This is a genomic window from Stappia sp. (assembly GCF_040110915.1).
In the GTDB taxonomy this organism is placed as follows: Bacteria; Pseudomonadota; Alphaproteobacteria; order Rhizobiales; family Stappiaceae; genus Stappia.
In genome coordinates this window covers 1,995,020-2,108,048 of record NZ_CP157793.1, presented here as the reverse complement: position 1 = coordinate 2,108,048, position 113,029 = coordinate 1,995,020, and the positions used below count along the sequence as shown (strand labels likewise).

At 68.8% G+C, this 113,029-nt stretch carries 101 protein-coding genes, 1 pseudogene and 2 riboswitches (2 of these 104 cut by a window edge); of the genes and pseudogenes, 47 read left to right on the top strand and 55 right to left on the bottom strand.

Going from position 1 to position 113,029, the window contains the following annotated elements:
* Positions 1-1,410 carry the 5' portion of a TonB-dependent hemoglobin/transferrin/lactoferrin family receptor gene (locus ABL312_RS09255; RefSeq protein WP_349361095.1) on the bottom strand. 615 nt of this gene lie to the left of the window's left edge, so only the first 1,410 of its 2,025 coding nucleotides appear in the window; its start codon is at positions 1,408-1,410; its stop codon lies beyond the left edge, outside the window.
* Between the two features lie 382 nt (positions 1,411-1,792).
* Here ABL312_RS09255 and ABL312_RS09250 point away from each other — a divergent pair, with 382 nt between their 5' ends.
* The 3 genes from ABL312_RS09250 to ABL312_RS09240 are packed head-to-tail and all read left to right on the top strand — an operon-like array spanning position 1,793 to position 4,753.
* Positions 1,793-2,719 carry an ABC transporter substrate-binding protein gene (locus ABL312_RS09250; protein WP_349361094.1) on the top strand — a complete coding sequence of 309 codons (927 nt, stop codon included), beginning with the start codon at positions 1,793-1,795 and terminating at the stop codon, positions 2,717-2,719.
* Positions 2,712-3,800: an iron chelate uptake ABC transporter family permease subunit gene (locus tag ABL312_RS09245; protein WP_349361093.1), complete on the top strand. Its 1,089-nt coding sequence runs from the start codon at positions 2,712-2,714 to the stop codon at positions 3,798-3,800. Before ABL312_RS09250 ends, ABL312_RS09245 begins: the two co-directional genes overlap by 8 nt.
* A gap of 8 nt (positions 3,801-3,808) precedes the next feature.
* Positions 3,809-4,753 (top strand): heme ABC transporter ATP-binding protein, encoded by a 945-nt coding sequence (locus ABL312_RS09240; protein WP_349361092.1) that lies wholly within the window; start codon positions 3,809-3,811, stop codon positions 4,751-4,753.
* Positions 4,754-4,775: 22 nt separating this feature from the next.
* Here the strand turns inward: ABL312_RS09240 and ABL312_RS09235 are convergent, their stop codons facing one another.
* The 7 genes from ABL312_RS09235 to ABL312_RS09205 form a co-directional block, all read right to left on the bottom strand.
* A complete protein-coding gene (locus ABL312_RS09235) occupies positions 4,776-5,828 on the bottom strand; it encodes a DUF6925 family protein (RefSeq protein WP_349361091.1) in 1,053 nt (350 codons plus the stop codon).
* Positions 5,829-5,832: 4 nt separating this feature from the next.
* Positions 5,833-6,651, bottom strand: coding sequence for an ABC transporter ATP-binding protein (locus tag ABL312_RS09230; protein ID WP_349361090.1), 819 nt, complete (start codon positions 6,649-6,651; stop codon positions 5,833-5,835).
* A complete protein-coding gene (locus ABL312_RS09225) occupies positions 6,648-7,646 on the bottom strand; it encodes an iron ABC transporter permease (protein WP_349361089.1) in 999 nt (332 codons plus the stop codon). The genes ABL312_RS09230 and ABL312_RS09225 overlap by 4 nt, the downstream gene beginning before the upstream one ends.
* The gene (locus ABL312_RS09220; RefSeq protein WP_349361088.1) at positions 7,643-8,620 is read right to left on the bottom strand and encodes an ABC transporter substrate-binding protein; all 978 of its coding nucleotides are present in this window, start codon (positions 8,618-8,620) and stop codon (positions 7,643-7,645) included. Before ABL312_RS09220 ends, ABL312_RS09225 begins: the two co-directional genes overlap by 4 nt.
* A gap of 131 nt (positions 8,621-8,751) precedes the next feature.
* Entirely contained in the window at positions 8,752-10,641 is a 1,890-nt protein-coding gene (locus ABL312_RS09215; protein WP_349361087.1) for a TonB-dependent receptor domain-containing protein, read from the bottom strand.
* A gap of 244 nt (positions 10,642-10,885) precedes the next feature.
* Positions 10,886-11,101: riboswitch (cobalamin riboswitch) on the bottom strand.
* 82 nt (positions 11,102-11,183) lie between these two features.
* Entirely contained in the window at positions 11,184-12,908 is a 1,725-nt protein-coding gene (locus ABL312_RS09210) for a cation:proton antiporter (protein WP_349361086.1), read from the bottom strand.
* The gene (locus ABL312_RS09205) at positions 12,908-13,207 is read right to left on the bottom strand and encodes a helix-turn-helix domain-containing protein (RefSeq protein ID WP_349361084.1); all 300 of its coding nucleotides are present in this window, start codon (positions 13,205-13,207) and stop codon (positions 12,908-12,910) included. The genes ABL312_RS09210 and ABL312_RS09205 overlap by 1 nt, the downstream gene beginning before the upstream one ends.
* A gap of 129 nt (positions 13,208-13,336) precedes the next feature.
* Between ABL312_RS09205 and ABL312_RS09200 the strand changes: the two genes are divergently transcribed.
* Positions 13,337-14,218 carry a universal stress protein gene (locus ABL312_RS09200; RefSeq protein WP_349361083.1) on the top strand — a complete coding sequence of 294 codons (882 nt, stop codon included), beginning with the start codon at positions 13,337-13,339 and terminating at the stop codon, positions 14,216-14,218.
* A 52-nt stretch (positions 14,219-14,270) separates the two neighbouring features.
* Here the strand turns inward: ABL312_RS09200 and ABL312_RS09195 are convergent, their stop codons facing one another.
* Positions 14,271-14,732 (bottom strand): Lrp/AsnC family transcriptional regulator, encoded by a 462-nt coding sequence (locus tag ABL312_RS09195; RefSeq protein ID WP_349361082.1) that lies wholly within the window; start codon positions 14,730-14,732, stop codon positions 14,271-14,273.
* 138 nt (positions 14,733-14,870) lie between these two features.
* On the opposite strand from ABL312_RS09195, the gene ABL312_RS09190 reads away from it, so the two are divergent.
* The 9 genes from ABL312_RS09190 (at position 14,871) to ABL312_RS09150 (ending at position 23,884) form a co-directional block, all read left to right on the top strand.
* The gene (locus tag ABL312_RS09190) at positions 14,871-16,040 is read left to right on the top strand and encodes an acetyl-CoA acetyltransferase (protein ID WP_349361081.1); all 1,170 of its coding nucleotides are present in this window, start codon (positions 14,871-14,873) and stop codon (positions 16,038-16,040) included.
* Between the two features lies 1 nt (position 16,041).
* On the top strand, positions 16,042-17,646 hold the full coding sequence (locus tag ABL312_RS09185) for an acyl-CoA synthetase (RefSeq protein WP_349361080.1): 1,605 nt from the start codon (positions 16,042-16,044) through the stop codon (positions 17,644-17,646).
* Between the two features lie 80 nt (positions 17,647-17,726).
* Complete coding sequence (locus ABL312_RS09180; RefSeq protein ID WP_349361079.1) at positions 17,727-18,248, top strand: hypothetical protein; 522 nt, start codon at positions 17,727-17,729, stop codon at positions 18,246-18,248.
* Positions 18,245-18,670 carry a PPC domain-containing DNA-binding protein gene (locus ABL312_RS09175; protein WP_349361078.1) on the top strand — a complete coding sequence of 142 codons (426 nt, stop codon included), beginning with the start codon at positions 18,245-18,247 and terminating at the stop codon, positions 18,668-18,670. The genes ABL312_RS09180 and ABL312_RS09175 overlap by 4 nt, the downstream gene beginning before the upstream one ends.
* Positions 18,667-19,515 (top strand): SDR family oxidoreductase, encoded by an 849-nt coding sequence (locus tag ABL312_RS09170; RefSeq protein ID WP_349361077.1) that lies wholly within the window; start codon positions 18,667-18,669, stop codon positions 19,513-19,515. Before ABL312_RS09175 ends, ABL312_RS09170 begins: the two co-directional genes overlap by 4 nt.
* 21 nt (positions 19,516-19,536) lie before the next feature.
* Entirely contained in the window at positions 19,537-20,571 is a 1,035-nt protein-coding gene (locus ABL312_RS09165; protein ID WP_349361076.1) for a TRAP transporter substrate-binding protein, read from the top strand.
* A gap of 126 nt (positions 20,572-20,697) precedes the next feature.
* Positions 20,698-21,231, top strand: a complete 534-nt coding sequence (locus ABL312_RS09160) for a TRAP transporter small permease subunit (protein ID WP_349361075.1) — start codon at positions 20,698-20,700, stop codon at positions 21,229-21,231.
* A gap of 51 nt (positions 21,232-21,282) precedes the next feature.
* Positions 21,283-22,644: a TRAP transporter large permease subunit gene (locus tag ABL312_RS09155; protein WP_349361074.1), complete on the top strand. Its 1,362-nt coding sequence runs from the start codon at positions 21,283-21,285 to the stop codon at positions 22,642-22,644.
* A gap of 427 nt (positions 22,645-23,071) precedes the next feature.
* On the top strand, positions 23,072-23,884 hold the full coding sequence (locus ABL312_RS09150; RefSeq protein WP_349361073.1) for a class II aldolase/adducin family protein: 813 nt from the start codon (positions 23,072-23,074) through the stop codon (positions 23,882-23,884).
* A gap of 127 nt (positions 23,885-24,011) precedes the next feature.
* On the opposite strand, the gene ABL312_RS09145 is transcribed toward ABL312_RS09150, so the two are convergent.
* From ABL312_RS09145 to ABL312_RS09090, 12 genes are all read right to left on the bottom strand, one after another.
* Complete coding sequence (locus ABL312_RS09145) at positions 24,012-26,267, bottom strand: TRAP transporter fused permease subunit (RefSeq protein ID WP_349361072.1); 2,256 nt, start codon at positions 26,265-26,267, stop codon at positions 24,012-24,014.
* A gap of 136 nt (positions 26,268-26,403) precedes the next feature.
* Entirely contained in the window at positions 26,404-27,399 is a 996-nt protein-coding gene (locus ABL312_RS09140; RefSeq protein WP_349361071.1) for a TAXI family TRAP transporter solute-binding subunit, read from the bottom strand.
* Between the two features lie 328 nt (positions 27,400-27,727).
* Positions 27,728-29,074 carry a sigma-54 dependent transcriptional regulator gene (locus tag ABL312_RS09135; RefSeq protein WP_349361070.1) on the bottom strand — a complete coding sequence of 449 codons (1,347 nt, stop codon included), beginning with the start codon at positions 29,072-29,074 and terminating at the stop codon, positions 27,728-27,730.
* On the bottom strand, positions 29,071-30,957 hold the full coding sequence (locus ABL312_RS09130; protein WP_349361069.1) for an ATP-binding protein: 1,887 nt from the start codon (positions 30,955-30,957) through the stop codon (positions 29,071-29,073). Before ABL312_RS09130 ends, ABL312_RS09135 begins: the two co-directional genes overlap by 4 nt.
* A 75-nt stretch (positions 30,958-31,032) precedes the next feature.
* Positions 31,033-32,004: an NAD(P)H-binding protein gene (locus ABL312_RS09125; protein WP_349361380.1), complete on the bottom strand. Its 972-nt coding sequence runs from the start codon at positions 32,002-32,004 to the stop codon at positions 31,033-31,035.
* 169 nt (positions 32,005-32,173) lie between these two features.
* Positions 32,174-32,905 carry a hypothetical protein gene (locus ABL312_RS09120; RefSeq protein ID WP_349361068.1) on the bottom strand — a complete coding sequence of 244 codons (732 nt, stop codon included), beginning with the start codon at positions 32,903-32,905 and terminating at the stop codon, positions 32,174-32,176.
* Positions 32,906-33,028: 123 nt separating this feature from the next.
* The gene (locus ABL312_RS09115) at positions 33,029-33,937 is read right to left on the bottom strand and encodes a LysR substrate-binding domain-containing protein (protein ID WP_349361067.1); all 909 of its coding nucleotides are present in this window, start codon (positions 33,935-33,937) and stop codon (positions 33,029-33,031) included.
* A gap of 29 nt (positions 33,938-33,966) precedes the next feature.
* On the bottom strand, positions 33,967-35,166 hold the full coding sequence (locus ABL312_RS09110; RefSeq protein WP_349361065.1) for a muconate/chloromuconate family cycloisomerase: 1,200 nt from the start codon (positions 35,164-35,166) through the stop codon (positions 33,967-33,969).
* A 118-nt stretch (positions 35,167-35,284) separates the two neighbouring features.
* Positions 35,285-36,160, bottom strand: a complete 876-nt coding sequence (locus ABL312_RS09105) for a dioxygenase (RefSeq protein ID WP_349361064.1) — start codon at positions 36,158-36,160, stop codon at positions 35,285-35,287.
* Between the two features lie 205 nt (positions 36,161-36,365).
* Entirely contained in the window at positions 36,366-36,932 is a 567-nt protein-coding gene (locus tag ABL312_RS09100; RefSeq protein ID WP_349361063.1) for a flavin reductase family protein, read from the bottom strand.
* A 37-nt stretch (positions 36,933-36,969) separates the two neighbouring features.
* Positions 36,970-37,623, bottom strand: coding sequence for an FAD synthetase family protein (locus ABL312_RS09095; RefSeq protein ID WP_349361062.1), 654 nt, complete (start codon positions 37,621-37,623; stop codon positions 36,970-36,972).
* Positions 37,620-38,444 (bottom strand): IclR family transcriptional regulator, encoded by an 825-nt coding sequence (locus ABL312_RS09090; RefSeq protein WP_349361061.1) that lies wholly within the window; start codon positions 38,442-38,444, stop codon positions 37,620-37,622. Before ABL312_RS09090 ends, ABL312_RS09095 begins: the two co-directional genes overlap by 4 nt.
* Before the next feature lie 198 nt (positions 38,445-38,642).
* Between ABL312_RS09090 and ABL312_RS09085 the strand changes: the two genes are divergently transcribed.
* The 3 genes from ABL312_RS09085 to ABL312_RS09075 all read left to right on the top strand — a co-directional run bounded on the left by ABL312_RS09085 (position 38,643) and on the right by ABL312_RS09075 (position 41,504).
* A complete protein-coding gene (locus ABL312_RS09085) occupies positions 38,643-40,193 on the top strand; it encodes a 4-hydroxyphenylacetate 3-hydroxylase N-terminal domain-containing protein (RefSeq protein WP_349361060.1) in 1,551 nt (516 codons plus the stop codon).
* 76 nt (positions 40,194-40,269) lie between these two features.
* Positions 40,270-40,644 (top strand): hypothetical protein, encoded by a 375-nt coding sequence (locus ABL312_RS09080; protein ID WP_349361059.1) that lies wholly within the window; start codon positions 40,270-40,272, stop codon positions 40,642-40,644.
* Positions 40,641-41,504, top strand: coding sequence for an alpha/beta hydrolase (locus ABL312_RS09075; protein ID WP_349361058.1), 864 nt, complete (start codon positions 40,641-40,643; stop codon positions 41,502-41,504). Before ABL312_RS09080 ends, ABL312_RS09075 begins: the two co-directional genes overlap by 4 nt.
* An 83-nt stretch (positions 41,505-41,587) precedes the next feature.
* Here ABL312_RS09075 and ABL312_RS09070 read toward each other — a convergent pair whose 3' ends face one another.
* The gene (locus ABL312_RS09070; protein ID WP_349361057.1) at positions 41,588-42,439 is read right to left on the bottom strand and encodes a patatin-like phospholipase family protein; all 852 of its coding nucleotides are present in this window, start codon (positions 42,437-42,439) and stop codon (positions 41,588-41,590) included.
* Positions 42,440-42,576: 137 nt separating this feature from the next.
* Complete coding sequence (locus tag ABL312_RS09065; protein WP_349361056.1) at positions 42,577-43,758, bottom strand: site-2 protease family protein; 1,182 nt, start codon at positions 43,756-43,758, stop codon at positions 42,577-42,579.
* 269 nt (positions 43,759-44,027) lie between these two features.
* On the opposite strand from ABL312_RS09065, the gene ABL312_RS09060 reads away from it, so the two are divergent.
* From ABL312_RS09060 to ABL312_RS09035, 6 genes are all read left to right on the top strand, one after another.
* Positions 44,028-44,579: an HPF/RaiA family ribosome-associated protein gene (locus tag ABL312_RS09060; protein ID WP_349361055.1), complete on the top strand. Its 552-nt coding sequence runs from the start codon at positions 44,028-44,030 to the stop codon at positions 44,577-44,579.
* Between the two features lie 67 nt (positions 44,580-44,646).
* Positions 44,647-47,076 carry a phosphoenolpyruvate synthase gene (ppsA, locus tag ABL312_RS09055; protein WP_349361054.1) on the top strand — a complete coding sequence of 810 codons (2,430 nt, stop codon included), beginning with the start codon at positions 44,647-44,649 and terminating at the stop codon, positions 47,074-47,076.
* A gap of 142 nt (positions 47,077-47,218) precedes the next feature.
* Positions 47,219-48,016 (top strand): DNA-formamidopyrimidine glycosylase family protein, encoded by a 798-nt coding sequence (locus ABL312_RS09050; protein WP_349361053.1) that lies wholly within the window; start codon positions 47,219-47,221, stop codon positions 48,014-48,016.
* Positions 48,017-48,060: 44 nt separating this feature from the next.
* Positions 48,061-48,310, top strand: a riboswitch (cobalamin riboswitch).
* A 29-nt stretch (positions 48,311-48,339) separates the two neighbouring features.
* Positions 48,340-48,510: a CbtB domain-containing protein gene (locus ABL312_RS09045; RefSeq protein WP_349361052.1), complete on the top strand. Its 171-nt coding sequence runs from the start codon at positions 48,340-48,342 to the stop codon at positions 48,508-48,510.
* Positions 48,511-48,522: 12 nt separating this feature from the next.
* Positions 48,523-49,233: a CbtA family protein gene (locus tag ABL312_RS09040; RefSeq protein WP_349361051.1), complete on the top strand. Its 711-nt coding sequence runs from the start codon at positions 48,523-48,525 to the stop codon at positions 49,231-49,233.
* A 135-nt stretch (positions 49,234-49,368) separates the two neighbouring features.
* Complete coding sequence (locus ABL312_RS09035; protein WP_349361050.1) at positions 49,369-50,004, top strand: hypothetical protein; 636 nt, start codon at positions 49,369-49,371, stop codon at positions 50,002-50,004.
* Positions 50,005-50,019: 15 nt separating this feature from the next.
* Here ABL312_RS09035 and ABL312_RS09030 read toward each other — a convergent pair whose 3' ends face one another.
* Entirely contained in the window at positions 50,020-50,166 is a 147-nt protein-coding gene (locus tag ABL312_RS09030; protein ID WP_349361049.1) for a hypothetical protein, read from the bottom strand.
* Positions 50,153-51,655, bottom strand: a complete 1,503-nt coding sequence (locus ABL312_RS09025) for a BCCT family transporter (RefSeq protein WP_349361048.1) — start codon at positions 51,653-51,655, stop codon at positions 50,153-50,155. The genes ABL312_RS09030 and ABL312_RS09025 overlap by 14 nt, the downstream gene beginning before the upstream one ends.
* 266 nt (positions 51,656-51,921) lie before the next feature.
* Here ABL312_RS09025 and ABL312_RS09020 point away from each other — a divergent pair, with 266 nt between their 5' ends.
* From ABL312_RS09020 to ABL312_RS09005, 4 genes are all read left to right on the top strand, one after another.
* A complete protein-coding gene (locus tag ABL312_RS09020) occupies positions 51,922-52,992 on the top strand; it encodes a pyridoxal-phosphate dependent enzyme (protein WP_349361047.1) in 1,071 nt (356 codons plus the stop codon).
* Positions 52,989-54,161 (top strand): Xaa-Pro peptidase family protein, encoded by a 1,173-nt coding sequence (locus ABL312_RS09015; protein ID WP_349361046.1) that lies wholly within the window; start codon positions 52,989-52,991, stop codon positions 54,159-54,161. Before ABL312_RS09020 ends, ABL312_RS09015 begins: the two co-directional genes overlap by 4 nt.
* Positions 54,158-54,898 (top strand): aspartate/glutamate racemase family protein, encoded by a 741-nt coding sequence (locus tag ABL312_RS09010; protein WP_349361045.1) that lies wholly within the window; start codon positions 54,158-54,160, stop codon positions 54,896-54,898. Before ABL312_RS09015 ends, ABL312_RS09010 begins: the two co-directional genes overlap by 4 nt.
* Before the next feature lie 141 nt (positions 54,899-55,039).
* Positions 55,040-55,423 carry a rhodanese-like domain-containing protein gene (locus ABL312_RS09005; RefSeq protein WP_349361044.1) on the top strand — a complete coding sequence of 128 codons (384 nt, stop codon included), beginning with the start codon at positions 55,040-55,042 and terminating at the stop codon, positions 55,421-55,423.
* 78 nt (positions 55,424-55,501) lie between these two features.
* Here the strand turns inward: ABL312_RS09005 and ABL312_RS09000 are convergent, their stop codons facing one another.
* The 6 genes from ABL312_RS09000 to ABL312_RS08975 all read right to left on the bottom strand — a co-directional run bounded on the left by ABL312_RS09000 (position 55,502) and on the right by ABL312_RS08975 (position 59,675).
* Positions 55,502-55,897: a MaoC/PaaZ C-terminal domain-containing protein gene (locus tag ABL312_RS09000; protein ID WP_349361043.1), complete on the bottom strand. Its 396-nt coding sequence runs from the start codon at positions 55,895-55,897 to the stop codon at positions 55,502-55,504.
* Positions 55,890-56,345, bottom strand: a complete 456-nt coding sequence (locus tag ABL312_RS08995) for a hypothetical protein (RefSeq protein WP_349361042.1) — start codon at positions 56,343-56,345, stop codon at positions 55,890-55,892. Before ABL312_RS08995 ends, ABL312_RS09000 begins: the two co-directional genes overlap by 8 nt.
* A gap of 10 nt (positions 56,346-56,355) precedes the next feature.
* Positions 56,356-57,576 (bottom strand): beta-ketoacyl-[acyl-carrier-protein] synthase family protein, encoded by a 1,221-nt coding sequence (locus ABL312_RS08990; RefSeq protein WP_349361041.1) that lies wholly within the window; start codon positions 57,574-57,576, stop codon positions 56,356-56,358.
* Positions 57,573-57,878 (bottom strand): phosphopantetheine-binding protein, encoded by a 306-nt coding sequence (locus ABL312_RS08985; protein ID WP_349361040.1) that lies wholly within the window; start codon positions 57,876-57,878, stop codon positions 57,573-57,575. Before ABL312_RS08985 ends, ABL312_RS08990 begins: the two co-directional genes overlap by 4 nt.
* Before the next feature lie 281 nt (positions 57,879-58,159).
* The gene (locus ABL312_RS08980; protein WP_349361039.1) at positions 58,160-58,885 is read right to left on the bottom strand and encodes a lysophospholipid acyltransferase family protein; all 726 of its coding nucleotides are present in this window, start codon (positions 58,883-58,885) and stop codon (positions 58,160-58,162) included.
* 91 nt (positions 58,886-58,976) lie between these two features.
* Complete coding sequence (locus ABL312_RS08975) at positions 58,977-59,675, bottom strand: fumarylacetoacetate hydrolase family protein (RefSeq protein ID WP_349361038.1); 699 nt, start codon at positions 59,673-59,675, stop codon at positions 58,977-58,979.
* Positions 59,676-59,961: 286 nt separating this feature from the next.
* On the opposite strand from ABL312_RS08975, the gene parA reads away from it, so the two are divergent.
* Positions 59,962-60,609, top strand: coding sequence for a ParA family partition ATPase (gene parA, locus ABL312_RS08970; RefSeq protein WP_349361037.1), 648 nt, complete (start codon positions 59,962-59,964; stop codon positions 60,607-60,609).
* Between the two features lie 51 nt (positions 60,610-60,660).
* Here parA and aat read toward each other — a convergent pair whose 3' ends face one another.
* The 6 genes from aat to ABL312_RS08940 all read right to left on the bottom strand — a co-directional run bounded on the left by aat (position 60,661) and on the right by ABL312_RS08940 (position 66,101).
* Positions 60,661-61,344, bottom strand: a complete 684-nt coding sequence (gene aat / locus ABL312_RS08965) for a leucyl/phenylalanyl-tRNA--protein transferase (RefSeq protein WP_349361035.1) — start codon at positions 61,342-61,344, stop codon at positions 60,661-60,663.
* A gap of 53 nt (positions 61,345-61,397) precedes the next feature.
* The gene (gene accC / locus ABL312_RS08960) at positions 61,398-62,747 is read right to left on the bottom strand and encodes an acetyl-CoA carboxylase biotin carboxylase subunit (RefSeq protein ID WP_349361034.1); all 1,350 of its coding nucleotides are present in this window, start codon (positions 62,745-62,747) and stop codon (positions 61,398-61,400) included.
* Positions 62,748-62,761: 14 nt separating this feature from the next.
* On the bottom strand, positions 62,762-63,217 hold the full coding sequence (gene accB, locus ABL312_RS08955; protein ID WP_349361033.1) for an acetyl-CoA carboxylase biotin carboxyl carrier protein: 456 nt from the start codon (positions 63,215-63,217) through the stop codon (positions 62,762-62,764).
* Positions 63,218-63,253: 36 nt separating this feature from the next.
* The gene (gene aroQ, locus ABL312_RS08950; protein WP_349361032.1) at positions 63,254-63,694 is read right to left on the bottom strand and encodes a type II 3-dehydroquinate dehydratase; all 441 of its coding nucleotides are present in this window, start codon (positions 63,692-63,694) and stop codon (positions 63,254-63,256) included.
* A 185-nt stretch (positions 63,695-63,879) separates the two neighbouring features.
* Positions 63,880-64,638: a DsbA family protein gene (locus ABL312_RS08945; RefSeq protein ID WP_349361031.1), complete on the bottom strand. Its 759-nt coding sequence runs from the start codon at positions 64,636-64,638 to the stop codon at positions 63,880-63,882.
* Between the two features lie 125 nt (positions 64,639-64,763).
* The gene (locus tag ABL312_RS08940) at positions 64,764-66,101 is read right to left on the bottom strand and encodes a M48 family metalloprotease (protein ID WP_349361030.1); all 1,338 of its coding nucleotides are present in this window, start codon (positions 66,099-66,101) and stop codon (positions 64,764-64,766) included.
* A gap of 645 nt (positions 66,102-66,746) precedes the next feature.
* On the opposite strand from ABL312_RS08940, the gene ABL312_RS08935 reads away from it, so the two are divergent.
* Entirely contained in the window at positions 66,747-67,907 is a 1,161-nt protein-coding gene (locus ABL312_RS08935; RefSeq protein ID WP_349361029.1) for an aminotransferase class I/II-fold pyridoxal phosphate-dependent enzyme, read from the top strand.
* A 31-nt stretch (positions 67,908-67,938) separates the two neighbouring features.
* Here the strand turns inward: ABL312_RS08935 and ABL312_RS08930 are convergent, their stop codons facing one another.
* Together ABL312_RS08930 and ABL312_RS08925 are read right to left on the bottom strand one after the other, a co-directional pair.
* Positions 67,939-68,268, bottom strand: a complete 330-nt coding sequence (locus ABL312_RS08930; protein WP_349361028.1) for a YnfA family protein — start codon at positions 68,266-68,268, stop codon at positions 67,939-67,941.
* A gap of 331 nt (positions 68,269-68,599) precedes the next feature.
* Positions 68,600-71,338, bottom strand: a complete 2,739-nt coding sequence (locus ABL312_RS08925) for an Rne/Rng family ribonuclease (protein WP_349361027.1) — start codon at positions 71,336-71,338, stop codon at positions 68,600-68,602.
* 828 nt (positions 71,339-72,166) lie between these two features.
* Here ABL312_RS08925 and ABL312_RS08920 point away from each other — a divergent pair.
* The 3 genes from ABL312_RS08920 to prfB all read left to right on the top strand — a co-directional run bounded on the left by ABL312_RS08920 (position 72,167) and on the right by prfB (position 77,610).
* A complete protein-coding gene (locus tag ABL312_RS08920; protein WP_349361026.1) occupies positions 72,167-73,513 on the top strand; it encodes an N-acetylmuramoyl-L-alanine amidase in 1,347 nt (448 codons plus the stop codon).
* A 346-nt stretch (positions 73,514-73,859) separates the two neighbouring features.
* Positions 73,860-76,319: a penicillin-binding protein 1A gene (locus ABL312_RS08915; RefSeq protein ID WP_349361025.1), complete on the top strand. Its 2,460-nt coding sequence runs from the start codon at positions 73,860-73,862 to the stop codon at positions 76,317-76,319.
* A 159-nt stretch (positions 76,320-76,478) separates the two neighbouring features.
* A protein-coding gene (prfB, locus tag ABL312_RS08910) for a peptide chain release factor 2 (RefSeq protein WP_349361024.1) occupies positions 76,479-77,610 on the top strand; the annotation gives its coding sequence in 2 pieces (ribosomal slippage) (positions 76,479-76,547 and positions 76,549-77,610; 1,131 coding nt in all).
* 100 nt (positions 77,611-77,710) lie between these two features.
* Here the strand turns inward: prfB and phnE are convergent.
* The 6 genes from phnE to bcp all read right to left on the bottom strand — a co-directional run bounded on the left by phnE (position 77,711) and on the right by bcp (position 83,840).
* Positions 77,711-78,556 (bottom strand): phosphonate ABC transporter, permease protein PhnE, encoded by an 846-nt coding sequence (gene phnE / locus ABL312_RS08905; RefSeq protein ID WP_349361023.1) that lies wholly within the window; start codon positions 78,554-78,556, stop codon positions 77,711-77,713.
* A gap of 146 nt (positions 78,557-78,702) precedes the next feature.
* On the bottom strand, positions 78,703-79,707 hold the full coding sequence (gene phnD, locus ABL312_RS08900; protein ID WP_349361022.1) for a phosphonate ABC transporter substrate-binding protein: 1,005 nt from the start codon (positions 79,705-79,707) through the stop codon (positions 78,703-78,705).
* 44 nt (positions 79,708-79,751) lie between these two features.
* Entirely contained in the window at positions 79,752-80,624 is an 873-nt protein-coding gene (gene phnC / locus ABL312_RS08895) for a phosphonate ABC transporter ATP-binding protein (RefSeq protein ID WP_349361021.1), read from the bottom strand.
* A gap of 189 nt (positions 80,625-80,813) precedes the next feature.
* Positions 80,814-82,202: a M23 family metallopeptidase gene (locus ABL312_RS08890; protein WP_349361020.1), complete on the bottom strand. Its 1,389-nt coding sequence runs from the start codon at positions 82,200-82,202 to the stop codon at positions 80,814-80,816.
* A 202-nt stretch (positions 82,203-82,404) separates the two neighbouring features.
* Positions 82,405-83,256: a ferritin-like domain-containing protein gene (locus tag ABL312_RS08885; protein ID WP_349361019.1), complete on the bottom strand. Its 852-nt coding sequence runs from the start codon at positions 83,254-83,256 to the stop codon at positions 82,405-82,407.
* Between the two features lie 113 nt (positions 83,257-83,369).
* Positions 83,370-83,840: a thioredoxin-dependent thiol peroxidase gene (gene bcp, locus ABL312_RS08880; protein WP_349361018.1), complete on the bottom strand. Its 471-nt coding sequence runs from the start codon at positions 83,838-83,840 to the stop codon at positions 83,370-83,372.
* Between the two features lie 292 nt (positions 83,841-84,132).
* Between bcp and ABL312_RS08875 the strand changes: the two genes are divergently transcribed.
* On the top strand, positions 84,133-87,441 hold the full coding sequence (locus tag ABL312_RS08875; RefSeq protein ID WP_349361017.1) for an AsmA-like C-terminal domain-containing protein: 3,309 nt from the start codon (positions 84,133-84,135) through the stop codon (positions 87,439-87,441).
* A 32-nt stretch (positions 87,442-87,473) separates the two neighbouring features.
* Here ABL312_RS08875 and ABL312_RS08870 read toward each other — a convergent pair whose 3' ends face one another.
* A complete protein-coding gene (locus ABL312_RS08870) occupies positions 87,474-88,196 on the bottom strand; it encodes a VIT1/CCC1 transporter family protein (protein WP_349361016.1) in 723 nt (240 codons plus the stop codon).
* 388 nt (positions 88,197-88,584) lie between these two features.
* On the opposite strand from ABL312_RS08870, the gene ABL312_RS08865 reads away from it, so the two are divergent.
* The 5 genes from ABL312_RS08865 to gltX all read left to right on the top strand — a co-directional run bounded on the left by ABL312_RS08865 (position 88,585) and on the right by gltX (position 95,221).
* Positions 88,585-89,967: a class II 3-deoxy-7-phosphoheptulonate synthase gene (locus ABL312_RS08865; protein WP_349361015.1), complete on the top strand. Its 1,383-nt coding sequence runs from the start codon at positions 88,585-88,587 to the stop codon at positions 89,965-89,967.
* Between the two features lie 190 nt (positions 89,968-90,157).
* Positions 90,158-90,679: a response regulator gene (locus tag ABL312_RS08860; protein ID WP_349361014.1), complete on the top strand. Its 522-nt coding sequence runs from the start codon at positions 90,158-90,160 to the stop codon at positions 90,677-90,679.
* A gap of 86 nt (positions 90,680-90,765) precedes the next feature.
* On the top strand, positions 90,766-92,454 hold the full coding sequence (locus ABL312_RS08855; protein ID WP_349361013.1) for an NAD+ synthase: 1,689 nt from the start codon (positions 90,766-90,768) through the stop codon (positions 92,452-92,454).
* An 86-nt stretch (positions 92,455-92,540) separates the two neighbouring features.
* Complete coding sequence (locus tag ABL312_RS08850) at positions 92,541-93,758, top strand: MFS transporter (RefSeq protein WP_349361012.1); 1,218 nt, start codon at positions 92,541-92,543, stop codon at positions 93,756-93,758.
* Positions 93,759-93,847: 89 nt separating this feature from the next.
* Positions 93,848-95,221, top strand: coding sequence for a glutamate--tRNA ligase (gene gltX / locus ABL312_RS08845; RefSeq protein WP_349361011.1), 1,374 nt, complete (start codon positions 93,848-93,850; stop codon positions 95,219-95,221).
* Here the strand turns inward: gltX and ABL312_RS08840 are convergent.
* The gene (locus ABL312_RS08840) at positions 95,184-96,437 is read right to left on the bottom strand and encodes a DUF2865 domain-containing protein (protein ID WP_349361010.1); all 1,254 of its coding nucleotides are present in this window, start codon (positions 96,435-96,437) and stop codon (positions 95,184-95,186) included. The genes gltX and ABL312_RS08840 overlap by 38 nt on opposite strands.
* Before the next feature lie 189 nt (positions 96,438-96,626).
* A complete protein-coding gene (locus ABL312_RS08835; protein ID WP_349361009.1) occupies positions 96,627-97,151 on the bottom strand; it encodes a MarR family transcriptional regulator in 525 nt (174 codons plus the stop codon).
* Between the two features lie 251 nt (positions 97,152-97,402).
* Between ABL312_RS08835 and ABL312_RS08830 the strand changes: the two genes are divergently transcribed.
* Together ABL312_RS08830 and ABL312_RS08825 are read left to right on the top strand one after the other, a co-directional pair.
* A complete protein-coding gene (locus tag ABL312_RS08830; RefSeq protein ID WP_349361008.1) occupies positions 97,403-97,756 on the top strand; it encodes a hypothetical protein in 354 nt (117 codons plus the stop codon).
* Between the two features lie 73 nt (positions 97,757-97,829).
* Positions 97,830-98,354: a CreA family protein gene (locus ABL312_RS08825; RefSeq protein WP_349361007.1), complete on the top strand. Its 525-nt coding sequence runs from the start codon at positions 97,830-97,832 to the stop codon at positions 98,352-98,354.
* A gap of 140 nt (positions 98,355-98,494) precedes the next feature.
* Here the strand turns inward: ABL312_RS08825 and ABL312_RS08820 are convergent, their stop codons facing one another.
* Together ABL312_RS08820 and ABL312_RS08815 are read right to left on the bottom strand one after the other, a co-directional pair.
* Positions 98,495-98,830 (bottom strand): metalloregulator ArsR/SmtB family transcription factor, encoded by a 336-nt coding sequence (locus ABL312_RS08820; protein ID WP_349361006.1) that lies wholly within the window; start codon positions 98,828-98,830, stop codon positions 98,495-98,497.
* A gap of 252 nt (positions 98,831-99,082) precedes the next feature.
* Entirely contained in the window at positions 99,083-99,301 is a 219-nt protein-coding gene (locus tag ABL312_RS08815) for a hypothetical protein (RefSeq protein WP_349361005.1), read from the bottom strand.
* Between the two features lie 379 nt (positions 99,302-99,680).
* On the opposite strand from ABL312_RS08815, the gene cysS reads away from it, so the two are divergent.
* The 3 genes from cysS to rarD all read left to right on the top strand — a co-directional run bounded on the left by cysS (position 99,681) and on the right by rarD (position 103,779).
* Entirely contained in the window at positions 99,681-101,117 is a 1,437-nt protein-coding gene (gene cysS / locus ABL312_RS08810) for a cysteine--tRNA ligase (RefSeq protein ID WP_349361004.1), read from the top strand.
* 129 nt (positions 101,118-101,246) lie between these two features.
* The gene (gene cimA, locus ABL312_RS08805; protein WP_349361003.1) at positions 101,247-102,839 is read left to right on the top strand and encodes a citramalate synthase; all 1,593 of its coding nucleotides are present in this window, start codon (positions 101,247-101,249) and stop codon (positions 102,837-102,839) included.
* A gap of 31 nt (positions 102,840-102,870) precedes the next feature.
* On the top strand, positions 102,871-103,779 hold the full coding sequence (gene rarD / locus ABL312_RS08800) for an EamA family transporter RarD (protein ID WP_349361002.1): 909 nt from the start codon (positions 102,871-102,873) through the stop codon (positions 103,777-103,779).
* A gap of 70 nt (positions 103,780-103,849) precedes the next feature.
* Here the strand turns inward: rarD and tyrS are convergent, their stop codons facing one another.
* From tyrS to rpsF, 5 genes and pseudogenes are all read right to left on the bottom strand, one after another.
* Entirely contained in the window at positions 103,850-105,103 is a 1,254-nt protein-coding gene (gene tyrS, locus ABL312_RS08795; protein WP_349361001.1) for a tyrosine--tRNA ligase, read from the bottom strand.
* Between the two features lie 347 nt (positions 105,104-105,450).
* Positions 105,451-106,611 carry a D-alanyl-D-alanine-carboxypeptidase/endopeptidase AmpH gene (gene ampH / locus ABL312_RS08790; protein WP_349361000.1) on the bottom strand — a complete coding sequence of 387 codons (1,161 nt, stop codon included), beginning with the start codon at positions 106,609-106,611 and terminating at the stop codon, positions 105,451-105,453.
* 181 nt (positions 106,612-106,792) lie between these two features.
* Positions 106,793-107,392, bottom strand: coding sequence for a 50S ribosomal protein L9 (rplI, locus tag ABL312_RS08785; RefSeq protein WP_349360999.1), 600 nt, complete (start codon positions 107,390-107,392; stop codon positions 106,793-106,795).
* Positions 107,393-107,527: 135 nt separating this feature from the next.
* Positions 107,528-107,776, bottom strand: coding sequence for a 30S ribosomal protein S18 (rpsR, locus tag ABL312_RS08780; RefSeq protein ID WP_349360998.1), 249 nt, complete (start codon positions 107,774-107,776; stop codon positions 107,528-107,530).
* 12 nt (positions 107,777-107,788) lie between these two features.
* Positions 107,789-108,152 (bottom strand): annotated as a pseudogene (gene rpsF, locus ABL312_RS08775) (30S ribosomal protein S6).
* A 500-nt stretch (positions 108,153-108,652) separates the two neighbouring features.
* Here rpsF and fabD point away from each other — a divergent pair.
* The 5 genes from fabD to mltG all read left to right on the top strand — a co-directional run.
* Positions 108,653-109,600: an ACP S-malonyltransferase gene (gene fabD / locus ABL312_RS08770; protein ID WP_349360997.1), complete on the top strand. Its 948-nt coding sequence runs from the start codon at positions 108,653-108,655 to the stop codon at positions 109,598-109,600.
* A 55-nt stretch (positions 109,601-109,655) separates the two neighbouring features.
* Complete coding sequence (fabG, locus tag ABL312_RS08765; RefSeq protein ID WP_349360996.1) at positions 109,656-110,393, top strand: 3-oxoacyl-[acyl-carrier-protein] reductase; 738 nt, start codon at positions 109,656-109,658, stop codon at positions 110,391-110,393.
* Positions 110,394-110,672: 279 nt separating this feature from the next.
* Entirely contained in the window at positions 110,673-110,909 is a 237-nt protein-coding gene (locus tag ABL312_RS08760) for an acyl carrier protein (protein ID WP_349360995.1), read from the top strand.
* 165 nt (positions 110,910-111,074) lie between these two features.
* The gene (fabF, locus tag ABL312_RS08755) at positions 111,075-112,340 is read left to right on the top strand and encodes a beta-ketoacyl-ACP synthase II (RefSeq protein WP_349360994.1); all 1,266 of its coding nucleotides are present in this window, start codon (positions 111,075-111,077) and stop codon (positions 112,338-112,340) included.
* 99 nt (positions 112,341-112,439) lie between these two features.
* Positions 112,440-113,029: the start of an endolytic transglycosylase MltG gene (mltG, locus tag ABL312_RS08750; RefSeq protein WP_349360993.1), read on the top strand. The gene runs 616 nt beyond the window's last position; only the first 590 of its 1,206 coding nucleotides appear in the window; it begins with the start codon at positions 112,440-112,442; its stop codon lies off the right edge, out of view.

Here is a 113,029-nt window from a genome sequence, read left to right as displayed (position 1 = left end):
GTTCGGCAGGAAGTCGAAGGCCGGGAAGGGGTGGGTGCCGGCGATCAGCGTTTCGGTGATCGCGGGCGCGCGGTAGCCTTCCGCATAGGTGCCATAGACCTGGATGCCATGCAGCGCGGTGCGCTCCAGCGGCGACAGGCCGACGGTGACCTTCGGCGAAATCCGCTGGCCGCTGGAACTCGTGCCCTGGCCCGAGAGCGTGTAGCCGTCGAAACGCAGCGCGCCGATCACCTCCAGCCAGTCCGAATAGCCGACCGTGTTCTGCAGGAACGCCCCATAGACCGTGCGATTGCCGGACGGCGTGTAAAGGCCGGCGGTGCCCGCCGGATCGACCACATCCACGCTGTCGTGGAACAGATCGCCGCCGATGGTGAGCGCGTGGTGCAGCGCGCCGGTGTCGAAGCGCGCGGTGTTGTTGACGTCGAAGCCGACGGTGTCGATGCGGAAGTTGCGGGTGTTGCCGGTGAGGGCGCCGGTGACATGGGTCTGGTCGAGATCGGTCGCCGTCCAATAGGCGCCGACGCCCAGATCGATCCAGTCGTGGTCCAGCGCCTCGAAGGCGTAGTCGAGCGAGACCGTGCTGGCGACGACGGAATTGTCGTAATTGGTCGAGGTCGCGCCGCCGGAGCGGTACTCGCCGCTGTTGACCATGGCGCCGAGCGTCAGGACCTGCCCCTCGGAGGGCGTGACCTGCGCCTTGACCAGCCCGCTCAGCAGCTCATTGGCCGAATTGCGGATGCGATTGCCGTCGCCGTCCCTGTAGGCCCAGGTGTTGCGGAAGACGACGCTGCCGAGCGCGGCGAAGCTGTCGTCGATGCGCGCCGCCCCGGTCAGCCCTTGCGCGATGCCGTTGTTGGTGGACACCTGGCTGAAGTTCTCCACCGCCCATGTCTCGCCGGCGCGCAGGAAGGTGGAGGGCGACTTGGTCTTGAAACTCACCACGCCGCCGATGGCGCCCGAGCCGTAGAGGTTGGCGACCGGGCCGCGCACCACCGTCGCCGTGTCGAGAAATTCGGGCTCGAAGAGGAAGGAGCCGCCGCTCAGGCCGTGGCCGCTTGCCTGGAAGTTCTGCCGGGCGCCGTCGATGGTGACCGCCACGCGGCCGTAATCCTGAAGGCCGCGGATGTTGATGGCCGCCGCCGGCGAATCGGCGGCCTCCTGCACGGCGATGCCGGGAACCGCGCGCAGAAGGTCGGAGATCCGGTCCGCTTCGCTCTGGCGGACCGTCTCCGCCGAGACCACGCTTTGCGACGACAATGCGTCGACCGAGGCTTCCTCGGTGCGCGCCGCGCTGACGGTGACGGTGTCGAGCAGCACCGGCGCGTCGGAGGCCGCCAAAGCGGCACCTCCCGGGCCGGCCAGTGCCGTGGTTGCAAGCAGCAGCGCCGCAGGGCGCACGAAAGGTCGCATCTCTTGCCTCGTCTGGTTGGAAGAGACGGAGACTGGCTGGCGTGCCGTCGGGCCGACATGCGGCGGAGGCTGCTCGCGGATCCGTCGAAGGAGCGTCGTGCCGGCCAGATGCCGGCAGGGGTATGGGGCGGGCCGCGCCAAGCCCGTGAGCGGGACGGGGCGCGAGGCCGTGCTTGCGTTCCTAATTAAACTTGAGTAATCGAGTCAAGAAAGTTGTTGCGAGCAGCTCGCAACTTAGAACGCTTCGAAACTGGCCGTCCGTCGACCCGCAACGGGCGGCGCGCGCCCGGCCATCGCTCACCGATCCGGCCGTCCCGTTGCCCTGGTCCTCGCATCGGCCGGGCACTCGCATCGCCGGGACACTCGAACTGAAAGGTCCGCCATGTTTGTTTCACGGGGTTTCCGACGTCTCGCCGTTGAGGGCCGGCGCAGGGGCGCCGTCCTCTCGCTCGCCGTCCTGGCGGCGGCTCTCGCGGTTCTCGCCGGACCGCCGGCGCAGGCCGGGGAGGGGGCGTCCCGCATCGTCTCCATCGGCGGATCGATCACGGAGATCGTCTTCGCGCTCGGCGCCCAGGACCGGCTCGTCGCGGTCGACACGACAAGCCGCTATCCGCAGGCCGCCGGGGATCTGCCCGATGTCGGCTACATGCGGGCGCTCTCCGCCGAAGGGGTTCTGTCGCGCGCGCCGGACCTCGTGATCGCCATCGAGGGGGCAGGCCCGCCGCAGGTCATCGACGTGCTGCGCGAGGCATCCGTGCCCTTCGTGGAGATCCCGGAGGGCTACGACGGGCCGGGCTTGCGGGCGAAGATCCTCGCCGTCGGCGATGCCCTCGGCGCGGAAGCCGCGGCTGCGGAGCTGGCCGAGCGCGTTGCGCGCGACCTCGATGCGGCGCGCGCGGAGGCCCAGGCGGCCGCGCGCGAAAGCGGCGGCGCGCCGTCGGTCGCCTTTCTCATGTCGATGGCCGGGGGGCGCCCGATGGCGGCCGGAGCGGGGACCTCCGCCGATGCCATGATCGCGCTGGCCGGCGGAACCAATGTGTTTTCCGGGTTTTCCGGGTTCAAGCCGGTCACCCGCGAGGCGCTGATCGCCGCCGATCCGGCGGCCATCGTCACCATGCGCCGGCACGGGAGCGAGCCTTCCGAGGCCGTGCGCCGGATGCCCGGCGTCGCGCTGACGCGGGCCGGCCAGCACGACCGCATCATCGCGATGGACGGGCTGTATCTGCTCGGCTTCGGTCCGCGCACGGCCGAGGCGGTGCGCGATCTGGCCGCGCGGCTGCGCGGCGGCGAGGACGCGCGGGATGACTGACGAGACGGCGGCCTGCCGACGCAGCGAAGGGCGTGCCGCGGCGCGGCGGCTTGCCCTGCCCGTGCTCGCGGTCGGCCTTGCGGCGACCGTGGTCGTCTCGCTCGCCGTCGGGCCGGCCGCCGTGTCGCTCGGCGATCTGGTGGAGGTGGCCGCGTCCGCCCTTGCCGGCGAGACCGGCGACGCCGCCGCCATGACGCGCGAGCGGGTGATCCTGCTGGACATCCGCCTGCCGCGCACGATCCTCGGCTGTCTCGTCGGCGCGGCCCTTGCCGTTGCCGGCGCGATGATGCAGGGCCTGTTCCGCAATCCGCTGGCCGATCCGGGGCTGGTCGGCGTGTCCGCCGGGGCGGCCCTTGCGGCGGTCGCGACCATCGTGCTCGGCGGCGTGGTCGGACTGGAAGTGGCGGGGCATCTCGCGGTCTATGCGCTGCCTATCTCCGCCTTTCTGGGCGGGCTGGCGACCACGCTCGTGCTCTATGCCATCGCGACGCGCCGGGGGCGCACCTCGGTCGCGACCATGCTGCTGGCCGGCATCGCCATCGCCGCGCTGACCGGCGCGCTCACCGGTTATCTGATCTTTCTCAGCGACGACAGCGAGCTGCGCGATTTCACCTTCTGGAGCATGGGCAGTCTCGGCGGGGCCACCTGGGCGCATGTGGTGGCGCTGCTTCCCTTCGTCGCTCTGGTGCTGGCGGCCATTCCGCTGATCGCGCAGGCGCTCAACGCTCTGCTGCTCGGCGAGGCGGAAGCCTTCCACCTCGGCCACGAGCCGCAGCGGCTGAAGCGCCGGGTGGTTGTCGCGACCGCCGCCGCGACCGGCGGGGCGGTCGCCGCCGCCGGCGTCATCGGCTTCGTCGGCATCGTCGTCCCGCATCTGCTGCGCGTCGCCTTCGGGCCGGATCATCGCCTGCTGCTGCCCGGATGCGCGCTGCTCGGCGCCATGCTCGTGGTGGCGGCGGATACCTTCGCCCGCACCGTCGTCGCGCCCGCCGAACTGCCGATCGGCATCGTGATGGCGGTGATCGGCGCGCCCGTCTTCCTGTCGATCCTGCTGCGACGGCGATCGATCATCGACCTGTGAGGCCTGCCATGTTGCGCACCCATGATCTCGGCGTGAGCGTTTCCGGACGTCCGTTGCTGGACGGCGTCGATCTCGTGTTTCCACCCGGCCGGCTGACCGTCATCGTCGGCCCCAACGGCGCCGGCAAGACGACGCTGCTCGGCTGCCTGACCGGCGAACGGGCGCCGTCGCGCGGGCGCGTGGAGCTGTTCGGGCGCGATCTGGCGCGCTACTCCGCCGCCGATCTCGCCCGCCGCCGGGCGGTGCTGCCGCAGGCGTCGCAACTGAGTTTCCCGTTCCGGGTCGGCGAGGTCGTCGAACTGGGCCTGAGCGGGCCCGGCACCGGGCGGCGCGCCACCGGTCGGGAGCGGGTCGCCGGGGGGGCGGAGATCGTCACCCGGGCGCTCGCCATGGTGGATCTGGCGGGCTACTGCGAGCGGATCTATCAGACGCTCTCGGGCGGCGAGAAGCAGCGCGTGCATCTGGCCCGCGCGCTGTGCCAGGTCTGGGAGCCGAGGGTCGACGGCGAACCGCGCTATCTCTTCCTCGACGAGCCCACCGCAAGCCTCGATCTGCGCCATCAGGTGGAGGTGCTGGAGATCGCGCGGGACGCGGCCCGGCGGGGGCTCGGTGTGATCGCGGTGCTGCACGACCTGCCGCTCGCGCGCGCCTTCGCCGACGAGGTGATCGTGCTCGACCGGGGCACGGTGGACAGCGTCGGCGATCCTCACGCGGTGCTCGGCGCGCGGACGCTTGAACGCGTGTTCCGGCTGAACGCCGCCCATCTGGAGCTCCTGTCGGGCGAGACCCGGACGATGGCGGGTCCGCCAATGGTGCCGAAAGGGACGGGCGCGGGCGGATCGGGCCCATCTGGATCGAGCCCATCTGGATCGGACCCAGCTGGATCGGGCATGGGCGGCCGCGCGGCCGCCTTTCGCGCGGCGGCGCAGATCCACGCGCCCCCGGGCGGCTGAGTCGCTGAGGCGGGCCGCAGCGTCAGGCGCGCTCGGCCTCGTGGCCGGGGCGGTCGGGATCGGTCTCCTCGGCGGCCAGCACCCGGTCGAGCCGCGCGCTCAGTCGCGCGAGCCGAAACGCCATGTTGGGCCGGGCGAGGCGCTCCGCCTGGCGGACCTGCTGGCGCAGCGCGTTGCGCAGCCCCGTGCGCGTCAGCCGGCTGCCCGGATCGTCGACCATTTCCTCGCGGCCCTCGTCCAGCGCCTGCAGGAGCGCGTCCTTGGCCGCCACATAGTCGGTGTCGCCGAACCGCCGCAGCAGTGCCTCGAAGGCCTCGAAACGGCCAACGTCGAAGGGAATGTCCTCGCCGCGATGGCCCATCACCGGGCTCGGCGGATGCAAACTGGCACAGGGCAGAAAGCCCGCGGGAACGGGAATGTTGGCCGAATGGGTGCGCCCGGCGCGCAGCAGCTTGGGCAGCACATGGGTGTGCGGCCCGTCCGGCGAGACGCCGCCGGTGTCGGGTCCGCCGATCTTCTGATAGACCTCCACCCGCCCGAGCGCGGAGCGCACCACGCGGTGGGGATGGGCGGCGAGAATGGCCGCCATGGCCGGGTTCGACGGGTCCATCAGGGACCGGCCCGCCGCTTCGCGCAGGATCGCAAGAAGCTCGGGGTCGTCGGTGCGGATGCAGAATTCGATCTGCGGCTGGTCGAGCCCCATGTCGAAGAGACTGCCGCCCCGGTCCTGCGGCCGGATCGCGGCCGTGTCCGGACCGAGTTCCGTCAGCACGTCGCGGCGCGGACAGCGCGCCGCCGCTTCGGGCAGGCACAGCGCCAGACCCTGTCCCCAGCGTTCGGGGCGCGGGCTGAGCGTCTCGTAGGCAAGCGGGAAGGCATCCGCCACCTGCGCCGGATCGAGCCGCAACCCGCCCTTGTCGGTGGCGCGGCACAGGGCGTCGGGGCGGTCCACGACGACCTCGTCGTCCGCGCGCTGGTGAAACTCTCCGATCGCGCCGAAGGAGCCGATGCTCCAGCCCGCGTCGCGGTTTTCCAGATAGCGGCCGAGAAGCTCGACGAGCGTGGCGGCTGTCATTCGGTCATCTCCCTGTTGGGCGCGCGCCCTCCGGCGGGCGGCCGGGCGCCCGCGGCAGCCGCGCGGCCGGAACGATCGCGGGGTGCCCGTCCAGAACGAGCGTTTCGGCGCGGATGCCGTAGACGCGGGCGAGCAGATCGGCGTCGAGCGTCTCGCCCGGTGCGCCGTCGGCGGCGAGCCGGCCGTCGTCGAGCACCAGCAGACGGTCGCACCAGCGGCTGGCCAGCGTCAAATCGTGCAGCGAGACGAAGACCGCGCGTCCCTCGCGTGCAAGCGCCTGAAAATGCTCCATCAGGGCGATCTGGTGCGCCGGGTCGAGGCCGTTGACCGGCTCGTCGGCGACGAGGACGCGCGGGTCCTGCGCCAGCATCCGGGCGATCAGCACGCGCGCCTGCTCGCCGCCCGACAACGTGTCGAAGGATCGGCCGGCGAACGCCAGCACGTCCATGCGGGCCATGGACTCGCGGGCATGGCGCAGATCGCGCGCCGAGGACGCGGCGAAGGGGGAGCGATGCGGCAGGCGGCCAAGCAGCACGACATCGAGGCAGGTCAGCGCCCAATGGACCGCCCGGTCCTGCGGCAGGAAGGCGATTTTCCGCGCCCGGTCCCCGGCATCCATGCGGGTGACCGGGGTGCCGCCCCAGAGAATCTCGCCGTCATGCGCCTGAAGGCCGACGAGGGCGCGCATCAGCGTCGACTTGCCGGCGCCGTTCGGACCGACGATGCCGACGAGGCCGGGCGTTTCGGCGGAAAAGGAGATCGCGTTGACGACCGGGCGGACGCCGCGACGGACCGTCACGTTGCGACAGGCGAGGGCGATCATGAGGCACGCCTCCGCAGGCTGACGAGCAGCCACAGGAAGAAGGGCGCACCGATGATTGCCGTGACCACGCCGAGCTTGAGATCGCGTTCCGGCATGATCAGGCGCACGGAAATGTCGGCGGCGAGCAGGAACACCGCGCCGCCGAGCGCGCTTGCCGGCAGCAGCCGTCCCGGCTTGTGCCCGACCAGCGGGCGCAGCAGATGCGGCACGATCAGCCCGACGAAGCCGATGGCGCCGCTGACGGCGGTCGCGCCGCCGACGCCGATGGCCGTGCCGAGCACGACGAGCGTGCGCGTGCGCCCCAGGTTGACGCCGAGACTGCGGGCGACATCGGCACCGAGGCTGAGCGCGTCGAGGGCGCGCGCGGTCAGGGCGAGCAGCACGCCGCCGACGACGATGAAGGGCAGGGCGAGGCCGACATGCACCATGCTGCGGTCGGTCAGCGAGCCGAGCATCCAGAACACGATTTCGAGCGCGGCGAAGGGATTGCGCGACAGGTTGAGGGCAAGCGATGTCAGCGCCCCGGCAAGCGAGGACAGGGCCACGCCGGCGAGGATCAGCGTCAGGATATCGGTGGTCCGCCCGGTGAGCGCCTGCAGCAGCGCCACGGCGACCAGCGCGCCCATCAGCGCCGACAGCGGCAGCGCATAGGGGTGGATCGCGGTGAGCCCCGCATAGATGGCGATCACCGCGCCGAGCGAGGCGGTCGCGGAAATGCCGATCAGCCCCGGCTCGGCCAGCGGATTGCGCAAGAACCCCTGCAGCACGGCGCCCGACAGGCCGAGGATGGCGCCGACGCAAAGCGCCAGGATCGCGCGCGGCAGGCGGATTTCGGCCAGCACCACCGCTTCCGCGCTCTCGGTGTCGCCCAGGGCGGCGATGAGGCGGGTCGGATCGATCCACACCTGTCCGATGCCCAGCGAGAGCGCGAAGAGCGTCAGCACCAGGGCGGCGAGCGCGATCAGCAGAAGCGCGTAGCGGCGCCCGGCGGTCATCGCGCGGCCTCGCGCCGCGGCGTCACCGCGTCCACCGCGGCGCGCAGCCGGGTAATGGCCGAGGCGGTGAGCGGCGTGCCGCAGATCCAGGCGCGGGTATCGGCCGCGACGCGGCGCGTCTCCCCGAAGCGGGCCTCGAGCGCGGGATGGCGCACCACGGCGGCCGCCCGCGAGGGGTCGGACGCATACCGCTCCCACACCAGCAGGTAATCCGGATCGGCGAGCACGAGGGCCTCCAGCGGCAGCCGGGTGGTGCCGGCCAGCCCCAGATCCGCGCCGAGATGGCGGTAGCCGGCCCGCGTCACGATGGCGTTTTCCAGCGTGCCGTCGCCGGTGGTGAAGCTGTTGGCGGCAAAGGAGCCGATCACGGGCGCCGGCGTCGGGCGCGGGCGCCCCGCGTGTTCGCGCGCCGCCGCCAGTTCCGCGTCGAGCCCGGCGATCAACGCCTGCGCGCGGGTCTCTTGACCCAGCAGGGCGCCCATGCGCCGCACGGCGGCGCGGATATCGTCGAAATCGTTGGCCGGCGCGAATTCCTCCACCCGCCGGTCGAGCCGCCGCAACAGGTTGACGGTTGCGCGCTTGGTGAAGGTGCCGGCGAGCACCAGATCCGGCTCGAGCCGGAAGACCTCCTCCGCCAGACCGTGGTTGATGGGAAACCGATCCGCCTCGGCGGTCATCAGCGACATGCCGGGATCGCGCGCGAACCGCGAGACCGACACCAGTTGTCCCGGTGCCGCGATCAGCATGGCCAGCTGATCGGTGCACAGGTTGATCGAGACGACGCGCCGGGGCGGTTCCGCTGAGGGTTCCGCAAGGGTGGGCCCCGCGCCGGCGAGGTAGACGAGGCCCGCAAGCGCGAGCCCCGCGCACTGCAGGCGCCATCGCAGGCTCCGGCGCAGCAGTGCCCGTGCGCGCGAGGCCGGCGCGCCGGTGGCGGCCAGGGGCGAGAGCGAAGAGGGCGTCATGGTGGGCATCGGAGGCATCGCGTCGGCCGCACACTTTGGGCTTCGCGCCTGTGCGCCGGGCGCGCGTTCAGGCGGAGCAGTCTCGGGCGAAAGCCGGGCGCGATGCAGGATCGCGCCCGCCCCGTGGTCGGACCCGGTCGTCAGAACGTGGCCTTCACGCCGGCGTAGGCGGTGATGCCGGCCGTGTTGTAGCCGTAGATCTCCTCGTAGTTCGTGTCGAGAAGGTTCTCGATGCGTCCGAAGAGCGTCACATGCTCCGCGACGCGGTAGTCGGCGCCGACATTGACGAGCAGATAGTCGTCCAGCTTGACGCGGGTGCGCGGGGTGGCGTTGACGAACTCGTTGTCGAACATCCGCCCGTTGTAGACCGCGTCGAGGAAGACGTTGCCGCGTCCCTCGTTGAAGCCGTAGATCACGCCGAAGGCGCCGGAGTGCTTCGGACGGCGGACTTCCTCCGTGCCGGACGGATCGGTCGCGTCAAGATAGGTGTAGCTGCCCTTGACGAAGAGATTGTCGAGAACCTCCAGGCCCATGGCCACTTCCACGCCCTGCCGCTTCGAGGTGCCGTTCAGGTTGACCGGCGTGCCGATGAAGGTCGGCGGCGGGAAGGTCGTCGTGATCTCGTTTTCCAGACGCTCGCGGAAGTAGGTCACATCCAGCGTGAGCCGGTCGTTCCACAGGCGCTGCTCGACGCCGATGTCCCAGCCGAAGCTCTCTTCCGGCTTCAGGTTCGGATTGCCGTTGAAGCGTCCGGGATTGAAGCCGAACTGCTCGTAGAAGGTCGGGTTGGTGACGCCGGTGCCGACCGAGGCATGAAAACGCGTGCCGGTCTCATGCACCTTGTAGGCGGCGCTGGCGCTGTAGGTCACGCTGTCCTTGAAGGCCTCGTTCTGGTCGTAGCGCAGACCCGCGCTGACGAAGACCCGGTCCAGGAACGCGCCCCGATACTCCGCGACATAGCCCACCAGATCGCGGCTTTGGGTCGGCACCTGCGCCGGGGTCGCGGGAAAGGCGGACTTGAAGGATTCCCGCTCCCATTCCAGCGCGGCGGTCAGGCTGTGCTCGGCTTCGAGAAAATCGGTCCTGAAGGTGCCGGTCGCCTGGTAGCTGGCGTGGATGCGCTGGTCCTCGTTGCCGCTTGGCGATCCGTTCACCGCGTTGTAGTCGCGCCGCTCGATGTCGGTGTATTCGACGCGCGCCTTCTGCACGAGGCGGTCGTCGAACAGGGTCCACGACAGGCCGGCGCCGGTGAAGAACTCGCGGTTTTCCGAATTGCTCAAGGTGTCGATCACCAGACCCTGGGTCGGTCGGTCGGGCCGGCGGAAGTCCTGGTCGTCCGTCGCGGTCTTGCGGTCGACGTAGCGCGCGCTCCAGTCGAAGGTGAGCGCATCGGTGATGTCCCAGTTCAGCTTGCCGTTCAGCGTGCCATTGTGACCGCCGTCCTTCTCGGAGCCGAAATCGGACAGGTTGAAGCCGTCGTTTTCCCGGAAGGCGGCGGACACGGCGATGTCGAAGGTCTCGCCGCCGCCGCGCACGCTGGCCGCGCCGAGCCGCGTGCCGTCGGTGCCGCCTTCGGCGCGGCCCGTGATCCGCAGGTCGTTGCGCAGACCGCCCTTGGTGGTGATGCTGATGACGCCGGCCATGGCGTTGGAACCGTAAAGCGCGCTCTGCGGTCCGCGCAGCACCTCGATGCGGTCGATGTCTTCCGCAAGCAGCCCGCCGAGATCGTATTCACCGCTGGAACTCGCCGAAACCTCGACGCCGTCGATCAGAACCAGCACGTGGTTCGCTTCCGAGCCGCGCACGCGGATCTGCGTGACGCCACCCGCGGCACCGGTGCGCGACACCGCCAGCCCCGGCACCCGGCGCAGGGCGTCGGCGACATAGCGCGTCTGCGTCTCTTCCAACTCCGTGCCCGTGATCACCGTATGCGCGCGGCCCACCGCCTCGGCGGCGACCGGCGTGCGCCCGGCGGAGACGACGACCGCGTCGAGATCGATCTCCTCGGCAATGACCGTGGTCGCGGACATTGCCGTCAGTCCCGTGACGGCGAGCACGCTCGCAATTCCATAACCCCATGCGCATCGTGTGGATGTCGCAGTCATTCGGATACACCCCTGTCGTTCGCTGACACGCTTTTCGCGCGGCCAGACGCCTTATGACAACCTGTGCGGGAAACGGGGTGCGACAGATGTCGCCCGCACGCTTCGGCGCAGGTTACGGTTCGGGTGTCACCTCAACGGAAGGCCGCGCTTCGACACACCCCGTGTCGAAGATCGGGTGACGGCCGAGGGCAGGTCTCCTGGCTTGCGGGTCCTGGCGGGCGTTCCCCTTCCCAACACGGCGTCCTCGCCGCGTCAGTGGTTCTTCGAACGTCCACTCACCGCTCACAGTTGCGGGGGCAGCCACGGATTCGGTCCCTGATGGGTACGCCTCACCGTGTTCCCTTTTCATTCGCAGTCACGCGAAACCTTCAGCAGCCTCAGATAAACGAAACCTTAAAGGCGAGTCAATTCGGTGTCGAACCTCCCGAGGGGCCTCCGGGAGAAGGAGACGCGCGGGTCGCGTCCCGTCACGACGGCTCCTTTTCCTCGCTGCGCAGGGTCGGAATGTCGGTTCGTTCTTCCTCCGGCGCGCCGCTCAGGAGTTCGACCGCCCGGTCGGCCGCGTCCTGGAACGGCTCCAGCACGATGTCGGCACCCGATCCGAACAGATCTTCCGTGTCGCGCGTCGTGTGCGAGGTCACCGCGATTCGTCCCCGGAAGCCGGCCGCGCGGGTCAGCTGGATCAGCGTGGTGCGCGTGTCCTCGTGGCTGAGGCCGGTCGGGTGGATCGGAACGGTCGACACGATCCACTCCGTGCGCTGAAGCGGCAGGTCGGTCACGAACTCCGGATCGGTCGCGTCGCCGAATTCGGTGTCCAGGCCGAGCTCGCGCCAGCGACGGATGGCGAGCGGATTGAAGTCGACGCCGAGCACCGGAATGCCGCGCTTTTGGAGGCGCAGGCCGATCGCCGTGCCGAAGCGGCCGAGGCCGAAGATGATGGCCGTGTAGCCTTTGGCCTGAAGGGCGTCGGCGTCGGAGGGTTCGCGCGGGGTGCCGCGGCGCTCGAAGACGCCGAGCAGCGGTTCGAACAGCGCATAGAGCCGGTGCGAATAGGTGATCATGTAGGTGGAGGCGGCGATGGTCACCAGGCCGACCATGGTGACGAGGCCGAGCGCATCCTCGCGCACATGACCGAGCGACACGCCCATGGCGACGAAGATCAGCGAGAACTCGCTGATCTGCGCCACCGTCAGCCCGGCGAGGAAGCCGGTGCGCTTGCGGTAGCCCATCGCCCCCATGATCGCGAGGACGATCAGCGGGTTGCCGATCAGCACGAAGAGCGAGAAGACGATGGCGCCGGTCACATGCGTGCCGAGCAGCGACAGGTCGAGCGTCGCGCCGAGCGCGATGAAGAAGAACAGCAGCAGAAAGTCCCGCAAGGGCGCGAGCCGCGCCGCGATGGTCTCGCGATAGGGCGTGGAGGCGAGCGAGACGCCGGCCAGCAGCCCGCCGACCTCCTTGCCGAGCCCGACGAAGTCGCCGATGGCGGCGAACATCGCGGCCTGGGCGATGGCGAAGATGACGAGCAGTTCCGGCGCGCGCGCCAGCCGCTCGGTCAGCGGATCGGCGACATAGCGCACGAAGACCACGACCAGCGCGACCATCGCCACGCCCGACAGCAGGACCCTGAGCACCGACCCGCCGCCGTGGCCCCCGTCGGCCGCCGCGCCGATGCCAATGGCCGACAGCACGATCATGGCGATCACGACGACGAGATCCTGAACGATCAGGAAGCCGAGGGCGATCTGCCCGTGCAGGGCGTCGATCTCCCGTTTGTCGGACAGGAGCTTCACGATGATGATCGTTGAGGAAAAGGTCAGCGCCACGGCGACATAGAGGCTGGTGACGTGCCCGAGCCCCAGGGCCAGACCGATCATGTAGCCGAACACCGAGGTGAAGAGCACCTGACCGAGACCGGTGAGAAGGGCGACGCTGCCGAGCGAGCGGATCAGCTTCACATCCAGCTTGATGCCGACCAGGAACAACAGAACGGCGATGCCGAGCTTCGACAAGAGGTCGATCTGGGCGTCCGAGCGCACCACATCGAGCGCGGAGGGACCGGCGATCAGGCCGACCGCGATGAAGCTGACGATCAGCGGCTGGCGCAGCAGGATGCCGAACAGGCCGATGCCGGCCGCCATCACGAGAAGGGCGGCGACCTCGGCGAAGGGAGAGTGAACCAGAATGTCCATCAGGGCTCGCGATCTTGAGCGGAGGAGGCGGACGGGGAGGAGGGCCCTGGAGGCGCGCCTTCCAACGTTCGGTGGGTCGCCGGTCCGGCCGTGTCTGGCGGGGAGGCGGTCGTGTCGTCTCGGGCGCGCGTGGCATGGGCGCGCAGGAAGGCATCGAGATCCGTGTCGGCGATGCGCCAGCCCTTGCCGATGTCGATGGCCCGCAAGTCGCCCTCCCGGATCCAGTGGCGAACGGTGGCTTCGCCGACCTTCAGCCGGTCGGCGACTTCCTTGACGGTCTGATAGTGGTCACGTGCCATCGGATATGCCTTTTTGACGATGTTTTGCGCAGAATACCCGAGATTGGCGCCGGATGATTGAGCGAGGTCAAATCCTGCGTCGATCTTTCGTGGTTGGCTTGGCTTGACGGCGGGGTGCAGGAGCAGGCGATGAAGACGATTCTGGTGGCCACGGACTTTTCGGAACGCTCGGACCGGGCCTTGCGCCGCGCGACGCTGCTGGCGCGCCAGTCCGGGGCGGCGCTGTCGCTGGTGCATGTGGTCGACGACGACCAGCCGCGCCGGATCGTCGACAGCGAGCGGGAACTGGCGAGCGAACTGCTGCGCGAGCAGGCCGCGACGGTGCGCTCCGTCGACGGCGTCGCGTGCGACGCGCGGATCATCCTGGCCGACCCCTTCGCCGGCATCGTGCGCGCGGCGCAGGACACGGCGGCCGATCTGCTGGTGGTCGGGCCGCACCGCCGGCAGGCGCTGCGGGACGTGTTCGTCGGCACCACGGCGGAGCGCACGATCCGCTCCGTCGCCTGCCCCGTGCTGATGGCCAATGCGCCGCCGGTGGGCCCTTACCACCACGTCCTCTTGGCGGTCGACCTCGGCGAGGGGACCGGGCACATGGTGCGCCGCTTCGCGGATCTCGATCTCGCGCCGCGCGCGGCGCGCTCGCTGCTGCATGTCTTCAACGCCGAGGAAACCCGCCTGGCGATGGGCCATGCGCTGGACGACCGCGGACGCCGGGGTGAGGTCGCGGCGGCTCAAGCCGAGGCGGATGCGGCGCTGGCCGCCTTCGCCGACGGGCTTGAAGGGGCCTGGACCCGGCGGCTGGTGCGCCCGCAGCGGGCGAGCGCGGCCGAGACGATCCTGGCGGCGGCGGACGAGCAGCGCGCCGAATGCATCGTCGTGGCCACCCGCCGCAAAGGGCTGGCCAAGGCGTGGCTCGGCAGCGTGGTGGAAGAGGTGCTGCGTCACGCCGACCGCGACGTGCTCGCCATCCCGCCGGCCGACCGCGCAGGCGGCGTCCTCGCTGCCGGCTGAGCGTCCCGGGGTCCGCGCGCCGCCGGGGCGGGCGCGGACCTTCGCCTGCGATCTAGAGCGGCAGCGCGGTGGTGTATTTCATCTCCTCCAGCAGCACCGTGCTCTGGATCTCGCGCACGCCGGGCAGCATCACCAGCTTGTCGCGCAGCAGGGTCTGGAAGTGATCCATGTCGCGCACCACCACGCGCAGGTTGAAGTCGAATTCGCCGAGCATGAGCTGCACCACCTGAACTTCGGGAATCGTCAGCGCGGCGTCCTGAAAGACGCTCAGCGACTGCCGGCCGTGCTCGGTCAGCTTGATGCGGGCCAGCACGACGGCGTCGAAGCCGAGCTTCTTGCGGTCGAGCCGCACCGTTTTTCCCAGAATGATGCCTTCTTCTGTCATCCGGCTGATGCGGCGCGAACAGGGCGACTGCGACAGGCCGACCCGCTCGGCGATGTCGGAAACGGTCAGGGTGCCGTCCAGTTGCATCGCGCGCAGAATGCGACGGTCAGTTTCATCAATGGTGAACATGAAAACCCTCCGAATTTTGATTTTTGAGCCGGAGCCATGCACGGATCTAGCGGGTGCAGCCTAAAATAGGCACAACTATGCCGATCTCAGCAAGTATCTTTTTCTGCGTGAGTTGAGGGATCACGTAGGGAAGGTGTCATGTCCGCATGTATCGTGGGATGGTCTCATACCCGGTTTGGAAAGTCATCCGCGCCGGATATTGAGGCCCTGGTCGAAGAGGTCGCGGGCAAGGCGATCGAACATGCCGGGCTTTCGCCGCAGGACATCGATGCGGTCGTTCTCGGGGTGTTCAACAACGGTTTCAGCCGTCAGGACTTCTCCGCCTCCATGGTCAGCCTCGCCGTGCCGGAGCTGCGTCACGTGCCGGCCGTGCGGACGGAAAACGCCTGTGCGACAGGCTCTTCCGCGATCCGAACGGGGCTGCAGGCCATCGAGAGCGGGCGGGCGCGCAATGTGCTGGTGATCGGCGCGGAGAAGATGACCGCGACGCCGACGGCGGAGGTCGGCGACATTCTTCTCGGCGCCTCCTATCGCAAGGAAGAGGCGGATGTGGACGGCGGGTTCGCCGGGGTGTTCGCCAACATCGCGCAGGCGTATTTCCAGAAATACGGCGATCGCTCCGACGCTCTGGCGCGCATTGCCGCGAAGAACCATGCGAACGGTCTGCGCAATCCCTATGCGCACATGCAGAAGCCCTTCGATTTCGACTTCTGCAGCACGGTCTCTGAAAAGAATCCCATCGTGGCGGGACCGCTGAGGCGTACCGACTGCTCGCTGATTTCCGACGGGGCGGCGGCGCTGGTGCTGTCGGACGCGGATGCGGCGCGGGCCACGGCGCCGCGCGCCATCGGCTTTCGCGCGGCCTGTCAGGTCAACGACTTCCTGCCGCTCAGCCGGCGGTCCAACACGTTCTTCGAGGGCGCCGCTCTGGCCTGGCAGCAGGCCTGCGAGGAGGCCGGCGTGTCGGTGTGGGACCTGTCCTTCGTGGAGACCCATGACTGTTTCACCATCGCGGAACTGATCGAATACGAGGCGATGGGTCTCGCCGAGCCGGGGCAGGGGGCGTCGATCATCGACGAGGGCATTTCGACCTTCGAGGGGCGGCTGCCGGTCAATCCCTCCGGCGGACTGAAGTCCAAGGGCCACCCCATCGGGGCGACGGGCGTCTCGCAGCACGTGATGGCGGCCATGCAGCTTGCGGGGGAGGCCGGCGACATGCAGCTCGACGCGCCGGAGCTGGCCGGCGTGTTCAACATGGGCGGCGCGGCGGTCGCGAATTACGTCTCCATCCTGGAACGGGTGCGCTGACATGAGCGGTCTGGCACGCATGTCCAACCGGGTGATGAACCTCGGCGACCTTCTCACCCAGGCGGCGACCCGGCTGCCGGGCGCGCCCGCCGTCATCTGGGGCGAGCGCAGCTGGAACTGGGCGGAAATGAACGCCCGTGTGGACGCCTTCGCCAATTCGCTGCTCAAGCTCGGCGTCGGCAAGGGCGACAAGGTGATCGTGCACGCGCGCAACTCGAACGAGATGTTCGAGACCATGTTCGCCACCTTCAAGCTCGGTGCGGTGTGGGTGCCGACCAACTTCCGGATCCTGCCCGCCGATGTGGCGCATATCGCGCAAACCTCCCGGGCAACGGCGATGATCTACGACGCGGAGTTCGCCGATCATGCCGATGCCGCGCGGGCGGCCGGGGTCGGGCTGATCGTGTGCTTCGGCAAGCAGCGCCCGGGCGAGCACCATTACAGCGACCTCGTGCGCGCCGGCATGGGCACGCGGTTTCGCGCGGAGCCGGTCGAGCGCGACGATCCCTGCTGGTTCTTCTTTACCTCCGGCACCACCGGGAAGCCGAAGGCCGCCGTGCTCAGCCACGGGCAGATGGCCTTCGTGATCACCAACCATCTCGCCGACCTGATGCCCGGCATGAGCGAGCGCGATGCCTCGCTGGTGGTGGCGCCGCTGTCGCACGGGGCGGGCATTCACCAGCTCATCCAGGTGGCCCGGGGCGTGCCGAGCGTGCTGACCGAAAGCCCGCGCCTCGATCCGGAGGAGGTGTTCCGGCTGATCGAACGGCACAGGATCACCAACATCTTCACGGTGCCGAGCATCCTCAGCGCGCTGGCCGGCCACGAGGCGGTGGACCGTCACGACCATTCCAGCCTGCGCTACGTGATCTATGCCGGCGCGCCGATGCTGCGCGCGCATCAGAAGCGGGCGCTGGAGAAGCTCGGGTCCTGTCTGGTGCAATATTTCGGTCTGGGCGAGGTCACCGGCGCGATCACCGTGCTGCCGCCGCATCTGCATAGCGCGGAGGACGGCCCGCAGGCCCGCGTCGGCACCTGCGGTATTGCCCGCACCGGCATGCAGGTCAGCATTCAGGACGAGGACGGCGCGCTCCTTGCGCCCTTCGAGACCGGTGAGATCTGCGTCATCGGGCCGGCCGTGTTCAACGGTTATTTCGAGAACGACACGGCGAATGCCGAGGCCTTTCGCGACGGCTGGTTCCGCACCGGCGACGTCGGCCATCTCGACGACAGCGGCTTCCTGTTCATCACCGGCCGGCGCTCGGACATGTTCATTTCCGGCGGGTCCAACGTCTATCCGCTGGAAATCGAGGAGGCGATCGCGGCGCATCCGGCGGTCGCGGAAACCTGCGTCGTCGGCATGCCGGACGAGAAGTGGGGCGAGATCGGCGTCGCCGCCGTGGTGGCCGAGAGCGGCGCCGAGGTGAGCGAAGCGACGCTGCGCAAGTTCCTCGCCGATCGTCTGGCCTCCTACAAGATCCCGAAACGCTTCGTGTTCCTCGAGGCGTTGCCGCGATCCGGCTACGGCAAGATCACCAAGAAGCTGGTGCGCGAGGCGCTCGAGGCCCGTTTCGCGGCCGAGGCCTCGCTGCAGGAGGAGGTCTGATGGGCGGGATCGGTCACAGGACGACGAACGGCGCGGATGTATCCGGGGGCACTCCGGCGGTGGCACTGCGGACACGGCTGATGCCGCATCCCGGGCCGGTCGCGCCGGACCGCTTCACCATCGCCCGGCATGAGCGCGCCAGCCCGGCGCGCGTGCATCTGCCGGCCGGCGTGACGCTGCTGGACGCGCTGCGGGATACGGCTTCGGCGCTCGGCGGCGGGCAGGAGGAGCAGGCGGTCGTCTTCACGCTGATCCACGGCGGCTTCGCCCCTTGCGTGCATTGCCTGGCGACGGCCGACCCGACGGGCCACACGCTTGCGACCTATACCCCCTGGCAGACACGCCGGGCGGTCGAGGTGCTGGGCGGCTCGGCGACCTTCGGGATTTCGGTGGACGGGGCGCCGATGGTGCATTGCCACGCCTGGTTTTCCGATCCCGACGCGGGGACGCTGGCCGGCGGTCATCTCGACTCGGCGGCCACGGTGCTCGGCCCGCGGGGGCTTGTTGTGCTGGCCTGGGGGCTCGGCGCGATCTCGGTGCGCCAGACATCGGACGCGGAAACCAATCACGCGGTCTTCATGCCGCGGGAGTGCCGGGCGTGAGCGCGGGCGCGCAGATCGAGACCGGGCGCACGGGGCGGATCGTCTATGCGCGGGTGCGGCCGAACGAGGACCTGGTGCTCGCGGTCGAGAAGATCTGTCTGCGCGAAGGCCTCCGCAATGCCTTTCTGCGCGGCAGCCTCGGCAGTCTGACGGATGCCTGCCTCGTGTTGCCGGACGGCTCGACGACGCTTCTCAAGGGGCCGGCGATCGAGGTGGTGAGCATGTCGGGCGAGGTGCGCGCCGATGCCAGCGGATCGCCGGAGGCGGAGCTGCGCGGCATGGTGTGCACGCCCGAGGGGAAGATGACCGGCGGCCGCTTTCTGCGCGGGCAGAATCCGGTCTGCGTGACCTTCGAGATCGCGCTCGAGGAATGGGTGCCGGACGACGCCGGGCAGGACGCCCCGTCGCCGGAGGGCGCATGAACGACCTGGCGCACAGCGACCGGGCCCACAGGGAGCGGGCAGACAGGGAGCCGGCACACGGAGAGCCGCCACACAGGGACGGCGCTTTCCTGGTGACGGGCGGCGCCTCGGGCATCGGCCTTGCGAGCGCGGTCTGGCTGCTGGGGCGCGGCGCCGCGGTCGCTTTGGTGGATCGAGACATGGAGCGGCTCGACGAGGCGCTGGAGCGTCTGGGGGAGGTCAACGGCCGCGTATGCGCGGTGGCCGCCGATGTGTGCGACGAGGCGGCGATGCGCGCGGCCTTGCGGAACGCGGTCTCTTCGCTGGGCCGGCCGCTGACCGGGCTGGTCAACAGCGCCGGCGTGGCGCGCAACACGCATTTTCTCGACACCTCGCCGGCGCTCATGCGCGAGACGTTCGAGGTCAATGTGATCGGCACCTTCGTGGCCTCGCGCGCGGTCGTCGACCACGTGCTCGAGGTGCAAACGCCGGCCTGCGCGATCGTCAACGTCGGCTCGGTGTCCGGCATGACCGGCAACACCGGGCGCACGGCCTACGGCGCGTCCAAGGCGGCGGTGATCCAGATGACGCGGGTCATGGCGACCGAACTCGCCGAGCACGGGATCCGCGTCAACGTCGTCTGTCCGGGCCCCGTTGAAACGCCGATGGTGCGCGGCGTGCACATCGACGGCGCGGCCCGCAAATGGATCGAGAGGATACCGCTGCGCCGCTATGCGCAGCCCGAGGAACTGGCCGAGTTGATCGGCTTTCTGGCTTCGCCGTCTGCAAGTTTCGTGACCGGTCAGGTCTTCGTTGCGGACGGCGGATTTCTTTCGGCCGGCATTGAGGCCACCGAAAGAGCCTGAAATCCAGGATGGGAGGATGATATGAAGAAGCGTGTATCCTTGCTGGCGGCCGCGTCGGTCGCGGCGCTGAGCCTCACGGTGGGGGCGGCCACGGCGCAGAAGCTGGAAATGACCAGCGTCTATCCGGGCACGTTCCCGATTCTCGGCGACATCGGTCGCGAGATCGGCGGGCGCATGGAACTGGTCTCGGGCGGCGAGATTTCGCTGCACTTCAACGAGCCGGGCGCGCTGGTGCCGGCACCCGAAGCCTGGGACGCGGTGTCGATCGGCGCGGTGGACGCCGCCTGGTACTCGCCGGGCTTCGCGCAGGGCATCATTCCGGCGGCGGCCATGTTCACTTCCGTGCCGTTCGGTCCGGAAGCGCCGGAATATCTCGCCTGGTACTACCACGGCGGGGGTGAGGAGATCTGGGAGGAGATCACCGCCAAGCACAACATCAAGTCCATCATCTGCGCCACGCTTCCGCCGGAGGCCTCGGGCTGGTTCCGCGAGCCGATCGAGAGCGTCGAGGACATGAAGGGCATCACCATGCGCTTCTTCGGTCTCGGCGCGCGGGTGATGGAGCGTCTCGGCGTCTCCGCCCAGACGCTGCCCGTGGGCGACACGGTGCCGGCGCTGGAACTGGGGACGATCGATGCCGCGGAAATCTCCATGCCGGCGCTCGACTATGCGCTCGGCATGCAGAATTACGCCGGCAACTACTACTTCCCCGGCTGGCACCAGCAGACCTCGCTGATCACCCTGCTGATCAACCGGGATATCTGGAACGGCATGAACGAGCGCAATCAGGCGGTCGTCAAGGAAGTGTGCCGTTCGGCGGTCGCCCAGTCGATTGCCTGGGGCGAGGCGATCCAGTTCGAGGCGCTGCAGGCGCTCACCGAGCAGGGGGTGACGATCCAGAAGTGGTCGCCGGAGATCCTGGAAGCGATGGAAGCGGCCTGGATGGAAGAGGTCGAGGACCTGTCGGCGGACGCGGATTTCGCGCGCACCTGGGAGTCCTACAGCACCTTCCGCGAGAACTACCAGATCTGGCGCGATCTCGGATATCTGCGCTGATCTCGCGCTCCCAAGCCTGAGGTCTTCTCCCGAGACACAAGGGCTTCTCCCGGCCGCCCGCGCGGCGGCCGGGGTTCCGTTCCCCCGCAAGTCCTTGACGTCGGTCCCAGTAGCAGGTTCGAGACGATGCTGAAACTCGCCCATGCCTTTGCGATTCTGCCGCGCCATGCCCATGCCTTCGGCGGCTGGTTGCTGTTTCTGCTGGCGCTGGTCATCGGCTACGACGTGGTCGGACGCAAGTTCTTCGATACCGGGTCGACCCTCCTGCAGGAGGTGCAGTGGCACCTGCACGGCGCGGCGCTGATGCTCGGCTTCGGGGCGACCTATCTCAGAGACGCGCATGTGCGCGTCGACCTTCTGCGCGAGGGGTTTCGGCCGCGGACGAAGCTCTGGCTGGAAGCGGCGGGGATCGTCGTCTTCCTGATCCCCTACATCGGGTTCCTGTTCTACTTCTCGATCGATTTCGCGCACCGCGCCTGGATCTCGGGCGAAGGCTCCGTCGGGGGCGGGGGACTGTCGCACCGCTGGGTGATCAAGTCCTTCCTCGGGATCGGTTTCGCGCTTCTCGTGCTTGCCGCGATCTCGGTTCTGCTGCGCTGCATTCACGGCCTGCGCAGCCCCAGTGTGGCGCCGCCGTCGCCGTTCCTCGACGAGCAGTAATCCGCCGCCGTCGACGCCCCGCCCTTTCATCCGACGAATGGAGACCGTGCCATGCTGGCCGAATGGTTGCCCGCGATCATGTTCCTGAGCCTGGTTGTGTTCATTTTCTCCGGCCTGCCGGTGGCGATGGTCCTGGGTGGCGTCTCGCTGGTGTTCGCCGCGATCGGCCTTGGAATGGGCGAGATCCGCTTCGTGCATCTGCCGCTGCTGATCAACCGCATCTTCTCGGGCATCATGGCCAATCAGGTGATGGTCGCCGTGCCGATGTTCGTGGTGATGGGGACCTTGCTTGAAAAGAGCGGCATCGCGGAGGATCTCCTCGAAGGGCTGCAGACGGCGATGCGGCGGGTGCCGGGCGGACTGGCCATCGCGGTGACGCTGATGGGCACGATCCTGGCCGCCTCCACCGGCATCATCGGCGCGTCGGTGTCGATGCTGACCCTGTTGGCGCTGCCCATCATGCTGCGCAACAACTTCGCGCCGACGCTCGCGACCGGCACGATCGCGGCCTCGGGGACGCTCGGCATTCTCATCCCGCCGTCCATCATGCTGGTCATCATGGGCGACCTGCTGACGATCTCGGTCGGCAAGCTCTTCATGGCGGCGCTGATGCCGGGCCTGCTGCTCTCCGCGCTCTACCTGACCTATGCGATCACCATCAGCGCCTTGCGCCCGCAACTCGCGCCGCGTGCCAGCGAGCCGCTGTCGCCGGAGGAAAAGCGCGCGCTGATGCGCAAGCTCGCGTCCAGTTTCGTGCCGCCGGCGGCGCTGATCGCGCTGGTCCTCGGCTCGATCCTCGGCGGATGGGCGACGCCGACGGAGGCCGCCGGGGTGGGCGCGCTCGGCGCGCTCGTGCTGGCGCTGCTGCGCCGCCGGCTGTCCCTCGGCAGCCTGAACAACGTGCTGAGCCGGTCCCTGTCGACGGTTGCGATGATCTTCTTCATCTTCGTCGGCGCCACCGCCTTCAGCTATCTCTTCCGCCGCTTCGGCGGCGAGGCCTTCGTGCTCGATCTGGTCGACGCGACCGTGCTCGGCCCCTGGCTGATCCTGGCGATCCTGATGCTTCTCGTCTTCGTGATGGGCTTCTTCTTCGACTGGATCGAGATCACGCTGATCGTGCTGCCGATCTTCGCGCCGATCGTCCAGACGCTGGAGTTCGGCGGTCATGTCGACCGCGTCGACGTCGTCTACTGGTTCGCGATCCTGGTGGCGATCAACCTGCAAACCAGTTTCCTCACGCCACCCTTCGGTTTCGCCCTGTTCTACGTGAAGGGAACCGCGCGCAATCTGGTGCAGCTGAAGGACATCTATCGCGGCGTGATTCCCTTCGTCGCCCTGCAGCTGCTGGCGCTGGCCGCCGTGCTGGCCTTCCCGCAGATCGCCCTGTGGCTGCCGAACCTCCTGTTCGACTGACGGGGCGGCGCGGCGGCCGGCCGCATATTCTTTTGCAATGCGAAAAGTGACGCCGCCTCGCGGCGCATGGCCCGCCCGGTGATCCCGGGCGGGCTTTTGAGTTCGCTCCCTCCGGTGCCCACGGACCGGCGCCGTGACGCGCGGGAAAAGGCGTCCAATCAAAGGATTGCGCGATCTCAGGGCCGAGGGCGGCGTCGAATCTGTCCCGAATTAGGTCGTTTCACGGATTACGGTTGCGGCTAAAAATATCTTTTCCGACTTTTTGCGTTGCAACAATGGATTGGACGCAGTGCAGCATCTCGCGCAGGGTAAGCTCACAACAGTCAAGAAAGACGACTCCAGGGAGGCTCTTGTCGAGGGAGGCTCTTGAAGTGCGACGGGGCGCCCGCGCCCGGGTCACGGTCATTTCTCAATCGTGGAGCGAGATATGCTTGATATCGTCAAGAAGACGTCGGTCTACCAGCCGGATCAGGAGAACCTGATCTTCCCCGTCGAGCCGAACTTCGCCAGCGTCGCGGAAGAGCGGCGCCACCGCAAGGAGCGTCTGGTCGTCGCCTGCCGCGCCTTCGCCGCGCAGGGCTACGACTACGGCTTTGCCGGTCATCTGACCATCCGCGATCCGGAGCATCCGGAGCTGTTCTGGACGAACCCGATGGCGGTGCATTTCGACGAGGTCCGCATGTCGAACCTCATCCTGGTCGATCACGACGGCCGGGTGGTCGAGGGCACGCATGCGGTCAATCGCGCCGGCTTCATCCTGCATGCCAACGTCCATCGCGAGCACCCGGACATCATCTCCATGTGCCATGCGCACACGGAAGCCGGAACCGCGTTTTCCGCGCTCGGGCGGCCGCTGCGGCGGCTGACGCAGGATGCCTGCGTCTTCTTCGAGGACCATGTGGTCATCACCGAGGAGGCCGGCGCGGCGGCGCTGGAGAAAACCGCGGGCTGCAACGTGGCGCGGGCCTTCAAGGGCGTGAAGGCGGCGATCCACGCCAACCACGGCCTGCTGACCGCGAGCCGGCACAGCATCGACGCGGCGGCCTTCTGGTTCATCGCCCTGGAGCGCTGCTGCAAGCAGGAGCTGATGGTCGACGCGAGCGGGCGCGAGCCGGTGCTCGTCACCGAGGACCGGGCCCGCTACAGCCGCGAGCACATCGGGACCGACTACATCGGCTGGCTGCACTTCCAGCCGATCGTCGAGCATCTGAGCCGCACGAAGCCCGACATGTTCGAGTAAGTGGCAGTCCGCGCGTCAATTCCGTGCGGGACAGCAACACGAAAAAGCCGGGGGCGGAAGAACCGCCTCCGGCTTTTTGTCGGTCCGACCCGTCTCCGCCTTGCCAGGGGCGAGGAGGGCGATGCGCTCAGTCCGGACCGCGCACCGGAATGCTGGCGCCTTCCTTGGGGTGGAAGATGCGCTGCACGGCGAAGACCGCGACCGCCGCGCCGATGCCGGCAAGGTCGGTGACGAGGCCGCCCTCGATCATCAGCAGCGCGGCCAGAAGAAGCCCGAGCCGCAGGAACCACACCGCCTTCTTGCCCAGGAACCAGCCCTGCACGCCGGAGCTCAGCAGGAACACGCCCACCACCGCCGTTGCGCCGGCCCGCAGGATCTCCAGCGTGGTGCCGTCCATCAGCAGGGCCGAATTGTAGAAGAACATGAAGGGCACGATGAAGGCCGCGATGCCGATCTTGAACGACGACACCGAGGTTTCCATCGGGTTCGCGCCGGATATGCCGGCGGCCGCGTAACTCGCCAGCGCGACCGGGGGCGTGATCGCCGACAGCACCGCGAAGTAGAAGACGAAGAAATGCGCCGTCAGCTGGTCGATGCCGAGCTGGACGAGGCCCGGCGCGACCACCGAGGCGGCGACCGCATAGGCGGCCGTCGTCGGCATGCCCATGCCCAGCAGGATGGCGATGCACATGGCGAAGAACAGCGCCAGAAGCTGGCTCGCCTCCGCAAGTCCGAGCAGCAGCGCGGAGAAGCGCGCCCCGACGCCGGTCAGCGAGATCACGCCGACGATGATGCCCGCGCAGGCGCAGACCGCGATGATCTGCACCGACATGACGCCGGCGATCTCGAACGCCTTGACGATGGCCTTGATGTCCATGCGGTAGGGCGTCAGCCAGGAGACGACGGCGGCGGCGATGGTCGCCAGCGTGCCGGCGCGGATCACCGAATAGCCCATGAACAGCGCGTAGATCAGGATGATGATCGGCAGGAACAGATAGACCTGGCGCACCATGCGGGCGAGCTTGGGCAGCTCGTCGCTGCGCATGCCGCGCATGCCGAGCTTGGACGCCTCCATGTCGACCATGAAGTAGACCGACACGAAGTAGAGCACCGCCGGGATGATCGCGGCGATCGCGATCTCTGTGTAGGGGATGCCGGTGATCTCGGCCATGATGAAGGCGCCGGCGCCCATGATCGGCGGCATGATCTGCCCGCCGGTGGAGGCGGCCGCCTCGACCGCGCCGGCGGTCTTCTTGTGATAGCCGACCTTCTTCATCAGGGGGATCGTCAGCGAGCCGGTGGAGACCACATTGCCGGCCGAGGTGCCGTTGATCATGCCCATCAGGCCGGAGGCGAAGATCGCGACCTTCGCCGGGCCGCCGCGCGAGCGACCGGCGGCGGCAAAGGCGAAGTTGACGAAATAGTCGCCGACCTTGGAGGCCTGCAGGAAGGCGGCGAAGATGATGAACAGGATGATGTAGGTGGAAGAAACCGCCGTCGTCGGGCCGAGAATGCCCGCGTCGGTGTAGACCTGGCTGAAGAAGCGTTCCCAGCTGATCGCCGGCGAATTCAGAAAGCCCGGCAGGTGCTGCCCGACGAAGACATAGGTCAGGAAGATCGCCGAAATGACGATCAGCGCCATGCCGGCCACGCGGCGCGTCAGCTCCATGATGAGCAGCGTGCCGGCGACGGCGGCGATCGAGATGCCGATCGGCGCGAAGGGCGTGCCGGTCGAATTGCGCATCAAGGTGCCGTAGATGGTGATCAGATAGGCGGCCACCGCCACGCCGCAGATCGCCAGCACGAAATCGGGGGCGGCGAAGCCGGCGCGGTCGCGCTTGTGGAACCACGACAGCACGATGGCGCCGACGGTCGCGATCATCAGCGGCAGGCCGAAGAGATAGGTCTCGTTGAAGCGGATGCCGGCGTCCATGCCGTTCCACATGGTGCCATTGGAGATCTCGACGGCGAAGGACAGCGCGGCGCCGAGCGCGAACAGCGCCGGCAGCAGGAGCGCATAGGCCAGATAGCCGAGCAGCGGCGTTTCCTGTCCCTCGCGCGGAAAGTCGGCGCGCGCCGCGAAGAGCATGAAGCCGAGCGCCAGCGCGCCGGCGACGTGGACGATGCGGAAGTTCCAGGTTTCCATCGGGAAGGAGGGCAGGAACGGAACGGTGATGCCGGTCCATTCGGAGATCGAGAGCCCGTTGAGCGCCGCCATGTGAAAGGCGGCATAGAGCGCGGCGTAGCCGCCGATCAGGATGAAGGACCATCCTTCGAACAGGCGCCGGTTGAGTTCGACCGCTTCCTCGTCGACGCCCTTGGCGATCATGTGGTCGTCGTCGGCGGCCGTCGTGGCGTCCGCAGCAGTGATCTTGTCGGTCATGTCCTTCCCCCCTCTCCGGGGCCCCCTCTCCGGGCAGAGCGCCGCCGGATGAGAGTAGCACGTCTTCTTCTTCGGAAAGGGCCGCCCGATCCGGGCGGCCCTTGTGTCGATCGGGTGTGGTGATCCGGCCGGCGTCTTACATGCCGTGGATCATGTCATCCGGGATGTCGGCGCCGGCGTTCTCCTTGAACCACTCGGCCGCGCCCGGATGCCACTTGAGCACCTTGTTCTTGTCCCAGTTCTCGGGAAGCGTGGAACGGGCCGCCTTGTGGATGCCGACCATGCGGGCGTTGTCCGACATCACCACGTCGACGGCCGCCTTCACGAAGGACGCGGGCAGGTCGCAGTTGGCGATGGCGAAGTTCCACATGGAGACCGAACGGGCCGGGTTCTCGAGCGTCGAGTAGGTGGCGGCCGCGATCTCGAATTCCGAAACCGGGAACTCGGCCAGGATCTTGGCCTGCTCTTCCTCGGTGAACTCGATGATGTTGATGTCGGTCTGCACCTCGAGCTGGCTGACGGCGGGGACCGGCACGCCGGCGGCGAAGGCGATCACGTCGAGCAGACCGTCCTGAAGCTGCCCGCCGAGGTCCGACCAGCCACCGTTGCGGCGCTCGTAGTTGACGCCGAGCGCGTCCATCATCCGCGGGAAGTAGGTGTCGGACGTGGAGCCGGCCGGGCCGAAGCCGATCTTGGCGCCGTCGGGAATGTCGGCGATCGAGGTGATGCCCGACGAGGCCAGCGCCGTGATCGAGAACGGCGTCTGATACATCGGGAACATGGCGCAGGCGTTGGTCATCTGCAGGCCCGGCGCGATCGGGTTGGTGCCGGCGAGCGATTCCGCGGCCGGACCCATCGTCGTCATGCCGAACTGGGCGTCGCCGGTGTGCACCAGCGCCATGTTCTGCATCGGACCGCCGGTGACTTCGCCGCCGCCGGACAGGCCCAGTTCCTCGGCCACCAGGTTCGCCCAGCCCGAGCCGTACGCGAAGTAGGTGCCACCCTGGGACGCGGTGCCCACGGTGAAGCTCTCCGGCCAGCCTTCACGATCCTGGGCCACCGCCATCGATGCGCTCATCGATGCGCCCAGGGCGACCGCGACAAGCGTTCGCGTCATGACTTTGAGCTTCATGATATCCTCCTTGTTGCGCCGGGCGCGGAGACCGTGTGTCCCGGCTCCTGTCCCGCCCGACCTTGCCCGGACCGGACCGACGTCCGCTCCGCGCACCTCCCATCGGGTGCTGCGTTCAAGAAAGCGCGCCAGGGCGCCAAGGCAAGGGCCAGGGCGGCGGCTTTTCGCAGTTTCTTAAGAATTTTTCCGGCGATTGGCGGGAAAGGGAACATCGCGGCCCGAAACATGGGTCGAATCCGACCCCTTTGGCCCGTGACGCCGCGTCCGCGTCCGCTCGCCCGATCCGCTTGCCCGATCCGCTTGCCGGGAGCCGGTCGGGCGGATGCGCTCAGTCTTCCTCCAGGAAGGCCTCGCGCGACAGGTCGTATTTCTGCATCTTTTCGTAGAGCGCCTTGCGCGAAATCTGAAGTGCCTCGTAGGTCTCCTTCAGCCGGCCCCCGTGCGCCGCCAGGCTTGCGGCGATCAGTGCCTTTTCATGGGCGGCCATGCGCTCGCCCAGTCCGTCGCCGCCCTCCAGTCCGGTCTCGCTCGGCACCAGCGCGGGATCGAGCCCGAGCACGAAGCGGTCGGCGGCGTTGCGCAATTCGCGCACGTTGCCGGGCCAGTCGCGGGCCGCGACGGCCGACAGCAGCGCGCCGCTCACCTCCGGCGTCGGGCGCTTGTAGCGCGCGGCCGCCTCGCCGACGAGATGCACGAAAAGGTTCGGAATGTCCTCGCGCCGCGCGGGCAGGGCGGGGATGTGCAGCGTGACCACGTTGAGCCGATAGAGCAGGTCGGAGCGGAAGCGCCCGGTCGCGGCGTCGGCCTCCAGATCGCGCTTGCTCGCCGCGATGAAGCGCACGTCGAGATCGACCGGCTCGTTGGAGCCGAGCCGGGTGATCGCGCGGTTCTGGATCGCATGCAGGAGCTTCGCCTGCAGCGGCAGCGGCAGGCTGTCGATCTCGTCGAGAAACACCACGCCGCCGCGCGCGGCCTCGAAGCGGCCGATGCGGGTGCGCATGGCGCCGGCGAAGGCGCCGGCCTCGTGGCCGAACAGCTCGCTCTCGATGAGATCGGCCGGAAGGGCGGCGCAATTGATGTGCGCGAAGGGCATTTCGCCCCGGCCCGACGCCCGGTGCAGGGCGCGGGCGGCGACCTCCTTGCCCACCCCCGTCTCGCCGACGATCAGCACGTCGGCCTCCGTCGCGGCGATGGCGCGGATCTGCTGGCGCAGCGCCACCATCACCGCGCTGCGTCCGGTCAACCGGGCCTCGATGGCGTCGCGCGCGCCCACCTGCTGGCGCAGCTGGCGGTTCTCGATCGTGAGGCGGCGCTTGTCGAGCGCCCGGCGCACCGTCTCCACGAGGCGGCTCGGCGCATAGGGCTTCTCGAGAAAATCGTAGGCGCCGTCACGCATGGAGCGCACCGCGAGTTCCACGTCGCCATGTCCGGTGACCAGAATCACCGGAAACTCCGGGTCGATCTCCAGCGCGCGACGCATCAGCGTCAGCCCGTCCATGCCCGGCAGGCGGATGTCGGTCACCAGAATGCCGGGAAAGGCCCGCGAAATCCGCGTCAATGCCCGCTCGGCGTCCGCGAAACACATGACGGACAGGTCTTCCAGGCTGAGGCTCTGTTCGGCGGCGAAGCGCAGGTGCTCCTCGTCGTCGACGAACAGGATGGTTTCCTCGCTCATTCCGCCGCCGTCTCCTGTGCCGCCGCATCGGGCTGGGCGGGCTCCGCGCCGTCCTCGGCGCGTTGCAGGGTCACCTGCAGCACGGCGCCGCCTTCGGGGTGGTTCCGGGCGGCAAGATGTCCGCCGAAGTCCTTGACGATGTTGTAGGAGATCGACAGGCCGAGACCCAGCCCCTTGCCCGGCGACTTGGTCGTGAAGAAGGGATCGAAGAGGCGCGCCAGCACGTCTTCCGCGATCCCGGGTCCATGGTCGCGCACGGTGATCCGCCACCCCTGCGCCGTGGGCGAAACGGACAGCAGGATGCGGCGGTCGTCGCGATCCTCGACGGCGTCCAGCGCGTTGTTGAGCAGGTTGACCAGAACCTGCTGCAGGCGGACATGGCCGCCGATCGCCCGCGCGTCCTTGTCCGGCAGGTCCACCTCGACCCGTGCGCCGAGCGAGGACAGCCGCGTCTGGAGCAGGGCGAGCGCGTCCTGGATGACGGCGTCGAGGCTCACCGGCAGGAGGCGCCCCTGCGGGCGGCGGGCGAAATTGCGCAGATGTCGGGAGATCTCCGCCATGCGGTCCGCCATTTGCGAAATCCGCCCGACGTTCTCGCGCGCCTCCGCGCTCCGTCCGCGCTCCAGGAAGGTGATGGCATTGTCGGCGTAGGATTTCACCGCGGCGAGCGGCTGGTTGAATTCGTGGCTGAGCGCGGCCGACATTTGCCCCAGCGCGGCGAGCTTGCCGGCCTGCACCAACTCCGCCTGGGTACGGCGCAAGCGGATTTCCGCCGCCTTGCGCTCCTCGACCTCGGTCACGAGCTTGGCGTTGGCGTGGTTGAGGTCGGCGGTGCGGGCGATCACGCGTTCCTCGAGCTGTTCGCGCGCGGCGCGCTGCACCTCGATGCGCTCCAGAAGCTGGGTCCGGCGCTGCAGGGAGAAGGCGACGCCGAGCCCGATCAGCAGCAGCGCCAGCACCATGATCGACGAGACGGCCACCGCCTGGACCCGGGCCTGGGCGGTGGGAATGAGCAGCGTCACGTTCCAGCCGGCATCGGGAATGTAGAGGCTCCCGGCCACGTAGCGGGTCCAGCCGGTGTCTTCTTCTTCCAGCGAAACGAGCTTGAGCTCGTCGCCGAGCGGCTCGGTGGTGCTGGGCAGGGGGCGCAGGCGGTCCAGCGGATACTGGCGAAAGACCTCCACCTCGGCGAGTTCGGTCTCCGACAGCGGGCGCAGGGTGCGGAAATGCCAGTCCTGTCGGCTCGCCATGAAGACGATGTCCTTCAGGTCGCGCACCAGCACCCGCTTGGCGCTGCCGCGCCAGGCTTCCTCGAAGGCGTCGACCGTGAATTTGACCGCGACGATGCCGACGATCCGCCGCGCGTCCTCCACGGGCGCGGCGAAGAAGTAGCCGCGCTCGCCCGAGGTCGTGCCGAGCGCGAAGTAACGTCCGATCCCGCCTTCCAGCGCCTGCGTGAAATAGGGGCGGTAGCTGAAGTTGCGCCCGACGAAGGAGAGCTCCTTGCGATAGCTGCTGGCGGCCAGCGTCAGCCCGGAGGTGTCCATCAGATAGACGTCGGACGCCTTCAGCTGAAAGGCGGTCTGGCGGAAGCTCTCGTTGACCTGTCGCACCAGTTCGGGATCGTCCGGATTGCGCAGCAGGTCGCGCAGGATCGGGCGTTCCGCGATCAGCGCGGGCAGCGGCTCGTAGCGGCGCAGCGCCCCGGCCAGCCCCTCCACCACGAGGCGCAGCGTGTCCTGTTCGCGCAGGCCCGCCTGAAGCTGGTAATGGCGCTCCAGCCGCGGGAAGGCCACGGCCGCGAGCACGAGCGCCAGCACCGCGACGAGAATGAGGACCCGGCCGGGCGTCAGGCCGGCACGCGTGGACAGGGGAGACGTCATGCGCCGCAGTATGCCGCGCGCCGGATCGCGCGTCGATATCCCGGGAATGCGGTTTTCAAGGGGACTGCCCCCGCCTCAGAACACCGCGTGATCGCCGCGCTCGACCGTGGTCTCGCCCGCGACCAGCCGCGCGTAGAAGGCCTCCAGCGTCTCGGTGCCGAAGGACGGTGTGGCGTCGGCATCGTAGCGGCCCGTTTCGGGATCGAGCACGAGCATGGATTCGGTCGCGTAATAGCGCCCGATGCGGGCAAGCTCCGCCTTGTCGGCGAAGCGGGGGGCGATGTGTCCCAGCGCGGACAGCGTGGCGATGATGGCATCCAGCAGCGCGACGGGAACCCGGCGGAAGCGCGGTTCTCGACCGAGCGCCGCGAAGAGCATCGCGCCTTGCGCGCGCGGGGTCAGCGCGGGGTCGGGACCGCCGATGGGCAGGATGCGGTTCTGTAGGGTCGCGTCGTCGAGGCACAGCGCCAGATAGGCGCCGAGATCCTCGTCGGAGATCGGCTTGCAGGCCGTCAGCGTCCCGTCGCCGAAGACGAGGAACGGCTTGCCCGCCCGCAGCCGGTCGAGCTGTCCCGACAGCGACTTGAAGAAGGCGGTGGGGCGCACGATCGACCAGGTGAGGCCGGAGGCGATCAGCCGCTCCTCGAAGGCGCGCTTGGCCTGCTGGAAGGCGAGCAGCGGCTTTTGCACGCAAAGCGCGGAAAGGAGCACCATATGACCGACGCCGGCGTCCTGTGCGGCCTCAAGGGCGGCGACATGCGCGTCGTGGTCGATCGCCCAGGCGTCGCGGGCCATTCCGGTGCGCGAGGCGAGGCAGGAGACGAGGACGTCGAACCGCTCGCCGCGAAAGCCGTCGCGGGCGAGCGAGACCGGGTCGCTGGCATCGCCGAAGCGCAGTTCCGCGCCGGCCAGCAGCCGGGCGGTGTCTTCCTTGCGCAGGGTGCCGCCCGGTCCGGCGCCGGGGCGCACGAGGCAGACCACGTCATGCCCCCTGGCCATGAGCGCGCGCACGGCGGCGCGCCCGATGGTGCCGGTCGCGCCGAGCACGAAGACCCGGCGCGGGTGTGGCGAGGGCGTCGGAGCGGGGGGCGTGTCTGACGTGGGTGTGGGCATCCTGGCGGCGGCGGTTCGATCTTAAGGCGGGTGCGTGCGATCCTAGCGGCCTGTCGCGGCTCTGGCCATGGCTCGCGGGGCATGCCGGCCGCCGCCGGGGCGCTCAGCGCTCCGAGAGGATCGCGGCGAGCTTGCCGGCGAAGGCGGCGTAGGTCGAGAAGTCCGCCGTCAGGACGTGGAGGCCGAGCACGCGGGCGCGCTCCATCAGGCGGGGGCTGCGGAACGCCCTTGCGTCCTCGTCGTAGAAATCGGTGGTGGTGACAAAGACCGGCAGCGCCGACCGGGCGCCGAAATGGGCGTTCCAGTAGCTCAGTTCCAGCATCGCGTCGAACATGCGGTCCTCGCCGCGCGCGCGCTCCAGCAGGTCCGTCGCCGTCGCCTTGCAGGACACCAGAACCAGCCGTCCACCGTGGACGCCGAGGGCGTCGACCTCGTTGAAATGATCGTCGGCGCTGCCCGGCGCCCGCCAGCGGATCATCTGGGCGAAGCGCACGTCGCTGCAGCCGGCCTCGGCGAGGGCGAGGGCGACGAGTTCCTCCAGCCAGCCGCCGCCGAGATAGGCGCGCGCGCCATTGTCGGCGGCGCGAAAGCGCTGGCCTCGCGGTGTCAGCACACCGGCTGCTGCCGCCATGTCGCACCAGGCCTCTTCCGTGTGCGAGCGGATGTCGACCGTGCGCCCGCGCGCCGCCGCGTGGAGCAGGCCGCGCAGATCTGCGAAGTCCTCGTAGAGGGCGCGCGAGACGGCGGCGCGGCGCTTCGCGCCGGAGAGCCGGCCGCCGGAGCCGTGCAGGGCGACATGTTCGGCCAGCCGGTCTGTGAGGGCGGAGGGGGGCATGATCGCTCAAGCGTGTGAGGGCGGCCGTCGAAGGGCGGTCCGATCTCGGGCACAAGACCACGAACGGCGCCCGCGCGGAAGACGGAGACGCCGGATTTCCCCGTCGCGCGGCACACCGCAGCCTCAGGTGCCGGTCCGCTCCGACACGCGTTTGCGCGACACGCGCAGGGCGATCTCCACGAAATTGCGCACATGGATCGACTGGTCATCGATCCGGTGGGTGACGGAGACCGCCGTGGTGGCCTGCGGGTCGGTGAGCGGCACGAAGCGCACGCCGCGCCGTTGGGCCTCGCCCACCGAGGCCGGCACCACGGCCGCGCCGACCTCCACGGAGACCAGCGAGATGGCGGTCTGGAAGTCCATGGTGAAGACCCGCGCCGCCGGCAGGGCATCCGCCGCGCGGCACAGGTCGAGCACGTGATCGGCGAAGCTCGGGCGCGGCTTTTCCGGGTAGAGGATGAGCGTTTCGCCGGCCAGCGCTGCGAGCGGCACGGGCCTGTCGCCGGCCAGGCGATGGGTGTCGGGCACGGCGAGCACCAGCGGTTCCTCGATCAGCTGCCGGGAACGGATTTCCGGGTCCGTGAGGCTGGGGCGGGCAATCGCCAGGTCGATCTCGCGGCGGATCAGGGCCTTGGCGAGCGCGGCGTTGTTCATCGGAAACAGGCCAAGCGCGACTCCGGGATAGTGCCGGCGGAACGACTTGAGGATGTTGGGCACCACGCCATAGGTGGAAGAGCCGACGAAGCCGATGCGCAGCCGCCCTTCCGCGCCCTGGCCGATGCGCCGGGCCTCCAGGCGCGCCTCTTCCAGATCGGCGAGGATCGCCTGGGCGCGCTCGTAGAGCTTTTCGCCGGCCTGGGTGAGGCTGATCTGGCTGCGTCCGCGGTTGAACAGCAGGACGCCGAGATCGTCCTCGATCTGCTTTATCTGCCGGCTGAGCGGCGGTTGGGCAATGCCCAGCCGCTCGGCGGCGCGCCCGAAGTGCAGCTCCTCCGCGACCGCGATGAAATGCTCCAACTGCCTGATCTTCATGGCCGTCCCCGTTCTGGGGGAAGTCTATGTCAGGCCCGTGCCGAACGCCAATCGGCCTCGGCGATGTCGTCGAGATAGGCGTCGTCGACCGCAACGCCGAGGCCCGGACCGGTGGGGCAGGCGACGTGAAAATCGGCGAAGTCGAGCCCGGCGGTGGTGAGGTCGCGCGTCAGGATGCGCGGGCCGAAATGCTCCGTGCCCCAGTGCAGCTCCGGCAGGGTCGAGAGGACGGCGAGATGCGCGGCCGCGCCGATGCCGCTTTCCAGCAGGCAGCCGCCGTAAAGCTCCATCCCGTGCGCGGTGCCGACGCCGGCGGCGCGTTTCATCTCCATCAGCCCGCCGCTCTTCACCAGCTTGAGCGACAGCACCGAGCCGGCGGCGATGGCGCCGGCGCGGGCGATGTCGCCGAGCGAGAAGGCGCCCTCGTCGATCATCACGGGAATGCGGCTGCGCGCCGTGACGCGGGCCAGCGCGGCGAGGTCGTCGGCGACGACCGGCTGCTCGATCAGCGCGACGCCGAGCTCCTCCAGCGCCGGGATCCAGCGCTGGCATTGCGCCGCCGTCCAGCCCTGGTTGACGTCGACGATGATGTCGCACTCCGGAACCGCCGCGACGATGCGGGCGAGCCGGGCGATGTCGTCGCGCGGCTCGGCGAAGCCGACCTTGATCTTGAAGCGGCGGTGGGCGCGGCTTTCGTACTTGTGGCGTGCTTCCTCGATCTCCTGATCGGGGTCGCCGGAAGCGAGCGCCCAGATCACCTCGAAGCTGTCGTGGATGCGTCCGCCCAGAAGCTGCGCCGCCGGCAGGCCGAGCGCATGGCCGACCGCGTCGTAAAGCGCCATGTCCAACGCGGCCTTGGCGGCGGTGTTGCGCGCCGCCGCCTTGCGCATGGCGCGGGCCGCCGCCTCGAAGCGGTTCGCCGGCTGCCCCAGCAGCACCGGCGCCAGATAGCGGTCGATGCAGGACTGGATCGATTCCGGCGATTCCTCCGCCCATCGCGGGCCGCCGAGCGTCGAGCCCTCGCCATAGCCGACGCTGCCGTCGGCCAGATGCACGCGGGCCAGCACGATGGCCTTGTGGTGGATCTCGGTGTTGGAGAGCTTGTGCGCGCGGGTGGTCGGCGCGTTGACGATCCGGGTCTCGATGGCGCGGATCCTGAGCCGCGCCTCGTCGAAGCCGGGGACGCGGGCAAGCGTCGCGGTGGGGGCGATGGGGGAGGCCAGGTTCATGCGTGCGCCTTTCCTTCTTTGGGCGCCCTTCGTGCGGGGCGTCGCGGTCTCGGTGTCAGGCCGTGGCGGAGGCGCGCCGGCCGATCCGCCGCCGCGCCGCCCGTGGCGGATGCCGGGACTATTCGGCCGCCTGCATCCGCGCGGCCTGCGCCTCGCTCAGGACGAAGTCGAAGCGCAGCACGAGGTCGGTGTCGGAGCCGGCCGGGGCGGGCTCGAACTTGCCGATGAGGCTTTCCTTCACGGCGAAGACGGAGTCGTTGTCCAGCCAGTCGCTGTCGGCGTCATAGATCTGCGTGATCAGCGGCCGGTAGCCGTCCTTGGAGATGATGAAGTGCAGATGGCCGGGCCGGTTCGGGTGGTGGCCCATGTAGTGGAGCAATTCGCCCGCCGTCTCGTCCTCGGGGATCGGGTAGGGCACGGGCCGCAGCGCGATCAGCGCGTAGTGGCCGTTCTCGTCCGTCTCGAACCGGCCGCGCAGGTTGAAGTCGGGCTGATCGGGATCGTGGTTCTCATAGAGCCCGTTCGGTGCATCCTCCCAGATGTCGATCGTCGCCCCGGCGACCGGATTGCCGTCCGCGTCGCGGATGTAGCCCTCGACGTAGACCGTTTCCTCGCCGTCGAAATGCTTCTGGATGGTCGAGGCGCCCTTGGGCAGCACCGGCGGATTTTCCCGGTAGAAGGGACCGAGCACGGTGGATTCGCTCTCGTTGCCGCTCACCGGGTTGGACAGCATGTCGACCAGCACCTCGACGCCGAGGATGTCGCCGAGCAGGATGAATTCCTGACGCTTGTCGTTGGTGAGCTGGCCGGCGCGGGCGAGATAGTCGCAGGCGGCGAGAAACTCCGCGTGCGTCAGGTTCACGTCGCGCACGAAGCCGTGCAGATGGGTGACGAGCGAGGTCATGATCTCCCGTTGCCGGTCGTCGATCTCGCCGAATTTTCCGAGCGATCCGATCACCGCATCGGTGACGGTGTCGAGCGTGACATTGCGCATGGCGGTTTCCTCCACATGGTGTCCAGATCCGGGTCGGGCGCTGTCCGTTCTGATGCGGATGTCTGGAGCCGATGCGCGCCGATTCCCGGGGGATGTCGTTGTCGTGCTTGCAATCGATGGGGGCAGCGTAATCCGGGACGCGCGGTCCTCCCAATGACGGAAACGGTATGGGCCGATACTCGGCCCCGTTTCCCGGTTCATGCGTTCACCAGTGATTGCCGTCCATCAGGCAGGCGAGATCGAGGCCGGCGGCCGCGCCCGGCTCCAGCTCCGCGAAGCGGCCCTTGTGAAAGAGCAGCGGCGCGCGCGCCTCGTCGCGCTCCAGCGCGCTCACGCGGCCGAGGAAGATCACATGGTCGCCCGCCTCGACCGCCTCCGCGACATGGGTGGTGAAGACGGCGCAGGCACCGCGCACCACCGGCAGCCCGTCGAGGTCGTGCAGCGGATCGGCGATGGTCTCGTCGGGTCGGCCGGCGAAGTGCCAGGCGAGGTTTTCCGTGCCCTCCGGCAGTACCGAGACCGCGAAGCGCCCGGCCTGGCGGATGAGATCGAGCAAGCGCGCGGTGCGGGCGATGGAGACCGCGATCAGCGGCGGATCGAGCGAGATCGACATGAAGGCGTTGGCGGTCATGCCGTGATCGCGCACGCCGAGCCGGGTCGTGATCACCGTGACGCCGGTGGCAAAGGCGCCGCAGGCCGCGCGCAGGGCCTTGGGGTCGATCGCCGGTGCCGAAGCCGGGTGTGCGGCGGCGGTGGCGGACGGGGATGTCATGACGGGTCCTTTCGTTTGCGATGGGCGGTGCGGGCGCTCACCCGGCGGTGCCGGGGAGGCACCCCTCGCGCGGCCAGCCGTGCAGGTGCCGGGCCTCCTCCTCGCGTCCGGCCGCGAGCAGGCTGCGCACGCGGGTGCTGGAGATGCGGTCTCCGCCGGCGCAGGCCACGTCCGAGACGACGCGTACGTCGAAACAGCGCGCCAGACGCGCGACATCGCCGCTGCGTCCGCGCCCGAAGCGGAAGTCGGCGCCGACCCAGGTCTCCAGCGGATTGAGACGCGCAAGTTCCTGCAGGAACGCCTCGGCGGGGCGCGCGGCATAGGCCGCGTCGAAGCGCGCCACCACGATGTGGTCGATCCCGAAGTGCGACAGGCGGCGGATCTTTTCGGCGACCGGCGTCAGCTGTCGCACGCCGGCGAAGACGGTCTTCGGCGGCGGGTCGAAGGTGTAGACCACAGAGGCGACGCCGGCGGCCCGTGCCCGCGCGACGATCCGCTTCAACAGCGTCTGATGGCCGCGATGCACGCCGTCGAAGGTGCCGACCGTGACGACCGAGGCCGACAGGGCGAGCGTGTCGTGCGGGTGCACGCCGGCCCCGTACGGATGAAGGGCCGCCGGCGCCGGTGGGACGGCGAGGGGGCGGGCGCCGATCTGCATCGCCTGAGCGCGGCTTTCCGGGTCTGCGATCATGCGGGGCACTCCTCGTCGGCGTTGCAGGCAAGCGTGGGCGATGCGGGCAGCGCGATGTGGCCCGCCCGCCGGTCCGGATCGCGCCAGCCGAGCCGGGCGGACACGCGGTCGGCCGCCTCCAGCGTCATGGTGCGATAGGCGCGCGGCTGGGTTTCGAACCGGCTCACCGGCACGGCGATGGAGAAGGCTGCGATGCAGGTGCCGGCATGCGAGCGCACGGGGGCGGCGCAGGTGGCGAGATCCGCATGCCATTCTCCGGCGGCCGCGCAATAGCCCGTGGCGCGGATCTCGGCGAGCTGGTCGCGCAGATGCGAGCGCGCGGTCACCGTCGCCGGCGTGAAGTCGGCAAGCGGCATCGCCTCGAGCAGGCGCAGCAGATCGGCGGTGGCGAGATGGGCGAGCAGCAGCTTGCCGGCCGCCACCGCATGGAGCGGCGTTTCGCCGGAGATCCAGTCGCGGGCGACCCCCACCGGCCGGTGACCGGCCTGACCCGACAGCGCGGTGAGGCGCCCGCCCGCCAGTTCCACGACATGGCAGGTCTCGCCGTAGTCGGCGGCGGTCTTCGCCACGACCGGGCGGGCCGCCTCGATCAGGCGGTCGGTGTTGGCCAGCACCTGGGCCAGCGCGTTGACCATGGGACCGAGGCGGAAGCGGCCGGGCGCCTGCTTGCGTAGCAGACCCGTCTCCGCCAGCCCGTTCAGAAGCTGATGGGCGGAGGAATTGGCGATCCCGAGCAGGGACGCCACCTCCGCCGTGCCGCGTTCCGGCGCGGTCAGCGTGAACAGGCCCAGCACCTGGCCGATGCGTTCGCTCGCTTTCATCGTGTCCTCCCGCGTTCGGTCGGATCGGAACCGTCGAACGCCATGTCCCGCTCATGGTTCGGTATTCTCGAACCGATTTCACGGTATGACCCGATACCTTTCGGTATTTCGGAAAAGGGATCAGCCTCTCCTCCATCGGCTGCGCAACACCCCGGCGAACGGGGGCGCGGCTCGTCACACAGCGGGAGGAAACGCATCATGGACGCACCGCATCGCGTCAGCACGCCCTACACGGGCGCCGAGTACCTGGAGAGCATCCGCGACGACCGGGAGATCTACATTCACGGCGAGCGCGTGAAGGACGTGACCACGCATCCCGCCTTCCGCAATTCCACGCGGATGGTGGCGCGCTGGTACGACGCCTTCCACGAGAAGGCGGATCGGATCGCGGTGCCCACCGACAATGGCAGCGGCGGCGTCACTCACCCCTTCTTCCTGGGTTCGAAGACGCGCGAGGACCTCGTCAAGTCGCGCGACGCCATCGCCGAATTGCAGAAGGTGTCCTTCGGCTGGATGGGGCGCTCGCCGGACTACAAGGCATCCTTCCTCGGCACGCTCGGCGCCAATGCCGGCTTCTACGGCGAATATGCCGACAACGCCCGGGCCTGGTACGACAAGACGCAGCAGCGCCTCGATTACTGGAACCACGCCATCGTCAATCCGCCGATCGACCGCGACAAGGCGATCGAGGAGGTGCGCGACGTCTTCATTCACGTGGAGAAGGAGACGGACGCAGGGCTCGTGGTGTCGGGCGCCAAGGTGGTGGCGACCGGATCGGCGCTCACCCACTACAACTTCATCGCCCACTACGGCATTCCCATCAAGGACAAGTCCTTCGCCGTGCTGTTCACGGTGCCGATGGACGCGGCGGGCGTGAAGCTGATCTCGCGCACCTCCTACGAGCTCAATTCGGCGATCACCGGAACGCCCTTCGACTATCCGCTGTCCTCGCGCTTCGACGAGAACGACTCGATCCTGGTCTTCGACAAGGTGCTGGTGCCCTGGGAGAACGTCTTCATCTACGGCGACGTGGACAAGATCAACGCCTTCTTCCCCGCCTCCGGCTTCGTGCCGCGCTTCACGCTGCATGGCTGCACCCGGCTCGCGGTGAAGCTGGAGTTCATCTCCGGGCTCTTCGCCAAGGCGGTGGAGGCGACCGGGGCGAAAGATTTCCGGGGCGTGCAGACGGCGGTCGGCGAGGTGATCGCCTGGGCCAACCTGTTCAAGGGCATCACCGACGCCATGGTGCACAATCCGATCCCCTGGGAGGGAACGGACGGCTACAACCTGCCCAACGTCTTCTCCGGGCTCGCCTATCGCGTCTTCGCTCCGATGGCCTACGGGCGGATCAAGGAGCTGATCGAGCGCCATGTCGCCTCGGGCCTGATCTATCTGCCGGGTTCCGCGCTCGACTTCGAAAGCCCGGCCGTGCGGCCCTATCTCGACCGCTTCGTGCGCGGCTCGAACGGCTATGCCGCCATCGACCGGGTGAAGCTGCTGAAGCTCCTGTGGGATGCCATCGGAACGGAGTTCGGCGGCCGGCACGAGCTCTATGAGCGCAATTACGCGGGCAACTACGAGAACATCCGCATCGAGACGCTGCTCACCGCCCAGGCGACGGGCCAGCTCGACGCGATGAAGGCCTTCGCCGAGGAGTGCATGAGCGAATACGACCTCTCCGGCTGGACCGCGTCGGACCTGATCAATCCGGGCGACGTCAACATGCTGAAGAAAGTCGCCGGCCTCTGAGGCCGGACCTCACCCGACCGGCGGGCGGCGGCCGAGGCCGCCGCCCGTTTTCCCTCGTCAAATCCGGGATTGCGAAATGCGCGACATCCTCACCGACATGCAGGCACGGCTGAATGCCCTGCCGCATCTGCGCCGGCTCGGCCGTCTGTTCTGCGAGACGGTCCAGCTGCGCGTCGACGGCGACGAATACTATCTGACCTTCGACAAGGGCGAACTCGTCGAGCTGCGCGAGGGGCCGAGCCGCAAGACGCCGTACCGCTTCGCCTTCGTCACCGACGCCGAGGCGCTGGACCGCTTCTGGGAACCGCGCCCGGCCCCCGGGTTTCACGACCTCTTCGGGCTGGTCAAGATCGGGCGCGGGCGCATCGAGGGCGATATCCTCGTGCTCGTCAAGAACCTGCGGTTTTTCAAGGAATTCATGGCGCTCGGGCGCCGGGAGGAGGTCGCGTGAGCGCGCGTCTGGAGCCGATTGTCGGCCGCTATCTGCATGTCGAGATCGCCGGCGTGGCGCATCGCATCTATGTCGAGGAAGCCGGGGCCGGGCGGCCCGTTCTGTGCCTGCACACCGCCGGGGCCGACACCCGCCAGTGGCGTCATCTCATGTGCGACGCGGAGGTGACCGAGGGCCATCGTCTCATCGCCTTCGACATGCCCTGGCACGGCAAGTCCCTGCCGCCGGAAGGATTTCAGACGCAGGAGTATCTGCTCACCACCGAGGCCTATATCGAGACCGTGCTGGCGGTCGCCGACGGGCTCGGTCTCGAGCGGCCCGTTCTCGCCGGCTGTTCCATGGGCGGGCGCATCGCGCTGCAGCTCGCGGCCCTTCATGCCGGGCGGTTTTCCGGTTTCATCGCCATCGAGGCGTCGGACTTCCAGCCGGCCTGGTATGACATCGACTGGTTCGACCGTCCCGATGCCCATGGCGGCGAGATGGGCGCCGCACTCGTCTCCGCGAACATCTCGCCGCATGCGCCGGAGGCGGAGCGCTGGAGCACGCTGTGGATGTTCATGCAGTCGGGGCCGGGCGTCTTTCGCGGCGACCTGAGCTTCTACACGCAGGACGACAGCCTGATCGCCCGGCTTGCCGACATCGACACGGCCCGCACGCCGGTGCACATTCTGGTGGGGGCCTATGATCTCACCTGCACGCCGGAAGACGCGGAGCGCACCGCGCGCGCGATCCCCGGCGCGACCCTCGCCGTGATGGACGAACTCGGCCACTTCCCGATGAGCGAGCACCCGGACGGCTTCCGGCCGTTCTTCCTCGATGCGCTCGCGCGCATGCGGCAGCCGGTCCCGGTGGGGGCCTAGCCGGGGGGACGTCAGGCCCGAACGCGGCTTCGGCCAATGGCCGGCGTCGTCACCACGGGGGGATCCGGCGGCGTCGTGTGGCCTCAGCCGGCGTCGAGCAGCGCCGCGATCCGGCGTTTCATGTCGTCGCGGGTGCGGTCCACGGTCGCGAGCAGCTCCTCCAGCCGGAAGAAGTCCATGGTCTGGAACGTGCCCACGGGCGGCGAGATCAGCAGATCGGGCCGGCTGGACTTCAGCTTCTCCGTCACCAGCGCATGCAGGACGATGGAGAAGGAGCCCATCCAGGTCTCGAGCGCGCCGGGCAGCTCACCGGCGCTCGGCACGTCGATGCCGGTCACGTCGACCGCCACGGTCGCGTGGCGCTCCGCGTCGAGCACGTCGAAGGGCGTGGGGTTGGTGAAGCCGCCGTCGATCAGGACCCGCCCGTCGAGGCGCACCGGCGTGAGCAGAACGGGCAGCGCGGAGGACGCGGCAATCGCCGGCAGCAGCGGACCGCTGTCCAGAACCACGTCGTCCTGGGCGTGGAAATCGGTCGCCACGATCTTCACCGGGATCGACAGCGCCTCGAAGGTGGCGGGCAGATCCGCCGGCAGCACCGCCTGAAACAGCACCACCGGGTCGATGATCGCGGGTCGCGTCAAGTCCAGCAGCGAGGACAGGGGGCGGCCGGTGTCGAGAAACAGTTTCTGCAACAGTGCCCGGCGTTCGACGAAGAGGTCGATGGCATAGGCGCGGATGTCCCGGCCGGACATGCCGGCGGCAAAGAGGCTCGCCAGGATCGAGCCCATGGAGGTGCCGGCCAGCTGCACCGGCCGCACGCCGAGTTCATCCAGCACCTCCAGAACGGGGATGTGGGCGAAGGCCTTGGCCGCGCCGCCGCCGAGCGCCAGCGCCAGACCCTCTTTGCCGGTCCCGGCCGGGGACGCGGGGGGCACCGCAGTCGCCGCGTATCCCGGCGGCGCGAGGCACGACGCTCCGCCGGCCAGCGTGAGGGCGAGAAAGCGCCGGCGACCGATCAATCGCGCGCCGTCTCCCTGTGCCACGTCGGTTCGAGGTCGGGACGCCGATGCGCTCATGCCGAGGTCGGCGCGGGCGCCCGTCCGTGCCCGGGCCCGGCGCTATGCCCCGGTCCGAAGGTCTCGCGCAGCGACAGATAGGTCATCAGATCGCGCATGGTCAGGATACCGGCGAGTACGCCGTCGTCGGCCACCGCGAGGCGGCTCACCTGAAGCGCGTTCATGGTCTTCAGCGCCTCCCAGACCGGCGTGTCGGAGGCGATCACGGCGGCGCGGCCGGCCTCGGGCAGGATGTCGGCGACCGTCCGTCCGGCCCAGTCGGCGCGCGGATAGGCGCTGGCGTCGCGCACATGCACGCAGCCGATCACCTTGCCTGCGCGCAAGACCGGATAGGCCTTGTGGAAGTGGCGGTAGAAATAGTCGTCGACCAGCTCGGCGAGGGAAATCTCCGCCGGAACGGAGATCGCCGGACGGGCCATCAACTGGCCCGCCGTCAGCCCTTCGAAGCCGATCCGGGCCGCCATCTGGGATTCCGAGGCGCGGGCGGCGCTGATGATGAAGAAGCCGATCAGGGCCTGCCACATGCCGCCGACGAAATTGCCGCCGATCACGCTGACGAGGCCGAGCGCCAGCAGCAGGCCGCCGAGCAGGCGGCCCATGGTGGCGGCGGTCCGGGTGGCGCGCATCAGGTTGCCGGTCCAGCCCCACACGGCGGCGCGCAGCATCCGTCCCCCGTCGAGCGGGAAGGCGGGAAGCAGGTTGAAGGTGGCGAGCACCAGGTTGAGCAGCGCGAGATAGGACAGGAGCACGACAAGCGGCGACGGCTCCGCCGCGCCCGACAGGGCGAGCGCGGCGAGATAGAACGCGCCGGCCAGCACGTAGCTTGCGAGCGGTCCGGCGACGGCGACCAGAAACTCGGCGCGCGCGTTCGTCGGCTCGTCCTTCAGTTCCGCCACGCCGCCGAAGATGAACAGCGTGATGTCGGAGATCGGCATGCCGAACTGGCGGGCGACCATGGCATGGGAAAATTCGTGGAGGATGATCGAGGCGAACAGCCCCAGCGCCCCGGCGATGCCGAGCGTCCAGGCCATGCCCGGCGCGAGGCCCTCGATCACGGCCGGAAAATAGCCCGTGGCGAGGCTCCAGCTGATCAGGATCGCGATCAGGAACCAGCTGAGATCGAGGTTCACGCGAAAGCCGAGCAGCGTGAAGATGTGAAAGCGCTTTCCGGTCAACACGGCGATGGTCCTGGGTTTGGGTATCGAGGGAGGAGCGGCGAGACGAGCGGGCGGCCGAACCTCCCGACCCCGATCGTACACCCCGCGGGCGGTGGCGAAAACCGCGTGTGTGGCCGGCGCCCGCCCATCCCCGATTGATGCGGGTCAATGCGTGCCGGGGGGCCCGGCGCGACCCTTGGAGGCTTTCGCGGTCTCGAGGCTCCGATGAAAGAACCGCCCGGCAGACGACGGATCGCACAAGCCCCCGCAACCCGATGGACACCGCAGCCATGCAATCCGAACCGATCATCACCTTTCGCCATCTCGATCCGGCCCCGGAGATCCGCGCGCATATCCTGGAGCGGATCGAAGAACTCGAAAAATACCATCCGCGCATCGTCAGCTGCGACGTGGTCGTCAGCGCGCCGCAGAAGGCGCATGTGACGGGCCAGGAGTATGTCATTCGCGTGACGATCCGCGTTCCGGGGCCGGACATCCGCGTGGAGCGCAGCCTGGGGCGCAGCGAGGCGGTGCACGACATCAACCTCGCGGTCCACAAGGCCTTCGATGCCGCGCGGCGCCAGCTCAAGGAGCAGGCCCGCAAGATGGGCAAGGTCGAGGTCAAGCATCACGCGCCGATCCTGCATGCGCGCGTCGACCGGCTGTTTCCGGGCGAGGGCTACGGGTTTCTGGCGGCCGACGACGGGCGCGAGGTCTATTTCGAGCGCGACAATCTGACCGCCGGCGACTGGAACGCCATCGCGGTCGACACGAAGGTGCGCTTCCGCGAGGCCTTCGGCGAAAAGGGCGCCTATGCGACCAATGTGGCGATCCTGGACTGAGGGGATCGCAGCCAAACGGGGGCGGCGCCGGGCCGCCTTCGATCCGAAAGACCCGGGGAGGGGCGTGGTGACGGACGAAACGAAGCGTGAGGCGCAGGCGCGGGAGACGATCCTGTGGTTCGAGGAGGTCGGGCGCGGCGATGTCGCGCGCATCGGCGGCAAGAACGCCTCGCTCGGCGAAATGGTCACGGCGCTTGCCCCGCGCGGCATCGCCGTTCCGCCCGGCTTCGCCACGACGGCTGAGGCCTACTGGCGGTTCGTGTCCGAAAACGGGCTCGACCGGGACATCGCCTCCGCCTTGCTCGACTTCAAGCGCGGCGCCGCGACGCTCGCCGAGACGGGCGCGCGCATTCGCGCGGCGTTTCTGGCCGGCGTCTGGCCGGGTGACATCGCGGAGGCGATCACGCTCGCCTATGGGGAGCTGTCGCGCCGCATCGGCCGCCCGGCGGCGGATGTCGCGGTGCGCTCCAGCGCCACCGCCGAGGACCTGCCGGACGCGAGCTTCGCCGGGCAGCAGGAAACCTATCTGAACATCGAGGGCGAGCAGGCGTTGCTCGACGCCTGCCGGCGCTGTTTCGCCTCGCTCTTCACCGACCGCGCCATCAGCTACCGCGAGGCCAGGGGCTTCGAGCATGCGAAAGTGGCCCTGTCCGTCGGCGTGCAGGCGATGGTGCGCTCCGACAGGGGCGGGTCTGGGGTGATGTTCTCCATCGACACGGAAACCGGTTTCGACAAGGTGGCGGTCATCAACGCCGCCTGGGGGCTCGGCGAGACGGTCGTGCAGGGCAGCGTCGACCCGGACGAATACATCGTCTTCAAGCCGCTTCTGGCCGATCCGGATCTGGTGCCGATCGTCGGCAAGCGCCTCGGCGCCAAGCGGGAGAAGATGATCTATGCCGGCGCGCGCGGCGATGCGACGGCCGCGCCGACGCGCATCGTGCCCACATCGAAGGCGGAGCGCGCGGCCTTCGTGCTGGAGGAGGCCGACATTCTCCGGCTGGGGCGCTGGGCGGTCGAGATCGAGGCGCATTACGGCTGCCCGATGGACATGGAATGGGCGCGCGACGGGGTGAGCGGCGAGCTTTTCATCGTCCAGGCTCGGCCCGAGACCGTGCAGTCGCGCCGCGATGCCACGCTGTTTCGCAGCTACCGCGTGGAGACCCCCGGTCCGGAACTGACGCGCGGGCTCGCCATCGGCGACGCCGCCGTCGCCGCGCCCGTCTGCCTGATCGAGGACGTGGCCGACATCGACCGCTTCGTCGACGGCAGCATTCTCGTCACCGGCACCACGGATCCGGACTGGGTGCCGGTGATGAAGCGCGCCGCCGGCATCGTCACCGATCACGGCGGACGCACCTCGCATGCGGCCATCGTCAGCCGCGAGCTCGGTCTGCCGGCCATCGTCGGCACGGGCGCGGCGACCCGGTTGCTGCATTCGCAGCAGGAGGTGACGCTGTCGTGCGCGCAGGGCGACGAGGGCGTCGTCTTCGACGGGGTGGCGGAGATCGCGGTCGAGGAGATCGGTCTCGACGACATCCCGCGCACCGACACGAAGGTGATGCTCAACCTCGCCAATCCGTCCGCCGCCTTTCGCTGGTGGCGGATGCCGGCGGATGGCGTCGGGCTCGCGCGCATGGAGTTCGTGATCGCCAACCACATCCGCGTGCACCCGATGGCGCTCGCCCATTTCGAGCGCGTCACCGATGCGGACACGCGGGCCGAAATCGAGGCGTTGACCGCCGGTTACGCTGAGAAGACCGAGTATTTCGTCGACCGTCTCGCGCGCGATCTGGGGCGCATCGCGGCCGCCGTGCATCCGCGTCCGGTCATCATCCGCATGAGCGATTTCAAGACCAACGAATACGCCAATCTGCTCGGCGGGGCCGATTTCGAGCCGCGGGAGGAAAACCCGATGATCGGGTTTCGCGGCGCGTCGCGCTACTATTCGCCGGCCTATCGCGACGGCTTCGCGCTCGAATGCCGCGCGATCCGGCGGCTGCGCGAGCGGATGGGCTTCGCCAATGCCATCGTCATGATCCCCTTCTGCCGCTCGCCCGAGGAGGCCGACAAGGTGCTCGCCGTGATGGCCGAGAACGGGCTGCGGCGCGGCGAGGACGGGCTGAAGGTCTATGTCATGTGCGAGATCCCGGCCAATGTTGTGCTGGCCGATGCCTTCGCCGAGCGGTTCGACGGGTTTTCCATCGGCTCCAACGACCTGACGCAGCTGACGCTGGGCGTCGACCGGGATTCCGAACTGCTGTCGCATCTCTTCGACGAGCGCAACGAGGCGGTCGAATGGATGATCGCCAACGTCATCCGCGCGGCGCAGGCAAGCGGCGCGAAGGTGGGGCTGTGCGGCCAGGCGCCGAGCGATCACCCGGAGTTCGCCCGCTTTCTCGTGGGCTGCGGCATCGACTCCCTGTCGGTGACGCCGGACAGCTTCGTCGCGGTCAAACGGCATGTGGCGGCGGCCGAAGCCGGGCGGCGCGACGCCTGAGGCGGACCGGGCATCCAGGGCGCGCGCGGCCGGTGCTGATCCGAATCGCCGGGGCGCGTCGTAGAGAAGGGCGCGGTATCCCGCGCTCCCGCCCGACCTGTCGCGTCATCCCGCCGGCGCTTCGTCTCATTCCGGAGGTGCCATGCCCGAGGGGCATACGATCCATCGCGCCGCGCGCGATCACCATCGCCTGTTCGCCGGCTCCGTGCTGGCCGTGTCCTCGCCGCAGGGGCGCTTTTCCGAGGGCGCGGCCCGGCTCGACGAGCGCCGTTGCACGGGCGTCGAGGCCTTCGGCAAGCATCTGATCTACCGCTTCGAGGGTGGTGACGTCCTGCATGTGCATCTCGGCCTCTTCGGGCGCATTCGCAAGCGTCGGCTGCCGGCGCCCGACCCCGTCGGGGCGGTGCGGGTGCGCCTCGTCGGCGACACGCATCTGGTGGACATCAACGGTCCGACGATCTGCGAGGTGCTCGATCCCGACGGGCTTTCGGCCGTGGTCGCGCGCATCGGCCCGGACGTGTTGCGGGCCGATGCCGACCCCGAGCGGGCGTTCTCGCGCATCGCCCGCAGCCGGACCGGGATCGGTCGGCTCATCATGAACCAATCGGTGATGGCCGGTATCGGCAACATCTACCGCACCGAAATCCTCTGGCGGCAGGGCATTCATCCGGATACGCCGGGGCGGGACCTGCCGCGCGCGGCGCTCGAGCGGATCTGGGCCGACGCGGTGCATCTGCTGGAGATCGGGGTGCGGCGCAATGCCATCGTCACGATCGACGACGCCCCGCCGGGCAAGGGGCGCTACCGCGAGCGCGTCAATATCTTCAACAAGGACGTGTGCCCGGCCTGCGGCGGCGCGATCGCCCGGATCGAGCTCGACGCGCGCCGCGCCTTTGTCTGCCCCGCCTGCCAGCCCGCGCCGGCCGCCGCGCCCGACTGAGGCGCGCGCGGGTGGTGCCGGCGCTTGTCAGCGCCCGAAAAGCGTGTAGGCTGATCGGGCTTGGTGTTCGCAAGCGCGCCTGAGCGCGCCGAACTCAATAGGGAATTCGGACAGGGCCGACCCATGTCGGGGGCCCGATGCCGAAGCCGCCCCCGCGACTGTATGCGGAGAGCGACCGCCCGTTAAACCACTCGGATCCGTCCGTGGCGCGATGCGCCGCCGGGCGTCCGGGGAAGGTGGTGCGGAAGCCGTGACCCGCGAGCCAGGAGACCTGCCAGGCGATCACGACAACCGGCCGTCGGGTGTGACGGCAAGGAGGCATCATGACTGCACATGTTTCGACCGCTTCGGCGAGCCGCTCCGGCCTTGCCGGGATCGTTCTGGCCGCCCTGTTCGGGCTGGCGATCGTCACCGTGACGGGCCACGTCCAGGCAAGCGCGCTGCACGACGCGGCGCATGACGTGCGCCACGCGACCGGCTTCCCCTGTCACTGACGCCGCCGCGCCATGTTTTCCCGCATCGTTGCCAGCGCCGTGTTCGCTGGCGCTGCGGCCGGGCTGATCGCCGCCCTGCTGCAGCTCGCTTTCGTGCAACCTGTTCTGCTGCACGCGGAACTCTATGAATCGGGCGCCCTCGTGCATTTCGGGGGCACCCCCGTCAGTGCCCATCAGGACGTTCTCGCCTTCGACCCGCTGCGCGACGGGCTGAGCGTGCTCTTCACCATGCTCACCTACACCGGCTACGCGCTGATCCTCGTGGCGCTGATGGCCCATGCCGAAAGCCGGGGCACGCGGATCACCGCGCGCAGCGGCATTCTTTGGGGCATCGCCGGTTTCGTCGCGGTGCATTTCGCGCCGGGCTTTTCGCTCGCGCCGGAAGTGCCGGGCGTGGCGGCGGCCGATGTCTTCGACCGGCAGATCTGGTGGTTCGCCACCGTTGCGACCGCCGGACTGGCCATATGGCTGATCGCCTTCGGGCGCGGCTTCGTGGCCTGGGGCGCGGCCGCCGTGCTGCTGCTCGCCCCGCATGTCATCGGCGCGCCGGAACCTGACGTCTTCACCGGACCCGTGCCGACGGAGATCGGGGCACTGTTCGCCGCCCGCGCCTTCGGGATCGGCCTTGCCGCCTGGGTGCTCCTCGGCTGTTTCGCCGGATACTTCTGGCAGCGCGAGGGCGCCCGCGCCGGCGCGGCCCAGACCGCCCAAGCCGGGTCCTGACGCGGAACACGGGACACGGGACACCTCCGGGCGCCGGGATCTTCCCCGCGCCCGGAACGGTCGACCGCCGCAGCGCTCCCGGGGTGACGCAACCGGATCGGCGCGGGGCGCGATCCGAGATGGAAAGACTGTGAGATGGACCGTGGACTTGCCCTTCTCGGCATCGGTCTCCTGTTCGGCGGCGGCATCGGCTTCGTCGCCGCCGCCGGCAATGGCATCACCCTCGATGGCCACGAACACGGTCCGGGCGGGCACGCTGGTGCGGGACACGTGGCTCACGGGCACGCGCGGTCCGCCGCCGCCTTTGCCCAGCCGCGCGCCGATGCGACCGCCCTGTTGTCGCAGCCGGTCGCGCGGGCGGACGATTCCCTGTTCGACATCTGCACCTCTCAGGGCGCGGTCGCCGCTGCCCACAGCCACGACGAGGTGTTTTCGGTGCCGCCGGGACCGGGGGCGCCGACGCTTGATGTGTCGCTCGCCCGCGGTGCGTCGGCCGGCTGGAACCTGCATGTCGAGACGGCGGGTTTTCGCTTCGCGCCCGAGCGCGCGAGCGGGCCGCATGTGCCCGGCGAGGGGCACGCCCATGTCTATGTGGATGGCGAGAAGGTCGCGCGGCTCTATGCGCCCTGGATGCATTTCGATGCGCTGCCCGAAGGGGCCCGCGTCAAGGTCACGCTGACGACCAACGATCACCGGCAGATCGCCGTCGGCGACACGCCGCTGTCCGCCGAGGTGACGGCCGGCGAGGTCACGGTCGACGGGGGATCCTGACGCCGGGGAGCGGTGCTACGTCTTGTTTCGGTCGGAGGCGTCGCGGTCCGACGTCTTCTCCTCCGCTGTGGGCAGCTTGCGGGTCGCGATCCAGATCATCGCACCGATGAAGGCGAAGGTGCCGAGGTTGAGCAGCGTGTCGAGCAGGTCACCGATCAGCATGGCGCGATCCTTCCTGGCCGAGGGCGCGCAGGAAGCACACCACGAGCAGCACGAGAATGAAGACGAAGGGCAGGGCGCCGAGCGCGATCAGCGTCTTCACCGCGTCGATGGAGCCCGACAGGATCATGCCGGCGCCGAGCAGGCCGAGCAGCACGCCCCACACGAGGCGCAGGCGCGGCGCCGGGTCGGGATCGCCGTTGCTGGAGAAGGTGCCGAGCACGAAGGCGGCGCTGACCACGCTGGTGACGATGAAGAGGAAGGCGGCGGCGATGGTCGCCAGCGTCGTCAGCGTGGTGAACGGCAGGCGCTCCAGCAGGCCGAAGGTCACGCGGTCGACGTCGGTCCTGGTCAATTCGATCAGCCCGCCGCCGTTGTTGAGCGTGTCGAACAGGCCGATGCCGCCGAAGGCGCCGAACCACAGCACCGAAAACAGCGTCGGCCCGATGAGCACGCCGAGCACGAACTCCCGGATTGTGCGCCCGCGCGAGATGCGCGCCACGAAGACGCCGACGAAGGGCCCCCAGGCGATCCACCAGACCATGTAGGTCAGTGTCCAGTCGCTGAACCAGCGGGCCACCGCGTCGTCGAAAAAGGTGAAGGTCTGGAAGCCGCGCGGGATTGCCTGCGTCACGTAGTTTCCGAAGCCGCCGAGGACCGAATTGAGCAGATATTGCGTCGGCCCCAGCACCACGGTGAAGACCACAAGCGCGACGGCGATGGCCATGGCCAGATTGGACAGCCGCGACATGCCGCTGCCGAGGTCGACCAGCAGCGGTGGGATGTAGCACCCGACCATCAGCGCGAAGACCAGCGCGATCAGCCAGGCGCCCGCGCCGTCGCCGCCGAGCAGCACGTCGACGCCGGCGGCCACCTGGAAGACGCCCATGGCGATGGAGCCCCCGACACCGATGGCGATCGCCGCGATGGCCATGAAATCGCTCAGCCAGCCGACGATCCGGGCCCAGGTCTCGCCGGGAAACAGATGCTCGACCGGCGCGCTGACCAGCATCGGCGTGCCGCGACGAAAGCTGAAATAGGCGATCACCAGCGCCGTCGCGCCATAGATCGCCCAGGCGTGGATGCCCCAGTTGAAGAGCGTCGTGGTGAGCGCCTGCTCGGCGGCGAGCGGGTCGGGCATGCCCTCGCGGATGAAGGCGAAGTGCGTGAGCGGTTCGGCCACGGCCCAGAACAGCAGCCCGACGCCCATGCCGGCGGCGAACAGCATGGTGATCCACGAGACGGTGGAGAACTCCGGGCGGTCGTCGTCGGCCCCGAGCCGGATGTCGCCGATCCGCGACACGGCAAGCCCCAGGCACAGCAGGAGCAGGCCGCTCACCGTCAGCATGACGAACCAGCCGCGGCTCAGGAAATAGGCGTCGACGATGCGCGCGGAGATCGCCGTCACGCCCGCCGGGTCGATCACGCTCCACAGCCCGACGGCGAAGACGAGGGAGAGCGAGGCGGCCAGCAGGGTCTGCGTGCGGGTCATGGCGGGCCTCTTCGTCGCGCCTCGGCGGTGCGCGTCCGGGTGGCGGGGCGGGCGGCCGGGGACGGCGACCGCGTGCATCCAGAATGACGGCTTCTCCCGGGCAGGGCAATGCGGGCGCCGCCTTGCCGTTCCTGTGGCGGCGGTCCCACGCTTCTCCATCGATCTCTCGACCCGGGACGGTCCGCATGCGACCTTTGTGACGCTGCGGAATTGACAGGGCGCCTTGCCTGCGTCCTCATCGAGCTTGAGCAAACCGAGGGGGCCTTGTGCATATCGTTTCAAACGCACGTCACGGCGACGTGCCGGCCCTGGCCGGTCTCGAGGCCATTCCCGACCCGAGCACGGATGTCGCGGCGGTGGCGGCCCTGCTTGCACGATGCCCGGCGGCGGCGGAAACGCCGCTTCTGGCCACCGACGAACTGGCCCGCGCTGCGGGCGTCGCCGCCCTGCACGTCAAGGACGAGCGCGGCCGCATGGGGCTCGGCAGCTTCAAGGCGCTGGGGGCGGCCTATGTCATCGCCTGCGACGCGGTGGCGACGGGTGCCGAGGATCTTAAAACGGCGCTCGGCGACGTGACCTATGTGACGGCGAGCGCGGGCAATCACGGGCTGTCGGTCGCCGCCGGGGCGGGGGTCTTCGGTGCCCGCGCCGTCGTTCATTTGGCTGACACGGTGCCGGAGGCCTTTGCCGACCGCCTGCGGGAGAAGGGCGCGGAGGTGGTGCGCTCCGGCGCCGACTACGAAGCCAGCATGGCGGCCGCCGAACGGGCGGCGGAGGACAACGGCTGGCGGCTTCTCTCCGACAGTTCCTGGCCCGGTTACACGACGCGGCCGTGGCGGCTGATGGAGGGCTATCTGGCTCTGATGGACGAGGCGATCCGGCAAATGCCGGCGCCGCCGACGCATCTGCTGCTGCAGGCCGGGGTCGGCGGGCTCGCCGGGGCGGCGGCCGCGCTGGCGCGCGCCGTCTGGGGCGAGCGGGTGCGGATCGTCGTCGTCGAACCCGCGGCCGCGCCGGCGCTTCAGGCCTCCATCGCCGCCGGACGGCCAGTGGAGACCCCGGGACCGGTGTCGTCCATGGGCCGGCTCGACTGCAAGGCGCCGTCGCTGATCGCGCTCAAGGGGCTTGCGCGCGACGCCGATGCCTTCGTGACGCTGGAGGACGCGGAGGTGGAGGCGCATCTCGCCACGCTGGCGGCGGCCGGCCTGGCGACGACGCCCTCCGGGGGCGCTGGGCTGGCGGCGCTTCTCGCCGCCGACGCCGAGGCGCGCGCGGCGCTCGGCCTCGGCGCGGAGAGCCGGGTTCTGGCCATCGTGAGCGAGGAGGCGGGCCCATGAACGCGCCCGAGCGCGGGTTTCCCGACGAAGAGTATCGCGCCCGGCTGCGGCGCGCGCAAAGTGCCATGGTCGAGGCCGGTCTCGACGCGCTGCTCGTCACCACCGAGGCGGATGTGCGCTATTTCACGGGCTTTCTCACCCGCTTCTGGGAGAGCCCGACGCGGCCGTGGTTCATCGTGGTGCCGGCGGTCGGCCTGCCGATTGCCGTGATTCCCTCCATCGGCGCCCCCCTGATGGGGCGCACCTGGCTGCACGACGTGCGCTCGTGGCGTGCGCCGGACGCGGAGGATGACGGCGTGTCGCTGCTCGGCGAGGCCCTGCGCGAGGTGGCCGGGCCGGCGGGGATCGTCGGCACGCCGATGGGCCCGGAAACCCATCTGCGCATGCCGCTCGGCGACTATGCGCGCCTTGCCGAGCGCATCGCGCCGATGCGGCTGCGCTCCGATGCCGGGCTGGTGCAGGCCCTGCGGCGGGTGAAATCCGACCGAGAAATAGCGAAAATCCACCACGCCTGCGCCATCGCGGACCGGGCGTTTGCGCACGTGCCGGAGATCGCCGGCCCGGGCGTGCCGCTGTCCACCGTGGCGCGCCGGTTTCAGGCGCTCTGTCTGGAGGAGGGGGCGGACTGGGTGCCCTATCTCGCCTGCCCCTGCGACGCGGGCGGTTATGCCGATGTGATCTCGCCGGCCGACGACCGGCCGCTTGCGCACGGCGACGTGCTGATGCTCGACACCGGGCTGGTGCACGACGGCCACTTCTGCGATTTCGACCGCAACTTCGCCATCGGCCATGCGACACCGGCCACGCGGGACGCCCATCGCCGGCTGATCGAGGCGGTCGACGCCGCCATGACGCTGGCCCGGCCCGGCGCACGGGCTTGCGATCTCTTTCATGCGATGGATGCCATCGTCACCGGCGGGGCGGGCGGCAGCGACACCGGGCGGCTGGGCCACGGGCTCGGCACGCAGCTCACCGAAGGGCCGTCGCTGGTGCCCGGCGACACCACCCGGCTGGAACCGGGCATGGTGCTGACCCTGGAGCCGGGGATCGAGGTGTCCCGGGGGCGGATCCTCGTGCATGAGGAGAACATCGTCATCCGCGAAACGGGCGCGGAGTTCCTGTCGACGCCGGCGGCGCCCGGGATCGTCGTGCTGGGGGCGGCCGGATGACCGGTTTCGCCTATCGTCTCGACCCGCCGGACCGGCCCCGGCTGGGGCTGATCATCCTGCAGGCGGACGAGACCATCGAGGGTGAGTTTCCCGCGCTCGTCGAGGGGCGTGCGGCGGTGCATGTGTCCCGCGTGCCGAGCGGGCGGGAGGTGACCCGTGACACGCTGTCGGCGATGGCCGGCGCCCTGCCGGCAGCGGCCGGCGTGTTTCCCGAGGGCGCGCGGTTCGATTGCATCGGCTATGCCTGCACATCGGGCGCCTCGGTCATCGGATCGGCGCGCGTGGCGGAACTTATCGGCGCCGTCGCCGAGACCCGCGCGGTGACCGACCCGGTGCGCGCGCTGGTGGCTGCCTGCGCGGCGCTTAAGGTGCGCCGTCTCGCCCTGCTGTCGCCCTATGTGGCGGAGGTCTCGGACGGATTGCGGGCGGTGCTGGCCGACAGCGGGATCGAGACGCCGGTCTTCGGCTCGTTCAACGTCGCGGAGGAGGCGAAGGTCGCCCGCATCGATGCTCCCTCCCTAATGTCGGCGGCCTGCGCGCTCGCGCAGGATTCTCGGGTCCAGGCGGTTGTTCTCTCCTGCACCAACCTGCGCACCCGCGACATTGTCGCGGAGATCGAGGCCCGCTGCGGCAAGCCGGTGCTCACCAGCACGCAGGCGCTGGCCTGGCACATGGCGCGGCGCGCCGGTTTGCCGGCATTGTCGTCGCGCTACGGACGGATCATGGCGCAGGCCTAGGATTTCCCGGTCTTTTCTTCTTTGCGCAGGCCCTTGAAACGCCATGCCGAAGCTGTATCGATGGGCGTCAGCACCAGCGGAGGCGTCCGGGAAGGGCCTTGCCGGGCGCGCCGCCTCCACCATCCAATCGGGAGTTTCGGGATGAAGAGCGAAGATATCAACGGGCGCACGCTCGAGACCTGGACGGCCGCGGAAGTGGCCGATGCGCTTGCCAAGCGCGAAATCCTGCTGATCGACGTGCGCAGCCCGCAGGAGTTCATGATCGATCACATCGAAGGTGCGGTCCTCAGCCCCATCGCCTTCTTCGACGCGACGCATCTGCCGAAGGAGACCGACCGCCGGATCGTGCTCCATTGCGGATCGGGGGTGCGCTCGGAAAAGGCGGCGATCGCCTGCCTCGAGGCCGGCTTCGGCAAGATCGCCCACATGGAAGGCGGCATGGCGGCCTGGAAGCAGGGGGGACTGCCCTATGTCGGCACCGACATGGCCTCCGGCGCGCCGAAGCGCATGAACATCAGCGCATGAACAACGGCTGATCGAAGCGCGGGGGGCACCGCTTGGGCGGTGCCCCGTCGCGGTATGGCATGATCGGGAGCGCGAACTTCAGGCCGCGACGGTCGCGTCGCCGATGCAATAGGTGGCGCCGTCGCCGTCCTGCACGCTGAGCCGCACGATGATGCGGTCCGCCTCGACCTTGGCGATGCGTCCGCGCACGGCAACAGCCGTTCCGACCGCCAGCGGTTTCAGGAAGCGCGTCTGCAGGGTGAGGATGCGCGCCTCGGGGCGCCAGGCGCGCAGGGCCGCCTCGAACTGACCCATGATCAGCATGCCGTGCACAATCCGCCCCGGCAGTCCGGCGGCGCGGGCGCGCGCGTCATCGAGGTGGATCGGGTTGCGGTCGCCGGATGCCTCGGCATAGGCCGTCACCTGCGCCGCGTCGAGCGGCTCGAAAGGGGCGGCGGGAAGAAGCGTGCCGACGTCGGGCTGCGGTTCACGCATCGCCGGCCTCCGTCGCCGTCGGTTCTCGACGGTTCTCGAACAGCACGATTTCCGCCTGGAACTCCTGCAGCGCAGCCTCGGCCGCGGGGTCGGCCGTCTCGCGATGGACGCGCCCGCGCAGCGTCAGCCGGTCCGCCCGCTTCGGGCTTTGCTGCCAGTCGATGACGACCGTATAGCGGCACCGGCGCTCAAGATCCTCGGCGAAGGCGAAGGACTGGGCCTGATGCACCAGCACCGCGTCGCGCTCCCGCGCCAGGCGTTCCAGATGATCGACGACCGCGGGCCGCGCCAGCACGGTGAAGGCGAAGGTCGCCGGCACGCGCGGGGAAACCGGATCCGGGCGCGCGGAACCGGCGAGGGCCGCGGCGAAGGCGTCGACGGCGGCCGGCCCGGTCTCCAGCGTTTCCACGCAAAGCGGCGTCCAGCCGGGCGCGTCCGGTGCGATCATGGCGTCTGCGTCAGCTCAGGGTGCGCACGGCGAGCGTCGCATTGATGCCGCCGAAGGCGAAGGAATTGCTGAGCGCGGCCGTGATGGGAGCGGGGCGGGCCTCGTTCGCCACCGGATCGAGCCGGCACTTGGGATCGGGGGCGACCCAGTTGATCGTCGGCGGCGCGACCTGCTCGGTGAGCGCCCGGATCGTGATGACGAGTTCGATGGCGCCCGCCGCGCCGAGGGCGTGGCCGTGGATCGGCTTGGTCGAGGACACGGGCAACTCGTCGAGCCGGTCGCCGAAGACGTTGCGCAGGGCCTGGGTCTCGGAGATGTCGTTGAGGATCGTGCCCGTGCCGTGGGCGTTGACGTAGCCGATGTCCGTCGGCGAAAGACCGGCATCCTCGATGGCGTTGCGCATCGAGGCTTCCGGTCCGTCCACGGTCGGGCGCAGCAGGTCGCCGGCGTCGCTGGTCGTGCCGTAGCCGGCGATCTCGGCGATCGGCGTGGCGCCGCGCGCCAGCGCGTGCTCGAGATCCTCGATCATCAGCACCGCCGCGCCTTCGCCGAGCACCATGCCGTTGCGCTTGTCGGAAAACGGACGGCAGGCCTCCGGCGCCATCACGCGCAGGATCTCCCAGGCCCGGAAGGTCGCGGGCGTGAGCAGGGCCTCGCTGCCGCCGACCAGACAGCGGTCGATCATGCCGGAGCGGATGAGCTGCAGGCCGTAGCCGATGGCCTGTGTGCCGGACGCGCAGGCGCTGGAGACGGCCAGCGACGGCCCGCGCACACCGAAGCGCATGCTGACCTGCGAGGCGGCGGCGTTCGGCATCACCTTGGCGATGGTCATCAGGTCGGGGCGGGTCTTGGTCACGTAGAAGCCGTAGTGCCCGTCGTCATTCGTCCAGGAGCCGCCGATGCCGGAGCCGATGATGGCGCCGGTGCGCGCGCCGAGCGGCGCGTCGGTGTCCATCCCGGCCTGTTCCAGGGCCTGTTTGGCCGCGACCAGCGCGAATTGGGCGAAGCGGTCCGTCGTCTTGATCTCCTGCGCGCTCAGGTGATCGGCCGGATCGAAGTCGGGAATATGGGCCGCCTTGGTGATGCGCTGGCGCGGATAGCGTTCCAGATGGAATTCGGAAACGCCCGTTCGGCCGCTGCGCGCGGCATCCCAGAGTGTTTCGGCGGTCTGTCCGGCGGCCGTCACGGCCCCCATTCCTGTCACGACGACGCGACGTGTCTGGGTACTCACGCAGCGTCTTCCTTCATGCGCGCCGCGAGAACCTTCAGGAAATCGCCCACCGTCTCGGCGTCGGCCAGATCGCCGTCGACGGGGATGTAGACACCGAATTCCTCCTCGATCGCCATCAGGATCACAACCATGTCCGCAGACTGGATGCCCAGATCCTCGAAGGTGGCATCCGGCTTCAGCGTCTCGCGCTCCACCATGCCTTCCTTGGCGACGAGATCCAGCAGGCGCTCGAGCGTTGCCGGATCGATCCCTTCGGCCATGTTTTCCATCTCGTGTCCCAGTTCCTGAGATCGTGTTTTCATGCCGCTGTCATAAGAGGTCGCGGGACGAGGTTCCAGAGCCAATTTCGTGAAATCGGCCGCGAATCCGCACGGGGCCTCCCGGCTGCGTTGCGCCAGCGAGTGGTATCGGGTCATCCGTCGCGCGGTCGGGACCGTCACGACCGGACGTCATGACGGAAAACGGGAGGGTGGGTCCTTTGCAAGACACCCGCGGCTGGCCCCGTCCGGGCGCGGATATGTACTCGTCGCTTTTACCAGTCTCGCCCCTCCAACGTCCAGCGGCCAGGGCCGGCCAATTGGCTTCACGGATGCGCCGGTCCAGTGCGCTGCGGCTCGGCGAGCGCCTGCGAGCGGTGTTCGATGGCCTCTTGCAGGCGGTCCGAAAAGGCGTCGGGACGCAGTCCCGGGGCAATCGGGGGCAGAATGTCGATGACGATGGTGCCGGAATGGCGCCAGAGGCTGCGGCGCGGCCAGAACACCCCGGAATTGAGCGCGACCGGAATGCAGGGAACATTCAGCGCGCGGTACAGCGCCACGACGCCCGGCTTGTAGTCCGGCGGGGCGCCCGGGGCCCGCCGCGTGCCCTCCGGGAAGATCACCACGGACCGGCCCTCCCTCAGACGGGCCTTGGCTGTGCGGATCAGGCTCATCAGCGCCGGCGCGCCCGCGCCGCGGTCGATGGCGATGTGCTTCAGCCGCCACATGGCCCAGCCGGCGACGGGAATGTAGGTCAGCTCGCGTTTCAGGACGATCGCCGGGTCGTCCAGAATGACCTGCAACGCCAGGGTTTCGAAGGCCGACTGATGCTTCGCGGCGACGAGGCAGGGACCGGCGGCGTCGAGATGATCGCGGCCGCGCACCTCGTAGGTGAGGCCGCACAGGACCTTCAGCGCCCAGAGCCATCCCCGGATCACGGTCCGCACCACCGCCAGACAGAATCGGCGCGGCAGGACCAGAAGCACGCAAAGGGGCGCGAAGACGACGAGCGTCGCCAGAGGAATCGCGAGAAAGGTGAGCGAGCGCAGCACCGTAGCCGGTCCCACGGGGGGACGGCGAGGGGACGCGGCCCCCTCGCCGGCGGATCTCGTCGCGGGGCGGGTCAAGCGGGCAGGCTCCCGGTCACGCGCGCGGCGCGAGTGTGACGGAAATCCCGGTCACGCCCGCGATGCCGCCCTCCAGCCGGTCGCCCGGCAGCACCGCGCCGACGCCGGCCGGCGTGCCGGTGAAGATCAGGTCGCCCGGGGCAAGCCGGACCGAGCGGCTGCAGATGGAAATGATATCCGGCACCGGCCAGATCTGGTCGGCGAGATCGGCGTCCTGACGGGTCTCGCCGTTCACCGCGAGATGAATGCGGCCGGAGGCCGGGTGGCCGGTGCGCGCGACCGGCACCAGCGGCGCGACCGGAGCGGAGAAGTCGAAGCCCTTGGCCCAGTCCCAGGGGCGGCCCATCTCCTTGGCCTCGGCCTGGAGATCGCGGCGGGTCAGGTCGATGCCGGCCGAATAGCCCCAGACATGCTCCAGCGCGTGCGCGACGGAGATGTCATGGCCGCCGGTTCCGATGGCAACGACGAGTTCCATCTCGAAATGCAGATCGTCGGTCAGCGGCGGATAAGGCACTGCGCCGCCCGCGTCGCACACAGCATCCGCCGGCTTGGTGAAGAAGAAGGGCGGCTCGCGGTCCGGATCCTTGCCCATCTCCCGGGCGTGGGCGGCATAGTTGCGCCCGACGCAGAACACGCGGCGGATGGGGAAACGCTCCTCGCTGCCGTCGATGGCGACGCTCGGCGTGGGGGCGGGCGAAAACGCGTAGCGGACCACGAAGAAACTCCCTTGATCGGATGAGGCGGGCGCGGGCCCGGATCCCGCGTCGGTGCTTCGCGTCGGTCGGGGCGCGCCCGCGGAAGGGCCGTGGGAGCGTGTCGACGCGACGACCTCGACCGGCGGGTGGACCGCATCTCCTTGTAGGCAAGTTCGCGTCCCCGGTCCAGAACCGGACACCGGCCCGGCGTCTTGTCGCGCTGCGGGCGACAAGCCTTGCGAAAGGGGCATTGTCATTGACTTGGTGCGGTGCAAAAATTCCGGTGACATCGGGAAGGAACATGACATGAGCGGTCGAATCGTCTCCGTAGCCCAGCAAAAGGGCGGCTCCGGCAAGACCACGCTCGCGGCCCATCTGGCGGTCGCGCTCGCGCGCGCCGGGGACTTCCCCGTGGCGCTGGTCGATGTGGATCCGCAAGGCTCTCTCGGCACCTGGTTCGAAACCCGGGAGGAACTGCTTGGCGAGGGCGGGACGGGGCTGACCTTTCGCACCTCCAGCGGCTGGGGCGCCCGGCGCGAGGCGCGCGCGCTGGCGCGCGACCATGGCGCGGTGATCGTCGACACGCCGCCCAAGACCGATTCCGACGTGCGCCCGGCCATCGAGGCGGCGGCGCTGGTGGTGATCCCGGTTCAGCCGACGCCCGTCGACATCTGGGCCACCGGGCAGACGGTGGAGATCGCCCGGCGCGAGGGGACGCCGTCGCTCGTCGTGCTCAACCGCGTGCCGCCGCGCGCCGCGCTGACCGGCGACATGCTCAAGGCGATCGCCGAAAGCGACTTCCGCACGGCCCAAGCGCGGCTTGGCAACCGCACCGCCTTCGCCGCGTCGATGGGCGAGGGGCGCACCGTTCTGGAGAGCGATCCGCGCGGCAAGGGGGCTGCGGAGGCGCAGGCGCTCGCCGACGAGATCGCGGCGTTGCTCGATATGGGCTGAGGGGCGGGCTGAGTGAGGGCGGTCTGAAGGGTCGCCACTGGTCCTCGGGCGTCACGCGCCGCGCGCGTCCACCGCGTCGAGGACCGACAGGACCGTCTCGCCCGAGGCCGTTTCCGGCAGGGCGTGAAACTCGGCGTGGCGTTGCAGGGCCGCCTCGAGCATGCGGTTGTAGCGCGCCTTGGGCACTTCGCAGGTGCCGAACTGCGCCAGGTGGCCGGTCACGAATTGCGTGTCGAGCAGGGAGTAGGTGCCGGCGATCAGCCGCGCCGCCAGGTGCACGAGCGCGACCTTCGAGGCATCGCGCTCGCGCGAGAACATGCTCTCGCCGAAGAAGGCCGCCCCGAGCGACACGCCGTAAAGGCCGCCGACCAGCTGTCCGTCGCGCCATGCCTCGACGGTGTGGCAGAAGCCCATGTCGAAGAGCGCCCCGTAGAGACGGCGGATTTCGCTGTTGATCCAGGTCTTCTGCCGGCCCGGCTGCGGTTCCGCGCAAGCGTCGATGACGCCCTGGAAATCGCAGTCGACGCGCACCTCGAAGACATCCTGGCGAATCGTCCGCCGCAGGCGTTTGGGAACATGGACGTCGGCCAGCGGAAGGATGCCGCGATGCTCGGGCTCGATCCAGAACAGGTTCGGATCGTCCGCCGACTCCGCCATGGGAAAGATCCCGCAGGCGTAGGCCTTGAGCAACACCTGCGGGGTAATGACGAGCGGGTCGGACGTGGTCGCGGCCATTGCGGCCTCCCGGCACGGCGACGGTCGAACGATGAGGGGCGTCGATGCGCCCCCTAGTCGTCCGACTGGGTCGCCAGATATTTCTCCAGCCAGTGGATATCGTACATCCCGTTGGCGATGTCCTGATTGTCCACGAGATCGCGGAACAGGGGAATGGTGCTGTCGATCCCGTCGACCACGAACTCGTCGAGGCAGCGACGCAGGCGCATCATGCATTCGACGCGGTTGCGCCCGTGAACGATCAGCTTGCCGATCAGACTGTCATAGTGCGGCGGGATCCGATAGCCCTGATACACCGCCGAATCGACGCGCACCCCGAGACCGCCCGGCGGGTGGTAATAGGTGATGCGACCCGGCGAGGGGGCGAAGGTCCGCGGATTTTCCGCGTTGATGCGGCACTCGATGGCGTGACCCTCGAAGGTCACGTCGTCCTGCGTGATCTGCAGAGCCGCGCCGGAGGCGATGCGGATCTGTTCGTTGACCAGATCGATGCCGGTGATCATCTCTGTCACCGGATGCTCCACCTGCAGCCGGGTGTTCATCTCGATGAAATAGAATCGGCCATCCTCATAGAGGAACTCCACCGTGCCGACGCCGCGATACTTCAGCTTGCGCATGGCGTTGGCGACGATCTCGCCGATCTCCTTGCGGCTCCCGGCATTGAGCGCGGGGGAAGGGGCTTCCTCCCACACCTTCTGGTGCCGGCGCTGCAGGGAGCAGTCGCGTTCGCCCAGATGGATGGCGTTGCCCTGGCCGTCGCCGAGCACCTGGATCTCGATGTGCCGCGGCTTGGCGAGATACTTTTCCATGTAGAGCGCATCGTCGCCGAAGGCGGCCTTGGCCTCGGAGCGGGCGGTGGAGAGTGCGGTATCGAGCTCGTCCGCGCTGCGGGCGACCTTCATGCCACGCCCGCCGCCGCCGGAGGCCGCCTTGACCAGAACCGGATAGCCGATCTCGCGGGCAATGGCATGGGCGTCGTCGTCCGGCGTCACCGCGCCGTCGGAGCCGGGCACCACGGGAATGCCGAGATCGCGGGCGGTCTGTTTCGCCGCGATCTTGTCGCCCATGATGCGGATGTGCTCGGCGGTCGGGCCGATGAAGCCGATCTTGTGCTCGTCGAGAATGTCCGCGAAACGGGCGTTCTCCGACAGGAAGCCGTAGCCGGGATGCACCGCGTCCGCGCCGGTGATCTCGCAGGCGGCGAGCAACTGGGGGATGTTGAGATAGCTGTCGCGGGCGGCCGGAGGGCCCACGCACACGCTTTCGTCGGCGAGGCGCACGTGCATCGCATCGGCATCGGCGGTGGAGTGAACCGCCACCGTCTGGATGCCGAGCTCCTTGCAGGCGCGCAGGACGCGCAGCGCGATCTCGCCGCGATTCGCGATCAGGATCTTGGAAAACACCGGGGCCGCCTCCGTCACTCGAGGATAACGAGGGGCTCGCCGAATTCCACCGGCTGGCCGTCCTCGACGAGGACCGCCGCCACCCGGCCCGCACGCGGCGACGGGATCTGGTTCATGGTTTTCATCGCCTCGACGATCATCAGCGTGTCGCCGACCGCGACCGTGTCGCCGACCTCGACGAAGGGCCGCGCGCCGGGCTCGGGCGAGCGATAGGCGGTGCCCACCATCGGCGAGGGGACTTCGCCGGGATGCGCCTCGGCCTCGGCCGACGTGGCCGCCGGCGCGGCGGCGGGGGCCGCGGGGGCTGCCGGCGCGGCGGTGGTGACCGGAGCCTCGATCGTCATCTGACGGGCGACGCGCACGCGGAAGTCGTCGCGTTCCAGTTCGATTTCCGTCAGGTTCGTCTCGTCGAGCAGCAGGGCAAGCTGGCGGATGAGGTCCTGATCGAGTGTGTTCTTCTTGTTCGACATGGCTTTCTTGCGTTCGTTTGAGGGGGCGGGCCGGCGTCAGGGTCTAATCACGGTGGACAGCGCTTCTAGGCCGAGCCGGTAACCGGTCGCACCGAAGCCGCATATCACACCAAGCGCGACCGGCGATACATACGAATGATGGCGGAATTCCTCGCGCGCGAAGACATTCGACAAATGCACTTCAACGGTGGGGATTTCCGCCGCGCGGATGGCGTCGTGGATCGCCACCGACGTGTGAGTGAAGGCGGCGGGGTTGAGCAGCAGCCCCTGCGCGAGGTCGCCGGCCTCCTGGATCCAGTCCACCAGCACGCCTTCGTGATTGGTCTGGCGGAAGTCGATTTCCAGATCGAGATCCTCGCCCACGCCCCGGCACAGGCGCTCGATATCGCCGAGCGTGGTGGTCCCGTAGGTGTCGGGCTCGCGGGTGCCGAGCCGGTTGAGATTGGGGCCGTTGAGGACGAAGACAGAGGCGGACATGCACTCCCCGCATGGACGGCGCGGCACGACCGGTCGCGCCGCGCGATATGTCGCCCCTTATAGGCATTCCGCCGGTTCAGGGGAAGGGCCGTTGCGGGAGCGGGGTGCCGCGACCGCGGCCAGGGCCCCGGAACGGGGCATCCCCAGCGTCGCAGACGGCCATGCGGGAAACGGCCCGGCGGCGATCAGCAGGTGGTCTCGCCGCAATCGCGCGTCGTGTCGATCTGGGTCTTGAGCCGGTCGAAGCCGACCGCCCCCATCAGCACCTCGTCGCCGATCACATAGGCGGGCGTGCCGTTGAGGCCGAGCCGGCGGGCCAGCATGTAGACCTCCTCGATGGTCGCGTTGACTTCCGGTTCGCCGATGGCCGCTTCCACCTTGGCCACGTCGAGCCCGACGTCCTTGGCCGCGGCGAGCGCGCTGGCGAGGTTCGCCTGGCCGCGCGTGTTCATCAAGGCCTTGTGGAAATCGAGATAGGCGTCGGGTGCCACATGGCTGACGGCGACCGCGACCTGCGCGGCCTCCACCGAGCCCTGTCCGAGCACGGGAAACTCCTTGAGCACCACGCGCAGCTCCGGATCCTGCTCCATCAGCTTGAGCATGTCGGCCATGGCGCGCTTGCAGTAGCCGCAGTTGTAATCGAAGAACTCGACCATGGTGACGTCGCCGTCGGGATTGCCGAGCTCGACCTGACGCGTGGAATTCAGCAGAACCTCGGAGATCTGGTCGAGCTGCTCGGTGCGGGCGCGGTTGGCCGCCTCGACCTCGCGCCGCTCCAGTTCCTCCAGCGCCTCGCGGATCACATCCGGGTTGTCGATCAGATATTCGCGCACGATGGTCTCGACGTCGCCGCGCGTCAGCGCGTCGTCCGCCTGCGCCGGGCCGGTCGCGGGGATCAGAAGGAGGGCGGTCACCGTCAGCGCGGCCGCAAGCAATCTCGTCATGTGGGTCTCCAGGTGGCGGACCGCGATCGGCCGCGCTCAGCTATACGATGGGCGTCGGTGGGCTTCAGGCGGCCACCGACCTTGCGTGAAATGGCGCTCGCCGCCACCTCGGCCGTGCCGGCGGATCAGCGCTGGCCCGGCACATCCGGCGGCCTGTAGGATACGATATCATCCGCCTGCAGCCATGCGGGGGTGCCGCGCTTCAATTTTTCTTGTGCGCGGGCCGCGTAGCGTTTCGCGGCCCGGAAATCGCCCCGTGCCATCAGACCGCGCGCGGTGGACAAATCCGCCTCGGCGGTCTTGCCCTGGCGGCCCTGTGCGATGGCAAGCTGCGCATAGCCGATATGCGAGTTCGGGTCCATCTGCAGGCCGAGCTTCAGCACGCGTTCCGCCTCGGGCAGAAGCTCGGGCTGGTTGGAGGCCACCAGCGCGAAGCCGAGCCAGATCTGGAACTGGCCTTCGCGCGGCTTCAGCGCCACCGCCTGCCGGAAGGGCGCGATGGCGGAGCGGGGGCTGCCCGATTCCAAGAGCGCCTGGCCCTTCAGCTCGTGGAAATAGGGATTGTTCGGCTGCCGCCGGATCAGCGCGTCAATGGCGTCGACGGCCTCGCGCCGCCCGCTGGAGCGCATGGTCGCCACGGCGCGTGCATATTCGGCCGGCAGCGAGCGGTCGGAGCGCGGATAGGCGCGCGCCACGACGTTCGGGTGGCTGGTGAAGGCGAGCAGCTTGGCGCGCACCATGTCGTGGCGGGCCTGCAGCGCGGGCGGCGCGGGCCGGTCGAAATAGGGGCTCTGGCGGGCCTTGGTCTCCAGCGCCACCAGGCGCTCGCGCGGCATCGGGTGCGAGATCGAATAGGGATCGGTGTATTGCGCGGAAAACAGGTTCTGGTCGGCGAAGCGGCTGAAGGTCTTGAGCATGCCCTTGGCCGACTGGCCGGTCTTTTCCAGGAAGGTCAGCGCGGCCCGGTCGGCGTTGGTCTCCTCGCCGCGACGGTAGGCGAGCAGGGAGCGCTGCGCCAGCCCCGTGCCGGCGGTGAGCGCGCCGGCGCCGCCGCCCGCCGAGCCGGCGGCCGCCGCGCCCGCGCCGAGCAGCACGCCGACGGCGGCCATGATCTGGGCGTTCGCCAGCGCCTGGCGCAGGCGGACAAGGTGATTCCCCTTGATGTGCCCGGTCTCATGGGCCAGCACGCCGATTACTTCGCCCGGCGTTTCGGCTTCCAGAATGACGCCGATGTTGATGAAGATGCGGCGGGCATCGGCGACGAAGGCGTTGAAGTCCTTCTTGTTGATCAGGATGATGTCGACCTGCGAGCGGGCGATGCCGGCGGCGTCGAAGATCGGCGCGGCATAGTCGCGCAGCAGGGCTTCCGTTTCCGCGTCGCGCACCAGCGGAATGCCGCGCTGCGCGGCGGCCGGCTGCACCGTGGCGGTGGCGGCGATCGTCGCGGCGGCGGCGACGGCCATCCCCTTGCGCAGGCCTCTTTTCAGGCTGCTGCGAAGGCCCGTGCCCAAGACCGTCACACGGCCCTGTCGCACGCGCTGCGGGGCGGGGGGCGGTCCGGTCCGCGACTCGGGGCGGGGCATCGGGGGGAAACGGTCTCGCATGCAAGCCCTCTGCTGGTTCGCTCGGTTGCCGGGTCGCGGATCGTCAGGCCACGGCGTGCTCTGTTACGTTACGTCCTGCCGTCCGGGGAGCAGGTCCGGCCGGACGCAAGCCCCTCGATGCTGCTTCGGTCCGTCGTGGTCTGGCCCGTATCACGTCGACCCGGCCCATTCCGGCCCTTGTCACCGTGGCCTGGCCGTGAGCCGCAATCGCCGGTTCCGAAGCGCGGTCGGCCTGACAATCGCTCGGCACGCGGAACCGGCCGGATCGCGGGGGCATCGCCGCGCGCCCCCGTGCGCGTCGCGCCGGCACTCGACAGACCCGCGCGGGAAGGGTAGGGACCAACCCGGATGCGGTCAATCCTGCGGCCCGCCCCACGCCCTTCCCATAGACGGTGCAATTGCGGCGTCACATGGGCAGGGCGGGACGGGGCCGCGGAACCGGGCCGGTCGCCCGGCCGGCACGGTACATCGCATCCGACAGGGTCAGGCACGAAAGGATATCCCATGCCCCATCCGTCCAAGCGCTCCGAGGTCGCTCCGTTTCGCGCCATGGACGTTCTGGCGCGCGCCAACCGGCTCGAGGCCGAGGGACGGGATATCCTGCATATGGAAGTCGGGCAGCCCGGGGCGAACGCGCCGCGCGCGGCGATGGAGGCGGCGCAGGCCGCCCTGGCGCGGGGCCGGCTCGGCTACACGGAAGCGCGCGGCCTGCCGCCGCTGCGCCACGCGATCAGCGATCACTACCGCGCGACCTATGGCGTCGAGGTGCCGGAAACGCGCATCCTCGCAACGACCGGCTCGTCGGCGGGCTTCAATCTCGCCTTTCTCGCGGCCTTCGATCCCGGAGACCGCATCGCCATCGCCGCGCCCGGCTATCCGGCCTATCGCAACATCCTCAAGGCGCTCGGCATCGAGGCGGTGGAGATCGAGGTCGGGGCGGAGACCCGCTGGGCGCTGACGCCGGAACTGGTCGAGGCGGCGCATCGCGAGGCGCCGCTCACCGGCGTGCTGGTTGCCTCGCCGAACAATCCCACCGGCACGATGATGGCGCCGGACGCCCTGAAGGCGCTGATCGCGACCTGCGACGACATGGGCCTGTGGTTTATCTCCGACGAGATCTATCACGGCCTTGTCTTCCAGGGAGAGCAGCAGACGGCGCTGGCCTTCTCCGACAAGGCGATCGTGCTCAACAGCTTCTCCAAATACTACTGCATGACCGGCTGGCGCATCGGCTGGATGGTTCTGCCGGAAAGCCTGGTGCGGCCCGTGGAACGCCTCGCCCAGAGCCTCTACATCTCGCCGCCCGAACTCTCGCAGATCGCGGCGACGGCGGCCTTCGGCGCCACGGAGGAACTGGAGGCGATCAAGGCCGGTTATGCGGCGAACCGCAAGCTGCTGCTGGAGCGGCTGCCGGGGCTCGGCTTCACCGAGATGCTCCCCGTGGACGGCGCGTTCTACTGCTACGCGAGCGTGCGGCCCTTCTCCAACGACAGCGCCGATTTCGCCGCGCGCATGCTGGAGGAGGCGGGCATCGCCGCCACGCCGGGGCCGGACTTCGACCCCGTCAACGGCCATGCCTACATCCGCTTCTCCTTCGCCGGGGACCATGCGGTCATCCGCGCGGCAATGGACCGGCTGGCCGACTGGCTGCCGAAACAGGGGTGAGGGCAGGAGCGCGGTCAGGGGCGACCGCCGGTCAGCCGGCCGCGCGCGGTGCGGCGATGATCACGGCGGCGCCGACGAGGCACAGGAGCGCGCCGGCGACATCCCAACGGTCCGGCGCGACGCCCTCCACCGCCCACAGCCACACGAGCGAACTCGCGATATAGACCCCGCCATAGGCGGCATAGGTCCGCCCGGCGGCGGCGCTGTCGACCAGCGTCAGCAGATAGGCGAAGAGGGCCAGCGACGCCAGGCCGGGAAGCAGCCACCAGACCGGCTTGTCGAGACGCAGCCAGGCCCAGAAGGCGAAACACCCCGCGATTTCGGCAAGGGCCGCGCCCAGATAGGCGGCGATGGTCGGCATGTCGGTTTTCCTCCAGCTTGCCCTCAGGCCATGCAGCCCTGCGCTTTGCAGTTGTGTCGCGGTGGCGTTGCGCCGGCCTCGGTGACCTCCTGGCCCGGCCCGCGACGCCAAGGCGCTCAGGGCCGGTCGACGCAGGCGATGCCACGCGGCAACCCATTCGCACCCGAAAATCCTCGACCCGCAAAACTCTGGGCTTCAGACGGCAAAACGGCCCGCGAGATGTGTCGCGGGCCGTTTGCGTCAATCGTGCGATGGGCCTTGCAGCCGTGCCGGGCCCGGTCACGCGTGCCGGTCAGCGACGCCGCCCGGCAAGCCGGTCCGCCAGCGCCTTTCAGAAGAAGCTGCGCCGCTGCCACCAGCCCGAGCGCTTGGGCTCGGGATCGTCCTCGGTGCGCGTGTCGCCTTCCTCGGTGACGGTCTCGCGCACCACGACCGGCTCGGCCGGCGCCTCGGGCGCGGTGTCGGACGTTTCCGGCTCGGGCGTTTCGACGCTCTCCGGCTCGGTCGGGGCCGCCTCGGCGGTCTCATCCGGTGTTTCGGCCGCGCTTTCGACGTTGCCAGACCCTTCGGCCTCTTCGGCCTGATGGGGGACCTGTTCGGCGCGCGGGGTATCCGCGACCTCGGCCGCCGGCTCTTCCGCCGTCACGTCCCCGGACGGCGCCTCATGGAAAGATGTCTCGGCGGCGGCCGGGTCCCCGGCGGATGCGTCCTCAGACGCAGGTTCATCCTTAGACGCAGGTTCCTGCGACGCCGTGGCGGGGGCTTCGGTCTCCGGCGTCCGGGTTTCGGGCGCCTCGTGTTCCGCGCTTGCGCTCACTTCCGGCGCGCCGGTGCCTGCGTCGCCTTCGCCTCGCTGATCCGGCGTGTCATCCCCGGCGTTGTCGGTGCCAGTATCGCCTTCGCCCTGCGCATCGGCATTGGCCGTGTCGCCGTTGCCCTCGCCGTCGCGGCGGCTGCGGCGTCCGCCCCGGCGTCCGCGCCGGCGCTTGCGCCTGGACTTCTCGTCCTCGCTCTCGCCATCGGCATCCGCATCGCCGTCGCGGGCCTCGGCCCCGGTCTCGTCGTCCTCCTGGGAGGTCGTTGCGTTCTCCTCCGCCTCGTCGCCGGCGGCGTGGTGTTCGTCGCCCGGCTTCTTGCGGCGGCGGCGGCGGCGGCGCTTGTTGCGGTTGCCGGCGTCCTCCTCGTCCGAGGTCTCGCTGCGGCGGTCGTCCGCGCGCTCTTCGGAGCGTTCGTTGGGCTCCGGCGCGTCCTCGCCGACGATCAGCGGCGTCACGGAAGAGGGCTGCACGAGCGGCAGGCCGTCCTCGTCCCGGGCGATGGGCTCGCCCTTTTCCAGGGTGTAATGCTGGCCGTTGGCCATTTCGCCGGCCTGCACGTCGATCTCCAGCCCGAAGCGGGCCTCGAGGTCCGACAGATGCGCGCGCTTCTGGTTGAGGATATAGAGCGCGGCGTCCGTGGTGGTGCGCACGATGAGATTGTGCGTCGCGCCCTTGAGCAGCTGATCCTCCAGCGAGCGCAGCACATGCAGCGCCACCGACTCCACCGAGCGGATCATGCCCGTGCCGTGGCAATGCGGGCAGGGCGTCATGGAGCTTTCCAGAACGCCGGTGCGGATGCGCTGGCGCGACATCTCCAGCAGGCCGAAGTGCGAGATCCGCCCGACCTGGATGCGGGCCCGGTCGTTCTTCAGGCAGTCCTTGAGCTTGCGTTCGACGGCGCGGTTGTTCTTGTTCTCCTCCATGTCGATGAAATCGATCACGATGAGACCCGCGAGATCGCGCAGGCGCAGCTGGCGCGCGACCTCTTCCGCCGCTTCCAGATTGGTCTGGACGGCCGTGTCCTCGATGTTGTGCTCGCGCGTCGACTTGCCCGAGTTCACGTCGATGGCCACCAGCGCTTCCGTCTGGTTGATGACGATGTAGCCGCCGGACTTCAGCGTCACCTGCGGCGAGAACATCGCGTCGAGCTGCGATTCCACCATGAAGCGCGAGAAGACGGGCGTCGCGTCCTTGTAGGGCTGGACGTTCTTGGCATGGCTCGGCATGAGCATGCGCATGAAGTCCTTGGCCTCGCGATAGCCCTCGTCGCCGGCGACAAGGACCTGGTCGATATCCTTGTTGTAGAGGTCGCGGATCGAGCGCTTGATCAGCGAGCCCTCCTCATAGACGAGATAGGGCGCGGAGGATTGCAGCGTGAGGTCGCGCACATTCTCCCAAAGCCGCATCAGATACTCGAAGTCGCGCTTGATCTCCGCCTTGGTGCGGCTGGCGCCGGCGGTGCGCAGGATCACGCCCATGCCCTGCGGCACTTCCAGTTCCGAGGCGATCTTCTTCAGCCGCTTGCGGTCGGTCGGATTGGTGATCTTGCGCGAGATGCCGCCGCCGCGCGCGGTGTTCGGCATCAACACCGAGTAGCGGCCGGCAAGCGACAGATAGGTGGTCAGCGCGGCGCCCTTGTTGCCGCGTTCCTCCTTGACGACCTGCACCAGCAGGATCTGCCGACGCTTGATCACCTCCTGGATCTTGTACTGCTTGCGCTGGCGGCGGGCGCGCTGCGGCACCTCTTCCAGCGCGTCCTCGGCGCCGACGGATTCCACATCCGTGTCGCCGTTGTCGGAGTCGCCATTGTCCGCGTCGCCGTTGCCGTCGGCATCGCCGCTGGCTTCGCCGCTCTCCTCGGAGGCGACCGACGCGTCCTCGGTCTCGGCCTTGGCGGCCCTGCCGCGGCGGCGCTTGGGCTTCGCCGGCTTTTCGGCGGCCTCGTCGCTGTCGTTGCTGCGGGCCTCCGCCTCTTCCTCTTCGAGCAGGGCCTGACGGTCGGCGACCGGGATCTGGTAGTAGTCGGGATGGATCTCGCCGAAGGCGAGGAAGCCGTGCCTGTTGCCGCCGTAATCGACGAAGGCCGCCTGAAGCGAGGGTTCGACCCGGGTTACCTTCGCCAGATAAATGTTGCCGCGAAGCTGTTTGCGGTTGGCGGCCTCGAAATCAAATTCTTCGACCCTGTTGCCACGCACGACGACAACCCGGGTTTCCTCCGGGTGCGCGGCGTCGATGAGCATCTTGTTTGCCATTGATGGGGATCTCCACGACCGTCGCGGCGAAGCTGCGCACTCGGCGCGCCCGCATGAGCGAGTGAGCGGTCGTTCTGTTCTTGCCTTGGAATAGGAGGGCGAGCGCACGTCGCGCGGCGATCAGCGCGGAACGGGAAGCGCCTGCCACGGCGACCTCCAGTCCGGGTCGGATCGTCTTCGCGCATCTGGTCATGGCCGCGCCCAATTGATCATGTTGTCGGTTGCCGGACTGTGAGGACCGACCGAGATTGCATGCGTCGTCTTCCGCGTCGGCGATCGTGCCGCCGGCCGGAAACCGTGAACGGGATGTCCGGATGGTTCGGGCCGCTGCGTGCGTCCGTGCGAAGCCGTCATGCCGTCGCGGGATTGTAAAGGCCGCGTGGCTGCCGTTCACCTGCGAACGCTTGCGCGAACCGGCCTCCCGGTCGGGCGCCGTCGCCAATCGATCTTTCGCGGATGACGCAAGGACAGTTGGCGGAACCGGACGCCGTTAGCGGGCACCGTGACGCCCCGGCTCGAATCGCATTCGAGATCGGGACCCGTTCACTTCCTTTTACGGTCGCGGGAAGGGGATGGCAAGTACGCTCGCGAGATGAACACCGCAACGCGGCTCGCCGATTGCGCGAAAGCGGTTATTGTCAATGAAAGGTTAACTTGCCTATGAGTTAAGTGAGGCGGGGCCGATCGGACGCAACGTGGCGCGCGATGCGCGGCGACCGGGCGCGGTCGTCGAGGCGCGCGGATTTCCTTGTGCGGTCGGGCTTGTGCGGGCGGGGCAGCGGGCAGGGCGGCAGGGCAACGACAGGCGAAGGCTGGATACGGGTGATCATGGTTCGGCACGCATCAGCGAGGGCAGGCAAGACCGGCGGGACCGGCCGGGCGATCGCGGCACTTCTGGCGCTTGCGATCTCGGCGATCGCGCCGCAGTCCTTCGGGAGTGGCTGGGTCCAGGCGGCGCAGGCGGAAAACACGCATGACGTGCCGGTGGCGCGCGACGCGCGGCTGGCCGGCGACGAGGCGCGCACCCGCTTCATCGTCGATCTCTCCGCGCCGGTGGAATTCGCCGTGCGGACCCTGTCCGATCCCTATCGCATCGTCGTTGACCTGCCGGAAGTGCGCTTCGATCTGGAGCCGGCCGCGACGCGCGAGGGCATCGGTCTGATCTCGGACTGGCGTCACGGTCTGTTCGCCGCCGGCAAGTCGCGGATCGTTCTCGACGCCGCCGCGCCGGTCGCGGTCGACAAGGCCTTCGTTCTGCCGCCGGTGTCGGAGCAGCCGGCGCGGCTCGTTCTCGACGTGGTGAAGACCACGCGCGCGGCCTTTCTGGAGACGGCCGCGGAGCAGGCGCGCGCCGCCGCCGCGCCGTCGCAGCGCGGCGCCAAGGGCGATCTCCGGACGGCGAGCGGCAACGGGCGGCCGATCATCGTGCTCGATCCGGGGCACGGCGGCATCGACACCGGGGCGGTCGGCTCGGGCGGCACGCTGGAAAAGGCCGTCGTCCTGGACTTCTCGAGCCTGCTTCACCGCAAGCTGGTCGAAACCGGGCGTTACACCGTGCATATGACGCGCGAGGAGGACATCTTCATCCCGCTGCGCGAGCGGGTTGAGATCGCGCGCGGACACCAGGCCGATCTGCTCGTCTCGATCCACGCCGATTCGGTGCGCATCGGGCGTAACGAGGTGCGCGGGGCCGGCGTCTACACCCTGTCGGAAAAGGCCAGCGATGCGGTCGCCGCCGCGCTCGCCGAACGCGAGAACCGCTCCGACGTGATCGCCGGCATCGATCTCGCCGACGAGGCGGACGACGTCACCGACATTCTGGTCGACCTCGCGCGCATGGAGACCAAGAAGTTCTCCTTCCTGTTCGCGCGCACGCTGGTCGACGAGTTGCGGGGCTCCGCGCAACTGGTGAAAAACCCGCATCGATCCGCCGGATTCCGGGTGCTGACGGCGCATGACGTGCCGTCCGCGCTGGTGGAGCTCGGCTATCTGTCGAATCGGCTGGACGAGAAGCTGATGACGACGAGCGAGTGGCGCGAGCGCATGTCCGACGCCATCATCGTCGCGATCGACCGCTATTTCGCGCGGCGCAGCGGATCCTCCGCCGCCTTGCTGTCGCAAACGGCGGAAGCACCGAAGGAGACGCTTGCGCCGTCCGCGGCGCCGGGGCAATAACGCGCGGGCGCCAGCTGCGCCTCAGCATCGCCATATTGGTCGCCGAGACAGGACGCAACGGCGACCGGAAAATCGCGCGTGCATCGTCCGTCTCGCGGTCGGTCCGCGTCGCGAGAGCGGGTTTGCGGGGACGGATTTCGCAGCGGCCGGCGCCGCGTCGCGGTCCGGTGGTTTGGCGGCTCCGCATCGCAACCGCCCCGGCGGTGCGCCTGGGTCCTTTCGAGAGACTCAGGGCGAGAGACTTTGGGCGAGAGCCTCAGGGCGAGAGCCGAGGGAATGCGACCGCCGTGCACGCGGGTTTTCGGGCGGCGCGCCGAGACAATTCAGGGGCAAACGAGCCGGGTTCATGAAAGTTCTTATCAAACTCTTCGGCTATCTCTTCGGCATCGGCGCCGTCATGGGGCTGCTGGTGGCGGCCGGGGTGTGGGTCTACCTCCAGGAAATGAGCGACGACCTGCCGGATTACACGACGCTGAAGAACTACGAGCCGCCGGTGATGACCCGCGTGCACGCGGCCGACGGCCAGCTGATGGCCGAATATGCCCGTCAGCGGCGTCTGTTCCTGCCGATCCAGGCCGTGCCGGAGCTGCTCAAGCAGGCGTATCTGTCGGCCGAGGACAAGAACTTCTACTCCCATCTCGGCGTCGATCCGGAAGGCATCGCACGTGCCGCGTTCAACTACGTCAGGAATTACGGCTCTGGCCGTCGTCCGCAGGGCGCGTCCACCATCACCCAGCAGGTGGCGAAGAACTTTCTGCTGACCAACGAGGTGTCGATCGAGCGCAAGGTGAAGGAAGCCATCCTGGCGCTCAGGATCGAGCAGGCCTACACCAAGGACGAGATCCTCGAGCTCTATCTCAACGAGATCTACCTGGGCCTCGGTGCCTATGGCGTGGCGGCGGCGTCGCTCCTCTATTTCGACAAGTCGGTGCATGAACTGACGCTCGAGGAGGCGGCCTATCTCGCCGCGCTGCCCAAGGGGCCGAGCAACTACCACCCGTTCCGCCAGCGCGAGCGCGCCATCGAGCGGCGCAACTGGGTCATCGACCGGATGGTGCAGAACGGCTTCGTCGACTCGGCGGCCGGCGAGGCGGCCAAGGCGCGTCCGCTGGATGTGACCCCGCGCTCGCGCGGCTCCCAGCTTCTCGCTTCGGAGTATTTCGCCGAGGAAGTGCGCCGCCGGATCGCCGACATGTACGGCGAGAAGCGTCTCTATGAAGGCGGCCTGTCGGTGCGCTCGACGCTCGATCCCGAGCTGCAGGCCAAGGCCCGCAAGGCGCTGATGGACGGGCTTCTGGCCTTCGACCGCCGGCGCGGCGGCTGGCGCGGACCGGTCACGACCATCGAGCTGGGCGCCGGCGACTGGGGCGCGGCGCTCGCCGAGGTCGACAGCTACTCCGACATCCCGGAATGGCGTCCCGCCGTGGTGCTGGCCGTGTCCGACGATGCGGCGGAGATCGGGCTCCAGCCCGAGCGGCTCGTCAGCGGCGAACTGTCCACCGAGCGTCCGCGCGCCACGCTGCCCTTCGACGGCATGAAGTGGGCGCGGGTGAGCGGCCGCGCGCCGCGCAGCGCCAACGATGTGCTCGATCCCGGCGATGTGGTCTTCGTCGAGGCGGTGGACGGCCCGGCCGGTCCGCAGTACGAGCTTCGCCAGTTTCCGGAAGTGTCCGGCGCGCTCGTCGCCATGGACCCCTACACGGGGCGCGTGCTGGCGATGGTCGGCGGCTTCTCCTTCGACAAGAGCGAGTTCAACCGCGCCACGCAGGCCTATCGCCAGCCGGGATCGGCGTTCAAGCCGTTCATCTATGCGGCCGCGCTGGACAATGGCTACACGCCGTCGAGCGTCGTCATGGATGCGCCGGTTGAGATCAGCCAGGGGCCGGGTCTGCCGACCTGGAAGCCGCAGAACTATGGCGGCAAGTTCTACGGGCCCTCGACGCTTCGGCTCGGCATCGAGCTTTCGCGAAACGTGATGACGGTGCGGCTCGCGCAGGACATGGGCATGCCGCTCGTTGCTGAATACGCCAAGCGCTTCGGCATCTACGACGACATGATGCCGGTGCTGTCGATGTCGCTCGGCGCGGGCGAGACGACCGTCATGCGCATGGTCACCGCCTATGCGATGATCGCCAACGGCGGACGTCAGGTCACCCCGACGCTGATCGACCGCATTCAGGACCGCTACGGCAAGACCGTCTTCCGTCACGAGGAACGCATCTGCGAGACCTGCGCGGCCGACAGCTGGCAGGGGCAGGAAGAGCCGGAGCTCATCGACAATCGCGCCCAGGTGCTCGACCCGATGACCGCCTATCAGATCACCTCCATGATGGAAGGCGTGGTGCTGCGCGGCACGGCCACCAAGGTGCAGGCGGTCGGCCGTCCGGTCGCCGGCAAGACCGGCACCACCAACGACGAGAAGGATGCCTGGTTCGTCGGCTTCACGCCGGACCTGACCGTCGGCGTCTTCGTCGGCTACGACACGCCGAAGCCGATGGGGCGCGGCGCGACCGGAGGCCAGGTGGCGGCGCCGATCTTCACCGCCTTCGTCGAGGACGCGCTGGCCGACCAGCCGCCGGTGGAATTCCGTGTGCCCAAGGGGCTGCAGCTCATTCCGATCAACCGCCGCACGGGCCTGCGCGCCGCGGCCGGCACGCCGGGCACCATTCTGGAGGCGTTCAAGCCGGGCACCGCCCCGCCGGACGAATATTCGATCATCGGCTTTCAGGACGATGTCGGCATTCCGCGCACGGTCTCGCCGGAAGCGGGGCAGGCGGTGATGACGGGCACCGGCGGGCTCTACTGAGCCTGCCGCCGTGGCCCTCTGTCGGATCGGGGTGGCAAGGTTTGCAGTGCCTCGCCCGATCCACTAAGGTCCGCCGCCGAAGCAGGGGCCGACCGGCCCCTCAGCCTTCACCCGTCGCATTTTCCGACTGCAGTTTCACCGAACGAAAGAGGACACACGATGCGTGCCGAAACCCAGGCCGTGGTCGACGAAATCAAGCAGGCCATAAGCCTGCTGAGGAGGCATCTTTGACTGGGATCAAGCGATTGCCAGACTGGATGAACTGAACGCGGCCTCCGAGGACCCCACCCTGTGGGACGATCCCGCGCGGGCCCAGAAGCTGATGCGCGAGCGCCAGCAGCTCGACGACGGCATCAATGGCGTGCGTGCGCTGGAAGCCGATCTGCGCGACAATCTCGAGCTCATCGAACTGGGCGAGATGGAAGACGACGGCGATGTCGTCGGCGAGGCGGAAGCGGCCCTCAAGGCGCTCAAGAGCGATGTACAGCGCCGGCAGATCGCCTCGCTGCTGTCCGGCGAGGCCGACGGCAACGATGCCTATCTCGAGATCAACGCCGGCGCCGGCGGCACCGAAAGCCAGGACTGGGCGAGCATGCTTCTGCGCATGTACACCCGCTGGGCGGAAAAGCGCGGCTACAAGGTCGAGACGCTGGAGATGCACGACGGCGAGGAGGCGGGCATCAAGTCCGCGACCCTCAAGATCCGGGGCGAAAACGCCTATGGCTGGCTGAAGACGGAGTCGGGTGTGCACCGCCTGGTGCGGATCTCGCCCTATGACAGCCAGGCGCGCCGGCATACGAGCTTCGCCTCGGTGTGGGTCTATCCGGTCATCGACGATTCGATCGAGATCGAGGTCAACGAAAGCGACTGCCGCATCGACACCTATCGCGCGTCCGGCGCGGGCGGCCAGCACGTCAACACAACCGACTCGGCGGTGCGCATCACCCACCAGCCGACCGGCATCGTGGTGCAGTGCCAGAGCGAGCGCTCGCAGCACAAGAACCGGGCGAGCGCTTGGTCGATGCTGAAGGCACGGCTTTACGAGCTGGAGCTGCAGAAGCGCGAGGAGAAGGCCAATGCCGACGCCTCCGCCAAGACGTCGATCGGCTGGGGCCACCAGATCCGCTCCTACGTGCTGCAGCCCTATCAGCTGGTGAAGGACCTGCGCACCGGCACGGACAGCACCAGTCCGTCCGACGTGCTCGACGGCGACCTGGACAAGTTCATGGAAGCCACCCTTGCGCAGCGCGCCTTCGGCGGCGCGCCGGCCGAGGTCGAGGACGTGGAGTAGGCGGGGACGGCTTTTGCCGGACATGAAAACGGGGCGAGCCGCGGATGTGCGGTTCGCCCCGTTTTCGTTTGAAGCGGTGTCGGCGTCGGCCGTCGCGTTGCTAGATCAGCATCTTGCGCAGACGACTGGAGATCATGTCGATCACCGACACGGTCACGACCATGACGATGATGATCGCGCTTGCTTCCTCGAAGCGGAAGCCCTTGAAGGCCTCGTTGAAGGTGAAGCCGATGCCGCCGGCGCCGACGATGCCGAGCACGGTGGCGGAGCGCACGTTGGTCTCGAAGCGGTAGAGCGAGAAGCTGGACCACAGCGGAATGACCTGCGGGATCACGCCGTAGATGATCTCCTGCAGCCGGCTGGCGCCGGTGGTGCGGATGCCCTCCACGGGGCGTTCGTCGATGGCCTCGACGGCCTCGGAGAACAGCTTGGAGATGATGCCGAGATTGTGCACGAAGATGGCGAGCACGCCCGGAAGCGGACCGAGGCCGACGACGGCGACGAAGAGCACCGCGAACACAAGGTCGTTGATCGCGCGGCTTGCATCCATCAGCCGGCGCATCGGGAAGACGATCCAGGCCGGGGCGATGTTGTTGGAGGCGAGCAGCGCCATCGGCGCGCCGAAGATGATCGACAGCACCGTGCCCCACAGCGCGATCTGAACCGTCTCCAGCATCTTGCGCAGATAGAGGTCGAGATCCGAGAAGTCGGGGCTCAGGAACTGGGCGATCATGCTGTCCAGGAAGTCGTTGCCCTGGAACAGACGGACCCAGTTGTTCATCTCCGTCGGGTAGTAGGACAGCGCCAGAAGAAGCATGATCACGCCGAGAATGACGGCGGTGCGGGCGATGTTTCCCCACTGCGGGCGCATCTGGGCGCGCACGGCCTCCGACAGGGCGTCGGAGGACAGGAGGGGGGCATCGATCCGGCTGTGTTGGGCGGTCATGCGCCGGTTTCCTTGTTTCATGGCGGTCGGCCCGTATCGCTTGACGGCGGCGGGCCCGCGAAAGAGACGGGCCGCGAGATCGTCGCGGCCCGCCGGAAGCTTTGGTCAGGGGGCGCTGCGGCGCGGGGCCGGAGCGCCGGACGGGCTCAGTAGCCGCCCTGGCCCACGACCTTGGCCTGCTCGGCAAGGTCGGCGAGCAGCGCTTCGGCGGCCTTGATGGCGTCCGCGTCGCCTTCGGCCTCGGCCTTCAGCTTGGCCTTGAACGCCTCGATCTGGCGCACGTCGAGCAGCTGGGCGTCGGAGGAGGCGAGGAACGGGCCCCAGCCGTCGGACAGGTTGGCGAGGATCTCGCGCTCGCGCTTGACCTTTTCCATGTCGCCGAAGCGGCCGTACTGCATGAAGAAGTAGTAGATCTTCTCCTTGGCGGCCTGCGGCAGGTCCTTGCGCCACACCATCGGATCGGACGGGATCAGCGGCGAACGCCAGATTTCCTTGATGCCGGCGGCCGCGTCCGGGTTGGACTTGGCGAGACGGGCGTAGATGGACTCGGTGTTGTTGGTGGCGACGTCGACCTGACCGGCGGCGACCGCCAGCGCGTTGCCTTCATGGTTCGACGAGGTCACGCGTGCGAAGCACTCTTCCGGCGTCGTGCCGTTCAGCGCCCACACGTAGTAGCCGGGGATCGCGAAGCCCGAGGTCGAGTTGGGATCGCCGTTGCCGAAGGTCAGCGTCTTGTCGCACTTCAGCACGTCTTCCAGAGAGTTCAGCGGGCTGTCCTTCTGGGTGATGAGCAGCGAGTGGTAGCCGCGCGAGCCATCGTCCTTGATGGTCTGGGCGAAGACTTCGCCGCCGGCCTTGTCCACGGCCTGGATCGCGGACTTGTTGCCGAACCACGCGACGTCGACCTGCTTGGCACCCATGCCGGCGATCACGCCCGCATAGTCGGAGGCGAAGAACGGCTTCACCTCGACGCCGAGCGACTCCGACATGTCGTTGAGGAACGGCATGAAGTTCTCTTCCAGCACCGAGGCGCTTTCGGTCGAGATGATGCCGAAATTGATGACCTCGGGCATCTGGCCCTGGTCTTCGGCGTGCGCGACGCCGGTGGCCGACAGCGCAAGCGCCGCCGCCGTGAGGACTTTCTTGAACATGGACTTCTCCTGCATCGAACCTGTGTCGCCCGTCTGTCGGGGCGTTACGCGTGTTGGACCGCTCTGGCGGCCACGGTGGGGACGGCTTGCGCGGCCGCGCCCCCATGTCCGACCGCACCGACTGCGTCGGCCGGTTCGGTCATGTCGGAGTCCGACAGCAAGTCGCTGCCGTAGAGTGCGGCGAGATCCGCCTTGCTGACGCCGCTCGTCGGGCCGTCGTAGACGAGCTCGCCGTGCTTGAGCGCAATGATGCGCTTGCAATGGCGGAAGGCGTGGTCGATCTGGTGCAGCGAGACGACGACGGTGACGCCGTCCTCGCGGTTGATGCGCGACAGCGTCTCCATCACCGTGTCGGCGGAGGCGGGATCCAGCGAGGCGATGGGCTCGTCGGCGAGGATGAGCCGGGCTTCCTGCGTCAGGGCCCGGGCGATGGCCGCGCGCTGCTGCTGGCCGCCCGACAGCCGCGAGGCGCGGCGATGGGCGAAGTCGACGATGCCGACCCGCTCGAGCGCCTGGAGCGCGCGGATCTTGTCGGAGCGGGTGAAGGCGCCGAAGGTCCCGCGCCAGGCCGGCGTCTTGCCAAGCCGCCCGGCGAGCACGTTCTTCAGCACGCTCAGACGGCTGACCAGATTGAACTGCTGGAAGATGACGCCGACATCGCGGCGCATGCGGCGGGCCTCGGCGGTGCGCCCGCCGTCGCTCTGCACGGTGCGGCCGAAGATCGAGATCGCGCGGTCGTTGCCGCGGTCGATGGTCTCCAGCCCGCAAATCAGACGGATGAGGGTGGACTTGCCCGATCCCGACGCGCCGATCAGCGCGACCATCTCGCCGTCGCCGATGGTCAGCGAGATATCCTTGAGAACCGGTTTGTTGCGCTCGAACGCCTTGCAGACGGAGCGGACTTCGATTGCTGTCATGCGTGGTACTCCTTGCCGCGGGAGGTACGCAAGGAGTGTTGCAGTTGAATGACAGCCGCGCCCGAGCGGAGACCCTCGGGGGAAACTGCGCCGGTTTTCCGGGGGCGCAAATGCGAAAACGGCGCCGTGTGGCGCCGTTTCGGACACGGTGTCAGTGTCTGGCGCCCCTTTTGACGCCAGTGCGCTTCGTCAGTGCTCCAGCAGCGGCTTCAGCGTTTCGCCGGCCCTGAGAAAACGTCCCGGATCCTCCGGACGGTCGTCGATGCGAACCTCGTAGTGAAGATGCGGGCCGGTGGAGCGCCCCGTCGAGCCCACCCTGCCGATGGTCTCCAGGGCGGAGACGGTCTGGCCTTCCTTCACCAGGATGCGGCTCATGTGGGCGAAGCGGGTGACGATGCCGCCGGGATGGCGCAGCTCGACCGACTTGCCGTAGCCGCCGTTGCGGCCGGCGAAGATCACCGTGCCGGGACCCGGCGCGCGGATCGCCGTGCCGCGCGGGGCGCGGAAGTCGGTTCCGGTGTGCATCGCCATGCGCCCGAGGAACGGATCGAGGCGGGGACCGAAATCGGAAGAAATAGGAGCGCCGGCAACGGGCCGTTCGAAGGGAATGCCGCGTGCGGCCTGCTTGATCTGGGCGAGCGTGCCGAGCGCCTGTTCGGCGCGGTGCAGACGCGCGTCGAAGCCGGTGCCGCTCAGCGGCACGAAGGGGCCGCCGAGGTCCGAGCCGGCCGGGATCTGCGGCACGCCGGCAAGCGTCAGGCCGAGCGAATCGGCGGTCGTCTTGATCCGCGCCGCGTCGCGTTCGGCGGTAACCGCGATGACGTCGAGCGCCAGATGCGTTTCCTCGTCCATGCGCTCGAGATCGTGGGTGACGGAGGCGATCAGATCGAGAGAGGCCGCGTCGGGCGCGGCTGCGGTGGCGAGGACCGGAGACGGCGCGTCGGCGCGGGGCGACATGCTGCCAAGGGCGGCCTGATCGCCCGGATTGCCGGCCGGGGCCGGCGGCGCGGCCAGGGGGGCGCCCACCGGGGCGGTCGATGGGGCCGCCGATGGGTCGGCATCCACCGCGGTCTGCGAGCCGCGCAGGTCGAGATCGGGCACAAGCGTGATCGGTTCGGCCTCGCCGCCGATGCCGCTGCCGTCCAGCACGGCGCCGAGGGCCAGCTGCGGATCGGTGCCATCGGGCTTGGTGCGCGGGCGGGGCCCGCCGATCGCCACCCGAATGCCGCTGTCGGCCGCCTTCTGCAGGACGGCGGCGACGCGTGACTGGCGGGTGTCGAGATCGCGCTGGCGCGCCACCACGTCTTCCAGCCGGTCTTCCAGCGAGCGCCGTTCCAGGACGTTTTCGCTGGTCAGCCGGTCGATGCGCGCGCGCAGGGCGGCGATTCGATCCTCGTAGGAGAGCTGCATCTCCGCCTGCTGCTTGGCGGAGGAATGGAGAATGTCGTCGCGCAGCACCAGATAGGCGGTCGCGCCGACATAGCCGACGGCCAGCAGCAGGCCGAGGCCGGTCGCAAGGCCCGCGACCCAGGGCGTCACGGTGAAGCTGCGCACGTGATCGCCCCGGGCGATGATCACGCGGTGCGGCTCCTTGCGTCTGCCGAAGGTGTGGGGAGGAGTGCCTGCCTGTCCCGTCATGCGTCGTCCGACCCGGTTGCTCGATACGCCAGCGCGGGAACTCCCGCGCGATTACTCATGGGTCGGATTAGAAAACATTAAGGTTAACAAATGCTGAGGCCGTGACCGCAGGGGCGCGGACCGAGCCGGGCCCTTGGCCCGTTCAGCCCGTCAGCCGCACGAGCGGGCGATAGAAGCCCGGCGTCAGGCCGGCCTCGGCGCGGGCGCGGTCGTTGAAGGGCGGTTTCAGCCCGCCCTTGAAATGCCGGCGCACCAGGTCCTGAAACCGGCGTTCGGGATCGCGGCCCTCGCGGTCGCACAGGAAGCGGAACCACTTGGCGCCGGCGTCGACGTGGCGTTTCTCGTCGCGATAGATGATGGCGAGAATGTCGGCGGTCGCCGCGTCGCCGAGCCCGCGTGCCTTGTCGATCATGGTCGGGGTGATGTCGAGCCCGCGCGCCTCCAGCACCAGGGGGATCACCGCAAGCCGCGCGGCGAGATCGTGGCCGGTGCTTTCCGCCGCTTCCCACAGGCCGTGATGGGCGGGAAGTGCGCCGTAATGCGAGCCGAGATCGATGAGGCGCTGGCGCAGCAGGGAAAAATGCTTCGCTTCCTCCAGGCCGACGCGCACCCAGTCGTCGAAGAAGGAGCGCGGCAGCGGCCGGTCGGCGAAGCGCCCGACCAGATCCCACGTGAGATCCACCGCGTTGAGTTCGATATGGGCGAGCGAATGCAGCAGGGCGATCCGGCCCGCCTGTCCGCCGATGGCGCGCTTGGGCATGTCGCGCGGCGGCAGCAGAACGGGCTCCGCCGGCCGGCCCGGCTGATCGGGCATCGGCTGGCCGCCGGTGCGGGCGCGCAGCGACAGGCTGCGGGCGAACCAGGCGCGGGCGGTGGCATGGGCAAGCCGCACCTTGGCGTCGAGATCGCTGGCCGCGACAACGGCCCTTGCGCCGGCCGCCAGCGAGGCGGGCGTGGCATCGAGAACATCGGCGCGGGCGGGGGAAACTGGCACGGGGCGGAAACCGGTCGGCTGGAAACGGGAAAGGAAACGCACGCCGGCGTGCGTGTCACCGGCGTGCGTCTCACTGGCATGCCTGTCTCTGGCGTGCGTGACTCCGGTCGAGTCTAGCCGGTCGCCTTGACGGCTTCAAGCACGGCCTCGGCGTGACCGGGCACCTTTACCTTGCGCCAGACCTCGGCAAGCCTGCCTTCGGCATCGATCAGGAAGGTGGCGCGCTCCACGCCCATGTATTTCTTGCCGTACATGTTCTTCTCGACCCACACGCCATAGGCCTCGGCCACCGCATTGTCGGTGTCGGCGGCCAGCATGACGGACAGGTCGTGCTTCGCCTTGAACTTGTCGTGCTTGGCGACCGGATCGGGCGAGACGCCGACGATCACGGCGCCCTCCGCCTCGAAGGCGTCCTTGAGCCCGGTGAAGGCGATCGCCTCCTTGGTGCAGCCCGGCGTGTCGTCCTTGGGGTAGAAATACAGGACGACCGTCTTGCCCCGCAGATCGGAGAGGCGGACGCGTCCGCCGCCATCGGTTTCCATGTCGAAGTCGGGTGCGGGCTGTCCGCGTTCGATATCCGCCATCTTGCCTTCCTTTGGTCACGACAACAGTCAACAAATGCATGTTTCATACGAGCAGGGTCGCTGCGCGGATGCCTGTGCGCCCGCACGCGTCACGCGGTTCCGCGCGACGTCTCGGCTGGCGCGCGGGGGTGATATCATGGCCCCGAATCGCGGACGCTCCGACAGCCGGTTGCCGAGCGTTTCGCGGCTGCCGGCGGCACCCCGAAGGCGCCATCCCGGATGCCCGCCGCGCCGCGATCCGGCCCAGTGTCACAACCGTCAAGCCGCAAGGACCTGACCCCTGTATAGAAGGTTGATCCGTCGGGAAAAACCCCTGCGTACGACGCTGCATCGCCGCCGTTCCCGCTGGCGCGCGGCGCTGGGGCTCGTCACCCTCGCCCTGTTCGTCGCGGTGGGGGCGGGGATCGTCGCCTTCGCGATGCAGGGGCCCGTCTCCGTGCCGGCGCTGGCGCGGATGATCGAGGACCGGGTGTCGCGCGACGAGGTGCGGCTGACGATCGGCGCGGCCACGCTGGATGTGTCGGGCGGCTTTCCGGCGCGGCTTGAACTGGAAAACGCCGCCGTCGAGGTGGCGGGCGAGAGCCCGCTGACCCTGACCCTTCCCCGGATCGTGGTGCCGCTGACGCTCTCCTCGGCGCTGGCCGGAGGGGCGGACCTGAACGAGGTCGTGCTTGAGCAGCCCCGACTGGATCTGCAGCCGGGCGGGGCGGGTCTCGACGGAATCCCCGACATGGCCGATCTGGGCCAGGCGGCGGACCGGATCGCGCGCCTGGCGTTGACGCAATTGTCGGACCGCGGCGTGGAGCGCATCGAGATGCGCTCGGGCGAGATCCTCGCCCGGTCCGGGCAGACCTATCGGGTGAGCGGGATCGACGCGGAGGTGACCCGCGAGGGTGCCGACACCTTGCGCGTGGAGGCCGATGTGGCGGGCCGCGTCGGTCGCTGGGAGGCCACCGCGATCCGCCGCATCGATGCCGAGACGGGTGACCGGCGCATCGCGCTCGACGTGCGCGACATCACGCTCGGCGAGTTTCTGCCGAGCGAGACGCGCATGCGCGCCGGCCGGGGTCTTGGCGTGCCGGCCCGTGCGCGCATGGACCTGGTCCTCGACGCGGAGGGCGCCTTCCGCTCCAACACGCTCGGATTTCTGGTGTCGCCGGGCTGGGTGAACACCGGCAAGACGGTGGTCAGCTTCGACCGGATCGATCTGCAACTCCAGTGGGAGGCCGACCGGCCGGGCTTTCGCATCGCGCCGTCGAGTTATCTGCGCGGCAACACGGCGATCCCCATCGAGGGCATCGTCGAGCCGCCGCGCGACTGGCAGGAGATGTGGTCGTACCGCATCGTGTCGCGGGACGCGCTGCTTGGGCCGAGCGACGTGCCGGGGCCGCCCTTCGCGATGAACAATCTTCTCCTGGAGGGGCGGGCCGATCCGGCCGCGCGCGAGCTGCATTTCGACCGGGTCGCGCTTCGGGCGGGCACCGCGACGATCGACGGCGCGGGATCGCTGCGCCTGGCGGAGGACGGGCCCTATCTCGCACTGGCGATGGAAAGCGGGGCGATGCCGGTGGCAACGCTCAAGCGGCTTTGGCCGATCACGGTGGTTCCGCCGGCGCGGGACTGGGTGATCGAGCACATGCTCGACGGCCGGATCCTGGGCGGGCGCGCGACGCTGGCGCTGCAGCCGCCGGTCTTCGACGTCGACGACCCGCGCCCGGGCTGGTCCGGCGACGACATCTCCGTCGCCATCGACTTCGACAACGTCAGCCTCAAGACGCTGGGCACCGTGCCGGTGGCACAGGCCGTGTCCGGCCGGCTGACGGTCGCCGACGAGATCCTGACCGTCGTCTCCACGGGCGGTGCGATGATCGCCCGGGCCGGGGAGCAGATCGCGCTCGAGGCCGGACGCTTCGCCATTCCCGATCTGCGCAAGCCCGGCATCAAGACGGGCGAACTGGATCTCACGCTGTCCGGGCCCGCGCCCTCGCTCGCGGAGGTGCTCGATGCCGAGCCCTTCGGCGTGCTCACCCGCAACGGCATCGCTCCGGACGATGTGTCGGGGGCGGGCACGCTGTCGCTGGATGCCGCGTTCGAACTCGTCAAGGACGTTCGGATCGAGGATGTCGACTGGCGGCTCACCGGCCGGCTGACGGATTTCACCAGCGCGGCGCCGATCCGTGGTCACGGCATCGCCCGCGCCGATCTCGACGTCGAGGCGGACGCCACGCGCCTCGTCCTGAACGGACGCGGGCGGCTCGACGGCCTGCCGGCGGACCTCGATCTCGTCGTGCCGCTCGGCGAGGGCGGCGACGATGCGGTCGTGGCGCGTCAGGGGGTCGTGATCGACGCGACCGCCGAACAACTCGCCGCGCGGGGCATCGACCTCAGGCCCTTCGTCAGCGGCACGCTGCGCCTGTCGAGCTCCGAGGCCGGCAGCGAGGGCCCCTCCGACGGGCAGGTCTATGACATCGATCTGGGGCGCGCCCGCATCGACCTGCCGCAGGTCGGCTGGAGCAAGGCACCGGGGGTGCCCGCGAGCGCCAGCTTCACGCTGCGCGAGCGCGACGGGCTGCGCGAGGTGCGCGGCTTCCGGCTGACGTCGGAAGGGGTGGACATCGGCGGCAGCCTGACGCTCGGTGCCGACGGCGATCTGCTGAGCGCGTCGCTCTCGCGCTTTGCCCTGCGCCCCAGCGACGACGCGACCTTGCGCGTGGAGCGCCGGAGCGGCGGCTATGAGGTCGATCTGCGGGCCCGCAGCTTCGACGGTCGCGGGCTCATGTCCAGCCTGTCGGGCGGCGGCGACGAGGTAAGTGCGGGCGACGTCGGGCGGTTGCGCATCCGCGCCGATATCGACCGCATGACCGGCTTCAACGGCGTCAGCGTCACCGACCTGAACCTGCGCATGACGCGGGCGGGCGGGCGCCTGCAGGACTTCGCGCTGTCGGGGCGCACCGGCGGGCGCGATGCCTTCGATCTCGCCATGACCGGCGAGGGGCGCGGGCGGGAGGTGTCCGGCACGATCCAGGACACCGGCGCCCTGCTGCGCTTCGCCAATCTCTACGAGCGCATGCGCGGCGGTCTCGGCGTGCTGATCGTCTCGATGCCGGAGGCGACGTCCTGGACGGGAACCTTCAAGGTGCGGCGTCTGGCGATCACCGAGGATCCGGCCATTCGCGCGCTGGCCGAGGCGCCGGTGCGCACGACGCCGCAGCGCCGGCAGCGGGAAACCCTGACCGGTTCGGTCAAGCGCGGCGAGGCCTCCTTCAGCGCGCTCGATCTCGCCTTCGAGCGCAGGGGCGATCTGCTGACCATCACCGAGGGCACCCTGTCCGGCGCCTCCGTCGGCGGAACGGTGGCGGGGCAGGTGAACCTGAAGACCCGGACGCTCGACATGACGGGGACCTTCGTGCCGATCTTCGCGCTGAACAATCTCTTCGCGAAGATCCCGATCCTCGGCTTCGCGCTCGGCGGGGGAACCGACGAGGGGCTGATCGGCGTGACCTACCGGCTGTCCGGCCTGATCTCCGATCCGGTGCTCACCGTCAATCCGGCCTCCGCCATCGCGCCGGGGATCTTCCGCAAGATGTTCGAGTATCGCTGAGGCGTCTGCCCGGGACGCCGCGCGGCGGCGCCTCAGGTGATGATGCGCTCCAGCAGGTATCCGGCGAGCCAGGCGAGCCCCGCGGCGCCCATGCCGATCATGACCGTCTCCAGTCCCGAGCGCAGCCACGACTGGGTCGACCAGATGGATTTCGCCGAGCCGATCGCGAAGAAGACCGCGCCGGTCGCGATGGCGGCTGCCGGGGCGGAGGCGTCCAGCCCCGCGACGAAGGGCACCAGGGGCACGGCGCCGCACAGCACGAAGGCGGAGAAGGTCGCGAGCGCGGCGCGCGCGGGGTCGTGCAGCGTGCCGGACACGCCGTGCTCCTCGGCGAGCATGGTTTCGACCCAGACCTTGCGGCGCGAGGTGATCAGGCTCGTGAGCTGTTCCAGTTCCGGACCGCGATAGCCCTTGGCCTGGAAGATCTGGCGGATTTCCTCTTCCTCGCCGTCGGGTTCGGCGTCGATGTGGCGCTCCTCCATCGCCTTGAGGCGGCGATAGTCGTCATGCTCCGCCTTGGTCCCGGAGTAGTTGGCCGCCGCCATCGAGAAGCCGTCGGCGAGCAGATTGGCGACGCCGAGGATCAGGATCACGCGGGCCGACAGATTGGCGCCGACGCTGCCGGCGACGATGGCGAAGGTGGTGACGGCGCCGTCGATGCCGCCGTAGATCCAGTCGCGCAGATAGCTGACGCGCGGGCCGTCGGCAAGGCGCGCGGCGATGGCCTCGCGGCTGTGGTCGTGTTCCAGACGCATGCGGTGACGATCTCCCTCGGGCGTGCCGGCGCGGTGGACGCGACCGTCCCCACTCACGGCGGTAGCATTTCACGAATGACGCGGGCGGGGAAACCCCGCCGAGGGGGCGAGGGCGTGTCGGCCGGGCCTTTCCACCGGCCCTTGCGCAAGGGGGCCGCCGGTCGGCTCCTGATTTGAGGTGGCCTCGCGAGGGGTGCGCGTGTATAACCCCGACCCACCTGGACGGCGCGCATCGGCCCGCCGCCTCGGAGATGCCGCAGTGTGGCGGCACACTCGACCGGCACGCGTGTGCCGCAGGTCTTTGAACAAGTCGGCGCCGGAGCGGCGTCGCAACAGGCGCGCCGGCGCGCAAAACTGCCGGTGCATCACGGGTTCGGGAGTTTGAACGATGGCGAAGAACTGGTCACCCGACAGCTGGCGGTCGAAACCGATCGTGCAGGTGCCGGAGTATCGCGACGCGGAGGCGCTCGGCGCCGTGGAGCGACGTCTCGCCGACTTTCCCCCGCTCGTGTTTGCCGGTGAGGCGCGCAAGCTCAAGGCGCAGCTCGCCGATGTGTCGGAGGGGCGCGGCTTCCTCCTGCAGGGCGGCGATTGCGCGGAGAGCTTCGCCGAGCATCATGCCGATCACATCCGCGATTTCTTCACCGTCTTCCTGCAGATGGCGGTGGTGCTGACCTATGCCGCGTCCCAGCCGGTGGTGAAGGTGGGCCGCATCGCCGGCCAGTTCGCCAAGCCGCGCTCCTCGCCCATGGAAAAACAGGGCGACGTGGAGCTGCCGAGCTATCGCGGCGACATCGTCAACGACATCGCCTTCACGCCGGAGGGGCGCGAGCCCGATCCGCAGCGCCAGATCATGGCCTATCGTCAGGCGGCGGCGACGCTGAACCTGCTGCGCGCCTTCGCGCAGGGCGGCTTTGCCAATCTCGACCACGTGCATCGCTGGATGCTGTCCTTCGTCAAGGACAGCCCGCAGAGCCATCGCTATCAGGCGCTCGCCGACCGGATTTCGGAAAGCCTTGAGTTCATGCGTGCCTGCGGCATCGATCCGGACACGGCGCCGCAACTGCGTTCCACCGATTTCTTCACCAGCCACGAGGCACTGCTGCTGGGCTACGAGGAAGCGCTGACGCGCGTCGACAGCACGTCGGGCAACTGGTACGCGACGTCGGGCCACATGCTGTGGATCGGCGACCGCACGCGCCAGCCCGACCATGCGCATGTCGAATACTTCCGTGGCATCGAGAACCCGATCGGCCTCAAGTGCGGTCCCTCGCTCACGCCCGACGGGCTGCTGGAGCTCATCGACACGCTCAATCCGGCGAACGAGGCGGGCCGGCTCACGCTGATCTGCCGCTTCGGCGCCGACAAGGTGTTCGAGCATCTGCCGGCGCTGGTGCGCGCGGTGGAGCGCGAGGGGCGCAAGGTCGTGTGGTCCTGCGATCCCATGCATGGCAACACCGTCACCGCCAGCGGCTACAAGACCCGGCCCTTCGACCGGATCCTGCGCGAGGTGGAGGCCTTTTTCGCCGTCCATCGCGCGGAAGGCACCTATGCCGGCGGCATTCACGTGGAGATGACCGGCAAGAACGTCACCGAATGCACCGGTGGTGCCCGCGCCCTCAAGGCCGAGGATCTGGCCGACCGCTATCACACCCATTGCGACCCGCGCCTCAACGCGGAACAGGCGATCGAGCTGGCGTTCCTGGTGGCGGAGAACGTGCGCAAGGAGCGCGACGCGCGCGGCGAGGCCCGCGAGGCGGCCGTCGGCTGACGCGGCAACATGCCGCAAGTGGATAACCGAAGAGCGCGCTCCGGCGCGCTCTTTTTTTACCTGTTCGGCGCTTTCTGGGCCGCGCAAACCGGCGGGCGGGCACGGGCGGGAGAAATCTTCCTTCCGTAAAGGAAAATTAGCGCCTTTCAGTCTATCGTCGGTCAGGCCAAACGGGAGGGGACCCAGCGGCATGCAACTCGATCTGTCCGACGTGTCGATCCTTGTAATCGACGACAATCATCACATGCGCAGCCTGTTCCGGGCCATTCTGAGCGGCTTCGGGGTGCGGCGGATCTTCGAGGCGGCTGACGGCGCCGACGGCCTGGCGGTGGCGGTGGACCGCCGTCCGGACGTGATCATCTGCGACTGGGTGATGGCGCCGCTCAGCGGCGAGGAGTTTCTCGCGATCCTGCGTGGCGACACCGACGAGCTGGTGGCGACGACGCCGGTGATCATGGTCAGCGCGGATGCCCGCAAGCCGGTGATCCTGCGCGCGCTCGGTCTCGGCATGCACGAATTTCTCGCCAAGCCCGTCTCGCCCGCGCTGCTCTATCAGCGCTTGCTGCGTGTCCTGACGGAGTATCGCCCCTTTGTGCGCCGCGCAGGGTTCTTCGGTCCCGCCCCGCGCGGCGGCGGCGCGCCGGTCGCCGGGGCAGCGATGGCCGCCGGAGGGCACGGCGCTCCTTCGAATTGCGACATGGTCCTGCTCTAGCCTTTCGGTCTGGGCGTTTCCGGCGTCCTTCCGCCACGCGCATGCGAGGGCTGGACCGGCGTGGTGGGGCGCGATAAACCCGCTTCATGACACACGCTTCCTCTCTCGCAGACAGCGGTCGACTGCGTCTTGCCGTCGCCCAGCTCAATCCGACGGTCGGCGACGTCGCAGGCAACCTGGAGCGCGCCCGCGCCGCGCGCGGCGAGGCGGCGGCGCAGGGTGCGGACCTCGTGCTCTTTTCCGAATTGTTCCTGAGCGGCTATCCGCCGGAAGACCTGGTGCTCAAGCCGGCCTTCGTCGCCGCCTGCCGGGCGGCGCTCGACGCGCTGGCCGCCGAGACCGCCGACGGCGGGCCCGGCGTCATCGTCGGTCTGCCGTGGCGCGAGGGCGATCTGCTGCACAATGCGGTCGCGCTGCTCGACGGCGGGCGGATCGAGGGGGTGCGCTTCAAGGTGGATCTGCCCAACTACGGCGAGTTCGACGAAAAGCGCGTGTTCCAGCCGGGGCCTCTGCCCGGGCCGGTCGGCTTTCGCGGCATCCGTCTGGGACTTCCGATCTGCGAGGATGCGTGGAGCGACGAGGTGTGCGAATGCCTCGCCGAGACGGGCGCGGAACTGCTGCTGGTGCCGAACGGCTCACCGTTCTACGCGGGAAAGCCGGACGTGCGCATGCAGGTCATGGTCCAGCGGGTGGTGGAGACCGATCTTCCGCTCGTCTATTGCAATCAGATCGGCGGTCAGGACGAACTGGTCTTCGACGGCGCGTCCTTCGCGCTGCAGGCCGACCGCACGTTGGCCTTCCAGATGCCGGAATTCACGGAAAGCCTGACGGTCACCGACTGGCAGCGCGACGACGCGGGCGTGTGGATCTGCCGGACGGGCGACCGCGCGGCGCTGCCGGATCTCGACGCGGCGCGCTGGAGCGCCTGCGTGCTGGGCCTGCGCGATTATGTCGAGAAGAACGGCTTTCCCGGCGTGATCCTCGGGCTTTCCGGGGGCATCGACAGTGCGGTGGTGGCGGCGATGGCCGTCGATGCGCTGGGGCCCGAGCGGGTGCATTGCGTCATGCTGCCCTACCGCTACACCTCGCGGGAGAGCCTGAGCGACGCCGGGGCCTGCGCCGATGCGCTGGGTCTGCGCTACGACACGGTCGCCATCGCCCCGGCGGTGGAGGGCTTCGAGGCAGCGCTCGCCGATCTCTTCGCCGGCACGGAGGCCGGGGTGACGGAGGAAAACCTGCAGTCGCGCACGCGCGGCACCATCCTGATGGCGATCTCCAACAAGTTCGGCTACATGGTCGCCACCACGGGCAACAAGTCGGAACTCTCGGTCGGCTACGCCACGCTCTACGGCGACATGAACGGCGGCTTCAATCCGATCAAGGACCTCTACAAGACGCAGGTCTATCGGCTTGCCGCCTGGCGCAATGCCCATCGCCCCGAGGGGCTCTTCGGCCCCGAGGGCGAGGTGATCCCCTCGAACATTCTGACGAAGGTGCCGTCGGCCGAGTTGCGCGAGGGCCAGACGGACCAGGATTCGCTGCCGCCCTACGATGTGCTCGACGACATTCTGGAATGCCTGGTGGAAAACGAGATGTCCGTCGGCGACATCGAGGCGCGCGGGCACGATCGCGCGCTCATCCATCGCATCGAGCATCTGCTCTACATCGCTGAATACAAACGCCGTCAGGCCGCGCCGGGCGTGAAGATCACGCGCAAGAACTTCGGTCGCGACCGGCGCTATCCGATCACAAACCGCTTCCGCGACCGCAGCTGATTCCGACGCCGCATGCGCAAGGGCGGCGCCGTTCCCGTGTTCTTTCCCCAAGGCAAAAGCGCAGCCGCCATGCGCGAGGCCCCGTCATGCCGTTCTGGACTTTTGTACGCGACAATGCGCGCTGGCTCGGTGCCGGCCTGCTGCTGACGTTTTTCTCCAGCTTCGGGCAAACCTTCTTCATCTCGCTGATCGCCGGCGATCTGAGAGCCGAGTTCGATCTGTCGCACGGCGACTTCGGCGGGCTCTACATGGCCGCCACGCTTCTGTCCGCCGCTTCCCTCACCGTGATCGGCAAGGTGGTGGACACCCGGCCGCTGGTCGTGGTGGCCGGCGGGGTCGTCGCGGGTCTTGCGCTCTTCACCGCCGCCATGGCGAGCGTCGCGTCGGTGGCGATGCTCTTCGTCGTGCTCTACGGGCTGCGGCTGTTCGGCCAGGGCATGATGACCCATGTGGCCATGACGGCGATGGGCCGCTGGTATGCCGCGCAGCGTGGCCGCGCGGTGTCCATCGCCTCCATCGGCATCCAGATGGGCGAGGCGAGCCTGCCGCTCGTCTTCGTGAGCCTGTCGGCCTGGCTCGGCTGGCGCGGCGCGTGGTGGCTCGGGGTCGCGGTTCTGGTCTGCGTCGCGCTGCCGGCGCTGCTCGCATTGCTGCGCGTCGAGCGCCTGCCGCGCGGCACCGGCGCGCCAGAGGAGGAGGGGGCCGTTCCGCTTCGTCACTGGACGCGCGGCGAGGTGCTGCGCGATCCGGCCTTCTGGGTGATCTCGCTCGGCACGCTGGCGCCGCCCTTCATCGGCACGACGATTTTCTTCCATCAGGTCTATCTGGTGGAACTGCGCGGCTGGACGCTCGCCCATTTCGCCTCCGCCTTCGTCGCCATGTCGGCGATGACGCTCACCTTCGCGCTGATCGCGGGCTGGCTGATCGACAAGGTGACGGCGCTGCGCATCCTGCCGGTCTTCCTGCTGCCGCTGGCGGCGGCCTGCGTAGTGCTGGCGAGCGTCACCCATCCGGCGGCCGCCTTCGCCTTCATGGCGCTGCTCGGCGTCAGCTACGGCTTCAGCTCGACGCTGTTCGGCGCGCTGTGGCCGGAGGTCTATGGCACCCGGCATCTTGGCGCCATTCGCTCCGTCACGGTGGCGCTGATGGTGCTTGCCTCGGCGCTCGGGCCCGGGGTGACGGGATATCTGATCGATCTCGGCGTGGCCTATGAGACCCAGATGCTGGCGATGGCGGGGTATTGCCTTGTCGCCGCCGGCGCGATGACGCTCGCCGCGCGGGCGGTGCGCGCCCGGCAGGCGTGATGCGGTCCCGGGCCGGCGGGAAAATCGCGCGGGGGATCGCCCCGGCGGACGGGATTGCCCGCCGGTCGCGGTCTCGCTAAGACAGGCGCATGAGTGTCACCGTTCGTTTCGCCCCGTCTCCGACGGGCTTTCTTCACATCGGCAATGCCCGCCCGGCCTTGCTGAACTGGCTCTTCGCGCTGCGCCACGGCGGCCGTTTCGTGCTGCGCTACGACGACACCGACCGGGAGCGCTCGACACAGGCGTTCGCCGACGCGATCTCCGGCGATCTCGCCTGGCTCGGCATTGCGCCGCACGAGAGCTTCCGCCAGTCGGAGCGGATCGCGACCTATGACGCGGCCGCCGAGACGCTCAAGGCGGCGGGCCTGCTCTATCCCTGTTACGAGACCGCCGAGGAGCTGGAGCGTCGCCGGTCGCGCGCGCGCGCCCTCGGGCGCCCGCCGGTCTACGACCGCGCCGGGCTGAAACTCACCGACGCCGAGCGTGCCGCCCTCGAGGCGGAGGGGCGGAAGCCGCACTGGCGCTTCCTGCTGCCCAATCACGACGGCGATCCCTTCGAGACGCGGCGCACCGAGCGGTCCTGGAACGATCTGTGCCGGGGACCGCAGAGCGTCGATCTCGCCTCGCTGTCCGATCCGGTGCTGATCCGCGCCGACGGCTCCTATCTCTACACGTTGCCCTCCATCGTCGACGACATCGCCTCCGGCATCACCCATGTCATCCGGGGCGAGGATCACGTGGCGAACACGGCGGTGCAGCTTGCGATCTTCGAGGCGCTCGACGCCGAACCGCCGGTCTTCGCCCATCACAACCTGCTGACCACGGTCTCCGGCGAGGGTCTGTCGAAGCGCAAGGGCGCGCTGTCGCTGCGCTCCCTGCGCGAGGCGGGCTTCGAGCCGATGGCGGTTGCCTCGCTCGCGGTGCTGAGCGGGACACGCCATGCGATCGAGCCGGCCGAGAGCCTCGCGGCGCTCGCCGACATGGTCGAGCTTGCCGATACCTCGCGCTCGGCGGCCAAGTTCAATCCGGAAGATCTCGAGCCGCTCAACGCACGGCTGGTGCATGGCCTGCCGTATGGGGCCGTGGCCGAGCGTCTGGAGGCCATGGGCGTGACGGGGGACGCGGCCGCGCGGGAAGCCTTCTGGGAGGCGGCCAGGGCGAATTGCGCGACCGTGGGCGAGGCGGCGCGCTGGTGGCGGGCGGTGAGCGACCCGCAGGCGCTCCCCGTCGACCCGGAGGATGCCGATTATCTGGCGCTGGCGGCCGAGACGCTGCCGGAGGAGCCTTTCGACTCGGCGACCTGGAGCGCATGGACGTCAGACCTCAAGGCGCGCACGGGGCGCAAGGGGCGGGCCCTGTTCCTGCCGCTCAGAAAGGCGCTCACGGGCGAGACGAGCGGGCCCGATATGGCGGCGCTGCTGCCGCTCATTGGGCGACGAAATAGCGTGGCCCGACTATCCTGACCGGGCGGTCCGGATCCGGGGCGGCGGGCGCTGCCACCGGCGCGATGTCCGCAACGGTGCCACCGCCCGGGACGTCCGGCTCCTGCTCGGGCTGCGTGCCGCCCAGCACGGGCAGGCGCAGCCGGCCGCTGTCGGGCGCATAGCCCAGTTCCAGGTTCATGCGGGTGTCGGGGTCGGCGCCATCCGGGGCGCGGCCCGCGGGGGGATCTTCCTCCTGCGATGACCTGTCCTGCGATGAACTGGCGGCGAGGCTGCTGCGCAGCGCCTCGACGCCGAGACCGCCGCCGGGTTTGGTGTCGCGCAGCTTGGCGACGGCCGCCGCGTCGCCGCTGCGGATCAGGCTTGCCATGGTCTGGCCCTGGCCGTCGCGCGGCTGGCAGCTGCAGTCCGGGACGAATTTGCTTCGGAAGGTGTAGGCGTTCGCAAGCTCGCCATAGGGCATACCGTCTAGGGAGACGAGGTTCTCCGCCGTTTCGCCCGGATTGCGATGCACGAAGAGCTGGGCCTCGGCGCCGGGGCACATGGACCGGCAGATCGCCGCGTCGCGCCCGAAACCCTTTTGCGTGGTGGAGAAGCTGACCGGAAAATAGAAGCCGTCGCAGGTGCGCACGCACATGGTGCGGAAGGTCGGGCCGCTGCTGCGGCGCGGCGTGGATTGCGCCGGGGTGATGCGCACGCGCGACCGACCGTCGTCGGTCTCCTGGATGGCCACGGGTTCGGCCATATCGCGCCGGCCGATGCCGAAGAGCGCCAGCAGCCCGCCGCCGCGTTGCGTGTCCGCCCGGGTCTCGGTCCGGCGTGGCGCGTCGCAGCCCTGGCGGGCGAGCGCGCGGGTGAGTTGCGCCTTGCGTCTGGTGTCGGCGGGGCGGGCGTGGCGGTCGCGCTGGCGCTCGATCTTGGCGAGATTGGCCGCCATGCGCTTGATCTTGGTCGTCAGCGCCGGGCAGGAACCGCTCGCCGGCGCCGAGGCGCAGCCGAGATGGCGGGCGTCGCGCCGCGCCAGCGACAGGGCGCGTTGCTGCTTGTCCGCCGCCGTCGCCCATTTGCGATAGGTGGCCGACTGGCCGCCGCCCGCCGAAACGCGCTGAAGCTCCGCGCGCAGCGCCTCGCAGGTCGCCGCGCGCGCCGGTGAGGCTGCAAGGGCGCCCGCGAGAACAGCCGCCGCCGCCAGTGCCGTCAGCGCTCCTCGGCGCCACAGTCCGTCCGGTCCCGCCATGTCTGATCCGTTTGCCGTCGACGCCTGCGCGCCGTGTCCGCCGTCCCGATGGCCCGCGGCGCGGCGCAAGCCCAGGCTGTCCCGTTTTCGGGTTCTCGCCATGCAAAACTATGACCGAGAGCGGGCCCGGGGCACAATCGAAGCTTCGGATTTTAGTAAACTCGTGCTGAATCCGCCGGCGGACCGTCGTCAGCGCCGGGCGGTGCTCAGGTCGGCGTTCAGATCGGCGGCGCGCAGGGTCAGGCGTTCGATCAGACCGTCGAGTGTCGCGCGCTCGCCCTCCGTCAGCCCGCCCAGCAGCGCCTCGACGAAGTCGCGCGCCTCCGGCACCAACGCCTCGTAGATGTCGCGGCCCTGTCGCGTGAGTTCCAGAAAGCTCTCCCGCAGGTCCGCCGCGTTGGCGTTGCGGACGATCAGTCGGCGGCTCTCCAGCGCGGCCGCCGCGCGCGATACCTTGGTCTTGTGCATGCGGCTGTGCAGACCGATGTCCTTCGCCGTCATGGTGCCGAATTGCCCGAGCGTCGCCAGGATCCGCCATTCGGGAACCGCGATTCCGTAGCGCCGCCGGTAGACGCCGGCCAGTCCCTGGCTGACGGTCTCCGCAAGCACGTTGAGCCGGTAGGGGAGGAAGCTCTCCAGCTCGAGCAGCGCGGGCGGCGCCGGCGAGGGTGCCGATGCTGCAGTGGCGGAGCGTTCGGTCGGATGGGGCGGCATCGTGGGAATCCCTTGTCGAATATGGACCCTTGTCGAAATTGCAATCGAGGCGCGAATGCCTGCGAGTGTAACCGCTGACGCTGGGGCAGCGCAAACCGGAAGGTGTCCGTCGGGCGACGCGGCGACTTGCGCGCGCGGGGCGGGCGTGGCACGACAGGGCGCTTGAAGGGGGCGCCGTCAGGGGACGCTGTCGGGGGGCTGCTGTCGGGGGCGACGTTCAAGAAACAAGGCTCGAGAGGATTGGTCCGTTCATGTCCACCGCGCGCAGTGAAACCCCGCCGCAAAGTGCCGCTCTCGTCTGGCTCACGCTGACGCATGTGTTCGTGTTGCCGCTCGCCGGCGCCTTTCTGCCGAACCTTTTTCTGGGCCTCGGCGGCACGCTCGGTCTCGACGCGCAGGGCGCCATGCTGGCGCTCGCGGGGCTGCTGGCCGTTGCGATCGTCGTCCTGCATCTCGGCATATGGCGCATCGCCCGCCGCGAGGGCCATCGTCCCATGGCCACACTCGCGCTGCTTCTGGGCGGCGTGAGCCTTGTTACGCTGTATCTCTTCGCCACGCCGTCGCCGCTGGTCGCCGGCGTGCGCTACGTCATGGTGCTGGTGTGAGGCGCCCCGCGCCCGCCTGGACCCCATTCCCGACTGAAACCCATTCCCGCCCGAAACCCTGGGGGAGCCTGACATGACCCGCCTTTTCCGCCATGCCGTGACCGTGGCCGCCGTGCTTTCGGCGCTGGTGGCGGCGCCCGTTGCCGCCGACGAGGGCGAGCCGGACCTCATCTTCAAGAAATCGACGGTCTGGAAGATGCTCACCCCCGATCACAAGCTCGCGACCTATGCGATCGACGATCCGCTGGTCGAGGGTGTCGCCTGCCATTTCACCGTGCCCGAAAAGGGCGGTGTGTCGGGGCTGCTCGGCGTGGCGGAAGAGGTGTCGGATATCTCGCTCGCCTGCCGTCAGGTCGGACCGGTCGCTTTCAAGGAAAGCTTCGAGCAGGGCGACGAGGTGTTTCGCCAGCGCCGGTCCTTCATGTTCAAGAAGATGCGGATCGTGCGCGGTTGCGACGTCAAGCGCAATGTGCTGGTCTATCTCGTCTATTCGGACAAGATCATCGAGGGCAGCCCGAAGAACTCGACCTCGACGGTGCCGATCATGCCCTGGGGCGATGCGGCGGCCCCGCGCTGCGGCGATTTTCTGGAGGACTAGGCGCTTCGCAGGATCGGGCTCTCCCGAACTCCGCCGCCCGCTGTCGATGTCGGTTGGCGTTTCGGGAAATCCGCCTGGTTCTCATCCGCCAAGAGCGCATTCGGCCAGGTTTGCTTCGACGGAGGACGAGCGGCCTCGGCTCAGTCGGCGTGGGCGACGCGCTCCATTTCCTTCATTTCGGCCGGGGACGGGCAGAAGTGCTTTTGCAGCAGCGCGAGCACGTCCTGCGCGATTTCGCTGTCGAGCGAATAGAAGATCGTGGTGCCGTCGCGGCGGGTCCGCACCATGCCTTGCGCGCGCAGAAGGGCCAGCTGCTGCGACACGGTCGGCATGCGCATGCCCGTACGTTCGGCCAGTTCGCCGACGCTGGTCTCCCCGTTGGCCATGTGGCACAGGAGCATCAGACGCGGTGCGGAGGCCAGCATCTTGAGGAAGCCGGCCGCGTCCTCCGCCTTTTCCTGAAGCCCGTCGATCATTCTGCTCCTCCTCGAAAAGATTGGCCCCTCGAAAAGATCGGCCGGGTGGGCGGCTCGCAATTCTTGTCGGGTCAACAAGTTGTTTTCAGTATCCGGCCCGAACTGTCGTACGGGATGTCACCTCGAATCGAACATGCTTCGGCCGCCTGCGCAAGCTCTTGCGTAGCTTTCTATTAGAATCGATGGCGCGCGCCGGCGCAAGGCTCCCGCCAAGGTCATCCACGCGCTTCGGTTTTTTCCTCGCCGGGCCGGTCACCGCGGGGCGGTGAGGCAACTCGCGTCGAGCCAGCAGGCGACGGGTGCCTGTGCGCCATTGCTGGCCGTCTGCGCGGTGCGGTCGCCGAGGAGCACGAAGCCGGCGACCGGGGCGAGCATCGCGGTCGCGAGGAGGAGGGCCGCGGCGAGGGTACGCAGCGTGGCGAGCGGGCTCGTGTGGGCAGGGGCGGCGTGGAGGGCGGTGTTGGCGGTCATCTCAGGCTCCGATACGCGAACTGGTGAAGCTGACGCGATCCTGCCACCGGCCGGCTGAACCGGCTCTGAGCCTGTCTTTTATCCGCCGTTCAGATTGGTGAATGCGCGCTCCGACAGGGCGTCGGGCGCCTGCGCCCGTCGTCCGCCGCGGGTGCAGACGTCACGAAACGGCGGGGAAACGCGGGAAATGCGGACTTGACCGGATGCGGGAAACGGGTCAGAACCATGGGGATGACCACGGCCAAGCGGACTGAGATTTCGATCCTCATTATTTGCAGCTAGCGACGAAGCTGGCTGTGGCCGTTCCCTCATGCGCGATGCTCCTCCCACGCGGAGATGAGACGGACGCCCCGGCCAGCCGGCCAGGAGACGCCCGATCATGCCTATTTCGCCTTCCCTGAAGCTTACGAACACGCTGACGCGCGCGAAGGAGCCCTTTGTTCCCGAGGACGAGGCCAATGTGCGCATGTATGTCTGCGGGCCGACGGTCTATGACTATGCCCATATCGGCAACGCCCGGCCGGTGGTCGTGTTCGACGTGCTTTTCCGCCTGCTGCGCCGTCTCTACGGCGCGAACCACGTCACCTATGTGCGCAACATCACGGACGTCGACGACAAGATCAACGCGCGCGCCGCGCAGGAGGGCGTGTCGATCCGCGACCTGACGGAACGCACCGCCGCGCAGTTCCAGGCCGACATGCATGCGCTCGGCGCGCTCGATCCGAGCGTCGAGCCGCGCGCCACCGAGCACATCGAGGACATGAAGGCGATGATCGAGACGCTCGTCGCCGGCGGTCATGCCTATGTGGCCGAGGGGCATGTGCTGTTCGATGTCGGCTCGATGGCGGATTACGGCAAGCTCTCGGGCCGGTCGGTGGAGGACATGCAGGCCGGGGCAAGGGTCGAGGTCGCGCCCTACAAGAAGGACCCGATGGACTTCGTGCTGTGGAAGCCGTCCAAGCCCGGCGAGCCCGGCTGGCCGAGCCCCTGCGGCATCGCGGGCGACGGGCGTCCGGGCTGGCACATCGAGTGCTCCGCGATGGCCGCGCGCCATCTGGGGCAGACCTTCGACATCCACGGCGGCGGCGTCGATCTGGTGTTTCCCCACCATGAGAACGAGGTCGCGCAGTCGCGCTGCAGCCACGGCACGGCCGTGATGGCGCGCGTCTGGCTGCACAACGGCTTCCTGCAGGTCGAGGGCGAGAAGATGTCGAAGTCGCTCGGCAACTTCATCACCGTTCACGAACTGCTGGAGGAGGAAAAGCTCGGCGGCCGCACCTGGCCGGGGGCCGCGATCCGTCTGGTGCTGCTGATGACCCAGTATCGGCAGCCGCTCGATTTCACGCAAAAGGCACTGGAGGAGGCCGAGGGACTGCTGCAGAAGTGGGACCAGTTGCTGGCGCGCTCCGGCGTGACGGGCCGCACGGATGCGGAGCCGCCCGAGGAGCTGCTGGCGGCGCTGTGCGACGATCTCAACACGCCGCGGGCCATTGCCGCGCTGCACGGGCTCGCCCGCGCGGCGCGCGGCGGCGACGCGGCGGCCGCGCAGGGGCTTGCGGACGCCATCGCCTTTCTGGGCTTCGATCTTGCCGAGGTGCGCGCCCGCAGCGAAGCGGCGAAGGCCGAGGCCGCCGATCCGGAGCTTGCCGCGCGCGTCGAGGCGCTGATCGCCGAACGCAACGCGGCGCGGGCCGCCCGGGACTGGGGCGAGGCGGACCGCATCCGCGATGCGCTGGCGGCCGAGGGAATCGTCTTGAAGGACACGCGCGACAAGGCGACCGGCACCGTCGAGACCACCTGGGAACGCGCGCAGTGAGGCGCGGTTTTCCGCGTCGTGCCGGCGTCCGCTGACCCCATCCGAAACATCACCAAGCCCCTCGGCAACGCACCATCAAGACCTCACCAAGACTGGCCCGAAAGGCCGGCCCCCCAAGGAAAGACAAGCATGACCCGCGAGCGCCTCTACCTGTTCGACACCACTCTGCGCGACGGTGCGCAGACGGCCGGCATCGACTTTTCGGTGGAGGAAAAGATCGTGATCGCCGAGCTCCTGGAGCGGCTCGGTGTCGATTATGTGGAAGGCGGCTATCCGGGCGCGAACCCGACCGACACGGCCTTCTTCGCCGACAAGCGCACCGAGGCGGCGACCTTCACCGCCTTCGGGATGACCAAGCGTGCCGGCCGTTCGGCGGCGAACGATCCGGGTCTGCGTCAGGTGCTCGATTCGGCGGCCGAGGCGATCTGTCTCGTCGCCAAGAGCTGGGACTATCACGTGCGCGTCGCGCTCGGCTGCACCAACGAGGAGAACCTGGACTCGATCCGCGAGAGCGTCGAGGCGGTGCGCGCCAGCGGCCGCGAGGCGATGATCGACTGCGAGCATTTCTTCGACGGCTACAAGGCGAACCCGGACTATGCGCTCGCCTGCGCGAAGACCGCTTATGACGCCGGCGCCCGCTGGGTCGTCTTGTGCGACACCAACGGCGGCACGCTGCCGGGGGAGGTGCGCGAGATCGTGCAGGCGGTGCGCGCCGTCGTGCCGGGCGAGCGTCTCGGCATCCACGCGCATGACGACACGGGCCATGCGGTCGCCAATTCGCTTGCGGCCGTCGAGGCCGGCGTGCGTCAGGTGCAGGGCACGCTCAACGGTATCGGCGAGCGCTGCGGCAACGCCAATCTGGTGACGCTGGTGCCAACACTCATGCTCAAGGCGCCCTTCGCCGACACGCTGGAGCTCAAGACCACGCAGGAGCAGCTCGCCGATCTGACCGGCGTGTCGCGCGCCTTCGACGAGATCATCAACCGCTCGCCCGACCGGCATGCGCCCTATGTCGGGGCCAATGCCTTCGCCACCAAGGCCGGTATTCACGCCTCCGCGATCCTCAAGGAGCCGGAGACCTACGAGCACATTCCGCCGGAGACGGTCGGCAACCGTCGCCGGGTGCTGGTCTCCGACCAGGCCGGCAAGTCGAACCTGATCGGCGAACTCGACCGGCTCGGCATTTCGGTCGACCGGGCCGATCCGCGGCTCGACGCGCTGCTCGCCGACGTCAAGGCACGCGAGGCGCAGGGCTACGCCTATGAGGCGGCGGATGCGTCGTTCGAGTTGCTGGCGCGTCGCCGGCTCGGCGAGGTGCCGACCTACTTCGAGGTCAAATCCTTCCGCGTCATGGTGGAGCGGCGGTTCAATGCGCTCGGCGAGCTGGTCACCGTGTCGGAAGCGGTGGTCAAGCTCGACATCGACGGCGCCCCGCGCATGTCCGTCGCGGAAGGAAACGGCCCGGTCAACGCGCTCGACAACGCGCTCAGGAAGGACCTCGGCCGGCATCAGGACGTCATCGACGAGATGGAGCTGATCGACTTCAAGGTGCGCATCCTCAACGGCGGCACCGACGCGGTCACGCGCGTTCTGGTGGAGAGCCAGAACCGGCGCACGCACAAACGCTGGTTCACCATTGGCGTTTCGGGCAATATCGTGGACGCGTCGTTCCAGGCGCTGATCGATTCCCACACCTACACGCTGCTCAAGGCCGGCGTCTGACCGGCCCGAAGGGCGCGAACGGATTCCAATCATGTCCATGCCCCAGTCTGCCGCGGCCCAAGAGGCCGACCGGCGCCTCGGCCTCTTTTGCGCGGCCTCCGCCTATGCGTTGTGGGGCGTTCTGCCGATCTACTACAAGTTCACCGCCGAGATCGGCGCCGATGTGGTGGTGACCCAGCGCATCGTCTGGTCCGTCGTCTTCCTGGCGATCTTTCTCAAGCTGCGTGGCCGGCTGGGAGAGGTCCGGGCGATCCTCACCGACCGGCGGACCCTGTCCATGCTGACCCTGTCGGCGGGGATCATCTCCATCAACTGGCTGGTGTTCATCTGGGCGGTGACGGAGGCGCGGATCGTGGAGATCAGCTTCGGCTATTTCGCCAATCCGCTGGTGTCGGTCGCCATCGGGCTGATCGTGCTGAAGGAGCGGCTGAGCCGGGGGCAGGCGATCGCCATCGCCATCGCCGCGCTCGCCGTTGCGATCCAGGCGGTGGCGCTCGACGCCTTTCCCTGGGTCTCGCTGGCGCTGGCGGGCACCTTCGCCGCCTATGGCTACCTGCGCAAGACGGTGGCGGTCGGCGCCACGCCGGGGCTGATGGTGGAGGCGATCATCCTGGCGCCGCTGGCGCTCGCCTATCTGGTCTATGCCGGCGCCGCACTCGGTGCCGACGTGATGCCGCTCGACCGGCCGGGGCTGTTTCTGCTGCTCGCCGGCACCGGCGTGGTGACGGCGATCCCGCTGGCGCTCTTTGCCGCCGGCGCGCGGCGTCTTCCGCTGTCGATGATCGGCCTGCTGCAATACATCGCCCCGACGTTGCATCTTGGACTGGCGCTTTTCGTCTACGACGAACAGATCGAGCCGATGCGTCTGGCAACCTTCGCGATGATCTGGGTGTCGCTCGCGATCTTCACCGCCGACGCGCTCAAGCGGCGCGGGCGCTGACGCACAAACGGCGCGGAAGTGACCTTCCGCGCCGTCGTTTCGCAGATGGTGGCAGCCGTCGTGCGGGGGCTCAGACGGGCTTCAGCAGCACGTGTCGCTTCTTGCCGAGCGAGAGCTTGATCACCCCGTCCTCGAGCAGGTCGGCCTCGGTGAGCTGACGCTTGTCGTCCGTTTCCACCGCGTCGTTGACGCGCACGCCGCCGCCCTTGATCTGGCGGCGCACCTCGCCGTTGGAGGCGCACAGGCCGGCGGTCACGAAGGCCGCCAGCACACCCAGTCCCTCCGCGAGCTCGCCGCGCGCGATCTCCACGCTCGGCAGGCCGCCGGCGAGCGCGCCTTCCTCGAAGGCCTTGCGCGCGGTTTCCGCAGCCTCTTCGGCCGCCGCCCGGCCGTGCGCCATGGTCGTCGTCTCGGTGGCGAGGATCTTCTTCGCCTCGTTGATCTCCGACCCGCCAAGCGCGGCGAGGCGGGCGATCTCGTCGAGCGGCAGCGTGGTGAAGAGCTTCAGGAAGCGCTCCACGTCGGCGTCCTCGGTGTTGCGCCAGAACTGCCAGTAGTCGTAGGGCGAGCGCATGTCCGGGTTGAGCCAGACCGCGCCGTCCGCCGTCTTGCCCATCTTCGCGCCCGAAGCGGTGGTGAGCAGCGGCGTTGTCAGCGCGAAGAGCTCGACATTCTCCATCCGGCGGCCGAGGTCGACGCCCGACAGGATGTTGCCCCACTGGTCCGAACCGCCCATCTGCACGCGGCAGCCGGTGCGGCGGAACAGCTCGACGAAGTCGTAGCCCTGCAGCAGCATGTAGTTGAACTCCAGGAACGACATGTGCTGCTCGCGCTCCAGCCGGATGCGCACCGCGTCGCGCTGGATCATCTGGTTGACCGAGAAGTGCTTGCCGACGTCGCGCAGGAAGTCGACGTACTTCAGGTCGAGCAGCCAGTCGGCGTTGTCGAGCATCAGCGCGTCCTTCGACCCCTCGCCGAAGGTCAGGAACCGGTCGAACACCTTGCGGATGCCGGCCTTGTTCGCCTCGATCTGCGCGTCGTCCAGGAAGGGGCGCGCGGTGTCGCGGAACGACGGGTCGCCGATCCGGGTCGTGCCGCCGCCCATCAGCGCGATGGGGCGGTGGCCCGTCTTCTGCATCCAGTGCAGCATCATGATCTGGACGAGCGAACCGACATGCAGGCTGGTGGCCGTGCAGTCGAAGCCGATATAGGCGGTGACCGTCTCGGACCGATACAGATCGTCGAGCCCGTCCGGGTTCGAGATCTGATGGATGAAGCCCCGCTCCTGGAGGGTCTTCAAGAACTCCGATTTGAAAACGGTCATTGTCTTCCGTGTCCGCTGTGATGTGTGAAAAGGACCTTCGCGGGCGCCATGCGCTGACCTTGCCGCGGCGGGAGAACGCAGCGGGGGACGCAGCGGGGCGCCGGGAAGGCGCGCCCCTCATAGCCGATTGCCGCGCCAAGATCACGGGGGAAATCGCCCGCGCCGGGCTGCCATGCGTCGCCGAGGCCGGTGGGCCCCGCAAAAGGTCGCGGCAAAAAAAACGGCCGGGGGAACCGGCCGTGTGCAGTTTTGCGGGTCGAGACCGGCCGCCGCGAGCGACCGGTGTCGACCGTTCGGGTAGCAAAGCGACGTGACGGCGCCGTGACACTGTCCGCCGCGGAGAGGGATCAGTCGCCGCTCAGGCTTGCCAGAAAGGCGTTGGCGAACTCCGTCATCATGCCGGCGGCGGCGAAATCATACTGGTTCATGGACACGAAGACAGCCGTGCCGCGCTCCGGCGCGAAGGCGAGATAGGACATCTGTCCCTGCAGCGCGCCGGCCTTTTGCAGCACGAAGGGGCGTTCGCCGGTGGCGTTCATGGCGACCCATCCGAGGCCCATCGCGTCCATGCGTCCGGATTCGTCCATGTTCAGCACCGCGTTCAGGCCCTCGCGTTGCACATAGACGCCATGGTCGAGAAAGCGGACTTCCGCGTCTTCCGCGTCTTCCGTGTCGTCCGCGAGGTGCCATGCCATCCAGCGCAGCAGGTCGTTGGCGGTGGTGCGCAAACCGCCCGAGCCGACGATGACGTCGCCCGTCGGCGCATCGGGCAGGGGCTCTCCGTCGAAGCCGTGGCCGGACATCGCCCGGGCCTTCATGTCGTCGCTCAGGTCGAAGCGCGTGTCCGCCATGCCGCGCGGACCGGCGATGCGCTCCCGCAGGAGGTCGGGGTAGGGCGCGCCGCCGGCGGTGGAGAGCGCCGTCGACAGGAGGTCGAAGCCGAAATTGGAATAGGCCATGGCGCGGCCGGGCGGGAAGAGCAGGTCGCTCTCCTCCAGCCAGTCGGCGAAGGCATCGAGGGTGATGGGGCCAAAGGGATCGGCGGGGGTGCCCTCGGGGTGCGGCACCTCGCGCGGCAGGCCGCCGGCGTGGGTGGCGAGGTCGATCAGGCGGATCGGCGCGTGCCGGCCGGCGGCGTCTGCGAGCCGTCCCGGCAGCAGCGGTGCCACGGGGGCGGTGAAGGCGGTCTCGCCGCGGGCGACCGCATGGGCCAGCATTTCGCCGGTGAAGACCTTGGTGATCGAGCCGACGCGCAGAACCGTGTCGCCGTCGGGCACGATGCCATTGCCGGCGCGGGTCTCGCCGAAGCCCGCCACCGCGCTCTCGCCGCCGCGGATCGCGCCGAACACGATGCCGGGGGCCCCGCTTTGCAGGTGGAAGATCTGGCCGTTGAAGGCGACGGCGTCCTCCAGCAGCGGATCGGCCCCGGCCGGGGCAGGGCCGACGAGCGCCAGCGCGCAAAGGGCGAGGCCAGCCGACAGGCGCGCAGGAGACGAAACACGGAACATGATCAAGGCCTTCCTCCGATCGATCGGGAGATCCGACTGCGGGGTGCGACGCTCGCCCCCGTTCCTCAACCGGATGTAGCAGGCGCCTCGCCCGGGCGCGCGCCTTTTCGTGCCGAAACGAAAAAACCCCGCCGTTTCCGGCGGGGTCGATCTTCGATGCGCGAGCGATGCGAAGCCTGGATCAGGCCCGCTCCTCGCCCTCTTCGGCCTCGGCGGACGCCTCGCCGTCGCCGGCCTCTTCGTCGCCCTCGTCCTCGTCTTCGTCCTCTTCGAACTCGAAGGTGTCGAAGTCGCGGGTGGTGAGATCCTCACCCTTCGCCTGACGCTCGGCTTCGTCGTTCGAGCGGGCGATGTTGAGGGTGATCTCGACCTCGACTTCCGGGTGAAGCAGGACGATCACGGTGTGCAGGCCGATGGTCTTGAGCGGCTTGTCGAGACGGACCTGCGAGCGCAGCGCGCTGAAGCCGCCTTCGGTGAGCGCCTCGGCGATGTCGCGGGTCGACACCGAGCCGTAGAGCTGACCGGTCTCGCCGGCCTGACGAATGAGCACGAAGCTCTTGCCGTCGAGCGACTTGGCGACGCCCTCGGCCTCGCTCTTGCGCTCCAGGTTGCGGGCCTCGAGCTGGGCACGCTCGGTCTCGAAGCGGGCCAGGTTGGCCTTGCTGGCGCGCAGCGCCTTGCCCTGCGGCAGCAGGTAGTTGCGCGCGTAGCCGTCCTTGACCTTCACGACTTCGCCCATCTGGCCGAGCTTGTTCACGCGCTCCAGAAGAATGATCTGCATGGTGTCTGTCCTTGTCGTCTGTCCCGCGCCGCGTCCGGCGGTGCGGTTAGGGGCGGATCCTTGCCCGGCCCCAGCCGATGTGGAAAACGCGATCCGGAGATCGCGTTCTCGTTTAATCAACGTGCCTGCGCGATCTTACTTGATCACGTAGGGCAGCAGACCCAGGAAGCGGGCGCGCTTGATGGCGCGGGCCAGCTCGCGCTGCTTCTTCGCCGACACGGCCGTGATGCGGCTCGGGACGATCTTGCCGCGCTCGGAGATGTAGCGCTGCAGCAGGCGGATGTCCTTGTAGTCGATCTTCGGCGCGTTGGCGCCGGAGAACGGGCAGGTCTTGCGGCGGCGGAAGAAGGGGCGCCGCGTCGGAAGCTGTGCGATATCGACCATTGCGTGCTCTCCTTAGTTGTCGCCGCGGCGGCCGCCGCGATCACCACGGTCGCCACGATCACCGCGGTCGCCGCGATCCCCACGATCGCCGCGCTCACCGCGTCCGCCACGACCCCGACGGTCGTCGCGATCGCGCTTCTGCATCATCGCGGACGGCTCGTCCTCATGCGCCTCGACCTTCAGCGTCATGAAGCGCAGGATGTCCTCGTTGAGGCGCATCTGGCGTTCCATCTCCGCAATCGCCGCCGGCGAAGCGTCGAGGTTCATCAGCGTGTAATGCGCCTTGCGGTTCTTGTTGATGGCGCAGGCCCCAGTTCTCGACCTTGCCGACGCTGCCGTCCTGCTGTTCGATCAGAGCCTTGTACTGCTCGACCATCTGCTCGACCTGCTGGGCCGAGACGTCCTGGCGTGCCAGGAACACATGCTCGTAAAGCGGCATGAGATGTGCCTTTCTTCAGGTTGCGGTTCCGAAACCCGGCGCTAAGCCTCTTCGAGCCTTCAAGAAAGGCGGATCGAAGCAACTTCGAAGGCGGAGACACGGGAAGACGGGCCTGTGAGGAACGCGGCGGCTTTCGTCATCGGATCGACGCCACTTCGTCCCGTACCCTGCCGCCGACCCCGCGCATGCGGATCCGGCGACCTTCCGTTCAGCCCCCGGCCAGAGTTCCGAACGAAGTCGCGCTTATACACCGTTTTGCCGTGTCCGCAAGGCGGAGGGCGGCGGCGCGCGCGGATTTTTTTCGTTGCCGCCTTGACATCCCGCCGTCACCCCGTGTCATTGCGCGCAAGTTTCGCCGTGGCCGAGCGCGCCCGGCCGGCGGTGGTCCGCCGCGCTGTCGCGAACCCGTGCCGACACTCGATACTGAGGATCCTGACATGAGCATCGCATTCACCTTCCCCGGACAGGGCAGCCAGGCCGTCGGCATGGGCAAGGCGCTGGCCGAGCGCTTCGCGGAAGCCCGCGCGGTCTTCGAGGAGGTGGACGAAGCGCTCGGGCAGAAGCTCTCCGACATCATGTGGAACGGTCCGGAAGCCGATCTGACGCTGACGGCCAACGCCCAGCCGGCGCTGATGGCGGTGAGCCTCGCCACCATGCGCGCGGCCGAGGCGCGGGGCCTCGATCTGAAGGCTTCCGTCGCCTATGTGGCGGGCCATTCGCTCGGCGAATACTCCGCGCTCGCCGCCGCCGGCGCGCTTTCGGTCGGCGATGCGGCGCGCCTGCTGCGCATTCGCGGCGAAGCGATGCAGAAAGCTGTTCCCGTCGGCGAGGGCGCCATGGCGGCGTTGCTCGGCCTCGACTTCGACGCGGCCGTGAAGGTCGCCGAGGAAGCGGCCGGCGGCGAGGTCTGCCAGGCGGCCAACGACAACGCGCCCGGCCAGGTCGTCGTGTCGGGCACCAAGGCCGCCGTCGAGCGGGCGATCGAGATCGCAAAGGCGCATGGCGCGCGCCGTGCCGTGCTGCTGCCGGTCAGCGCGCCGTTCCATTGCGCGCTGATGGCGCCGGCCGCAGACGTGATGGCCGGTGCGCTCGCCGAGGTCGATTTCGCCGCGCCGGCGGTGCCGCTCGTCGCCAATGTGCTCGCCGCGCCGATCTCCGATCCGGCCGAGATCCGCCAGCGGCTGGTGGAACAGGTCACCGGCACGGTGCGCTGGCGCGAGTCGGTCGCCTGGATGGCCGACAACGGCGTGGAGACCGTTTATGAGATCGGAACCGGCAAGGTGCTGACCGGCATGGTGCGGCGCATCGCCAAGGATCTGACCGGGGTGGCCGTCAACACGCCGGAGGATATCGACGCGCTGGTCGGCGCCCTCGCCGGCGACTGAGGTCCGCACATCCCCGTTAATCGTCCGCACGTCCGAAACAAGGAATGATGTCCGCATGTTCGATCTGACTTCGAAAACCGCGCTGGTGACCGGCGCGACCGGGGGCCTCGGCGAGGCCATCGCCCGCACGCTGCACCGCCAGGGCGCCACCGTCGCGCTGTCCGGCACGCGGGCGGAAAAGCTCGAGGCGCTGGCCGCCGATCTCGGCGAACGCGTCCATGTGGTCCCGGCCAACCTGATGGATCGGGCGTCCGTCGACGCCCTGGTCCCGGCCGCCGAGGAGGCGATGGGCCCGCTCGACATTCTCGTCAATAACGCCGGCATCACCCGCGACAACCTCTTCGTGCGCATGAAGGACGAGGAGTGGGATCAGGTTCTGGAAGTCAATCTGACCGCCGCCTTCCGCCTGTCCCGGGCCGCCGCCAAGGGCATGATGCGGCGCCGCTCGGGCCGGATCATCGGCATTGCGTCGGTCGTCGGCGTCACCGGCAACGCCGGCCAGGCCAACTATGCCGCCGCAAAGGCCGGCATGATCGGCATGGCCAAGTCGCTCGCCCGCGAGGTTGCCGCGCGCAACGTCACGGTCAACACGATCGCGCCGGGTTTCATCGAAACGCCGATGACCGACGCGCTCAACGACAAGCAGCGGGAATCGATCCTCGGCGGCGTTCCCGCGGGCCGTCTCGGGCGGGCCGAGGAAATCGCCGCCGCCGCACTCTATCTGGCGAGCGACGAAGCGGGCTATGTCACCGGCGAGACGCTTCACGTCAATGGTGGCATGGCCATGATCTAAAAGGGGAAAATCCTTCGTTCCGAAGGCCTTCCCCAGCGCTTTCCAGGGTGGCCCGCGCGACTGGTCAAGCCCTGGAAAGTGTGTTACGAACCCGCCGGCCAGCAGACCCGTTCACGAAGTTCGGCGCTCGGGCATTGCTGAACCGGCGAGGGCGGTACCACCGTCCCGCATCGGTGCGGGCTGGTACCCCATTCACCGCGTTCCGTTGATCGGGTACGAGGTACGGCGCAGAGCGCTGAATCAAGCGACTTACTGTTGGAAGCAATCGAGGAATCAGAAATGAGCGACATCGCGGATCGGGTAAAGAAGATCGTCGTCGAACATCTTGGCGTGGACGCCGAGAAGGTCACCCTGGAGGCGAGCTTCATCGACGACCTGGGCGCGGACAGCCTCGACACGGTCGAGCTGGTCATGGCCTTCGAGGAAGAATTCGGCGTGGAAATTCCGGACGATGCGGCGGAGACCATCCTCACGGTGGGCGACGCGGTGAAGTTCCTGGAAAAGAGCGCCAGCTGATCCGGTTCGTCGTGCGGCGGATGGCGCAAGCGCGCTCCGTCGCACGCGACCGTTCGGCCACGGCGCGCGGAAAACGTGCGCCGGAACGGGAATTGCGGCGCGCTGGAAACGCGCGTCATTGCGTGATTTGAAGCGCGGGTTTTCGCGTGCAGATGCAGGTATGAGATGAGGCGAGTGGTCGTTACCGGCCTCGGGATGGTCACGCCGATGGCGTGCGGTGTCGAGGAAACCTGGTCCAGAATTCTCAAGGGCGAGAGCGGGGCGTCCCGCGTCGAGCACTTCGAGGTGGCTGATCTCGCCTGCCAGATTGCCTGTCAGATCCCGCGCGGCGACGGCTCCAACGGCACGTTCAATCCGGACGACTGGATGGACCCGAAGGAGCAGCGCAAGGTCGACGACTTCATCGTTTTCGCCATGGCGGCCGCCGAACAGGCGATCACCGACTGTGGCTGGGCCCCCAAGACCCATGAAGAGCAGATCCGCGCCGGCGTGCTGATCGGCTCCGGGATCGGCGGCCTGCAGGGCATCGAGGCCACCGCCCATGTCCTGCGCGACAAGGGGCCGCGCCGCGTGTCTCCCTTCTTCATTCCCGGCCGTCTGATCAATCTGGCGGGCGGCTACGTCTCGATCCGGCACGGGCTCAAGGGCCCGAACCACGCCGTCGTCACGGCGTGCTCCACCGGCGCGCACGCCATCGGCGACGCGGCCCGGCTGATCGCGCTGGACGATGCCGATGTGATGGTGGCCGGCGGCACGGAATCGCCGGTGTGCCGCATCGCGCTGGCCGGCTTTGCCGCCGCGCGGGCGCTGTCCACGGGCTTCAACGACCGCGCCGAGATCGCGTCGCGTCCCTATGACAAGGATCGCGACGGCTTCGTCATGGGCGAGGGCGCGGGCGTCGTCGTGCTCGAGGAATACGAACGCGCCAAGGCGCGCGGCGCCCGGATCTACGGCGAGATCGTCGGCTACGGCCTGTCGGGCGATGCCTATCACATCACCGCGCCGGCGTCGGATGGCGACGGGGCTTACCGCTGCATGCAGGCCGCGCTCAAGCGCGCCGGCATGTCCGCCGGCGACATCGACTATGTGAACGCCCATGGCACCTCGACGCCGCTCGGCGACGAGATCGAGCTCGGTGCCGTGCAACGGCTGGCCGGCGCGGCGGCGGCGGGCATGACCATGTCCTCCACCAAGTCGTCGACCGGACATCTGCTCGGCGCGGCCGGTGCGATCGAGGCGATCTTCTCGTTGCTGGCGATGCGCGACAACATCGCGCCGCCGACGATCAACCTCGACCAGCCCTCCGTCGAGACCGAGATCGATCTGGTGCCCAATGCGGCCAAGAAGATGACCATCGATTCGGCCCTGTCGAACTCCTTCGGCTTCGGCGGCACCAATGCCTCGCTGGTGTTCCGCAAGGTCGCGGCCTGACGCGGCCAAGCGCCCGGACAGTCGACGGGTTTCGCGGTTTGGCCATGATTGTGCGTCATGGCCTGATCAGTCTTGCGATCACGCCGAGCGGATGGACTCATGAGCGAAACGCCTAAAGATGACACGGATGCCGGAACCGGGGCATCGGAGGGGGGCTTCCGGCCCAACCCGAAGAGCCCGCGCGAGGCGATCCAGCCCGAGCCCGCGCCGCAGCCGCCGGCGCGTTCGCGGCATGTGCGCAACCCGCTGGTCATCGTCATCAACTTCCTGCTGTCGCTTGCCGTTCTGGGCGTGATCGCCGCCGGCGGCCTGCTCTACTGGGGCAAGGCGGAGTTCGAGGCGGCGGGGCCGCTCGAGGCGGAAAAGACGGTCATCATCTCCTCGGGTTCGAGCCTTCAGGCTATCGCCGACACGCTCGAGAACCAGGGCGTCATCGACAATTCCTACATCTTCTGGGCCGGCGTTCAGGCCTACAAGAACGCGGCGCGCCTCAAGGCCGGCGAATACGCCTTCGCGCCCGGCGCGTCGATGCGCGACGTGATGAACGATCTCGTCAGCGGCAAGGCGGTCTATCATTCGGTCACGGTGCCGGAGGGCTGGACCAGCCAGCAGATCGTCGAGCGCGTGCGCGCCCACCCGATCCTGACCGGTCAGCTGGACGAAATCCCGCCGGAAGGCTCGCTGATGCC

Excerpts from the sequence above, each read along its gene's own strand:
- ABL312_RS08860 (WP_349361014.1), top strand. The coding sequence starts at position 90,158 with ATGCAACTCGATCTGTCCGACGTGTCGATCCTTGTAATCGACGACAAT.
- ABL312_RS09110 (WP_349361065.1), bottom strand. The coding sequence starts at position 35,166 with ATGAACCTGGCCTCCCCCATCGCCCCCACCGCGACGCTTGCCCGCGTC.
- ABL312_RS09180 (WP_349361079.1), top strand. The coding sequence starts at position 17,727 with ATGCCGCATCCCGGGCCGGTCGCGCCGGACCGCTTCACCATCGCCCGG.
- ABL312_RS09190 (WP_349361081.1), top strand. The coding sequence starts at position 14,871 with ATGTCCGCATGTATCGTGGGATGGTCTCATACCCGGTTTGGAAAGTCA.
- ABL312_RS08940 (WP_349361030.1), bottom strand. The coding sequence starts at position 66,101 with ATGGCCGTCGCCGCCGCCGCGACGATCGCCGCCACCGCCACGGTGCAG.
- ABL312_RS09090 (WP_349361061.1), bottom strand. The coding sequence starts at position 38,444 with ATGAAAGCGAGCGAACGCATCGGCCAGGTGCTGGGCCTGTTCACGCTG.
- parA (WP_349361037.1), top strand. The coding sequence starts at position 59,962 with ATGAGCGGTCGAATCGTCTCCGTAGCCCAGCAAAAGGGCGGCTCCGGC.
- rpsR (WP_349360998.1), bottom strand. The coding sequence starts at position 107,776 with ATGGTCGATATCGCACAGCTTCCGACGCGGCGCCCCTTCTTCCGCCGC.
- phnE (WP_349361023.1), bottom strand. The coding sequence starts at position 78,556 with ATGACCGCCCAACACAGCCGGATCGATGCCCCCCTCCTGTCCTCCGAC.
- ABL312_RS09245 (WP_349361093.1), top strand. The coding sequence starts at position 2,712 with ATGACTGACGAGACGGCGGCCTGCCGACGCAGCGAAGGGCGTGCCGCG.
- ABL312_RS09085 (WP_349361060.1), top strand. The coding sequence starts at position 38,643 with ATGGACGCACCGCATCGCGTCAGCACGCCCTACACGGGCGCCGAGTAC.
- ABL312_RS08815 (WP_349361005.1), bottom strand. The coding sequence starts at position 99,301 with ATGACCGCCAACACCGCCCTCCACGCCGCCCCTGCCCACACGAGCCCG.
- ABL312_RS09080 (WP_349361059.1), top strand. The coding sequence starts at position 40,270 with ATGCGCGACATCCTCACCGACATGCAGGCACGGCTGAATGCCCTGCCG.
- ABL312_RS09195 (WP_349361082.1), bottom strand. The coding sequence starts at position 14,732 with ATGTTCACCATTGATGAAACTGACCGTCGCATTCTGCGCGCGATGCAA.
- ABL312_RS09215 (WP_349361087.1), bottom strand. The coding sequence starts at position 10,641 with ATGTCCGCGACCACGGTCATTGCCGAGGAGATCGATCTCGACGCGGTC.
- ABL312_RS09040 (WP_349361051.1), top strand. The coding sequence starts at position 48,523 with ATGTTTTCCCGCATCGTTGCCAGCGCCGTGTTCGCTGGCGCTGCGGCC.
- ABL312_RS08865 (WP_349361015.1), top strand. The coding sequence starts at position 88,585 with ATGGCGAAGAACTGGTCACCCGACAGCTGGCGGTCGAAACCGATCGTG.
- ABL312_RS09030 (WP_349361049.1), bottom strand. The coding sequence starts at position 50,166 with ATGCTGATCGGTGACCTGCTCGACACGCTGCTCAACCTCGGCACCTTC.
- ABL312_RS09155 (WP_349361074.1), top strand. The coding sequence starts at position 21,283 with ATGCTGGCCGAATGGTTGCCCGCGATCATGTTCCTGAGCCTGGTTGTG.
- ABL312_RS09225 (WP_349361089.1), bottom strand. The coding sequence starts at position 7,646 with ATGACCGCCGGGCGCCGCTACGCGCTTCTGCTGATCGCGCTCGCCGCC.
- ABL312_RS09135 (WP_349361070.1), bottom strand. The coding sequence starts at position 29,074 with ATGAGCGAGGAAACCATCCTGTTCGTCGACGACGAGGAGCACCTGCGC.
- ABL312_RS08930 (WP_349361028.1), bottom strand. The coding sequence starts at position 68,268 with ATGCCGACCATCGCCGCCTATCTGGGCGCGGCCCTTGCCGAAATCGCG.
- ABL312_RS08850 (WP_349361012.1), top strand. The coding sequence starts at position 92,541 with ATGCCGTTCTGGACTTTTGTACGCGACAATGCGCGCTGGCTCGGTGCC.
- ABL312_RS09000 (WP_349361043.1), bottom strand. The coding sequence starts at position 55,897 with ATGCGTGAACCGCAGCCCGACGTCGGCACGCTTCTTCCCGCCGCCCCT.
- ABL312_RS09205 (WP_349361084.1), bottom strand. The coding sequence starts at position 13,207 with ATGGCACGTGACCACTATCAGACCGTCAAGGAAGTCGCCGACCGGCTG.
- ABL312_RS09240 (WP_349361092.1), top strand. The coding sequence starts at position 3,809 with ATGTTGCGCACCCATGATCTCGGCGTGAGCGTTTCCGGACGTCCGTTG.
- ABL312_RS08945 (WP_349361031.1), bottom strand. The coding sequence starts at position 64,638 with ATGACGAGATTGCTTGCGGCCGCGCTGACGGTGACCGCCCTCCTTCTG.
- aat (WP_349361035.1), bottom strand. The coding sequence starts at position 61,344 with ATGGCCGCGACCACGTCCGACCCGCTCGTCATTACCCCGCAGGTGTTG.
- fabG (WP_349360996.1), top strand. The coding sequence starts at position 109,656 with ATGTTCGATCTGACTTCGAAAACCGCGCTGGTGACCGGCGCGACCGGG.
- ABL312_RS09010 (WP_349361045.1), top strand. The coding sequence starts at position 54,158 with ATGACCGGTTTCGCCTATCGTCTCGACCCGCCGGACCGGCCCCGGCTG.
- ABL312_RS08935 (WP_349361029.1), top strand. The coding sequence starts at position 66,747 with ATGCCCCATCCGTCCAAGCGCTCCGAGGTCGCTCCGTTTCGCGCCATG.
- ABL312_RS09235 (WP_349361091.1), bottom strand. The coding sequence starts at position 5,828 with ATGACAGCCGCCACGCTCGTCGAGCTTCTCGGCCGCTATCTGGAAAAC.
- ABL312_RS09140 (WP_349361071.1), bottom strand. The coding sequence starts at position 27,399 with ATGAAGCTCAAAGTCATGACGCGAACGCTTGTCGCGGTCGCCCTGGGC.
- rplI (WP_349360999.1), bottom strand. The coding sequence starts at position 107,392 with ATGCAGATCATTCTTCTGGAGCGCGTGAACAAGCTCGGCCAGATGGGC.
- bcp (WP_349361018.1), bottom strand. The coding sequence starts at position 83,840 with ATGGCGGATATCGAACGCGGACAGCCCGCACCCGACTTCGACATGGAA.
- ABL312_RS08840 (WP_349361010.1), bottom strand. The coding sequence starts at position 96,437 with ATGGCGGGACCGGACGGACTGTGGCGCCGAGGAGCGCTGACGGCACTG.
- ABL312_RS09220 (WP_349361088.1), bottom strand. The coding sequence starts at position 8,620 with ATGCCCACCATGACGCCCTCTTCGCTCTCGCCCCTGGCCGCCACCGGC.
- fabF (WP_349360994.1), top strand. The coding sequence starts at position 111,075 with ATGAGGCGAGTGGTCGTTACCGGCCTCGGGATGGTCACGCCGATGGCG.
- ABL312_RS08760 (WP_349360995.1), top strand. The coding sequence starts at position 110,673 with ATGAGCGACATCGCGGATCGGGTAAAGAAGATCGTCGTCGAACATCTT.
- cysS (WP_349361004.1), top strand. The coding sequence starts at position 99,681 with ATGCCTATTTCGCCTTCCCTGAAGCTTACGAACACGCTGACGCGCGCG.
- ABL312_RS09095 (WP_349361062.1), bottom strand. The coding sequence starts at position 37,623 with ATGATCGCAGACCCGGAAAGCCGCGCTCAGGCGATGCAGATCGGCGCC.
- cimA (WP_349361003.1), top strand. The coding sequence starts at position 101,247 with ATGACCCGCGAGCGCCTCTACCTGTTCGACACCACTCTGCGCGACGGT.
- ABL312_RS09045 (WP_349361052.1), top strand. The coding sequence starts at position 48,340 with ATGACTGCACATGTTTCGACCGCTTCGGCGAGCCGCTCCGGCCTTGCC.
- ABL312_RS09015 (WP_349361046.1), top strand. The coding sequence starts at position 52,989 with ATGAACGCGCCCGAGCGCGGGTTTCCCGACGAAGAGTATCGCGCCCGG.
- ABL312_RS09100 (WP_349361063.1), bottom strand. The coding sequence starts at position 36,932 with ATGACATCCCCGTCCGCCACCGCCGCCGCACACCCGGCTTCGGCACCG.
- gltX (WP_349361011.1), top strand. The coding sequence starts at position 93,848 with ATGAGTGTCACCGTTCGTTTCGCCCCGTCTCCGACGGGCTTTCTTCAC.
- ABL312_RS09160 (WP_349361075.1), top strand. The coding sequence starts at position 20,698 with ATGCTGAAACTCGCCCATGCCTTTGCGATTCTGCCGCGCCATGCCCAT.
- ABL312_RS09050 (WP_349361053.1), top strand. The coding sequence starts at position 47,219 with ATGCCCGAGGGGCATACGATCCATCGCGCCGCGCGCGATCACCATCGC.
- ABL312_RS09210 (WP_349361086.1), bottom strand. The coding sequence starts at position 12,908 with ATGGACATTCTGGTTCACTCTCCCTTCGCCGAGGTCGCCGCCCTTCTC.
- ABL312_RS09170 (WP_349361077.1), top strand. The coding sequence starts at position 18,667 with ATGAACGACCTGGCGCACAGCGACCGGGCCCACAGGGAGCGGGCAGAC.
- ABL312_RS08915 (WP_349361025.1), top strand. The coding sequence starts at position 73,860 with ATGAAAGTTCTTATCAAACTCTTCGGCTATCTCTTCGGCATCGGCGCC.
- ABL312_RS08870 (WP_349361016.1), bottom strand. The coding sequence starts at position 88,196 with ATGCGTCTGGAACACGACCACAGCCGCGAGGCCATCGCCGCGCGCCTT.
- ABL312_RS09005 (WP_349361044.1), top strand. The coding sequence starts at position 55,040 with ATGAAGAGCGAAGATATCAACGGGCGCACGCTCGAGACCTGGACGGCC.
- ABL312_RS09230 (WP_349361090.1), bottom strand. The coding sequence starts at position 6,651 with ATGATCGCCCTCGCCTGTCGCAACGTGACGGTCCGTCGCGGCGTCCGC.
- ABL312_RS09120 (WP_349361068.1), bottom strand. The coding sequence starts at position 32,905 with ATGCCCCCCTCCGCCCTCACAGACCGGCTGGCCGAACATGTCGCCCTG.
- ABL312_RS09250 (WP_349361094.1), top strand. The coding sequence starts at position 1,793 with ATGTTTGTTTCACGGGGTTTCCGACGTCTCGCCGTTGAGGGCCGGCGC.
- rarD (WP_349361002.1), top strand. The coding sequence starts at position 102,871 with ATGTCCATGCCCCAGTCTGCCGCGGCCCAAGAGGCCGACCGGCGCCTC.
- ABL312_RS09165 (WP_349361076.1), top strand. The coding sequence starts at position 19,537 with ATGAAGAAGCGTGTATCCTTGCTGGCGGCCGCGTCGGTCGCGGCGCTG.
- fabD (WP_349360997.1), top strand. The coding sequence starts at position 108,653 with ATGAGCATCGCATTCACCTTCCCCGGACAGGGCAGCCAGGCCGTCGGC.
- ABL312_RS09115 (WP_349361067.1), bottom strand. The coding sequence starts at position 33,937 with ATGAAGATCAGGCAGTTGGAGCATTTCATCGCGGTCGCGGAGGAGCTG.
- ABL312_RS08985 (WP_349361040.1), bottom strand. The coding sequence starts at position 57,878 with ATGAAAACACGATCTCAGGAACTGGGACACGAGATGGAAAACATGGCC.
- ABL312_RS09060 (WP_349361055.1), top strand. The coding sequence starts at position 44,028 with ATGCAATCCGAACCGATCATCACCTTTCGCCATCTCGATCCGGCCCCG.
- ABL312_RS08920 (WP_349361026.1), top strand. The coding sequence starts at position 72,167 with ATGGTTCGGCACGCATCAGCGAGGGCAGGCAAGACCGGCGGGACCGGC.
- aroQ (WP_349361032.1), bottom strand. The coding sequence starts at position 63,694 with ATGTCCGCCTCTGTCTTCGTCCTCAACGGCCCCAATCTCAACCGGCTC.
- ABL312_RS09035 (WP_349361050.1), top strand. The coding sequence starts at position 49,369 with ATGGACCGTGGACTTGCCCTTCTCGGCATCGGTCTCCTGTTCGGCGGC.
- ampH (WP_349361000.1), bottom strand. The coding sequence starts at position 106,611 with ATGTTCCGTGTTTCGTCTCCTGCGCGCCTGTCGGCTGGCCTCGCCCTT.
- ABL312_RS08835 (WP_349361009.1), bottom strand. The coding sequence starts at position 97,151 with ATGCCGCCCCATCCGACCGAACGCTCCGCCACTGCAGCATCGGCACCC.
- ABL312_RS09150 (WP_349361073.1), top strand. The coding sequence starts at position 23,072 with ATGCTTGATATCGTCAAGAAGACGTCGGTCTACCAGCCGGATCAGGAG.
- ABL312_RS08825 (WP_349361007.1), top strand. The coding sequence starts at position 97,830 with ATGACCCGCCTTTTCCGCCATGCCGTGACCGTGGCCGCCGTGCTTTCG.
- phnD (WP_349361022.1), bottom strand. The coding sequence starts at position 79,707 with ATGTTCAAGAAAGTCCTCACGGCGGCGGCGCTTGCGCTGTCGGCCACC.
- ABL312_RS09145 (WP_349361072.1), bottom strand. The coding sequence starts at position 26,267 with ATGACCGACAAGATCACTGCTGCGGACGCCACGACGGCCGCCGACGAC.
- tyrS (WP_349361001.1), bottom strand. The coding sequence starts at position 105,103 with ATGACCGTTTTCAAATCGGAGTTCTTGAAGACCCTCCAGGAGCGGGGC.
- ABL312_RS09105 (WP_349361064.1), bottom strand. The coding sequence starts at position 36,160 with ATGCGCAATGTCACGCTCGACACCGTCACCGATGCGGTGATCGGATCG.
- ABL312_RS08820 (WP_349361006.1), bottom strand. The coding sequence starts at position 98,830 with ATGATCGACGGGCTTCAGGAAAAGGCGGAGGACGCGGCCGGCTTCCTC.
- accB (WP_349361033.1), bottom strand. The coding sequence starts at position 63,217 with ATGTCGAACAAGAAGAACACACTCGATCAGGACCTCATCCGCCAGCTT.
- ABL312_RS08925 (WP_349361027.1), bottom strand. The coding sequence starts at position 71,338 with ATGGCAAACAAGATGCTCATCGACGCCGCGCACCCGGAGGAAACCCGG.
- ABL312_RS08995 (WP_349361042.1), bottom strand. The coding sequence starts at position 56,345 with ATGATCGCACCGGACGCGCCCGGCTGGACGCCGCTTTGCGTGGAAACG.
- ABL312_RS09200 (WP_349361083.1), top strand. The coding sequence starts at position 13,337 with ATGAAGACGATTCTGGTGGCCACGGACTTTTCGGAACGCTCGGACCGG.
- phnC (WP_349361021.1), bottom strand. The coding sequence starts at position 80,624 with ATGACAGCAATCGAAGTCCGCTCCGTCTGCAAGGCGTTCGAGCGCAAC.
- ABL312_RS09185 (WP_349361080.1), top strand. The coding sequence starts at position 16,042 with ATGAGCGGTCTGGCACGCATGTCCAACCGGGTGATGAACCTCGGCGAC.
- ABL312_RS09130 (WP_349361069.1), bottom strand. The coding sequence starts at position 30,957 with ATGACGTCTCCCCTGTCCACGCGTGCCGGCCTGACGCCCGGCCGGGTC.
- ABL312_RS08855 (WP_349361013.1), top strand. The coding sequence starts at position 90,766 with ATGACACACGCTTCCTCTCTCGCAGACAGCGGTCGACTGCGTCTTGCC.
- ABL312_RS09025 (WP_349361048.1), bottom strand. The coding sequence starts at position 51,655 with ATGACCCGCACGCAGACCCTGCTGGCCGCCTCGCTCTCCCTCGTCTTC.
- ABL312_RS08830 (WP_349361008.1), top strand. The coding sequence starts at position 97,403 with ATGTCCACCGCGCGCAGTGAAACCCCGCCGCAAAGTGCCGCTCTCGTC.